Here is a 110,254-nt window from a genome sequence, read left to right on the forward strand (position 1 = left end):
GCGCAGCGCGAGGTCCGTGGTCAGCATCTGCGGCGTGCGGTTGAGCGTGCCGTCCTCGGGGTCCGGCACCGTGTTGGCGCCCGCGCCGTCCTTCGGCTTCCACTGGTGCGCGCCGGCGGGGGACTTGGTGAGCTCCCACTCGAACGCGAAGAGGTTCTTGAAGAACAGGTTCGTCCACTTGGTGGGCTGCTGCGTCCAGGTCACCTCCAGGCCGGAGGTGATGGTGTCGCGGCCCTTGCCGGAGCCGTGCGTGCTGATCCAGCCGAAGCCCTGCGCGTCGATCGAGGCGCCCTCGGGCTCCGCGCCGACGAGGTCGGGGTCGCCCGCGCCGTGCGCCTTGCCGAAGGTGTGGCCACCGGCGATGAGCGCGACGGTCTCCTCGTCGTTCATGCCCATGCGGCCGAACGTCTCGCGGATGTCGCGGGCGGAGGCCAGCGGGTCCGGGTTGCCGTTGGGGCCCTCGGGGTTGACGTAGATCAGACCCATCTGGACGGCCGCGAGCGGCGACTCCAGGTCGCGGTCACCGCTGTAGCGCGCGTCGCCGCCGAGCCACGTGGTCTCCGGGCCCCAGTAGACGTCCTCGTCCGGCTCCCACACGTCCGCGCGGCCGCCGGCGAAGCCGAAGGTCTCGAAGCCCATGGTCTCCAGCGCGCGGTTGCCCGTGAAGATCATGAGGTCGGCCCAGGAGACCTTCTTGCCCCACTTCTTCTTCACCGGCCACAGCAGACGGCGGGCCTTGTCCAGGTTGCCGTTGTCCGGCCAGCTGTTGAGCGGGGCGAAGCGCTGCATGCCCGCGCCGGCGCCACCGCGACCGTCGTGGGTGCGGTAGGTGCCCGCGCTGTGCCACGCCATGCGGATCATGAACGGGCCGTAGTGCCCGAAGTCCGCGGGCCACCAGTCCTTCGACTCGGTCAGCACGGCGTCGACGTCGCGCGCCAGCTCGTCGAGGTCGACGGTCAGGAACTCCTGGCCGTAGTCGAGCTCACCACCGAACGGGTCCGCCTGGACGGGGTGCTTGCGCAGGATCCGGAGGTTGAGCTGGTTGGGCCACCAGTCTCGGTTGCTGCCGCCCTCACTGGGATGGCTGATGCGACCGTGCGCGACCGGGCAGCCGCCGGCCTCCTCCTCGTTCAGGTCTGCCAGCTTGGCGTCAGTGCTGTCGGACACGGGAATCCTTCCGGGTGTTCAGGAACTTTTCGCGGCGGTCGTGCACTCGGGGCAGCTGCCCCAGTAGATGACCTCGGCCTCGTCGATGACGAAACCGTGGTCGTCGGATGCGTCCAGGCACGGTGCGTGGCCGACTGCGCAGTCGACGTCGGCGATGGCACCGCAGGATCTGCACACGACGTGGTGGTGGTTGTCCCCGACGCGCGCCTCGTAGCGGGCGACCGAACCCTGGGGCTCGATCTTGCGCAACAGGCCGGCGCCGGTCAGTGCGCGGAGCACGTCGTACACGGCCTGATGAGAGACCGCGCCGAGGTTCTGACGCACGACACCGATGATCGAGTCCGTGTCGGCGTGCGGGTGGGAGTGCACTGCGGACAGCACGGCTATCCGCGGAGCCGTCACCCGGAGCGACGCTCCACGCAACAGGCGCTCGAAATCGGAAGCCGTGGGCACGAACGCCACCCTGCCGTCTTTTCTGGAACGAGTCAAGTTAATGAACGATGCAGTTCACCCGAACGGTCACCGCCGTACGGCGACCACGGCGCCGGCCAACCGCCGGACGCCTTCGGCCAGCACGTGCTCAGGTGCGCCGCCGTAGGTCAAACGAAGAAAACTGCCCGGTGGTTCAGCGGCGAACCACGGCCGTCCCGGGAACACCACGACATCACGCGCCGCGGCCGCGGTGGTCAGCTCCAGGTCGTCCACGCCGTCCGGCAACGTCGCCCACAGGTGCAGGCCACCGGACGACTTCGCGAGCTCGAACTCCGGCAGGTGTTCGCGGATCGCGTGCGTCAGAGCGTCACGCCTGGCCCTCAAGGACTGCTGGAGCGTGCGCAGGTGCCGCCGCCAGACCGGGGACGTCACGAAGTCGATCGCCGCCTCCTGCAACGGACCCGCGACGTACAGGTCCTGCCGGGACCGGGTGTTCTTCAGCCGGGTGCCCGCCGGGCCGCGGGCGCCGATCGCCGCGACGCGCAGTCCGGGCGCGGCGACCTTCGTGAGCGAGCGGACGTAGACGACGTGGCCGTCGGTGTCCTGCGAGACCAGCGTCGGCGGCGCGGTGCCGTCGATCGTGAAGCCACGCGCCCAGTCGTCCTCCACGAGGAACGCGCCCACGCGGCGGACGATCCGCATGACCTCGGCGCGTCGTTCGTCGGACAGCACGGCGCCGTGCGGGTTCGCGTGCAACGGCTGGCAGTAGAAGACCTTCGCGCCGGTGCGTTCGAACGCGGCCTGGAGCAGGTCCGGCCGCACGCCGTCCTGATCGGCCGGCACCGGCACGACCTTGAGCCCCGCGTCGCGTGCCGCCGCGATCGCGCCGAGGTAGGTGGGCGACTCGACCAGCACGGCGTCACCACGTTCCCCGAGCCCGCGGAACACCGTCGCGAGTGCTTCCTGCGCGCCCGCGCACACCGTGATGTCGCCGGTCCTGAGCTCACCCCCGGCCTCTTTCGCGAACCACGCGCGCAGCTCTTCCTTGCCCTCGACGGGAACGCGTCCCCACGAGGCCGGCCGGCGCGCGGCCCGGCTGAGCGCGGCACCGAGCGCGTCGGTGGGCTGAAGTTCGGGGTCGAGGTAGCCGCTGGTCAGCGGAATCGCCTCGGGTTTGGGGACCGCGACGAGGTTCGCCACGAGGTCCTCGCCCGGCCTGCCCTCGCCGAGCGCCACGGCCTGCCACGACAGGTCACGGCTGGTCGCCGTCGTGCGCGCGGCGACGTAGCTGCCGCGGCCGGGCCGCACCTCGACCAGCCCTTCGGCGGTGACGCGCTGGATCGCCTGCTGGACCGTCGCGGGCGAGGCCCGGTGCCGCGCCATGAGATCGCGCACCGAGGGCATGCGGTCGCCGGCCCGGCCGGACCGTGCCGCTGCTCTCAGCTCCTCGATAACGCGGACGGCTGCGTTATCCTCATTCATGAGAGCCAAGAGTAACGTTATTGTGCCGGCGGGGGTAACACTCGGCGCGCTCGGAGTCCTGGGTTTCAGCTACTCCCTGCCCGCGACCCGCCTGGCGGTGGCCGGACTGGACCCGTGGTTCGTCGCATTTGGACGCGCCCTCGTCGCCGGAGTTCTGGCGATCGCCTACCTGGCGTTATCGCGAGCCCCCCGCCCGTCGGCAACGCAGATCCGCCGACTGGTCGTCGTCGCCGCGGGCATCGTGATCGGCTTCCCGCTCTTCACGTCCCTGGCTCTCACCACCCAGACCTCGGCCCACGGTGCCGTCGTGATCGCCGTGCTGCCCATGTCCACGGCGATCTGGGCCGTCCTGCGCGCCTCCGAACGCCCACCCCTGGCGTTCTGGCTCGCCAGCGGCGCAGGCCTGCTCGCGGTACTGGCGTTCGTGGCCACCGGCGGCGGCCTCTCCGGTTCGCTGAGCCTCGCCGACGTCTACCTGCTGGTCGCCGTTGTGCTGTGCGGCCTGGGATACGCCGAGGGCGGCGCGCTCTCCCGCGAACTGGGCGGCGCCAGGACGGTCTGCTGGGCGCTGGTCGTCTCGCTGCCCGTGACGATCCCGGTTTCCTTGTACACAGCGGACTTCTCGCGCGCCAACGGCGTCGTGTGGTTCAGTTTCGCTTACGTGTCACTGATCTCGATGTTCCTGGGCTTCTTCGCCTGGTACGCGGGCCTGGCCGCGGGCGGTGTGGCCAAGATCGGCCAGATCCAGCTGGCCCAACCGGTTCTGACACTCCTGTGGTCAGCGCTGGTCCTGAGTGAACCGGTCGGCTGGCAGGCCCTCGCCACTGCGGCCGTCGTGCTCGTCTGCGTCGTGCTGACCCAACGCAGCCGCGTGCCCAGCGGCCCGAAATTGTCAGACCCTCCTGCCATCCTCGACCCATGCCGATCGAAGTCGCGAGCAAGCGACGCAAGGTGAAGCGCCCGGACGCGGTGGTCATCGACGTGACCTCCCGCGGCCCTGAGCCGTGGGTGCGCTTCAGCCCGTTCTACCCGCACGGCCAGATCCCGGTGCCGCTCTCACCCGGTGTGACGAGCGAATCCGTCGAGGGCCTCTGGCAGGCGCTGAAGGTCTTCGAGGGCACCGACGTCGACCCGTCGAAGCTCGCGGTGACGTCGATGAAGGGCCTGAAGCGCACGGTCCGCCGCTTCGGTCAGGTCCGGGGCCACCGCGCGGGCCTGGCCGGCGAGCGCCTGCTCGACTACCGCACGGCCCGGCAGGAGATCTACTTACCGGCCTACCGCTGGGTCCTGGAGCACCGGCTACAGGCGGAAGTCGCGCGGCTGCACGAGTTGGCCGAGTCCGCGGACGTCGTCCTGCTCGACTACACGACCAACGGCGACGTCGAGGACCTCAGCACGCCGCTGTCGCACGCCGCCCTGATCGCCGACCATCTGAGGAGGCTCACCGCTCACGCGTCCTGAAAGCCGGATTTATACTTTCTGCTCTTCGGCTTTGGGGGTCGGCAGTGGCGACAACGAGCAAGCAGCTCTTCAAGATCGTGGACGGACTCGCCGAGGTGCAACGGTCGTCCGGGCAGCAGTACGACTCGTTCCGCGTGCGGGGCAAGTTGTTCGGCTACTACTGGCCGCGCACGCAGACGGTCGGGCTCAAGCAGACGCTGTCCGAGCAGCTGGCGCTGGTGGCGGAACGGCCCGAGGTGTTCGAGGTGCAGTTCACGGCCGGTGGGTTCGGCTGGGTCGTGGTGTACCTCGAAGGCATCGAGGCGGACGAGATGAAGGAGCTCGTCTTCGAGGCGTGGCGGTTGTCGGCGCCGGAGGAGCTCGTCGCCCAGGTGCCGGATCTCGCGCGATGACCAGGGTCAAGTTCGAGCTGCCCGCTGACGATCTCGGGCGTGCGACGGCCTTCTACCGCGACGTCTTCGGGTGGTCGGCGCGGCAGTTGCCGTTCGACTACGTGCTCGTCGACACCGCGGGTGAGCCCGTCGACGTCAGTGATGCCGATGGCGGTATCTCGCCGCGGAACGAGTTCGTGCGGGGGCCGGTGCTGATCATCGACGTGCCGAGCGTCGACGACGTGGCGCGGAAGGTCGAAGAGGCCGGCGGCGTGCTGCTCAACGCCAAGGAACGCGTGGGCGACTTCGGGTTCTCGCAGTACGTCAAGGACAGCGAGGGTTCCGTGCTGTGCCTGTGGGAGTCGACTCAGGACTGACGGCGCAGCGCCAGCGCCGAGCCGTCCGCGAACGTCAGCCGGACCACCGGCCGCGCGGGCAGACTTGCTCCCGCGTAAGGGGTTTCCAGCGATCGCACGGCGCCGCTGGGGATCTCGGCGAACGTGGTGAACACGCTGGAAGGCTTGGCCTCGAACAGATGCGTCGGGTAGACGACGGCCACGCGCTGGTCGCTCACGGCGAGTCGCGCGTTGCCGCGGCTGAAGGCGAAGTGGTCCGCCAGCGACACGGCGAGGCACGAGGCGGCGGGCGCGTCGACCCAGTAGCCGAGCGTCGGGTCGTCGGTCCAGTCCTGCGGTGACGGGGGAGCGGGCAACGGCCAGCGCTGCTTGTCCAGTTCCAGCGCGGGCATCGGGCTCGAAGCGACGAGAGGCAGCCGCAACTCGCCGCCGACGACGCCGCCCACGTAGCCGACGATCGGGGGCAGGCCGAGCACCAGGCGTTCGCCGGGGCGCAGCCAGAACTTCGTCAGCTCCGAGACGACGACCTCGTCGTCCGAGACAGCAGGAGTCTCCAGCAGGAACTCGAAGCCCGAGCCGTCGACGAACGTCACGCGGCCGGGCGAGACCGAGGCGATCTGGGCGCGCGGGAACTCCGCCACGGCCCGGTAGTCCGGCACTGCGACGGGCTCGCCCTCCACGTGCTCGCCGTACTTCCTGCGGTTGTCGGCGAGGATCTTGCCGACCTCGCGGCCGAACCCGATCGCCTTGCCCAGAAACGACTTCTCCTCGACAGGCTCAGCGGCCAGGTGCCGCTCGGCGATCACCAGCCGGGAGGACGTCAACGCCCACAACCGATCCACGCGCTTGCCGGGCTCGAACCGCGACATCGCCGAAGCGGCCAGGGAACCGGCAGAAGGCCCGAACACCAGGTGATCGCCGGCCAGGGCCTTGTCGTCGCCCGAGTCGCCACCGCCGCCCAGCATCGTCAGCGCGAGATCGCCCACGCCCCGGCCCACAGCGGAAGCACCGCGGGCGAACAACGAACGGCCTGGTGCGCCGAGCTGGTCGAGGCCGTCGACGGCGTAGTAGAAGGTCCGCCGGTACATCGCCCACACCAGCGACTCGCCCGCCCGGCAGACCTGCTGCCGGGCGACGTGGCCGGGGCCCAGGGGCGCCGCGAAGATCACTCGTACTCGAATCCTCGGTTCATGGCGTCAGCACGGTCCTCGTCGGAGGACGGGTCCTGACCCTTGTTGTAGCCGTACTTGATGCCCTGCTCGACGGCGATACCGGGAGCATTCTCCAGGATCCCGTTGGTGATGGCGGTCGGGACGTGGGTCGTGCCGCTCAGGCCCGCCGTGCGCAGGCCCGCCTCGGTGAGGTTCGTCGTCAGCGAGTCCGCACCGGGGCCGTCGACGCCGAACCGGCCGGCGAAGCGGTTGGCGGTCTTGGACGCCATCGTCGCCGGGTCGGCCTTGGTGACGATCTTGGCCAGTGGGTTCGCGTCGATCTGGCGCATGAGCCACTTCTCGGCCATGTTGCCGTCGCGCAGGCCCTCGGCCTTCTCGACGAGCTTGCGCAACGGACCCTTGCGCAGCGCCTGGAGCAGGTCCTCGAGCTTGTCGATCAACGGCTTGAGCTTGCCGAGCAGCTGCTTCACCTTGAGGCCGAGGCGCGCCATCGTGCCGCCGACCTGGGCGGTGGTGGCGACGCCCGCGGCGGCCATCGAGGCGCCGGCGGTGATCCACGACGCGGCCAGTGCGGCCAGCCACTCGATGATCAGGCCCATGACCAGCTCTTGCAGGATGTCGATGCAGATCTCGACGAACGCGTCGAAGAGATCGGCGGCGAGCTCCAGCATCTGCTGAAGGCCGCGGATCTCGTTCGAGAACGCCTCCGCGCCCGCGCCGAACTCGTCCATCTGCTTGCGGAACTTGTCGCCCGCCTGCCCGGTCCACGGCTGCGACGTCGCGGCGGCGCGGGTCTTCTCGTGCTCGCCGGTCTGCTTCACCCAGTCCGCGACCTTGCCCCAGCCGGTGCCGGTGCTGCGCATCTGCTCGGGGTCCCCGATCGCGGGTTCGAGCACGAGCTCGACGATCGGGCTGATCACGATGCCGATCAGGAACCCGAGGCCGTTGTCGATGAACGACTGGCCGGGGCTCATCACGAACTTGAGCTGCTCCATGCGCGCGTTGACCGCCGCGATGGCCACGTCCGGCGGGCTACCGGCGCGCGAGATGTCGCCGCTCGTGCTCGCCCACGAGCTGCCGTAGCCGGCGTTCTGCTCGAAGTCGCTCTTGCGGTTGCCGTTGCCCGCGCTGTTCAGGTCGGCGAACGAACCAGGGCCGCCACTGCCGAACTTCTGCAGCCCCTGGTGGATCGCGTCCTCGACGTCGCGGTAGGTCTGCGCGGTCTGGTCGGTGCGCTCGGCCACGCCCTCCAGGAAGCCCTTGGCCTTGTTGGCCATCTCCTGGCATTCCTGCAGGCCCTCGAAGTACTTGAACGCCATGAGCTCGCCGAGCGGACCGAAGCAGTCATCACTCACGCGCGCCTGGTCGAGCAGGGTCGCCAACTGTCCGAAGTGGCCTGCGGCCTCCCGCGAACCCTGGCCGTGCGCCGTGAGCGCACCACCCTGCACCTGGAATCCCGTCATGCCCCCATCACCTCAGGATCGAGTTGCCGCCGAAGTCGTCATCGTCTGAGACCGGTCTCGGCCTCGGACGGTTCCCGGCGGGCGGTGCGGGCGGCGTCACGTTCTGCGGCACGTTCGGGGCCGCGTTCGGCGTGGGAGCCTCGGGCATCATCACGGCCGAGTGCGCGCTGAACGCGTCCTTGAACCGCTCGGCCTGATCACCCAGCACCGGCGTCACGGTGTCCTGCAACGCCTGCGCGGCCTGCTGCGTCGCTGCCCTGATGGTGGCGAGGATCTCCTGCTGCAACTGCGTGTGGCTGTACTTCATCGCGTTCGGACTGAGCTGCAACCCCAGCACGGCCCCCGACGGCGCGACGGTCACGGTGACGGAGCCGTCACCGCTACGAGCCTGGCCGCGCAGTTCCGCGATCTTGTCCTTGAGCTGGCCGGCCCTGGCGGCCTGCTCCTGGAAAGCACGGATCTTCTGCTCGATTTGTGCCCTTCTGTCCGGCACAGCGACCCCTTCCCCAGTGTCTGAACAGGTCGCTCACCACGGTAGCAACGCGGTCTGACACCCCACTGACGCTTCAGCGGAAGAGGATGCGGGTGATCTCCGTGTCCGTTGCGCGGCCCTCGTCGTAGGCGCCTTCGCCCTTGAGGTTGTTCATGATCGCGAGGGTGTACCGCGCGTCCTGCCCGACGAACCCGACCGAGTTCATCACCCAGCCGCCCTCTTCCTCCGACCAGCCGTTCTTCACGCCGGAGTCCGGTCCCCAGACGCCCCACTGCTGCACGGGACCGACCTCGCGCATCTGCCCGAGGATGTACTCGCGGTCGTCCGCGGGGACGGTGTCGAGGATGTAGTTCATCAGGCGGTCGAGGTCGTTCGCGGTGCACTTCTCGAAGCCCCAGTAGGGGAATGTGGCCGTATATCCCTTTTGTGGCACCAAATCGGTCATTCCGTACTTGCCGAACGCCGCGTTGAACGTCGTGCCGTTGTACTTCTTCCACAGCGAGTCCGCCGCGTCGTCGTCGGACGTGTGCAGCATCGCGTTCATCAGCTTGCGGTCGTCGCTGCTCAGCTTGATCTTGCCGGCGCGGTGGCGCTCCAGGAGGTTCACGACCATCGCGAGCTTGATCGTCGACGCGGTCCACGTCATGTCGCCCGAGTGGTCGTTGCGCCAGATCGCCCCGCTCTTGCGGTCGCGCAGCACGAAACCGACGGATCCCGGCCTGGTCTCGGCGTAGTCCTGGGCGGCCTTCACGCGCTTCTGGAAGTCGCACTCGAACCCGCTGTCGGGCAGCGGGCAGACCTCGGGGGTCGCGACGAGAGGTGCTGCCGCGGGGGTGTGTGACGGCTGCGTGCGTGCTGCGGCGGGTGGTTCCGCCGTCACTGCATGGCCACATGCCGTGAGGGCAAGCGCGCACGCAACAAGGATCGGACGGAGCATGCGCCGCACGCTAATGGGTCCGATCGGAGGTAGTCGACCGCCATACGGACGCCTTGATCACGAAAAGGTTAAGTCAAAGATGTTTGACATGGTGTCTGCTTCGCTTTACCTTGGTGATGTCAGGTTTCTTTGACATCAGGAGCGGGACCATGGCGTTCGAGGAGAAGCAGGCCTGGGCCTTGGCGGTCATCGCCGTGGTCGGTTATGCCGTGTACGTCGGGCTTGTCCTGACTGGAGCGGCAGGGCGTCCGCTGGTCGAGGCGCCGTACATCAGCGCGATGGTGTGGACGATCTCACTCGGGATCGTCGCCGGCATCGTGTCGGGCATCTGGTTCGGCATCGCCTCGCGCAACGACGGGCTGCAGGCCGACGAACGGGACCGCGAGATCGGCCGGATCGGCGACGGTATCGGTCAGTCGTTCGTCGTCATCGGTGGTATGTCCGCGATGGTGCTCGCGATGTTCGAGGCGCCGTACTTCTGGATCGCCAACGTGCTCTACCTGTGCTTCGTGCTGTCCGCGGTGCTGGGCTCGTTGGCGAAGATCATGTTCTACCAGCGGGGGATGGCGTGAAGCCGACGAAGGTCACGAACTCCCTCCGCGCCCTGCGGTTCGCGCACGGCGAGATGAAGCAGGCCGATCTCGCCACGGCCGTCGGTGTGACGCGGCAGACGTTGATCGCCATCGAGCAGGGGAAGTACTCGCCCTCGCTGGAAGTGGCCTTCAAGATCGCACGCGTGTTCAAGGTGTCGCTAGAAGAGGTGTTCCAGTACCCGGAGGAGGAAGAGCTGTGAAGGCTGTCGTACAACGAAGATACGGATCGGCGGTGTTCGGTGACCTCGATGTGCCTGTGCCTGGGAAGGGCGAGGTTCTGCTGGAGGTGCGGGCGGCGGGCGTCGACATGGGCGTCTGGCACCTGCTCACCGGGAAGCCGTACCTGTTGCGGTTCCTCGGTTTCGGGTTCCGCGGGCCGAAGTCCCCGGTACCGGGACGGGACGTCGCCGGTGTGGTGACGGAGATCGGGCCCGGCGTGACCGGGTTCGAGATCGGCGACGAGGTGTTCGGCACGTGCGAGGGGTCGTTCGCCGAACACGCCGTCGCTCCGGTCTCCCGGCTGGCGCGCAAACCGGAGGGGATTTCCTTCACCGAGGCGGCCGCGCTCCCGATCTCGGGCGGGACGGCGCTGGAGGGACTGCGCGGAGTCCAGCCGGGGCAACGGGTTCTGGTGCTCGGCGCCGGTGGCGGCGTCGGCTCGTACGGCGTCCAGATCGCGAAAGCCCTTGGCGCACACGTGACAGCGGTGTGCAGCACGCGCAAGGTCGAGCTGGCCAGGTCGCTGGGCGCCGACGAGGTCTTCGACTACACGGTGGCGGACTTCACCGGCACGTACGACCTGATCCTCGACTGCGGTGGCGCCAGGCCGTTGTCCAGGCTGCGCAGGGCGACGAACGAGGGCGGCCGGATCGTGCTGGTCGGCGCGGAGACAGGGGGATCGATCACGGGAGGGTTCCACAAGTCGATCGGCGCGTTGTTCCTGAACCCGTTCTCGTCCAGGAAGTTCGTGCCGCTGATGGCGAAGGAGCTCGGCGTCGTCTTCGACGAGCTGCGTGTCATGGTCGAGGCAGGCACGCTGAAAGCCCCGGTGGGCAAGGTCTTCCCGCTGTCAGAGGCACTCGACGCGGTGGACCACGTCTACTCGCGACGGTCGGTCGGCAAGACGGTCGTCGCGATCTGACCGCCCATCACCACGGTGGTCACGTGGTGCAACGCCGTGATGTCCCTCATGGGATCTCCTTGCACGGCAATGATGTCAGCATCCCAGCCAGGCTTCAGCACGCCTTTGCTGACGCTCAAAGCCTTCGCCGCCTGGCTGGTGGCACTGGCGAGCACGACCGCGTTCGGGACGCCCGCCTCGATCATCTGAGCCAGGGCGTGGGCGGTGATCCCGTGCGGCTTGCCCGCCCCGATCCCGCCATCGGTGCCGGACACCGCCCGGACGCCGTGGTCGTGCATGCGACCCACGATGTTCAGCTTCGCCGGGATGCTCATCCCGGCACGTTCGAACGCCTCCATGACGTGCGGCGGCGGATCCTGCGTGTTGCCGAGGGTGTGGCAGACGGCGATGTCCGCCTCGGCCAGCGCGTCCATCAGCTCCACCGGCATCTGCATGCCTCGATCGGTGAGGCACGTGCAGTGCTCGATGCCGTCCACGCCCGCGGCCACGGCCCGTTGCACCGCGGCCAGGCTGTGCGCGTGGGCGGTCACCGGCAGGCCGTGGGAGTGGGCCTCCTCCACGACCACGCGGAGCTCGTGTTCGGTGAACTGACAGTCGTCGACGGCGGTACCGGGCGTCGCGAACCCGCCGCTGGCCATGATCTTGACGACGTCGGCCTGCCGTTCGGCGCGGTCGCGCACCGCCCGGCGGAGCGCGTCGTCACCGCTGGTCTCGCCGCCCATCGACCAGCAGTGCCCGCGTGGGCAGGTGATGGGCGGGCCGGACGCGAGGACGCGCTGACGGTGCTTGGACCGCTGCTCGAGCACAGACCACTGCCGGTCACCGAGGTCGCGGACGGTGGTCACGCCGGCCCGCAACTGGCGTTCGAGGCTGTCCTTGATGACCGCGTCCAGGTGCTCGGCGGTGAAGTCGGGCAGCCGGTCCAGCGCGCCGTTCTCACTGTCCGCGCCCAGGTGAACGTGGGTGTCGATCAGTCCGGGCAGGACGGTGGCGGTGCCGAGATCGACGACCTCGGCACCGGCGACGTCCGGATGGCCCTGCTCGACGGCCTTGATCGTCCCGTTCTCGGTGATGACCGTGACGGGTCCCGCGATCGACCGCTCACCGTCGAACGCACGCCCTGCCCGCAGCGCCAGCATCGGGACATTCTGAGCGCCACATGCTGGGAAAGCAATGGTCAGCGGGCATGCGGCAGCGTCGTGAACTCGTCGACCTGGGGCAGGTCGTGCCCGAGCCGGTCCCGCTTCGCCGTCAGGTAGGCGATGTTGTGGGCGTTGGGGGTCATCAACGACGGCACGCGCGCCGTCACCGAAATTCCGTGGGACTCCAGCGCCGCGATCTTGTCCGGGTTGTTGGACATCAGCCGCACGGACTGCACGCGCAGATGCTTGAGCACGCGAGCCGCGGGGGAGTAGTCGCGCACGTCGACGGGCAGACCGAGCGACGTGGCCGAGTCCAACGTGTCCAGTCCGGCGTCCTGGAGCACGTGCGTGCGAATCTTCGACACCAAACCGATTCCGCGGCCTTCGTGTCCGCGCAGGTAGACGAGGATGCCATTGCCCTCACGCACGATGGTGTTCAGCGCGGCGTCGAGCTGCTCGCCGCACTCACAGCGCATGGCGGCGAAGATGTCTCCGGTCATGCACTCGGAGTGGATGCGCACGAGGACGTTCTCACGCAGCTTCGTCTTGCCGTAGACCAGCGCCATGTGCTCGTGACCGTCCGCGCGGAACGCGACTGCGCGGAAGGTGCCACGCCGTGTCACCAGATCGGACTCCGCAACGTCTTCCTCGTTGAAGGCCTGTTCGAACATCTCCGGTCCCCTTGTCACCAGGCGCCTTCCGAACGTGCAGCTACGCTCGGATGGAGGTCGCACCGTAACCCGACCGCACAGCGGAGGTCATCCTGTTCAGCATCACCGTCCGCGATCACGTGATGATCGCCCACAGTTTCCGCGGCGAAGTCTTCGGTCCGGCACAACGTCTGCATGGAGCAACGTTCCTGGTGGACGCAACGTTCAAACGTGCTGAGCTCGATTCGGACAACATCGTCGTCGACATCGGACTCGCGACCCAGGAGCTGAACAAGGTCCTGGCCGCCTTCAACTACCGCAACCTGGACGAAGAACCCCAGTTCGCGGGCATCAACACCTCCACGGAGTGGCTCGCGAAGCACATCGCGGACCAGCTCGCGGACAAGATCTCCGAGGGTTCTCTGGGTGAGGGCGCTCACGGGATCGATGCGATCGCCGTCACACTTCACGAGTCCCATGTGGCGTGGGCCGGCTACGAACGTGCACTTCGTCCTTCCCGCTGACGTCGAGGATCCGGGCAGTCCCAGCGGCGGCAACGTCTACGACCTGCGCGTGAGCGCGGGCCTGAACCGTCTGACCGTCGCTGGTGACTGGCCGCGTCCGAGCGACACCACCGCGTTGTGGCAAACGCTTGCGGCGATCCCCGACGGTGACGTCGTGCTCCTCGACGGCCTGGTCGGCTGTGGAGTACCCGAAGTCGTCGTCCCTCACGCCCGACGGCTCAGGCTCGCCGTGCTCGTGCACCTGCCGCTCGCCGACGAGACAGGCCTCGACCCGGAGGTGGCCCGCGACCTCGACGCGCGGGAAGGGCAGGTCCTGAGGGCCGCGAGCGCAGTCGTCGCGACCAGTCCGACGGCCGCCCGCGACCTCGAGCGACGGCACGGGCTCGACCACGTCCACGTCGTCGTTCCCGGCACCGATCCGGCGCCCCCGGCGCGCGGCACGGACGGCGTCCACCACCTGCTCTGCGTCGCGTCCATCACACCCCGCAAAGGCCACGACCTGCTGGTCGGAGCGTTGCGGCGGATCGAACGCGACTGGCGGCTGACCTGCGTGGGCCCGCACCGGCCGTTCCTGCGCGAACTCCCGCGAGACGAGCGCGTCAGCTTCCCCGGACCGCTCGCCGGCGAGGCTCTGACCAGCGCGTACGACCGCGCGGACCTCTTCGTGCTGGCCTCCAGGAACGAGACCTACGGCATGGTCGTCACCGAGGCGCTCGCCCACGGTCTGCCGGTCATCGCGAGCGCTGTCCCCGACGCGCTCGGCGACGGCGGTCTGCTCATTCCCGCCGGGGACGAAAATGCATTGGAAGCTGCACTAACGCGCTGGTTTCAAGATCAGGATTTCCGGGCTGAACTGCGCTCGAAGGCGCTCGCCCGGCGAGCCGTTCTGTCCACTTGGGACGAATCCACAGAGGACCTGCGGAGGGTGCTGGCTACGCTCCGGCCATGACCTTCGCCCCGGAATGGCTGGCACTGCGGGAAATCGCCGACGCGACCGCACGCTCGACCGAGCTCGCTGATGTGGTCCGCGAAACTCTGGTGAACCGAAACCCCCTGACGATCCGTGACCTCGGTTGTGGAACGGGATCGATGGGACGATGGCTCGCCGGCAGGCTCGGCGGCGTACAGCACTGGGTGCTGCACGACCGCGACCCCCGGCTGCTCGGGCTGGCGGAGGCCGGCATGAGCGCCTTCGAGAACGTCACCGTCGAGACGCGTGAGGGCGACCTCACGTCACTCAAAGCCGCCGACATCGCAGGCGCTGACCTGGTCACTTGCTCCGCGTTGCTCGACTTGCTCACTGCTAACGAGATGAACGCTCTGGCGGTTGCATGCGTAGAAGCACATGTGCCCGCTCTGTTCACGCTCTCGGTGGCAGGCCGGATCGACATCGATCCGGCCGAGCCGCTCGACGCCGCCTTCCAGGACGCGTTCAACGCTCACCAGCGCCGCGTCGTGGACGGGCGCCGTCTGCTCGGACCTGATGCTCCTGCCGCTGCCGAAGAGGCATTCGTGGCAGCCGGCGCTTCGGTTCGGACGGCTCAGAGCCCCTGGCGGATGCACGGCGATGCCCTGCAGTCCGAGTGGCTGAAGGGCTGGGTCGACGCCGCGGTGGAGCAGGAACCCACACTCGCCACCGAGGCCTCCGAGTACCTGCGCCGCAGGTCAACGGCCTCCGTGACGGTCCACCACGTCGACCTGCTAGCGATACCGAGGGCTGTCTGATGAAGAAGTTCTGGCCGTGGCTTCGCCTGGTGCTGGCGTTGGCGATCCTGGTGGCCCTGGGCGTGCGCCTGGGCACCGGGGCGTTCCTCGACGGACTGCGCGCGATCGACGCGTTCTCCGTCGCCGCCGCACTGGCGATCGGGCTCGTGACGACGGTGCTCAGCGCGGGTCGCTGGGTGCTCGTCGCGCGCCGCCTCGGCCTGTCGCTGTCCCTGAAGTCCGCGGTCAGCGACTACTACCGCGCCCAGCTCGTCAACGCCGTGCTGCCCGCGGGCGTGCTCGGTGACGTGCATCGCGCGGTCAACCACGGCCGTGAGTCGGGCGACGTCGGACGGGGTGTGCGCGCCGTGTTCTTCGAGCGCTTCGCCGGTCAGATCGTGCTCATCGGGATCGGGCTCGCGGTGCTGCTCACGCACCCCGCGCCCGGCCTCGACCTCGCTCCGGACGGCACCACCGCCGGGCTCGTTCTCGCCGGTCTGGCCGTTGCCGCGGTCGTCGGCTGGCAGATCGGGCCGGTACGCCGCGTCCTGGTCCACACCCTCGCGGACGGCATCAGGCTCCTGTCGCTGCGGACCTGGCCCGCCGTCATCGGGCTGTCCGCCGCCACGGTCGCCGGTTACGTCGCGATGTTCCTGGTGGCCGCCCGCGCCGCCGGGTCGGACGCCACGATCGCCCAGCTCGCGCCGGTCGTCGTGCTGGCGCTGCTGATCATGGCCATCCCGGTGAACATCGGCGGGTTCGGCCCGCGCGAGGCGTTCCTCGCGGTGGCGTTCGGTGCCGCCGGTCTGGGCGCCGCGCAGGGCTTCACCACCGGCATCGTCTACGGCGTGCTGGCGCTCATCGCCGCGCTGCCCGGCGCGGTCGTGCTGTTCCTCTCACGCCGGAAGACCGAAAAGGTCCAGGTAGTGACGGAACGACTCGGTCAGCCCCGCGAGCAGGAGCTCGCCCTTGCGCGCTGACGCGAGCGAGGGCCGCCCGATGACGCCGGAGGACGTGTACGGCGCCAGACCCAGGGTGAGCATGTGCCGCCGGTCCTCCGCCAGGTGGTCAGAGTCTTCATAACCGGGACGGATCAGATCGGGGTGCGCGTGCAGCAGGATCGAGGTCTCCAGCTCACCGGCGTGCATGTCGCTGTACGCCGAGGTCTCGATGCCGGCCTTCTCCCGCGCGAACGCCCAGTCGTCCCGTCCGGGGAACAACGCCAGACCCTCGCCCTCCTGCACGATGTTGGACAGCACGTAGTTGCCGCCGTGGCCGTTGACGAGGACCACGTTCGTGACACCGTTGCGCCGCAAGGACTCCGCGATGTCCGTGACCACTGAGATCAACGTGCTCGCGGAGATGCTGACGGTCCCGGGCCAGCCGGCGTGCTCCTGCGAGCAGGAGAACTGGATCGGCGGCAGCAGCCGGACCGGATACCTCGCCGCGATCTCCGACGCGATGGTCCAGGCGATCACCGAGTCCGTGGCCAGCGGCAGGTGCGGGCCGTGCTGCTCGGTGCTGCCGACCGGGAGCACGGCGACGCTCCTGCCGCGGACGTCGACCGTGGTGTCACTCGGAAACATGAGCCTGACCGTAGTCAATCCGGTGGCACAGAGCCGGAATCTCGCTATCGGCGAGCCTCGGCATCACGTCCGGGAGCTCCTCGAACGCGCTGTGGCCCGTGATCAGCGCCTCGAACCTGTCGTCGGCCAGCAGATCGAGCGCGACCGCCATGCGTTCGGCGTAGGTGCGGTCCGGGCGGCCGACCGTGCCGACCTGGCTGCTGCGGATCGTGAGCCGGCGCGAGTGGAAGAACTCGCCCAGCGGCACGGAGATCTTCCTGTCGCCGTACCAGCTCAGCTCGATCACGCGGCCTTCCGGCGCGAGCAGGTTCAAAGCGGTGGTGAGGCCGGGTTCGGTCGCACTGGCGTGGAAGACCAGATCACAGCCGTCGAGAGCGTTGCCCGGCAAGGCGAACCCGACACCGAGCTTGCGGGCGATCTCCTCGCGAGCCGGATCGGCGTCCACGAGCTCGACACGGGCACCGGGGAACGTCGCCAGCACGGCCGCGATGCTCGACCCGACCATGCCGCCGCCGACCACCGCGATCCGGTCGCCGATCAGCGGCCGCGCGTCCCACACCGCGTTGACCGCGGTCTCCACGGTGCCCGCCAGCACCGCTCGTTCGGCTGGAACGGCCTCGGGCACGAGCGTGACCGAGGTTTCCGGGACCACGTAACGAGTCTGATGTGGATAGAGGCAGAACACCGTGCGCCCGCGCAGGTTCCCGTGTTCGACGACGCCGACGTTGAGGTACCCGTACTTCACCGGCCACGGGAAGTCGCCCTCCTGGAAGGGGGCCCGCATGACCGCGTACTGGTTCTCCGGCACGCCACCGCGGAACACGAGGGTCTCCGTGCCGCGGCTGACGCCGGAGAACAGCGTGCGCACCTCGACCTCACCGGGACCGGGCTCGGCCAGTGTGACCTGCCGAACTTCCCCTTTTCCCGAATCATTGAGCCAAAAGGCACTCGCCGTACGTGTCACTCACAACACCTCCGCCGCACGAAGTTCGTTAGGGGCACCTGATGATCACACTTCAGCACACCAGGACGGCACCCGTCCTCCGGGAGCCTGCCATCTGGGCGGGACTTCAGGTCCTCGCGCTGGGCGTGGTCGCCGCCACAACCGGTCTCGGGCCGCTCGGCTGGGCGGCCGGTCTGGCCTACGGGTTCGCCACGTGGGCGTTCCTCGGCTACGGCATGCAACGGCACCGCACCTCGGCGTTGGGACCGGCTGACCGCGTCACGCTGGCCCGTGGCCTGATGGTCGGCGCTGTGACCGCTTTGGTCGCGGACCGCGCCGGGCAGGACGTGCCGGTCGCGCTGGTCGTGACGCTGGCGGCCGTCGCGTTGTCACTCGACTGGGTGGACGGTCAGGTCGCTCGCCGCACGGGCACCTCGACCGCTCTGGGAGCCCGGTTCGACATGGAGGTCGACGCGTTCCTGATCCTCGTGCTCAGCGCGTACGTCGCCGTGCACATGGGTCCGTGGGTGCTCGCGATCGGGCTCATGCGGTACGTGTTCGTGGCCGCTTCCTGGCGTTTCCGCTGGATGAACGCACCGCTGCCGGGTAGCTACGCCCGCAAGGTCGTGGCCGCGGTCCAGGGGATCTTCCTCGTCGTCGCGGCTTCCGGCCTGCTGCCGTACGCGGCCGTGCTCGTCGGTCTCGCGCTGGCATCGCTGGTGTGGTCGTTCGGTCGCGATGTGCTCTGGCTGTGGAACAACGCCGCTGTCCCGGTGGGACAATCCCGCCATGCCTGAGCAGACCTCGACCGCGGCGAAGATCGGCAACATCGTCGTCTGGATCCTGCAGATCGCGCTCGCCGTGCAGTTCGTGATGAACGGCTACGCGTTGTTCACCGACTCGTTCGTCGCCAAGTTCGACGACATCGGCTTCGGCCAGTGGTTCCGCTACTTCACCGGTGTTCTGGAGATCGGTACCGCGATCGGCCTGCTCATCCCGCGCATCTGCGGCCTCGCGGCGCTGGGCCTCGCGGGCATCATGGCCGGCGCGGCGCTGACCGAGCTGACCCTGGTCACCAACGGCGGGTTCGACGACGCGCTGATGCCGCTGATCTTCATGGTGTGGGCGCTGGTGATCGCGGTCTACCGCCGCGAGCAGATCTTCGGCGTGTTCAAGCTCGTCAGGAAGTGACTTTCGGGAAGTAGCGGAGCACCGCGACGTCCCCGACTTTCGTGACGTCCTCCAGGTGGAATCGGCGTGCCGGTCCACCGGGGAATTCGGCGGGATTCACGAAACGCGGGGCCGTCGCCTGCCCGATCAGCATCGGTGCCACCGCCACCCGGATCTCGTCGGCCAGTCCGGCTTGCAGGAACGCCGTGTGAATGCTCGTGCCGCCTTCGACCATGAGCTTTCTCACTCCGCGTGCGCCGAGATCGTCCAGAATCTCTGAGAATTCGCTGAAGGTCTTCGTTTCGGCGAGATGCCCGACCGTGGTCTCCGCACACCGCGAGTAGACCAACCGTTCGCCGCCGCAGTGCCAGAACCGCAGGTCAGGATCTAGTTGGCCACTCCGGGTGACGGTGACTCGCAGCGGGAACTCCGGTTTGCCGTCCGCTATTCTCCGCGCGCGTCGTTCGTCGCTGTAGACGAGCAGTCGCGCGTTGTCGCGGCGCAACGTCTCGGCCCCGGCCAGAATCGCGTCCGACTCCGCGCGCATCCGGTCGACGTGATCGAAGTCCTCGTCGTTGGAAAGCGGAAACCTCTCGGTGCCGCGATCGTCGATGTGGCCGTCGAGGCTGACGGCGACGCTCAGCAGAACGTGCGGGCGGGTCACGAGAACCGATGGTAGAGCAGGTGAACCGTTCGCGGGCCGCGCCGCGTTTACCTCATAGGGTCCGGAAAGGGGAATCTCGGTGAGGATGTTGCTGCGGCGGACGGTCACGGTCCTGGCAGGGCTGTTCGTGTTGTTCGTGCTCATCGCACCGAGCGACCTCGAGAAGTTCTCCTTCGAGTCGTTCCTGCGCGTGCCGCTCGAAGGTCTCATCGGCGTGATGGTGCTGGTGCTGCTGCCGGACCGGTTCCGCAAGCCCGCGGCCATCGTCGGTGGCATCGCGCTGGGCCTGTTCACGGTCGTGAAGATCATGGACATCGGCTTCGACATGGTGCTGTACCGGCCGTTCGACCTCGTGCTGGACTGGCCGCTGCTGGTGCCGGCCATCGACTTCGTGGACGTGACGTTCGGCCGCTTCGCCTCGGTCCTGGCCGTCGCGCTCGCGGTCGCACTGGTCGCCGGGATCGTGTTCCTGGCGGCGATCTCGGTGCAGCGCCTCAGTTCGGTGGCCGCCGGACGGCGCCCGATCGCGATCCGCGCCGTGGCTCTGGTCGCCGTCGCCTGTGTTTCGCTTGCGGTGCCTGGGGTTCCGGTCTACTCCGACGCCGCCGCCACCTCGTTGGTGGATCACGCGCGCCGCGTGCAAGCCGGTCTGAACGACCGGGAGGTGTTCGCGGCGGAGGCTTCGGTCGACGCGTTCCGCGGCCACCCCGGGCTGCTGTCCTCGTTGCAGGGCAAGGACGTCGTCTTCACGTTCGTGGAGAGCTACGGCAAGTCGGCCCTCGACATGCCGGACGTCGCGGCCAAGCTCGCTCAGGGAAACGATCGCCTGAAGGCGGCCGGTTACTCGGCCCGCTCCGCGTACCTGACCTCGCCGACCGCGGGCGGTGGCAGCTGGATGGCGCAGGCGACGTTGCTGTCCGGGCTGTGGATCGACAACCAGCAGCGCTACCGCAACCTCGTGGCCTCCGACCGGCTGACGCTGCCGCGGGCGTTCCGCGAGTCGTCGTGGCGCTCGGTCGGTGTCGTCCCCGGCATCACGCAGGCGTGGCCGGAAGGCGACTTCTTCCACTACAACCAGATCTACGCCGCCCAGGACCTCGGCTACAAGGGCCCGCGCTTCGGCTACGCGACGACGCCAGACCAGTTCACCTTGGAGTCGTTCCAACGCAACGAGCGCTCGAAGGCCCACGGCCCGGTGATGGCGGCGATCCCGATGGTGTCCTCGCACGCGCCGTGGTCACCGACGCCGGACTCGGTGGAGTGGGACAAGCTGGGCGACGGCTCGATCTACTCGACCATGCCCGCCTCGAACGACCCGCCGGAGTCGATCTTCGGCCGCGACCCGGCGGCCGTGCGCGCCGACTACGCGCACTCCATCTCGTACTCGCTGGAGTCCGTGCTCTCCTACGTCGAGAAGTACGGCGACGAGAACCTGGTGATGGTGTTCCTCGGCGACCACCAGCCCGCGCAGATGGTGACCGGCGAAGGAGCGTCGCGGGACGTGCCGATCACCATCGTCGCCAAGGACCCGGCCGTGATGGACCAGGTCGCGGGCTGGAAGTGGGACGACGGGATCAAGCCGGGAGGGTCGGCCCCGGTGTCGCGGATGAGCGACTTCCGGGACCAGTTCCTCTCGACCTTCAGCCCGCCGAACGACTAGCCCATGGTCTTCTGACCGTCGATCGTCTCGCGGATGATGTCCGCGTGGCCCGCGTGCTGCGAGGTCTCGGCCACGATGTGCACGAACACGCGCCGCGCCGACCACGTCTTGCCCTCGGGGAACCACGGGGCGGCCGGCAGCGCGTGGGAGAGGTCCATGTCGACCGTCTCGACCAGCTTGTCGGTGTAGGCCGCGACCTCGTTGTAGCGGGCGATGATGCTCTCCAGCGTCTCGCCCGGCTCCATCCGGAAGTTCGCCTCGTGGTTCTCGTAGTCCTTCGACTCGGGGTCGGACTCCATCGCCGAGGTGCCGTGCTCGATGAACTTGACCCAGTTCTCCTCGACCGACGCGACGTGCTTGATCAGACCGCCGATGCTCAGCGCGCTGGCCGTCGGGCTCGACGCCGCCTGCTCGTCGCTCAGGCCCTGCGCGGTGAACGTCAGGAACCAGCGGTGCTGCTTGAGGGTCTCGAGCAGGTCCGCGCGCTCGCCGGTGAGGATCTCGGTGGTGGTCATCGCTTCTGTCCTTCGCTCGTTTGTCCCGACATGAAGGACTCTAGGACCACTTGAGGTCAGCTTGTGTCCTAGACGATGGGCCGCTCCAGCGAAACTTGAGCGCCGCTCAAGCGATCCGCAGCTGACCTGTGGTCACGGTCCGTGAGTCAGTCGAAAGTGACGTGGTCCGCGCCGGAGATCGACCAGACTCGCGCCATGCGTCTGGCCCTGTCCCTGCTGCTGGTGCTGACCGCCTGCTCGACCACGCCCGCGGACCCCGTAGCGCTGCTCCAGGAGTGGCGGCAGACCGCCCAGAGGCAGGGGTCGGTGCGGTTCGACGTCAAGATCGAGGTCGAGGGCAAGGATCCGCGCAGGCAGTCCTACGCGGGCGTGCACCACGTCGGCAGCGGCGGCGCCACGACGCAGGAGGACGTGACCGCGCACGTCGAGAACAGGTACCGCACCACCGACTACCGCTGGGTGACCGTGGGCGACGACGGCTACCTGCAGCACAGCGGGCTCACCATGCCGCCCGGGAAGACGTTCTCCAGCATGGGGCTCAACGACGCGCCCTGGGTGGGGCCGTACTCCAGCGACCTGTCGATGGCCACGCAGGACTACCACCCCGGCAACCTGTTCGGCGACATCGACCGCGACACGGTCCGCCTCACCGAACAGGATGGCGGCCGGTACGTGTTCAGCGCGGGCGGGGTGCCGCACTCGGGCGGCTACGCCAACGGCGACGTCCGGCTCGTCGTCGAGGTGGACGACGAGAACCGCGTGGTCCGGGTCGAGCAGAGCGGGCCGTCACCCGACAAACAGCAAGCGTGTCTCACCGCCGTCTACAGCCAGTGGGGCACCGCGCCGGACGTGCTGCGGCCACCCCAGGAGACCGTGGCGAAACCGAAGGAAGTCCTCGCCGTGCAACGTTAGTGTCGACCGCATGATTGCTGAGAACCTTCAGCACTACCCGCAGAACTCGCGCCACTCCATCCTGTCCTCTTTGGATGGACTCGCCGAACACGACGTGCGCCGCCCGCTCGTGCCCAGCGACACCAACCTGCTCGACCTTGGTAAACACCTGATCGGCATCGAGTTCGGCTACCTCGGCGACAGCGCCATCCGTCCCGCGCCGATCACGCTGCCGTGGACGAGGACGGCTCGTTCTGGGAGAACGGCGACATGTGGGTCAGCCCACCGAGTCCCGCGAGTACCTCGTCGATGTGTACTGCCAGGCCTGGAAGCACTCCGGCGAGTCGATCACGCAGCTGCCTCGCCCAACAACCCACTTCGGGCGCCCCGGCGCTTCCCTCGGGGGAGCACTCTGCCTGTACTGCCTACTCGTTCAAAACACAGTCCGGCGCGGACAACCCAGACGGTTACTACGACCTGGTCCTGAGCATGGCGAGCGCGCCGATCACCGGGCCGGGTACGAGCAGCAGGAACGCGTAACGCCAGGTCACGACCTCGGCGAGCAGCGGAACGAGCTGGATGCTGACCACGGTCAGGCCGAACCCGACGGCGGTCAGCGCGGTGAGGGCCGTCCCGACGTAGCGCGGGTCGGCGACCTCGCTCAGCGACGCCGAGAACACCCCGGAGTCCGCGATCACCGAGGCGCCCCAGACCGCGCAGAACGCGATCAGCAGCGGCGTGCCCCAGACCAGGGGCGAGAGCAGGCAGCAGAGTCCGCTCACCGTCAGGGCTCCGACGGCGGCGGGTGCGCGGCCGAACCTGTCCGCCGCCCAGCCGCCCACGAGACAGCCGACGAACCCCGCCACGCCCATCGTCAGGAACACGGTGAGGCCAACGGGTTCCCGTGAGCTCAGCAGGAACGTCGGCAGCCACGTCCACAGCGCGTACAGCTCCCACATGTGGCCGAAGTAGCCGAGGTTCACCAGCCGAGGCTTGCGCTCGCGGAACATCTGCACGGCATAACGCGGGTTGAGCTGTGCGGTCGTCCCACTCACGTACGGCCCCGGCCGCACGAACAGAAGCGCGACCACGGCACCGAGAAACGCGATCAGGGCGGCAGCGACGAGCACCTCGCGCCACGGCAGCTGCCCGAACACGTGGGGGAGTGCCGACCCCAGAGTCAGCGCTCCGATCAGCACACCCAGGGCACGGCCGCGGGTGCGGGTCTCCGACCAGGACGCCATCAGCTTCATGCCCACCGGGTAGACGCCCGCGAGCGCCACCCCGGTCAGGAACCGCAACGGGATCGCGGCGGCCAGCCCGTCCACGAACAGCCCGAGCACCAGCGTGAACGCCGCGCCGGCCGCCGCGCAGCACGCGATCAGCAGGTGCGGGCGGACGCGGTCGGCCAGGTTGAGCACCGTGGCCCCGACCGCGCCGACCACGAACCCGAGCTGCACGGACGCGGTCAGCCACACCGCCGCGCCCGCGCTGATGCCCCACTCGACCCGCAGAGAAGGAACGACGGCGGACATCGAGAACCACACGGCCAGGCCGAGGACCTGGACGAGTGCGATGGCCGCGCGCCGGATCAGCACACCGAGTCGCTCGGTTGCGGGTTCGCGAGCCCGAACAACGGCCGCAGCCTCAGCCCGATCCACGTGCCGGCCAGCGCGAACACGCCCCACAGCCACCCGTGCAGCGACCCGACGGAGATGCCGCCGAGGTACGCGCCGATGTTGCAGCCACCGGCGAGCCGAGCCCCGATGCCCATCAGCACACCTCCCAGCACGGCCGCGAGCGCCGTCCTCCACGGAACACTGCTGTGAATCTTCCACGCTCCGGCCGCCGCCGCAGCGATGGCGGCGCCGATCATGATGCCGATGTTCGTGAGCGACGTCTTGTCCGTCCAGATCGGAGCGGCGAGCGCCTTGGCGTTGGCCGGCGTCTGCCAGAACTCCCACGCCTCGGGGTGCAGCCCGAGCAGCTGCACGACCTTCGCGCCGTGGCGGACCTTGTCGAAAGTCAGGTCCGATCGGTTCCGAACGGCAGGGGCGCTCACGCCGCGGCCTTCGTAGGTTCGGCTGAGTGACTTGGCTGACTGTGGGTACCGACGCGGTGCTCGGTGTGTTCGCGCTGATGTTCTTGTTGCTGTGGTTCAAACACAGGCTGCGGGCGTTCCTCGCCGGAGCCGGTGTGGTGGTGGCCTACGCGATCAGCGAGGTCATCAAGCTCGTGGTGCAGGAGGAACGGCCCTGTCGTACCGCGCCGTCGATCGCGGAGTGCCCGGAGCCGGGTGACTGGTCGTTTCCCAGCAACCACTCGGTGATCGCCGGTTCGTCCGCGATGGCGATCTGGGCGCTGCACCGGACCTACGGGTGGGTGGCGGCCGTCTGCGCGATCGCGGCGGCGGCTTCGCGGGTCGTCGTGGGTGTCCACTATGTACACGACGTCCTGGCCGGGCTGGCGCTGGGAGCGTTGGTGTCGTGGGGGATCGCGGTGTTGCTGGACAAGCGGCAGCGCAGGGCGGTGACCAACGCCGACGCGCCGACCGTGGTGATGCAGCGACTGCGATGATGGGTGCCGTGTGGGCTCGGCTGATTCTGTGGTTCTGCGCGGCGTCGCTGGTGGTGGCCGCGGCGGCGACCTCGCGACCCGGCCGGCTCGCGGTCTGGGAAGTGGTGCTGTACCTGGCCGTGCTCGCGGTGGCGTTCAAGGTCGTGCCGCGCCGGCCGGCGGTGGCGCTCGGTCTCGCACTGGGCGCGTGGCTGGTCTGCTATCTCGTCCGGGTCGAGTTCGACAGCGCCACCGGCGTGATCGCGCTGGCACCCGCGCTCGCCATCACGAGCTTCCTCGCCGGGCGGCACGCGCAGGACCCCCGCGCGACCGCGATCACCTTGGCCATCGGGGAGATCGCCGGTGTCGTCGTGGCGCTGACCGAGCGCGGCGGATCGGACACCGCGCTCGCCGTCACGTCCGGCATCGGCGTGCTCAGCGTGGTGCCGTGGGCGGTCGGCCGGTTCCGCCGGCGCTACTGGGAACTCCAGGAGGTCGGCTGGGAGCACGCCTCCTTGCTGGAACGGGACGTCGACAACGCGCGCAACGCCGAACGGGCCCGGCTCGCGGGCGAGATGCACGACCTGGTGGGGCACGAACTCGCGCGAGCCGCGTTGCTGACCGGTGCGCTGGAACTCGAACCCACGCTCACCGCACAACAACGCGAGGCCGCCAAGACCGCCCGTGCCAGCGTCACGGCCGCGGCGGAACGGCTGGCCGACGTCATGCAGGTGCTGCGGGCCGACGAGGACGAACCCGTCGCGACGATCGAGGAGGTCGTTGCCAGAAGCGGACTCGACGCCGAGCTCACCAACGGCCGCAAGACCGCGATCGATGGCATCATCGCGCGGACCGTGCACCGGGTGACCGCCGAAGCGCTGACGAACGTGATCAAGCACGCCCCCGGCGCGAAGGTCACCGTCAGCCTGACCGCGAACCTCGAACTGCGGATCACGAACGGCCCGGCGCCGAAGACCCACGCGGTCGGCAGCGGCAAAGGACTGGTGGGCCTGGCCGAACGCGTCGCGCTCGTCGGCGGCTGGTTCGAGGCGGCGCCCTCGGACGACGGCGGCTTCGAGGTCAGGGCCAAGCTTCCGGAACGGCCACGCGCGCGGAACACGCCCACGCACGTGCGTCGCGAACGCACCGAGAAGGAACTCCGCAAGAGCGCTCGCAGGACCGTGCTGATCACATCGGTCGTGTGCGCGGGGATCGCGTTCGGCGTGCCGGGCTACATGGTGTTCGACGCGGTGACGTCCGTTCTCACGCCGCAGCAGTTCGAACGGGCAGAACTCGGGCAGAACGAGGACGACATGGACCTGCCGCTGCGCACCCGCGTCGACAACCCGCTCGGCGTCACCGCGCCGCCCGGCACCGAGTGCCGCTACTACAGCACGCACCCCAACCCGTTCGACGGCGACCGCCACGACCTGCACCAGCTGTGCTTCCGGGATGATCGGCTCGTGTCCAAGCAGTGGCTCGCCAGGAGGAGCGGTTGATCAGGGTCGTGCTCGCCGACGACGAACCGGTGGTCAGGTTCGGCGTGAAGGCCGTGCTCGCGACCGCCGGAGACGTCGAGGTGGTCGCGGAGGCCGAGAACGGCAGCCAGGCGATCGACCTCGTCGCCCGGCACCGGCCCGACGTCGCCGTGCTCGACATCCGCATGCCCGTGTTCGACGGGCTGGACGCGGCCAAGGTGATCCGCGAGTGCCATCCGGGCACGAAGACGCTGGTGCTGACGACGTTCGCGGACGACGCGTACATCAGCCGGGCGCTGGGGGAGGGCGCTGCGGGGTTCGTGCTGAAGACCGGCGACCCGCAGGAGATCATCTCCGGGGTCCGCGCGGTCGCGAGCGGTGGCGCGTTCCTGTCTCCCGTCGTGGCCAAGCGGGTGGTGGACCAGCTCTCCCGCGCACACCCGCGACCGCTTGCGACGCAACGGATCGAGGTGCTCACCGCACGGGAACGCGAGGTGCTCGGCCTGGTCGGCGCCGGCCTGTCCAACGCGGAGATCGCGGCCCGCATCCACGTCGTCGAGGGCACCGTGAAGGTCTACGTCAGCACGATCTTCCGCCAGCTGGGCGTCCGCAACCGCGTGCAGGCCGCGATCATCGCCCACGAGTCCGGGATCATCCCCGCCGGATAAGTCCGAGGTGGGTGAATGTCTTGCAGCACAAGCGAAATCACTCGCTAGGTGCGGGCGCCGATACCGGAGATCGCCCGCACCTCCATCTCGGCGGCCTTGGCTGTCATCTCCGGCTCGCGCTTGGAGAAGATCGTGGCGAGGAACCCGCACAGGAACGAGAACGGGATCGACACGAGACCGGGGTTGCCGAGCGGGAACCACGCGAAGTCGATGTCCGGGAAGATCGACGTCTTCGCGCCCGACATCACCGGCGAGAAGATGATCAGCACCAGGCACGAGCCCAGACCGCCGTAGATGCTCCACAGCGTGCCGATGGTGTTGAAGCGCCGCCAGAAGATCGTGTAGAGGATCGTCGACAGGTTCGCCGAGGCGGCCAGCGCCAGTGCCAGCGACACGAGGAACGCGACGTTCTGCCCGTTCGCCGCGATACCGCCGATGATCGACAGGATGCCGACGACGACGGCCGTCAGCCGGGCGACGCGGATCTCCCTGCGCGGCTCGGCGTTTCCGCGCTTGATCACGTTCGCGTAGACGTCGTGGGCGAACGAGGCGGAGGCCGCCAGGGTCAGGCCCGCGACGACCGCGAGGATCGTGGCGAACGCGACGGCGGACACGATGCCGAGCAGCACCGCGCCACCGATCTCGAACGCGAGCAGCGGCGCGGCGGAGTTCTCGCCACCCGGTGCCGCGGCGATCTTGTCGGTGCCGACCAGTGCCATCGCGCCGAAGCCGATCACCAGCGTGCACAGGTAGAAGATGACCATCGTCCACGTGGCCCAGACGACCGAGCGGCGGGCCTCGGAGGCGTTCGGCACGGTGTAGAAGCGCATCAGCACGTGCGGCAGGGAGGCGATGCCCAGCACCAGTGACAACGCCAGCGAGACGAAGTCCAGTTTGGACATAGCGCTGAAGCCGTACTTCGCGCCGGGGTCCAGCACGGCCTCGCCGAGCTTGTTGTTCTCGGTGGCCTGCTGCATGATCGCCGACAGGCTGAAACCGAACTTGCCCAGCAGGAACACGCTCATCAGCGTCACGCAGAGCAGCAGCAGGACGGCCTTGATGATCTGCACCCAGGTCGTGCCCTTCATGCCGCCGACCAGCACGTAGAGCACCATCACCATGCCCACCAGGGCGATCAGGATCGCCTGGCCCCACTTCGAGGTCACGTTGAGCAGCAACGCGATCAGGCCGCCGGCGCCCGCCATCTGCGCGATCATGTAGAAGAACGAGATCACCAGCGTCGCGTTCGCCGCGGCCGCGCGCACCGGGCGTTGCCTCATCCGGAACGCCAGCACGTCGCCGACGGTGAAGCGGCCGGTGTTGCGCAGGCCCTCCGCGATCAGCAGCAGGCCGACGAGCCACGCGACGACCCAGCCGACGGAGTAGAGGAACCCGTCGTAGCCGTGTGCCGCGATACCGCCGGAGATGCCGAGGAACGACGCGGCGGACAGGAAGTCACCGGACAGCGCCACACCGTTCTGGGCGCCGGTGAACGAGCTGCCGGCGGCGTAGTAGTCCGACGCCGTCACGTTCCGGCTCGAAGCGCGGTAGACGATGTAAAGGGTGATCAGGACGAACACCGCGAAGACGCTGAGGTTCAGCACCGGGTTGCCGGTGGTGGGCATGCCTTACTCCTCGACGCCTGTCATCTCTGCGAGCAATTGGCGCTGCGGGTCCAGCCGTCGCTTTGCGTAACGGGCATAACCGAGCGTGATGATGATCGAAGTCACAAACTGTCCGAGGCCCAGCAGGATCCCGAGGTTGATCACCCCGATCACCTTGGTGCTGACGAAGTCTTTCGCGTACGCGGACAGCAGTACGAACGTCAGGTACGACGAGAGGAAAAGCGCGGTCATCGGGAAGATGAACGTCGTGAGTCGTCGACGCAGGACGCGGAATTCGTCGGTCTGCCGAATGAGCTCGAACTTCGGGTTGCCGTCGGAATCGACGTACGACAAAGTCTCGGGGTCGTCGAACGACGCGAAACCCCGTATTTCCCGGTACTCGTGCTGCGCTTCGCCAGGCGACCTCATCGCCTTGGTCATGTACCCCTGCCCCTCGTGTGCGGCGCCTACTGTAGCGCTCTCACGTGTGCAGTCAACGTCGCAGAGTGCGCGGAAACGGACGAAACCGGACCAATGCCGGGCACTGATCGGACTGAAACCGGACTGAAACCGGGTAACCATTCGTCTCAAATGGTACGTCCCGGGCTTTGTCTCAAGTGGAGAGTCCGAGGTTGCGTCGTGTGCAACACCTGAAGCCTTGGTCAAGCCCGTTGTCGCACGTGTGCACCTGGCCTAGGATCGATCGGTCCGCGTATTTGGTGACGGTTGGGGATAAAGTGGGGTTCTTAGCGCGCGAACGCCAAGTCGCGCCTCCCGGATGGAACCGCTGGCTCGTTCCGCCCGCAGCACTGGCGATTCATCTCTCCATTGGCCAGGCCTACGCCTGGAGCGTCTTCAAGACTCCCCTGGAGAAAACTCTCGGCATCACCGGGACGCAGTCCGCACTGCCGTTCCAGCTCGGCATCGTGATGCTGGGACTCTCCGCCGCGGTGCTCGGCACGACGGTCGAGCGCAGGGGTCCGCGCTGGGCCATGCTGATGTCCCTGATCGCGTTCTGCTCCGGCCTGCTGATCTCGGCGGTCGGCGTGTGGGCCGGTCAGTACTGGGTCGTCGTCCTCGGCTACGGCCTCGTCGGCGGTATCGGTCTCGGCATCGGCTACATCTCGCCGGTGTCCACGCTGATCAAGTGGTTCCCCGACCGGCCGGGCATGGCGACCGGCATCGCGATCATGGGCTTCGGCGGCGGAGCGTTGATCGCGTCACCGTGGTCGACCTCGATGCTGACGGCGTTCGGCGCCACGTCGACGTCGGGCATCGGCAAGGCCTTCCTCGTGCACGGCATCGCCTACGCGGTCTTCATGAGCGTCGGCGTGCTGCTGATCCGCCTGCCCTCCAAGGAGTTCACGGCGGAGAAGGAGGCGCTGCTCAAGGACCGGCCGAAGGCCACCGTGGGCTTCAACGTCTCCGCGAACAACGCGATCAAGACGCCGCAGTTCTGGCTGCTGTGGGTCGTGCTGTGCTTCAACGTCACCGCGGGCATCGGCATCCTGGAGAAGGCCGCGCCGATGCTGGTCGACTTCTTCAAGGAGTCCTCGACGCCCGTGGCCGCGACCGCCGCCACCGGTTTCGTCGCACTGCTCTCCGCCGCGAACATGGCCGGCCGGTTCATCTGGTCGTCCACTTCGGACATCGTGGGCCGCAAGAACATCTACCGCCTCTACCTCGGCGTCGGCGCGCTGCTCTACCTGGTGCTGCTGACCGTCGGCTCGACCAGCACCCCGCTGTTCGTGATCGCGGCGATGGTGATCCTGTCGTTCTACGGCGCGGGCTTCGCGACCGTCCCGGCGTACCTGCGCGACCTGTTCGGCACCTACCAGGTCGGCGCGATCCACGGTCGCCTGCTGACCGCGTGGTCGGTGGCGGGCGTGCTCGGGCCGCTGATCGTCAACGCCATCGCGGACGCGGGCAAGAAGGCCGGGCACGTCGGTCCTGACTTGTACGCGACGTCGTTCTACATCATGATCTCGCTGCTGGTCGTCGGTTTCGTCGCGAACGAGTTGATCCGCCCGGTCGACCCGAAGTTCCACGAGCCGAAGGCGGCCGAGGAGACCGAGAAGCCCTCGCCCAAGGACGACGACGAGGCCACGGTCGCGAAGTGGAACGAAGCCGAGGCCGCCGACGTTGCCGAGACGGCTGCTGACAAGGAAGACGCGGAAGGCGTGGTGAAGAAGTGAGCTCACCCCTGGAGAACCGATCGAGCACGGTGCTGCTGATCGGCGCGTGGCTGTGGGTGGGCCTGCCGCTCGCCTACGGCCTGTACCGGCTCTTCCTGAACGCGGCCAAGCTCTTCGTCTGATGTTCAACGCGCTCGTCAACTGGCGCAACTGGCGCCTGCCGGTGAAGCTCGCCGCGGTGTTGATCGTTCCGGTCACCATCGCGGTGGGCTCCGGCGTACTGCAGATCAATTCACAGATTGATCGTGCCGAGTCCTACGCGGCACTCCAGCGACTGGTGAAGGTCCGCGCCGCTCTGATCCCCGTGATCGAGGGCGTGCAGGCGGAACGGCGGATCGTCGCCGAGGGCGTCGGCCCGCAACTCCTCGCCGAACAGGCCAAGCGCACCGACGACGCCCGCGCGGCGTTGCGCGACGAGATCGCGAAGACCTCGCTCGGCGAGGTCGTGACCGCCCGCATGAGCGACGTGCAGGGCAGGATCGGCGACCTGGCGGCGTTGCGCGAGCGGACCGACGACGTTCCCGCCGTGATCAAGACCTACAGCGAGCTCACCGAGTCGTTGCTCGACGTGGACGAGGTGATCGCCAGCGAGTTCGGCGACGCCGCGCTGCTGCGCACGGCCATGGGTCTGCACCACGTCGTGCACGTGCGGGACCAGGTCCTCTACCAGCAGGCGGTCGTGCTGTCCGGGCTCACCCGCGGCCAGCTGACGACCGCCGAGGTGCGGGCGCTGGTCGAGTCGAACGTCAAGCTCGGCTACATCGCGGGCGAGTTCGCCGCGCTCGCGACCTCGGACCAGCTCAAGACCTACGGCAAGAACTTCAACGGCCCGGACATCGAGGCCCAGCGCACGATGCTGGCCGCCGCGGTGCTGCACCCGACCTCGGACGCGCCGAGCACCGGCAACAACAGGCCGAGGCCGTTGCCGATCGCGGCGGCGGACTGGACCAAGGCGTCGGGCGCCGTCGTGACGTCGATGGACGGCGTGGTGCAGGGTCTGCAGAACGACCTGCGCGACACCGCGAACCGCCTGCGCGACGAGAGCAGCGACGCGGCCGGAACGGCGTCCGCGATCCTGTTCGCCAGCCTGATCCTGGCCGGCACCATCGGGTTCGTCGTCGGCCGCTACCTGCTGCGCTCGCTGAACGCGCTGCGCCGCTCCGCGCTCGACGTGGCGTGGGAGAAGCTTCCCGAGATGGTCGCGACCGGACGCGGCAGCACCGAGATCGAGCGCGTGCCGGTGGACACCACCGAGGAGTTCGGCCAGGTGGCGCGCGCGTTCGACGAGGTGCACCAGCAGGCCGTCAAGTCGGTCATCGAACAGGCCGGCATGCGCGCGAACATGCGCAACATCTTCGTGAACCTCTCGCGGCGCAGCCAGAGCCTCGTCGAACGCCAGCTCAAGCTGATGGAGGAGCTGGAGAAGTACGAGGAGGACCCGGACCAGCTCGCGAACCTCTTCAAGCTCGACCACCTCGCCACCCGCATGCGCCGCAACAACGAGAACCTGATGGTGCTCTCCGGCGGCGACGTGGCCCGGCGGTTCCACAAGCCGATCCCGCTCACCGACGTGCTGCGCGCGGCGGCCGCGGAGATCGAGCAGTACCAGCGGGTCATGGTGCACACGGCGCCCAACGCCGAGGTCGTCGGTTATGTGGCGAGCGACCTCGTTCGACTGCTGGCCGAACTTCTTGACAACGCGACGGCGTTCTCGCCGCCGCACACCCAGGTCTCGATCAGCGCGTCGATCGAGGCGGGCGACATCGTGCAGATCGACGTGGTCGACCACGGCATCGGCATCGACCCCGAGGCACTCGCGGGCGTGAACCAGCGCCTGGAGGCCGCAGGGGAGGGCATGGACGTCCAGGTGTTCCGCGAAATGGGACTTTTCGTCGTCGGCAGGCTCGCCGCACGCCACCAGATCGTGGTACGTCTGGACGCCAAACAGGGCCAAGGGACTCGCGCGATCGTGTTGGTTCCGGCCGAACTGGCACCAAGGCGGGAAGAGTCCTGGGAGTCTTTCCGAGGGGAGACGATCGAACGGCAGCAGGCTTCGTGGTTCCAGCAGACGACGCCGGCCGCCGCACCGCCGCCTCCCCCCGCACCCGCACGTCAGACGCCGGAATCGGCCCGGGGCTTCCTCGACGCCTTCCAGCGTGGTGTGCAGCGCGGCCTTCCCGACCACCAGGAGAGTCGATGAGCACGCAGGTGGACCAGTTCGGCTGGCTGGTCACCAACTTCGCCGAACGCACACCAGGCATCGAGCACGCCGTGGTGATCTCGGCCGACGGCTTGGTGTTGATCTCGTCCTCGAAGCTGCCCGAACACGTCGCACCGCAGTTCGCGGCGATCGTGGCGGGCGTGGTCTCGCTGGCCGACTCCGCGTCGAAGTGCTTCGCCGGTGAGTCGGTCGTGCGCACCGTCGTGCAGATGGACCGGGGCGTGATGCTGTTGTCGGCGATCAGCGACGGCTCGGTCCTCGCGGTGCTGGCGTCGTCCTCGGCGGACGTCGCGCAGATCGCGTACGAGATGACCGTGGTCGTGCGGCAGGTGGGCCAGCTGCTCACGCCGGAACTGCGGGCAGAGCTGGCATGAGCAGAGAGCCTGACGATCAGGTCAACTTCGGTGATCTGATCAGCGGTTTCAGCTTCGACAGCGAACGGATCCGCAAGCGCGGCAAGAAGAAGGGCCAGCGCGCACCGGAACCCCCGCCGGAGCAGCCGGACCCGTACGCCACGGCGCCGTTCGAACCGGTCCCGCCGCTGCCGTCGATCGAGGACGGCATCGACACGTCGTCGTCGATCGTGCGCGCCTACGCGTGGACGGGCGGCCGCACCACGTCCGACGTGCATCTGGAGATCGAGACGCTGGTCTCGGTCAACGAGTTCTCGGCCACCGCCGTGCGCCCGGAGCACCAGGACGTGCTGGCCCTGTGCTCGCAGCCGCGTTCGGTGGCGGAGATCGCCGCCCTGCGCGGGCTGCCGCTGGGCGTCACCAAGGTGCTGCTCGGTGACATGGCCGGGCACGGGCTGATCGACGTGCACCGCACGGCGTCGTCCTACGGCGGCGACCGGCCGGACGGGATGCTGCTCGAACGCGTGCTGGCGGGTCTGCGGAGGCTCTAGCCCTCGGGGACGGCCCGGCCGCTGATACGGTCGTGGCTCGACTATCTGGGGGTAGCGATGGAGTTCCAGGACGTGGTCCGCCGCCGGCGGATGGTGCGCAAGTTCACCGACGAGCCGGTCAGCGAGGAGAGCGTTCAGCGGATCATGCGCAACGCCGTGCGCGGCCCGTCCGCCGGGTTCTCGCAGGGCCAGGGCTTCCTCGTCCTGCAGGGGGAGCCGCTGAAGCGGCTCGCCGAGATGTTCGAGTGGTGGGGCGGGGAAGAGGCGAAGACGGCCCCGGTCGTCGTCATCCCGTTCTCGTCCAAGCAGGTCTACCTCGACCGGTACGCGCAGCCCGACAAGGCCTGGGCCGGTCTCACCGAGGAACGCTGGCCCGTGCCCTACTGGGACATTGACACCGGCATGGCCGCGTTGCTGATCCTGCAGACGGCCGTGGACGAGGGGCTGGGTGCGGTGTTCTTCGGCACGGAGAAGGAGACGTGGCCGGAGTTGCGCGCGGCGTTCGGCGTGCCGGACACGTACGTGCCGATCGGCATGATCGCGATCGGGCACTCGGCGGAGGAGGGCGTCTCCGAGGGTGCCTCGCCGCTGCGGCGCAAGCGCAAGGCGTTCGACGAGGTCGTGCACTGGGGTCAGTGGACGTGAGATCGTTCGGCCTGCTCGGGCCGCTGGACGTGGTGCTCGACGGGCGCCACGTCCACATCCCGCCCGGTAAACGGCGGGTGGTGCTCGCAGCCTTGTTGCTGCGCCCCGGTCAGGTCGTCGGGGTGGACGAGCTCGTCGAGTTGGCCGGTGGCTCGCGCAACGCCCTGCAGACCACCGTCGGCCGGCTGCGCGAGGTGTTGCCGGGGCTGGTGCTGACCAAGCCGGGCGGATACCTGCTGGACGTGCTGCCCGACGAGGTCGACGTGCACCGGTTCGACCGGCTGGAGCCACGCGAGGCGCTGGCGCTCTGGCGCGGGCGCCCGTTCGCGGACATCGGCAGCGACGCACTCGAACGCGACCACGTGCCCGCGTTGACCGAGAAGTACCTCGCGACGTTGGAAGCGCGGATCGAGACCGACCTGCGCGACGGCGAGCACGAGCGGCTGGTGCCCGAACTGCGCTCGCTCACCCGCCAGAACCCGACCAGGGAACGGATGTGGGCCCAGCTGATCGTGGCGCTGCACCGCTGCGACCGGCAGACCGAGGCGTTGCAGGCCTACGACGACATCCGCGGCAGGCTCGCCGGGGAGCTCGGCCTCGATCCCGGCAAGGACCTGCAGAAAGCCCACCAGCAGGTGCTCACGGCCGACAACCGCCCGCGTGCCCGCAACGACCTGCCCGGCGACATCGCCGACTTCGCGGGCCGCGCCTCCGACCTGGACGAGATCCTCGCCGCCGTGCCGTCCGGGTGCGTCGCGATCACCGCGATCGACGGCATGGCGGGCATCGGCAAGACCACGATCGCGGTCCGCGCCGCCCACCGGCTGGCCGCCCGCTTCCCCGACGCGCAACTGTTCGTGGACCTGCACTCCTACACCGCGGGCGTCGAGCCGCGCACCCCGTCCGACGCGCTGCTGGCGTTGCTGACCGCACTCGGCGTGCCCGCGCAGGACATCCCGGACGGCCTGGACGCCCGCGCCGCCCGGTGGCGGGCGGAAATGGCGCACCGCAAGGCACTCGTCGTGCTCGACAACGCGGGCAGCACCTCCCAGGTCCGCCCGTTGCTGCCCGGCACCGGCCTGGTGCTCGTCACCAGCAGACGCCGGCTCGTCGACCTGGACGCCGCGCACACGATCTCACTGGACGTGCTGTCGGAAGCGGACTCCCTGAACCTGCTCGCGAGCATCATCGGCCGCGCGAAGCTCGACCAGGACGTGGACTCCGCGCGCGAGATCGTCCGGCTCTGCGGCTACCTGCCCCTGGCCGTCCGGATCGTCGGTGCCCGCTGGCGCACCAGACCCGCGTGGTCCGCGCAGGACCTGACCCGCCGCCTCACCGGGCAACGGCTGAGCGAGCTGACCGCGGGCGAACGCAGCGTCGCGGACGCGTTCACCCTGTCCTACCAGCAACTCACGCCCGAGCAGCAACGCCTGTTCCGGCGCCTCGGCCTGCACACCGGCGAGGACTTCGACGCCTACCTGGCCGCGGCGGTCGTCGGCACGACGCGGGCCGAGGCCGAACGGCTGCTGGAAGAGCTCCTGGACGCACATCTCGTGCAGCAGAAGGAGAACGGTCGCTACCGGTTCCACGACCTCCTGGCGGACCACGCCAAAGCCAGCGTGGAGGAGGACGAGAGGGTAGAGGCCGTCACCCGCGTCCTAGACCACTACCTGCACAACGCCGCCGCTTCCGCACAGAAGATCGCGCCCGGCCGCCCGCAGATCCATTCGGCCGCCACGTACGTGCCGGTCGACCCACCCTTGTTCGCCACGCCGGTCGAGGCACTGGCGTGGCAGGAGACGGAGCGGTCGAACCTCAGGGCCGCCGTCTACCTGGCCGCGTACGAGGGGTACTACCAGCACGCTTGGCAGCTGCCGCACCACTTCGCGCACTTCCTGCTCCTGCGCGGATCCGGCCGTGAACGAGTCGAGGTGCAGAGCGTCGCGCTGGCGGCCGCACGCCACCTCGGTGACCTCAAGGCACGCGCGGAAGCGTTGCGGGGCTTGGGATCGGCGTACAAGGACGACAACAATCCGAAGGCGGAGGAGCACCTGCGCGAGGCACTCGGCCTGATGCGGCAGATCGGCGACCTGCGCGGTGAGGCGTCGACGCTGGGGTTGCTCGGCATGATCGCGCGAGAACGGCGCGAGTACGACAAGGCGATGCTGTACTTCGAACGCGGTGTCGTGCTGATGCGGCATGTGGGCGCTCAGACCGGGGAAGCGAACGCGCTGCACAACATCGGCATCGTCCACGCCGAGCGCGGAGAGACCGGCCAGGCCCTCGCGCACCTGCAGGAGGCGGTCACCCTGCTGGAAGCGCACGGCGACGTCCGGGCCTCCGCGATGACGTTGCACGACATGGCCCACGTGCACTTCGACGCGTTCAACGACGAAGAGAGCCTGAACTTCTCGGAGCGGTCGCTGGCCGCCTACCGGGAGTCCGGGGACCGGCGTGGTGAAGCGCTCGCTCTGGCCGACTTCGCGTACTGGCGGTACGCGATGGGCGACCTCGCCGCCGCCGGCAGGACGGCGCGTGAGGTGGGCAGGCTGTGCCGGGCGTACATGATCCTGCCGGACGACCACGCAGTGCTGGCCGCGATGGAGGACGTGCGCGACCACTTCGGCCAGGTCGCGCTGCTCGTGTCCCTGTCGCTCGACGCACACGCGGCGGGCCGGTTGTCCGAGGCGCTCGGCCACGTCCGGCGGTGTCTGGCCGTGGTCAGGTCGACCAGCCAGTGGTGGAGCGAGAACCGCCTGCTCGGGCAGCTCTCCACCCTGCACTTGGCGCTCGGCGATCGCGACGCCGCCGTGCGGTACGGCGAGAAGGCGGTCACGGCCGCCGAGCAGCTGGGTCAACCCAGGGCCGTCGCCGTGGCGAAGCAGGCCCTCGCTACAGCGTCAGCCCCAGCGCCACCAGCGTGATCACGGCCGCCGCCAGCACGGCGAAGGCCACCCACTGCCGCACCCTGTCACCTGTCGTGCGCATCCCCGGCTCCCCTCGGTGGTGTTGCCACCGAGGGTCGTGAAGCCCGTCCCCATCTCGTCCCCACCGCGATCACACGGCCGGTGAAGCCGCGGGAATTCTGTGTGAAACTGAATTCCGACTGACGGTCTCCGGCGAAGGGAGCGGTGTGCAGACCGCGCTGTTCCCACGCCCCCACCAGCTCCCCGCGGCTGTCGCCGACTTCGTGGGGCGGGAGGAACTGCTCCAGTCCGTCGTCGACCGGATCATCCCGTTTGCGCAGGTGGTGCTGCTGACCGGACCGGTCGGCACCGGCAAGACGACGCTCGCCGTGCACGCCGCGCACCGGGTCGCGAACGGTCACTTCCCGGACGGTCAGCTGTTCGTGCGGCTGCGCGGCACGACGCCGTACGAGGTGCTAGGCCGGTTCCTCACCGCGTTCGGGCTGCCCGCTCCCGGAGATTTCGCCGCCCGGCTGAGCGCCTATCGAGACGCTGTCGTGCGCCAGTCGCTTCTGCTGGTGCTGGACGACGCGACGTGCGTCGACCAGGTGAAGCCGTTGCTGCCGCACGCACCTGGATGCGCGGTGCTCGTGACTTCCCGGCACACCTTGAAGTTGCCCCACGTCGTCGAGGTCGGTCCGTTGGAGCCCGCGCAGGCGATGATGTTGCTGGGCAACCAGATCGGCCCTGACCGGCTGGCCGCCCAGGACGCCGGGGAACTGGTGGCCGCTTCGGACTGCCTGCCGCTCGCGGTGCGGATCGCCGGCGCGGTGCTCGCGGCCCGTCCGCACTGGCCTCTCGCCCTGCTGACCGACCGGCTGCGCGAATCGCGGCTGGAAGCCTTGTCGTACGGCGGTTTGTCGGTCCGGGCGAGGCTGGAGGAGACGGCGGGGGACCTGAGCCCGCCCGCCCGCCGGCTGCTCGGTCTGCTCGCGGACGTGGGCGCGCGGCGGTTGCCGTCCTGGGCGCCGGTGGCGGCGTTCGGTGACGTGCGCGGACAGTCCGCTGTGGACGAACTGGTGTCGGCGCACCTCGTCTCGGTCAGCGAGGACGGCTACGCGGTGCCGGAGCTGGTGCGGGAGTTCGCGGCGGGCCGGTCCGACGCCGGCGAGGCCCTGCGGCGCGTGCTCGGTGGCTGGCTGTACCTGCTGGACCAGGCCCGCACAGCGTTGTATGGCGGCGACTTCTCCGTCATACGCGGCTGTTCGGCACGCGAGGTGGTGCGGCCGGATCGGGCCCTCCGGGCCGATCCGCTGGCATGGCTGGAGTCCGAACGGGAAAGCCTGTGCGACGCGGTCGACCTGGCCGCCGAGGCCGACCTGGACGAACCGGCCTGGGAACTGGCGCACCGGCTGGTGACGTTCTTCGAGGCGCGCACCGACTTCGAAGGCTGGCAGCACACGCACGACATCGCGCTGGCGGCGTGCGAGAGGGCGGGCAACCGGCGCGGCGCGGCCGTACTGCACTGCTCGCTCGCCTCGTTGCACATCAGCCAGAGCCGCTACGACCTCGCGCACGAGATGACCTTGCGGGCCAAGGACTTCTTCGAGGACCACGACGATCTTGCCGGCCTCGGGCTCGTCTACCGCAACCTCGGCATCGTCGCCCGCTCGTCCGGCGAGCTCGCCGCCGCCCGCCGCTGGTACCAGCGCGCGCTCGCGGTCTACGAGCGGTTCACCGACCCGGTCGGCGAGGCGTCCGTGCTCCAGAACCTCGCCCAGATCGACCTGTACGACGGGGACCCCGCCGGTGCGCGGGAACGCCTGAGCGCCGCGCTGGCCGCGTGCGACGGAGCCGGACCCGCGCGGGTCCTGGCGCAGATCAACTACCGCCTGGGCAAGCTGCTGGCCGTGGACGGACGGCACGACGAGGCGTTCGACGTGCTGACCGTCGCGCTCGACCTGGCCCGCACCGCACGGGACCGGCGCGGTGAGAGCTTCGTGCTGTACGCGTTGGGGCGCAACGAGTTCGCGCGCTGCCGGATGGGACCGGCGCGCACCCTTCTGCGCGAGGCGGCGGCCCTTTGCGAGGCGAACTTCGACGTCGTGGGCGCGGCCAGGGCACGACTGGAGCTGTCCCGCGTGCACCAGGCCTGTGGCGAGGTTCAACTCGCTGCCGAGCTGGAAGCGGCCGCCCGTGCGGTTTACTCGGAATTCGGTCTGAAACCGGTGCTGGGCGATTTGATCTTTCAGCCATAAGGTTGGTGTGAGGTATTGCTCCAACCGAGTGCTTGGCTCGCCCGTAAGATTCCGTTAGGGTCGCATTCGCGGACAATTGGCAGGGCGGGCGACGTTATCAAAAATCGCCCGAAAATTGATCAAAAATTAGTCACTTGTTCGTTTGCAACCATGACGCTGCTCCGTCTGGGTGGTGCCTTCCACGGCAGGACCAGCCGCTGCTCACCCTGCGGGACGGTGTTGACGGAGACGTGTGCGTGCAGTGGTGTGGGGTCGGCCAAAAGGGGCTTGCGAGTCGTGAGAATCGGACCAGTCTTGTCTAATGGCATCGCCGGTATCCGTCCGGCGGACAGTGGCCTCGACACGGGGGTGGAACGCACCATGGGTGGTGTCCCTACGTTTCCCCACGGCAGACCACTGACGTGGGCGGACCTGGAGGCGATGCCTGATGACGGGCACCGTTTCGAACTCGTCGACGGGGTGCTCGTCATGAGCCCCTCACCCCGCCCCGTGCACCAGCGGGTAGTCGCCCGACTGCTGGTGGCGCTGACCGCTGTCTGCCCACCGGAGCTGGAGGTCCTTCCCGCTCCGGTCGACGTCGTGCTCGCCGACGACACGGTCTTCATCCCCGACCTGGTGGTGGGCCGCCGCGAGCAGTTCTCGAAACAGGCGCTCATCGGGCCGCCGGTGCTGGCGGTCGAGGTCCTGTCGCCGCGCACGCGACACGTGGACCTCGAACTCAAGCGCGCGAAGTTCCAGGAAGTCGGCTGCGAGAACTACTGGATGATCGACTACGACAGTCCGTGGCTGCGGTGCCTGCACCTGGAGAACGGCGTCTACGTCGAACAGGCGAGGTCCGACGGCGAAGAGATCATCGAGTTGCAGTTCCCGTTCGCGGTGAAACTGAGCGCCCAGTCACTGGTGCGCTGAGTGTTCGCCGGTCGAAACCGACTGGGCTGAACGGGCGACACCGATCTACGAACGTGTGGATCAACGTTTCACCATCTGGCGTCCCCGCGCGTCGGGCTGGTTGCGTGCATCGCGACACGTCCACCGCGCGGAGGTCCAACGCACATGCAGCCGTTCCAGCTGCCGGAGTTCTACACGCCTCATCCGGCCAGGCTGAACCCGAACCTCGAACGCGCCCGCGTCCACACACGTGCCTGGGCGCACGAGATGGACATGATCGACGTGCCGCAGCACGGAACGGTGATCTGGACCGACGACGACCTCGAGTCCCACGACTACGCGTTGCTCTGCGCGTACACCCACCCCGACTGCGACGGTGAGACGCTCGACCTCGTCACCGACTGGTACGTGTGGGTCTTCTACTTCGACGACCACTTCGTCGAGCTCTACAAGCGCAACCCGGACATCAAGGGCGCGCAGGCCTACCTCGACCGGCTGCCGCTGTTCATGCCGGTCAACGGCGTGATCACCGAGACGCCGACGAACCCGGTCGAGAAGGGCCTCGCGGACCTCTGGCGCCGCACGGTCGCCAAGCACTCGCTCGACTGGCGCGAGCGGTTCGCCTCCAACACCAAGCACCTGCTCGACGAGTCGATGTGGGAGCTGCACAACATCAGTGCCCAGCGGCTCAGCAACCCCATCGAGTACATCGAGATGCGCCGCAAGGTCGGTGGAGCGCCGTGGAGCGCGAACCTGGTCGAGCACGCGGTCGGCCTCGAGGTGCCGGCGCCCATCGCCCTGTCCAGGCCCATCGGGGTCCTCAGGGACACGTTCAGCGACGCCGTGCACCTGCGCAACGACCTGTTCTCCTACGAGCGCGAGGTGCTCGACGAGGGCGAGCTGTCCAACAGCGTGCTGGTGTTCGAGAAGTTCCTCGACATCCCCACCCAGGACGCCGCGGAGGCCGTCAACGACCTGCTGACGTCCCGGCTGCACCAGTTCGAGCACACGGCGCTCACGGAGGTGCCGATCCTGCTGGACGAGCACGCCATCGACCCCATCGGGCGCGCGGCCGTCCTGGGCTACGTGAAGGGCCTGCAGGACTGGCAGGCGGGCGGCCACGAGTGGCACCTGCGGTCGTCGCGGTACATGAACAAGGGGGCCAAGACGGGTCTCTCGGCCACGAACATCCTCGGCTCGTACGCCAAGACCATGCCGCAACGACTCAAGCAGTTCAGCAGCACACCGAAGGTCGTCGAGCCGTACACGCTGCCGGAGTTCAAGACGCCCTTCACGCTGACCCTGTCGCCGCACCTCGACCAGGCGCGCGAGGAGGTCATCACGTGGGGCCGGGAGATGGGCATCCACGACGAGGGCATCTGGGACGAGGCCAAGCACCGGGGATTCGACCTCGCGCTGTGCTCGTCGGGGCTCGATCCGGACGCGACGCCGGAGGAGCTGTTCCTCTCGGCGGCCTGGCTCACCTGGGGCACCTACGCCGACGACGTCTACCCGTGGGTGTTCGGGCGGCTGCGGGACCTGGCCGGGTTGAAGATCCAGACCGCGCGGCTCAAGCAGTGCATGCCGCTGGACATGGTGCTGACCGTGGCGCCGGTCAACGCGATGGAACGCGGCCTGGCCGACCTGTGGCAGAAGACCGCCGGTCCCATGTCCGGCGAGTTCGGCGCGACGTTCCGGCAGACCGTGGACGACATGGTGGACGCGTGGGTGTGGGAGGTGGTCAACATCCAGCAGAACCGCGTGCCAGACCCGGTCGACTACCTGGAGATGCGGCGGTCGACGTTCGGTTCCGAGCTGACGACGTCCTTGTCGCGCTTTTCGCATTCGACGACGGTGCCGCCGGAGATCTGGGGAACCAGGGTCATCCAGACCATGGAGCGGTCGGCCATGGATTACTGCTGCCTGCTCAACGACGTCTTCTCGTACTTGAAGGAGATTCAGTACGAGGGCGAAGTGCACAACATGGTGAAGGTGATCGAGAACTTCCTCGGCGTTTCCCAGTCCCGCGCGTTCGAACTGACCTACGCGTTGATGGACGCCCGCCTCGGGCAGTTCATCGCCTCGGTCGACACGCACCTGCCGAAGATGTTCGACGACCTCTCACTGGACTCGGCCACGCGCGCGTCGCTGACCCGGTACGCCGACGAGCTGAAGGACTGGATCGTCGCGATCATCAACTGGCACAAGGGAACCAGCCGGTACGGCGAGGACGAGATCCGGACCCCGGTGAACTCGGGAGCGTTCAGCCAAGGCCCGTCGGGCATCGGTACGTCGGCCGCCCGGCTCCTCGCCCGGTAGTCGCTGTCAGGCGCTGACCGCCGACGGTCAGTGGACGGTCAGCGCCTGCCCGCACCTTGTGAGCAACACCGACTCACAGGGGGCAACACCATGAAGAACGTCCTGATCTCCGGCGCCAGCATCGGCGGACCCGCGCTCGCCTACTGGCTGCGCCGCAACGGTTTCAGCGTCACCGTGGTGGAGCGGTCGCGCGGCATGCGGCCCGGCGGGCAGGCCATCGACGTGCGCGGCCCGGCGCTGGAGGTCATCGAGCGCATGGGGCTCGGCGACCAGTTGCGGTCGTTCAGCACCAACATGCGCGGCATGAACGTGGTCGACGCAGACGGCAACGAGCTGTTCCGCTCCACCACGCACACCCTGAGCGGCGGCGACCTGTCGAGCCCCGACGTGGAACTCCTGCGCGACGACCTCGCCCGGATGCTCTTCGACGCGGCGGACGGCGTCGAGTACCTGTTCGACGACACGATCACCTCGATCGACGGCACCCGCGTCACGTTCGAGAAGGCGGCACCGCGCGACTTCGACGTCATCGTCGGCGCGGACGGCCTGCACTCCAACGTCCGCAGGCTCGTGTTCGGACCCGAGTCGGAGTTCATCACCCACCTCGGCATGAACCTCGCCGTCTTCACCGCGCCGAACTTCCTCGGGCTCGACCACTGGCAGACGTTCCAGCAGGGCGAGGTCGTCGGCGGCGGCATCATGAGCGCCCGGTCGAACGCGGAATGCCGTGTCTACATGGGTTTCAACGGCGTGACCGACTTCGACCACCGCGACGTCGACGCTCAGCGCACCCTGATCGCGGAGAAGTTCGCCGACGCCGGCTGGGCGTGGCCGACCGCGCTCAAGCACATGTGGGAGGCGCCGGACTTCCACTTCGACTCGATGAGCCAGATCCGGATGGACTCCTGGTCACGCGGCAACGTCGTGCTGCTCGGCGACGCCGGCTACTGCGGTTCGCCGTTGTCCGGGCAGGGCACCAGCATGGCCCTGGTCGGCGCGTACGTGCTCGCCGGTGAGCTCGCCAAGGACCCGTCGACCGCCTTCCAGCGCTACGAGGAGATCCTGCGGCCGTACGTGATCGCCAACCAGGACATGGCGTTGAAGAACCAGGCGAACGGCGGCGCGCCCACCGAGGAGTTCACGGACGTCGTCAACAGCCTCACCCTTCCGGCCTACTGAGCACGTCTCGAGCAAAGAATTGGCTCAGACCATTGACGACAAAAGGGATGTTTGAGCAGGCTGAAGGCAGGGCCGCCGCCCCCGACTCGTGAGGAGGAGCCGTGAGAACTCGCGCTCTCGCCGCGGTCATCGCTGTCACGGCAGCGTTGTCCGTCAGTGCGCAGTCGCAAGCCGCGGAACCACTGCAGAGCCTGGTGCCGGTCCCGGTGTCGGTGCAGGCCAGAAGCGGTGTCACGCACACCCTGACGGCAGCCACGAAGATCTACACAGCCCCTGCCGCGCGCGACGTCGGCACCTTCCTCGCCGGAGTCCTGCGGCCCTCGACCGGCTACGCCCTGCCGGTGTCCGACGCGACAGGAACCCCGGCGGACGGAATCTCGCTGCTGCTCTCGGGCGCGCCGGGCACGGTCGGCGACCAGGGCTACCAGCTCGACGTCGCGGCGAACTCCATCGTCTTGCGCGCCAACACGTCCGAGGGTCTCTTCACGGGCGTGCAGACGCTGCGGCAACTGTTGCCCGCCAAGGTGGAGAGCACGACCGCGCAAACCGGTCCGTGGACCGTGCCGGGCACGGTGATCGTCGACTACCCGCGGTTCTCCTACCGCGGCGCGATGCTCGACGTGGCCCGTCACTTCCACCCGGTCTCGACGGTCAAGCGCTACATCGACCAGCTGGCGCTCTACAAGATCAATTATTTCCACCTGCACCTGAGTGACGACCAGGGCTGGCGGATCGTGGTCGACAGCTGGCCGCGCCTCGCGACGTACGGCGGCAGCACGCAGGTCGGCGGCGGCCCCGGCGGTTACTACACCAAGGCGCAGTACAGCGAGATCGTGCAGTACGCGGCGTCGCGCAAGATCACGGTGATCCCCGAGATCGACATGCCGGGCCACACCAACGCCGCGCAGGCCTCGTACGCGGAGCTCAACTGCAACGGCCAGGCTCCGCCGCTGCGCACGGACATCGAGGTCGGCTATTCCTCGTTGTGCGTCAACAAGGAGATCACCTACCAGTTCGTCGAGGACGTGGTGCGCGAGATCGCGGCGCTCACGCCCGGCCCGTACTTCCACATCGGCGGCGACGAGGCCCACGCGACGTCGGACGCCGACTACCAGACGTTCATGAACCGCGCCCTGCCGATCGTGAAGAAGTACGGCAAGACCGTGCTCGGCTGGCACGAGTTCGTGAAGACCACGACCGACACCACGGCCATCCCGCAGTACTGGGGCACCTCGACGTCCAACGCGACGGTGCAGGCGGCGGTGGCGCGCGGCAACAAGGTCATCATGTCGCCCGCGAACAAGGCGTACCTGGACATGAAGTACAACTCCAGCACGCCTCTGGGCCTGTCGTGGGCCGGTCTGATCGAGGTGCAGACCGCCTACGAGTGGAACCCGGGAACGCACCTGAGCGGTGTCCCGGAGTCCGCGGTCCGCGGCGTCGAGGCTCCACTGTGGACAGAGACGCTGGTGACCGGGCGCGACATCGAGTTCATGGCGTTCCCGAGGCTCGGCGCGATCGCCGAACTGGCCTGGTCGCCGTGGTCGACGCACAACTGGGACCAGTTCAAGGTGCGCCTGGGCAACCAGGGCCCGCGCTGGACGACCATGGGCATCAACTTCTACAGGTCGACCCAGGTGCCGTGGGACACCGGCGGCCCGGGGCCCGGCCCGTGCACGCAGCCGGCGTGGGAGCGCGACAAGGTCTACACCGGCGGCAACGTGGTCTCGCACAACGGCCACAAGTGGACCGCGCAGTGGTGGACGCGGGGTGAGGAACCAGGCACCACCGGGCAGTGGGGAGTCTGGCGCGACGGCGGCGTCTGCTGATTGAGTTGTGAGGGCCGCGGGACTCTTCCCGCGGCCCTCACCACGTTCCACGGGGGTCCTGATGCGCGTGCTGGTCACCAACGACGACGGCATCGACTCGCCGGGGCTCTACGCGCTGGCCCGCGCGGCCTCGTCGCTCGGCTGGGAGGTGCTGGTCGCCGCGCCCTCGACGGAGGCGAGCGGAACCGGTACCAGCCTCGCCTCGGCCTCCGGGCGGAGCAGGATCCCGCTCGAACGACGGCAGGTCGACGGGTTCGAGGCGTTCGCCGTTCCTGGACATCCCGCGCTGATCTCGTTCATCGCCTGCCAGGGCGGCTTCGGCGAGCGGCCGGACCTGGTGCTGTCCGGTGTGAACCTCGGCGCGAACACCAGCACCGGCATCCTGCACTCCGGCACGGTCGGCGCCGCGCTGGCCGCGAGCGCGCGGGGAGTCTCGGCCCTGGCGGTGTCGCTGGACGTGGAATGGGACGGCTCCGCGCCCTTGTGGGACACGGCGACCGACGTCGCGCGGGCGGTGCTGCCGATGCTCGCGGAGATGCCGGCCGCGACCGTGCTCAACCTCAACGTGCCGAACGCCGCCACGGTCCGGGGAATCGAATGGGCGGACATCGCGCCGTCGAGCCCCTACCAGGTGCACTTCGAGTCGAACGGCGACGAGCTGAAGCTGCGGGCCGTCAAAACCGATCTGGAACCCGTGCCGGGCACCGAGATCGCGTTCCTGGCGGACGGTTACGCGGCGTTGACGCCGTTGCGCTCGGTGGCCGCCGCCTCTACGTCCGGTCTGCCTTCGCCGGCCTGGCCAGCGTGATCACCAGCCCGATCAGGGCCGTCCGCACCTCGAGAAAACTTTCGGTCGTCACGTCGTTGAGCGAGAAGGCCAGCGTCCCGAACGACACCAGCAGGAGGATTCCGTACATCCGCGCGAGGTCGTGCCGCCACGCCATCGCGACGCCCAGCGCCCCGACCCCGATCTGGATCACGTGGTAGTTCGGGTCCAATCCGAACACGTCGAACCAACCGAACGCGAGCTGTAACAAGCCTGCCGTGAGAGTGAGCGCCTGCGGCCTCGTGAACTCGAACTGATCGCTCAACAAGGCCATAGGTCTCTACCCTTCGGACCGCCGCCAGACCGCGTCGTACTTCGCTTGTCGTTCGCGGTCCCGCACAGCGTGTCGATCCCGGCGACCCTGAGTCGCCGAACCCCGTGGATACCCGTACTTCGTGAGCCGGTAATCCACGCTTTCGGGTGCATAGGAGAGCGCGAAGTACAGTCCTACAACGAAACCGAGCGCTCCGCACGCAATTGCGAGTGGCCACGCCGAGCCGAGTCCGAAGACCAGCACCAGCGTGATGGCCGTCGTCAGCGGCGTGACCTGCACAAGGCTGCGCACCGTGAAGCGCATCAACCACTTCGGACCGGTCACGTCCTCGAAGACGAACTCCCGGTACCTCTGCGGCAGCCTGCCGCCCGCGTAGTACCAGAGCTTCAGCGCGGGGTTCATCGGACGGCCTTGGCGATCACCTTGTGCAGCACCTGGTTCAGCTGCGCGAGCTCTTCGAACGTCATGTCGAGCTGCTCCACGACCTTGAAGGGGATCTTCAGCGCTTCTTTTCTCAGTTCCTGCCCGGCCTCGGTCAGGGTGAGCGCGAGCGCGCGCTCGTCGGCCTTGTCCCGCTGCCGCTCGACGTACCCGATCGCCTCGAGCCGCTTGAGCAGTGGGCTGAGGGTGCCGGGGTCGAGCTGAAGGACGTTGCTCAGGTCCTTGACGGTGCGCGGCGACCGCTCCCAGAGCGCCAGCATCACCAGGTACTGGGGATGCGTGAGGTTCAGCGGCTCCAGGATCGGGCGGTAGACCGCGATGACCGTCCGGCTGGCCACGGCCAGCGCGAAGCAGACCTGCCGCTCGAGTTCGAGCGGGTTCTCCGGGATACTTGGTGTACTAATCATTGGTGTACACACTAACTCGGAGGCGCGCTGAGATCCAAGAGGTGTGGCGCAGTGCTCAGACGTGGACTACTTCAGGGCTTCGGCGAGGACCTCGGCGGTGACGGCGGCGCCCGCGCGGGTCATCACGGTGCCGCCGTGGTCGACCTCGTTGATCAGCACGGGTTCGCGCAGAACGGGCAGCACGGTGCGGAACTCCTGCGCCTGCTCGACGGTGTAGGCGGGCGGGCTGTCCGGGCCGGTGCTCCACTCGGCGTGCACGAACCAGGTCGGCACGGTCAGTTCCTGCCAGCGCGACGTGCCGAAGACGACGTCGGTCGCGTCGGCGATCAGGGTGTCGGCAGACAGCCTCAGGTGGCCGTCGGCGGTCAGGTCGTGGGCGAAGTACTCGTGGATCAACGGGTCGGTCGCGTCGATCAGCGGGTTCACCACGGCCTGGACGCCGAGGTACTCGTCGACGGTCCAGGTGCGTTCGCGGGCGGCCAGTTGCGGGGCGAACGCGGCTGAGAGCAGTTCCTCGGTCATCTGGGCGTGGGCGGGCATGGGGAAGCCGCCGTCCACGAGCACGAGGGTGCGCACGCGGTCCGGGTGGCGCACGGCCAGGTCGACGGCCACGTACGCGCCCATCGACATGCCGCACACGGTGACGGTTGCGAGGTCCAGGGCGTCGAGCACGCGGACCATGTCGTCGGCGTGCTGCCTGATGGACGCGCCGGGGACCTCGAAGCTGTCGCCGCGGCCGCGCAGGTCCGGTGCGATGAGGGAGAAGTGGTGCGCCGCCACCCAGTTCCACAGCTTGCGGCTGCCGCTGACGCCGTGGATCGCCAGCGCGGGCGGGGTGTCGCCGTCGTGGATCTCGACGGCCAGGTCGCCACCGGCTACCGGAACGAACATGCGGACTCCTTAGGCCTTGCCGGGATTGAAGAGGTTCAGCGGGTCGAGCGTCTGCTTGATCGCCTGCTGCACGGCGTGGGCGCCGGGGCCGAGTTCGCGGATCATGCCGTCGCGCTTGAGCAGGCCGACGCCGTGCTCACCGGTGACGGTGCCGCCGAGGGCCAGTGCCTGGTCGATGATGTCCTCGAACGCCGCCTGCGCCGCGATCCGGGCGTTGTCGTCGCCGGGCGGGGTGATCAGCAACGGGTGCAGGTTGCCGTCGCCGGCGTGCGCGATGGTCGCGATCCGGACCTGGTGGCGCGCGCCGATCTCCTCGATGCGCGCGAGCATCGCGGGGACCGCGGACCGGGGCACGCACACGTCCTCGGTGAGCAGCGGGCCGAGGCGTTCGAGTGCCGGGTAGGTGAGGCGGCGGGCGGCGAAGAGGGCCTCGGCCTCGGTCGAGTCGGTGGACCGCTCCGTCCAGACGGCGCCCGCGTCGGTGAAGGCCGCGACCAGGCCGTCGGCGTCCTCGGGCGTTTCGGCGCGAGCCAGGAGCATGGCCTCGGTGTCCGGCTCGATGCCCAGGTGCTTCCAGTCCTCGACGGCCTGCAGGCACGCGCGGTCGATCAGCTCCAGCGCGGCGGGTTGCAGGCCTCGGCTGGTGCTCAGCGCAACGGCCTGACCTGCGGCGACGAGGCTGTCGAACGCGCCGACGACGGTGCCGGCGGGGCGCGGGGCCGGGCGGAGGCGGACGGTGATCTCGGTGACGACGCCGAGCGTGCCCTCGGAACCGACGAGCAGGCTGGTCAGGTCGTAGCCGGCGACGCCCTTCGTGGTGCGCCTGCCCAGTTGCACCGCGGTGCCGTAGGGGACAGGGCCGCCCAGCACGGCCTCCAGGCCGAGCACGTAGTCGCGCGTCACGCCGTACTTGAGGCAGCACAGGCCGCCCGCGTTCGTGGCGACGTTGCCGCCGATCGTCGACCACGGTGAGCTGGCCGGGTCCGGCGGGTACCAGAGTCCTTGCGCGGCAACGGCTTTCTTGAGGTCGTCGTTGACGACGCCCGGCTGCACCACGGCGAGCAGGTTGTCCCGGTCGATCTCGAGGATCCGGTCCATCCGGCTCAGGTCGAGGACCAGGCAGCCGTCCGTCGCGTTGGCGCCGCCGGACAGGCCCGTGCCCGCACCTCGCGGCACGATCGGGACGTTGTGCTCGGCGCAGGCTTTCACGGCCTGCTGAACGTCCTCAGTGGACTGCGGCCGGAACGCCGCGTACGGCGTGCCCGCCGGAGCCCACTCGGCCTCGTCGTGACTGAGGCCGGCCAGCGTGTTCGGGTCGGTGATGAGTCCGGGCAGCTTCATGACCGCTCCAACGCGCCGTGCGCGGCTTTGTGCGCGACTCGTTCCAGTTCCGCGCCCCATTCGGCGGGCGTGGTGGCGGCGTGGATCGGGACCGCGCCCATGCCCGCCACTGCGAACCGGGCGAAGAGCACCAGGTCGAAGGCCTGTTCGGGGGACGCGAGCGGGGGAGTCAGGATCGTCGCGATCTGCGCGGCACCGGTGTTGAGCTCCTGCGTGCCGGTCGCGATGAGGTCCGGTTCCTTGATGATCACCGCGCGGCGGCCGAGTTCCAGCGCCCACTGCTCGGGGGTGATCGTGTCGATGGCCGTGCGCACGGCTTTGCTCAGTGCCGCGACGGGATCCGGGTCGGGATCGAGGGCGCGGACGACCCGGCTGAGGAACGCGTCGTACCAGAAGATCGCGGCCTTGGTGCCGAACGTGCGGAACAGCGTGCGTTCGGAGACGCCCGCGCGGTCGGCGATCGCCTTGGTCGACGTGGCGGCGAAGCCCTGGTCGAGGCACAGGACGATGGCCGCCTCCTGGATCGCGAGGCGGGTGCGCAGGTCCTTCGCGGCGCGCGTGGTCAAGGTGTCCACGGCGCCACGGTAGCGCGAAGTGTCAGTTACTGCCAGAAGTTCTGGCAGTAACTGACACTTTCGAGACGCTCAGAGCGCGCGGACGGCCGCGCCGAGGCGGGTGATGCCCTCGTCGATCTGCTCCGGCGTGACGCCCGAGAACGCGAGGCGGAGGGCGTTGTCGCCGCCCTCCAGCAGGAAGTCCGAGCCCTTCACGAACTCGACGCCGTGCTCCTTCGCGACCGGCACCAGCTTGTCGATCGACACGCCCGGCAGCTCGACCCACATGAAGTAGCCGCCCTGCGGCGCGGTGAAGACGGCTTCCGGCAGCTCGCGCTGAAGCGCCGCTACGAGGGCGTCCCTGCGGGCGCGCAGCGCGGTGCGGACGTTCACGACCGACTCCTCGAGACGGCCGGAGCGGCAGTACGAGTTCACGATCGACTGCGCCACCATGTTCGGCGAGATGTACGTGGTGGTGGCGATGTCCTGGATGCTCTTGATGACGGCCTTCGGGCCCACCAGGTAACCGCAGCGGATGCCGGGCGCCATGGTCTTCGAGAACGACGACGCGTAGACGACCTTCTCGTTCTTGTCCTGCGACAGCATCGTCGGCAGCGGCTCGCCCTCGAACCGCACCTTGACGTACGGGTCGTCCTCGAACAGCACGAAGTCGTACTTGGCCGCGAGGTCGAGCAGACGCGCGCGCTTCGCCTCGGACAGCGTGTAGCCGGCCGGGTTGTGGAAGTTCGGGATGATGTGCGCGAGCTTCGGGCGCACACCGCTCTCCAGCAGCTTCTCGAGCGCGTCGACGTTGATGCCGTCGGTCTCCAGCTCGATCGCGTGGATCTTGGCGCCGCGCTGGCGCAGGTTCAGCAGCGTGCGGTCGTAGGTCGGCGCCTCGACCACCACGTCGTCGCCCTGCTGGACGAGCAGCTCGAACAGGAACGCGTCGGCCTGCATCGAGCCGTTGGTGACGAGCACCTGCTCCGGCGCGACACCGTGCTGCTCCGCGAGCCAGGTGCGCAGCGGTACGTAGCCGACGCTCGTGCCGTACGCGAAGGTGCCGCCGGGGTCGTCCGTGAAGGCTTTCTGCGCTGCTTCGCGCAGACCTTCCTGGTCGATGATGTCGAGAGAGGGCGCTCCGCGCGTGAACAGGATCGAGGCCATGCGCGGAGCGTACAACTCCCACAATCTGGGCTACGGCCTATATACGTATGAGTTGAGCAGGCTCACCGCTGCCTGCGCGCTGCCCAGGTGATAAAGATCGACTGCCAGGAAGTTCGGCTTCTTGCGCGCCGCGGGCTGGCAGAACTGCTGTGCCCGGTTCGCGAGCTTGCCGTTGTCCGTCGTGGCCGTGCTCGTGAACGGAACGTCCCGGAAGTGGTTCATCACGAACAAAGGCTGGAAGCTGCCCGTCGCGGTGAGCGGTTTTTCATCCCATCGGCTGTAACAGGACCAGTCGGAACTGCCCAGGCCCGAACCCATCGACCAGTAGTTCTCGACCGTCCAGTCCTTCTGGTAGAGCACGCCGCTGTCCTCGCGCCCGTCCTTGCCGTGGTCGGTGAAGATGATCAGCCGCTTGTTGCTGCTCCGCAGCTGGCTGCGGGTGGGCCACCCGTTCTGCTGCACGCCTTCCGCCCGGTACAGGACGTCGTTCAGCCCCTGCACCTTGCGGAGTTCGGCGCGCAACGTGTTCGCGTCGACGTAGTCCTCCAGGAAGACCGTGATGATCTCGCCGCGGTTGTTCTTGAGGAAGTCCACGATCCGCTGGATGTCGACGTTGAGCGCGACCGGCTTGCTCACGAGCGTGCAGCTGTTGTGGCAGAGGATCGCGCCGTCCGGCGTCTGGTGAATGTCCAGCATGAAGCCCCGGACGCCATCGCCCAGCTGCTGCACGATGCCGCGCGTCTGGTTCTTCGCGAGGTTGACGAACGGCGGCGCGAACCCGCCGTCCACGCCGTTCGCATAGGCGTTGTGGGCGGTCAGGAACGTCATCTGGTCGAGCCGCGGATCCGCCGGCATCGGCTCGGTCGGACTGCTGACCGGCGTCAGATACCAGCGCGACTCACCGCCGAGACTGAAGAATTCCCATTGATCACCGAACTGACGGGGCTCGTGAACCGTATCCCCTTGTGAACACGAACCCATGGTGAGCTGACGGGTGATGCACTGACCCGGCGAGTCGGTGTTCTCGAACCTCCCGTCGCTCAGCCGCCACTGCTGGCGGTCCTCGTTGCCTTTGGGGCGGTGCAGTGCCAGTCCAGTGCCGCTCTGGGCGACGTTGAGTCTGGTCCTGACACTGGTGACGTAGAACGTGCCCGCGGGAGCCGCGTCGGCGGTGGCGGGCACCAGGGGAAGGAGCAGCAGGGCTGCGATGGCAGGGAGGTATCGCATGGTGACCAGAGTCACCCACCAGGGTGAGACATGAAACGTCTTCAGGCGTTTGGTCGTTTAACACTGTGGGTATCCACAGCATCGTGAATCGCTCTTGACGAGCAGGGGAACCAGCACGTCGCACCACAACTCCACGGCAGCCGTCGCCCAACCGAAGGGTTAGGGCCGGTACTCGGGCGCCGCCTTCACAAGCCGCGCAGGGTTCGACTCCCTCGGTTGCCACTTGCTCCGGGTGCTTCCCGTGAGCGCACGTCGTCGACATCCCGCGGCGGCAAGTACAGGCGTCGTGGCCGACGGACCACGGCGCCTGTGTCGTGTCAGCACCACGAAATCCGTCTGGGTACAAAAGAAGCCCGCCCGGCGCGTCGCCGAGCGGGCCCCCAGAGCTGAATCAGATGGCGCGGACGTCCTGCGCCTGCGGCCCCTTCTGACCCTGGCCGATCTCGAACTCCACGCGCTGCTGCTCTTCCAGCGACTTGAAGCCGGAGCCGGAAATCTGCGAGTAGTGCACGAACACGTCCGGACCGCCGCCGTCCTGCGCGATGAATCCGAAGCCCTTCTCGCCGTTGAACCACTTCACGGTGCCCTGCGCCATACCGAATGCTCCCTAGATGTTGGTCCCTCGCCAAAGCGAGGTGCGCGGGCAGTCTGCCAGTCGACGGTCTCTCTCACATCGTGGTTAGCCCGGTGGTGTGACGAAGTAAGTTGAACCCGGTACCCCGAGAGGAGCAGGGATGACGAACTGGCTGGACGTCGCGCACGAGGTGGCGGCGACGCTCAGGTCCGACGCGGCGGACAGGGACCGGGCCAACCAGCCACCCACCAAAGAGGTGGAACTGCTCCGGCAGAGCGGCTTGCTGAACGTCAGCGACTGGACTGTGCAGCAGCGGATCGGCCGGATCATCGGGGCCGCCGACGCCAACATCGGGCACCTCCTCGGGTACCACTACCTGCAGATCTGGCGCAGCGGGCTGTTCGACGCGCAGTTCAGCGTCCGGCCCGACCAGTTCTGGGCAGGCGTCAGCAACCCGCTCGACGCGGCGCTCGAACTGAGCCCCGCCGGAGATGGTTTCGTCCTCAACGGTCGCAAGACGTTCGCCACCGGAGCCGCCGTCGCCGACCGGCTCGTGGTCAGCGCGACCCGTACGGACAACGGCGAGAAGCTCACGTTCCTGCTCGACGGAAAAGCCGACGGAATCACCTACCTGGACGACTGGGACAACATCGGCCAGCGCCTCACCGCGTCCGGTGGCGTGAGCTTCGAGAACGTCGCGGTCTCCGAGATCCTCGGCGTCCAGCCGGCGAACGAGGACCCGCGGATCAGCCTCGCCGCGATCGGCTTCCAGCTCGTGCTCGCCCAGCTCTACGTCGCGATCGCGGAAGGCGCGCTGGCCGAGGCCGCCGACTACACCCGCACGAAGACCCGCCCGTGGTTCGTCAGCGGCGTCGAAGCGGCCACCGAGGACCCGTACATCGTCGCGGCCTACGGCGAGATGGTGTCGCAGACCAGGGCCGCCGGGCTGCTCGCCGACGAGGCCGCGCGGCAGCTCTGGGAGGCGTCCGAACTCGGCAGGCACCTGACCCCCGCCAAACGCGGCGAGGTCGCGGTCACGATCTCCGAGGCCAAGGTCGTCAGCACCAAGCTCGTCAACGAGGTCACCAGCCGCATCTTCGAGCAGGTCGGTGCACGCGGCACGGCGGCCAAGTACGGCGTGGACCGCTTCTGGCGCAACGCCCGCACGCTCACGCTGCACGACCCCGTCGTCTACAAGGCCCGCGAGGTCGGCGAGCACTTCCTGACCGGTGCGCGGCCCGCGCACACCGGGTACAGCTGATGCAGCCGGTCCTCGCCGACTCGGTGAAGCTCACCGAGAACGGCGTGCTGATCCTCGACCGCCGGCAGTTCCCGTTCGAACGGAACTGGGTGCTCTGCCGCACGGCCGAGGAGGTCGCGCGGGCCATCGAGGACATGGTCACCCAGTCCTCCGGCCCGTACTTCGCGGTGCTGTTCGCCATGGTGCTCAAGGCACGCACCCTCGAAGGCCTGCCGTTCGAGACCGCTCGCGCACAGCTGGCGGAGACCGCCCGAATGCTCGAGAACACCAGGCGCACCAACAACGCCCTGCGCAAGGCCACCAAGGTCGTCCTCGACCACGTGGACGCCGCACAGGACATCACGCACGCGTTGGGCGGTGCCGAGGAAGGCGACCGCAGGTACCGGGCCAAGAGCCAGGCGCTGGGCGAGCACACGGCGAACCTGCTGCCCGCCGACGCCACGGTCATGACCCACTGCTGGGCCGACCTGTACCTCACCGAAACGGTCAAAGCCGCGCAGGCGCAAGGCAAGCGGCTCAAGTTCTTCTGCACGGAGACCAGGCCCTACCTCCAGGGAGCCCGGCTCACCGCGGAGACGTTGATCGAGATGGGCGTCGACACCACGCTCATCACGGACGGCATGGGCGCCGCGGTCCTGCAAAGCGGGCAGGTCGACGCGTTGGTCACGGCGGCCGATCGCGTCACCATGGACGGGCACGTCGTCAACAAGGTCGGCACACTGGGGCTGGCCGTGGCGGCGCACGCGTTCGGAGTACCGTTCCACGCCCAAGTGCAGGCACCCGATCTGCTGGCGCCGACGACGGAGCACGTCGAAATCGAGTACCGCGACGGCTCGGAAGTGTTGCAGGTCCTCGGCAGGCCCAGTGCCACGCCGAGGGTGAAAGGGCACTACCCGGCGTTCGACGTGACACCGCCGCGCTTCGTCACGACCGTGGTGACGGACCGGGGTGTCTTCGACGCCGGCGCGCTCGACAAGTACTACGAGGGAGAACAGCGGTGAGCAAGTGGGTCGTGCTCGACATCGAGGGCACGCTGAGCGCGACGGACCAGGTGCTGGTCGTCCTCTACGACTACGCCCGCCCCCGACTCGGGCCGTGGATCGAGCAGCACGGTGACGACCCGGTGGTCGCCGACGCCGTGCGGCAGATCAAGGAGCTCGCGGGCCACGACGACGTTGTCAAAGCGCTGCACGACTGGATGGACACCGACCAGAAGGTCACGCCGCTCAAGACGTTGCAGGGCCTCATCTGGCAGCAGGGCTACGCGCAGGGCGACCTGGTGGCGGAGTTCTTCCCGGACGTCGTCCCCGCGATCCGCAAGTGGCACGGCGACGGCGTGAAGCTCGCGATCTTCAGCTCCGGCTCGGTCGCGGGCCAGGTCGCGTTCTTCCAGCACACCACGGACGGCGACCTGACCCCGTTGCTGGAGCACCACTTCGACACGGTCAACGCCGGCCCGAAGCGCGAAGCCGCGTCGTACCACAAGATCGCCTCGGTGCTGAAGAGCGACGACATCACCTTCTACAGCGACGTTCCGGCCGAGCTGCACGCCGCGCAGGAGGCGGGCTGGAAGACGGTCGGCGTCGCGCGCGCCGGTGAGCCGTACGGCAACGCCGACTTCACCCCGCACCCCACGGTCTGGGAGCTGTCGTGACGGCGGAGCTCGCCCGCGAGTGCGTCCGTTACGCCCAGATGGGCTGGATGCGCGGCACTTCAGGGAATCTTTCCGTTGTCCTGCAACGTGATCCCCTCCGGCTCGCGGTCACGGTCAGTGGCGTCGACAAGGGCGAGATCACCGCGGACGACAGCGTGGTCATCGACGTCGACGGCAACGCCGTCGACTCGCCGAAGGTCCCGAGCGCCGAAGCGGCCCTGCACGCCAGGATCGCCAACGTCTCGGGCGCCGGAGCCGTCGTGCACGTCCACGCGCTGGCAACCGTTGTCGCGGCGGAACACTGGCCCGACGGCGTGGTGCTCAAGGACCTGGAGATGCTCAAGGGTTTCGGCCGCTACGACCACGAAGAGGTCGTCATCCCGGTCGTGCGCAACTCGCAGGACATGCTCGAACTGGGCGACGCCTTCGAGAAGGGCTTCGACCCGAAGGTCCCGGCACTGCTCGTCGCGCGCCACGGCGTGTACGTGTGGGGCGAGGACCTCATGCAGGCACGGCACCGCCTGGAATGCCTGGAGTGGTTGCTGCGCTTCAAGGTGGAGACGCGAGACATCTTTACGGGGAGGCACTCATGACGCTGTTGACCGTGTGGCCGGAATCCGGCCCCGAGCAGATCGTCCTGCGCACCACCGACGCCGAGGAGATCGCCACCGCGCTCAAGGAGCACGGCGTGCGCTTCAGTCGTTGGTCCGTTGTGGACGGTGTGACCGCCGAGAACGCCCTGGAGATCTTCGAAAAGGACATCGCCCGCGTCAGCGAGACCGAGGGCTACGGCTACGTCGACGCGATGGAGATGACCCCGGCCGACACCGACGAGTACCGCGCGAAGGCCGTCGAGTTCCGCAACAAGTTCCTCGCCGAGCACACGCACGACGACGACGAGGACCGCTACTTCGCCCGTGGCGCAGGGGTTTTCTACCTGCACATCGGCGACAAGGTCTACGCGGTGTTCTGCACGGCGGGCGACCTGCTGAGCGTTCCGGCGAACACGACGCACTGGTTCGACATGGGCACGACGCCCGACTACGTGTCGGTCAGGTTCTTCCACGACGACGACGGCTGGATCGGGAACTTCACCGGCAGCGACATCGCGAAGAAGTTCCCGACCTTCGACGAGATCCGTTCAGGAATGTGAAAAGTTCGCCTATCTGAACATTGTTCCGGAATTTGAACGAGGTATTGATTCCCTCCGCCTTCTGACCTCACAGTGGTACAGACCACTTATCGAAGGTCGGAGGGATTCACCGTGGAAACCCCTGCACTCCACAGTCGCCGCTCCCTGCTAGCCGTGGCGCTGACCGCACCTCTGCTCGTGGCCCCGGCGGCTCAGGCCCTCGCTCAGCCGCCGTCCGCGCAGTGGGTCTCGGCGCCGTACACGTACACCGTCCAGAAGCCCTACAACCTCGCGACCAGCGCGCGGTACAAGTTCGAGGGCGGCGTCCACACGATGTGGGTGTACGACTACGACCAGCCGCACACCCAGGGCAGCCCGACGGATCCGCGCACCGAGCTCCGGTTCAACCAGGAGTACTCCAGCGGTTCGCGCGCCTGGGAGGGCGAGATCTACATCCCCGCCGGCGTCAGCGGCCCGACCGTCGTGCAGATCCTGCGCGGCAGCCGCCCGGACGGCACCCGCGCCACCGACGTGATGCTCAACGTCGCCAACATCAACGGCGGCACCCTGCGCAAGGACAGCAACCAGGTCGTCGCGACCGGCATTTACAACAAATGGTTCAAGATCCGCGTCGAGCACACCGCCGTCGCGGGCGGCCGGGGCACCGTGAAGACCTACTACAACGGCGCTCTCAAACTCACCCACCAGGACGAGGGCCCGGCGACGCGCTACTTCAAGAACGGCGTCTACCACCACGGCAGCGGCCGCGCGGAGGCCCGCTTCCGCAACATCACCTACTGGCGCCAGTGACACCCTGAACTGATCCCGCTTCCGCGCGCCACGGCGGGACGCGCGGAAGCGGGACGGCACTCGACGGCGACCCTAGAGTGAGGCCATGGACTCACGGGTGGCGGTGGCCTCGCTCGGTGGCACGATCACGATGACGGGCTCCGGTGCGGTGTCACCGACCCTCGGGGCGAGAGACCTGGTCGGGGGCCTCGACGTCGGCGAGATCGCCACCCTGGCGACGATTCCCGGCGCCTCGCTCACCTTCACGACGCTGCTGGAGGCCTTCGACTGGGCCGACGAGCAGGTGTCCGCAGGTGCGAGCGGCGTCGTGATCATCCAGGGCACCGACACCCTGGAAGAGACCGCGTACTTCTTCGACTGCCTTTGGCCGCACGAGGAACCGGTCGTGGTCACCGGCGCGATGCGGCACCCGGGACTCCCCGGCGCGGACGGTCCCGCCAACCTCGCCGCGGCTGTTGCCGTTGCCGGAACTTCGAACTCCCGCGGGCGCGGCGCGTTGCTCGTCCTCAACGACGAGATCCACGCCGCCCGCTGGGTCCGCAAGGCGCACAGCAGCCTCATGAACGCCTTCGAGTCGTTCCCCGGCCCGCTCGGACTCCTGATCGAGGGCGCCCCGCAGTACTTCCACCCCGCGCACCGCTCACCGGCGCTGCCGCGACCTCTCGACGCACCAGCGGCTCCGCTGATCGAGGCCACTGTGGACGATGACGGCTCGATCCTGGACTGGCTCAACGTCAAGGGCGTCGTGGTCGCCGCCACCGGCGTCGGCCACGTGTCGGAGGGCATGGCGGAGGCGATCTCGCGGGCCCGGTTCCCGGTGGTGGTGGCGACGCGCACCGGCGCGGGCACCACCTTCCGCAACACCTACGGCTTCACCGGGTCCGAGTCGGACCTGATCAAGCGCGGCGCGGTCATGGCGGGCTGGTTGTGCCCGCGCAAGGCCCGCGTGCTCCTCCGCCTAGCGCTCGGCTCGGAGGGTCCGATCGAGGACGTGTTCGCCACCCGCGGGGGCGTTTTCTGAGTGCTGGTGCGGCAACTCGCCGGGCCGGAGCCGAGGTTCCGGTGTCGGCCGACGCCACGCCGCGCCACGCCGCGCCCCTGTGGGAGGACATGACGGTCGCTTGGTGAGGGCGGGTGAGACGGCCGCCGGGTCCTGTTGAGAGGTCGCAGGGGTGCTTGGTGGGGCCTGCGAGCGCTGCCGGGTTCTGGGCCGTCGGTCTGCAGTCGCTGCAGGGCCGCGCACCGGCTGCCTTGGAAGGTCCGGGGGCGCGCCTTGTGGTGCGGGCGAAGGCTGCCGGTTCCTGGGGAAGGCCCGAGGGTGCCTGCTGGCTTCGGCTGGTGGCTTGGCTGGTGGGCTTGGGCTTGGGCTTGGCTGAGGGGCTGCGGCTGGTGGGCTTGGGCTTGGCTGGTGGGCTTGGCTGAGGGGCTGCGGCTGGTGGGCTTTGGGCTGGTGGACTTTTGGCTGGTGGACTTTTGGCTGAAGGGCCGCGGCTGCGGTGTTCACGCCCCTTGGGGGATGGCGTGGGGCTGAGGCGTGGGGGTTTAGGGCCGCGGCTGCGGCCTCCGCGCCCCTGGCGGGATGGCGGGATGGCGGGATGTCGTGGGGCTGGGGCTGAGGCTGAGGCTGAGGCGTGGGGCTGGGCTGGAGCTGAGGCGTGGGGCTGGGGCATGGGCGTGGGGCGTGGGGCGTGGGGCTCGGGAGCGGCGCCGCGCGGCGTGGCGCGGCTTGGCGTGGCGCCGCGCGGCTCGGTGCGCGTGGCGCCTTAGGCGACGTGGATTGTGTTGGTTCTTGGTCTTCGGGTTGGGTCTATGAACGTTGGCGGGCTGAAGGTCGGGCGGCCGTTGGCCATCTGGATCTGCCAGTCGGAGTGGTGGGCCAGGTCGTGGTGGCGGCGGCAGAGCAGGACCAGGTTGTCGGCGTTGGTCTTGCCGCCCTCGGACCAGAATTTGATGTGGTGGGCTTCGCAGTGTTTTGGTGGGCGGGTGCAGCCCGGGAAGGCGCAGCCCTTGTCGCGGGCGACCAGGACTCGGCGCAGGCCGGCGTTGATCGCTCTGGTCTTGCGGCCCACGTCGTAGATCTGGGAGTTGCTGCCCAGCAGGGTGGGGATGATGCCTGCGTCGCAGGCGATCTTGCGGACCTGGTTCATCGGGAGGTGCTCGCCGTTGTCGAGGAGCGCGGTGCCGATGGCCGTGCGGAGCTTGTCGTAGTCGACCGTGACCGTCAGCTGGACGCGTTCGCCGCCGTGGATCCGGTTTCCGCCGGCGCGCAGGGCGAGGTCGATCACCTCGCACAGCGCGTCGCCTTCTCGCTCCGGGGCGAAGCGCGGGTCGTTGGGCTCGGGCTTGGCCAGTGGGTCGATCAGCGCGTCGAGCTTCGCGCCCGTCTCGGCGTCCAGGTCGGCGGACAGCAGGTAGCGGCCGCCCCTCCATTGCCGTCGCACGACGTTCTTGGAGGGCGCCGGTTCCTGGTCCTTGGGTTCGGGGCCGTCCTGGTCCAGGCGGTAGGCCAGCTCCTTGCAGAACGCCTTGGCAGAGCGGGGTTCGTGCTGCCGTGCGTATTCGACCACGTGGGCCTCCGCCACAGCAGGTAGTGCGGCCATCGCCTCGGCCAGGACCTCCACGTGGTCCTCGGACAGTTCTCCCTCGGCCATCGCGGCTGCCACATCGGGCAGGGCCGGATCGATTCGAGAACCCGTGGGCGTCACCGTGGGGCACAAGGCCTGCGCCTGCTTGATTCTGCGGCGCGACACCTTCGGATCCCAGCGCAGCGTGTGCTTGAAGACCTCGATCAGATCCTTGTACCCCAGCGTTTCCGCCGCGCCCTGCTGATCGAGCGCGCCGATGATCTCCACTACCTGGAACTGAAGCCTTTGCAGCGCACGGACTTTCCGCTTGAGCTCGTCGAGGAGCTCAAGCGGGGAAGCGAGTCCGAGGGCTGTCATGTGTTCATCTTGGCATGAACAGGTGTTCGAATTCTATTCCACGATCTGGTGAACGTGCAGGTCAGACCCTATGGCGCCGTGCGTGCCGCACGCGCCCATAGGGCATCACGTTTTCACCCGAACGAGCCCGTGGCATGGTTCAAATCCAAGCCATACCGTCACTGAGCATGACCGCGATCATTTCCACCCCGTACAGCCGGGATCTCGGCGACGAGCTGCGCCGGCTGAGGGAGACCTGCACTCATTTCCACGGTCGTGCGATGGCCGTCCAGCTCGGCTGGGATCCGAGCAAGGTGTCCGACATCGAACTCGGCAAGGTGCGGGCGAGCGAGATCGACCTCGTCCAGTACCTGACCACGTGTGGCAAGGACATCGACTTCATCGACGCGTTCCGCGGCCGCTACTACAACGCGTTCGACTTGTTCTTCGCGCAGCTGCCGGACGACCTGCGCACACTCGCCATGGCCGAGGCGATGGCCACGAAGATCATCAGCCTCGACATCATGACGGTGCCCGGTCTCGTGCAGGTGGAGGACTACGCGCGGGAGTTGTTCGTCGATTCCCACATCGAGGCACCGGAGGACATCGAGAAGTTCGTCCGGGCACGCATGGAGCGGCAGGCGATCATGAGGCGGCCGAGTCGTCCGGAGTGCTTGTTCTACGTGCACGAGCTGGCACTGCGGATGCAGCTGGGCAGTGCTGCTGTCCGGGAAGATCAGTACCTCCGTCTCCTCTTCAACACCCACATCCTTCGGATCGTGCCGGCACACATCACGGCTTTCCGCTCGCCGTGTGTGCTGTACGAGTTCGAGAAGGCGTTGCCGGTCGTGTACTGCGAAACCGACATGGCAAAGGTGTTCGCGCAGGACAAGACCGCTGTCGCGCGGGCGAGGAGGCTCTTTCAGCGGCTGGATGCCGTTGCCCTGGATGAGGAACAATCGCGGAGCAAGCTGATGGAGTACGTCAGCGGCCTGCGAGAGGACTCAGATGTTCCAGGAACGGACTTGGCGTAAGAGCAGCTACAGCGGTGGCAGCGGCTCGGGCAACTGCGTGGAGGTCTCTCTCGCTCAGGACGCGCTCGTGCGGGACACGAAGAACGCGAGCGGTGCGGTACTCGCGTTCTCCACCCCTGCCTGGCGCGCCCTGATCAACTCGCTCTGACCACCGACGTGTTCGCGGTCGCGACCGTCACCCGGACGGTCTGAGGCGCGAGCGACTGAAGGTACTGCGCGTGGTCCGAGCCGATCGTGTCGCTGAACGCGATGAACGCCAGGTGCGGCAGTTCGAACGCGGTGGTGGCGCAGAAGTCCTCCAGGCGGTCGAACCCGCGGCGGATGCCGGTGGCGTCGAGGCCGAACGCGGCGTGCTGGTCGAGCTTGGCGGCACCGATGTCGAGCAGGTGCAACGCGTGCATGGCGTGCGTGAACGCCATCGCGCACACCTCGATGCGCGAGCACGACATCAGCAGCGTCCGCACCATCGACGGGTGCAGCGACTTGCCGGACGTGCGCAGGACGACGTCGATTCCGGCGGCGCGGAACAGTTCGACGATCTCGAACAGGCCGGGGACTCCCAGCGGTTCCCCGCCTCCCAGCGTGACGGTCTCGGGGCGCATCGAGATGAGCGCCTGTGCGATGTGCAGCATTCGGTCGTGGCTGAGCCGCGCGTGTGCGACGTCCCAGGTGATGTCCATGCGATCGGGCCCCCTTCGGCGGATACGCCGATCCAAACGAGGGCGAAGTCCCGTCGTCAGGTGACCGGTGTCCCTACTTAGGAGGGACTTCCCAGCCCGGCCTCGCGGGCCCGCACGATGGCCTGCGCGCGATCGGCCACCTGGAGCTTGGTGAAGATCGCGGACACCCGGTTGCGCACGGTCTTGCCCGACAGCGAGAGCCGGTGGGCGATCGACGGGTTGTCGAGCCCGGACGCCATCAGCTCCAGCACGTCCCGTTCGCGGTCGGTGAGCTGCGGGAACAGCACCGCCTTGGACGACGAGATCGCGGTGAAGTAGCCCATCATGCGCTGGGCGATGGTGGCGCTGAAGATCGCCTCTCCGGCTCCTATCGCCTGCACCGCGCGCACGATCTCGTCGTCGTCGGTCGTCTTGACCAGGTAGCCCCGGGCTCCGGCCTTCATCGCCGCGAACACGAGTTCGTCGTCCTCGTGCATGGTCAGCACGAGGACACCGATGTCGGGCAGGACCTCCCGGATCTGCTTGGCGGCCTCGACCCCGCCCAGCACGGGCATGTGCAGGTCCATCACGACGACGTCCGGTTCCAGGTCGAGGACGACCTTCACGGCCTCCTGCCCGTCGGCGGCGTCGCCGACGACCTCGAGGCCGTCCTCGCCGTCCAGCAACGCCTTCAGGCCGCGCCGGAACACCGGGTGGTCGTCTGCGATCACAACCCGCGTCACTGCCTCACCCACTACTGGGCCTCCAACGGGATCCGCGCCACCACCCGAGTGCCGTGTGGTTCCGCGGGTCCTACTGTGCACGATCCACCCAGCTCCGCGCACCGTTCGCGCATCGAGTCGAGGCCCACGCCCGGCTTGGAATCAGCCGCGACGCCGCGCCCGTCGTCCACGATCTCGACGATCAGGTCGCCGTCGGCCCGCACTGTGATCGTGCACGTCGACGCGCCCGAGTGGCGCGCGGTGTTGGTCAACGCCTCCGCGACGATCCGGTAGGCCGCGACCTCCACGGCCGCGGACAGCCCGTCGATCTCCTCGGCGTCCACCTGAACTCGCAGGTCACCGTTGAAGCGTGCGGCCTCGTCGCGCACGGCCAGGGCCAGGCCCTGGTCGAGGATCGGCGGCCGCAGGCCGTCCACGAGGCTGCGCACCTCGCCGGCCGTCGAGTCGACGTCGCCCAGCACCGGGTCGAGCACGTCGCCCAGCGAGCGGCGCAACGCCTTGAGCTGCAACCGGATCCCGACCAGCGCCGGTCCGACGCCGTCGTGCAGGTCGCGCCGCAACCGGAGTCGTTCCTCCTCGCGGGCGCGCACCAGCCGTTCGCGGGCGAGCTGGAGATCGGCGGTCAGCTTGATCGACTGCGCGGCCGGGGCGGTGGAACGGGCGAGGTCGACGAGCAGGCTCAGTTCCTGATCGCTCAGCCGTTCGTCGGGCGCCCGCGGTTCCACGACGAGATCGCCGACGGAGGAACCCCGGTACGTCATGGGAAAGCGTAGCTGCGGCCAGCCGCGACTACGTCCGTGCTCGGCCAGCACCGAGCCGCCGCGAATAGCCACGTACGGCAGCTTCAAGGACTCCGCGACGGTCTGCGCGACCGTCGGCAGCACGTCCTGCGACCGTTCGAGCTTCTCGCTCAGCGTGGACAGTGCGGCGTAAGGATCAGAGCGCTGGCCGTACAGCCAGCGGTCGAGCTTGCGCTGCACCCAGCTGCGAATCGGCGCGAACGCGAGTCCCGCCGCGACCACGCCGATCACCTCGGCGTCGTTGGTGAACAGCTGACCCGCGCCGACCATCACGCCGAGGTAGACGAGCAGCAGCACCACGGTCAACGTGCCGTAGAGCAACGACCGGTGGATCAGCAGGCTGATGTCGTACAGGCCGTACCGCACGATCGCGATGACCGCGGCGGCCGGAAACGCCAGCACACCGACGATCCACGCGATGTGCCCGTCCGTCGTCTCCACGACGGTCGCCACACCGGCCAGCGTCAGCAGCGCGAACGCCCACACGAGCAGCCGGCGTTCGTCCCCTTCGGCTCTCCGCCACCGCAGAGCCAAGGACACCACGGCCGCGAGCACGGAGACCCCGGCCGCGAGCACGGCGATCAGCGTGATCGTCTTCGCGAGCCCGCCGCCGCTGCTCTGCCAGAACGAGGCGGGATCGCCCCACGACGCCCAGGCGATCCCGACCGTGCCGGCGACAGCGCTGAACAGCGAAGCGCCGATGGCGATCCACCAGCGGTTGCTCAACGGCTTGCCGCTCGGGAAGACCAGTGCCACAGCGGGCAGCAACGCGTACGTGGGCCACCAGACCCACGCCTCGACCCATCGGGCGGGATGGTCCACGGGCTGACCGGCGACGGCGATGGCGACACCGCCGAACACGCCCATGGCCAGCAGCAACCACCCGACGGACGACCTGCGGACGTGGCCGATCACCCGCACCCCGAGCAGGGTGCAGGCGAACGCGACCAGCCAGTTCCGCGGATGCGAGACCGCGCCGGTGACCGCTGTGTGCACGACGGCGTAGAGCACACAGGCGGCCACCAACGCGCCGATGACCCGAGCGAGGGTGACCTCGCGCCGGGTCAGTCGCTGAGCCAGTGCCACAGGTTGTGGAACGGAGAACCGGCGTCGAGGGTGGAGAGCCCACCCGGCCAGCCCTGGAACGTCATGATCCGCTGGCGAAGCTCTTCGACCGTCACCGGCTTGGCCGGCTGGTGAGCGTGATCGAAGTCGACGTCCCCAGGCGGCGCGTTCATCGCGCGCGCCTGAAGCTCCGCGTACCAGGCGAGGAGCTCTTCGTCGGACATGTGCGAGAAGTACGGCGGTACTTCTACGTTCTGCCGGGATTTCGACATGCCTGGAAGGAGTCATGGGCACTCGTCTGGATACACGAGTGCCCACGAACTTCTGAGAACTTTCTCGGATCAGCTCACGGCAGGACCTGGATCTTGCGGCCCTTACCCGCTTTGAACTGGTCCAACGCCCCCGCGTAGTCGGCCAGCGGCACCCTGTCACTGATGAAGATCTCGGGGTCCAGTACTCCGGTCGCGAACAGATCTGCCGCCCGTTCGAACGAATGCAGCACCGCCATCGAGCCGGTGATGGTGATCTCCTGGTTGTAGATCTTGTACGGCTCGATGGTCACGCGGGCCGAGTAGTCCGAGACGCCGAACTGGAGGAACGTGCCGCCCTTCGCGACCCGCCCGATCCCGTCCTGGATGGCCTTCTCGTTGCCGGTGGCGTCGATGACGACGTCCCAGCCCTGCGGCCGGTCCAGCTCGTCCGCCGAGGACGCGACCGCCGTGACGCCGAGCGTGCGGGCCGTTTCGAGGCGCTCCTGGTTCAGGTCCACGACCTCGATCGACGACGCGCCGGTCAGCTTGCCGAGTTGGAGCATCATCAGGCCCATCGTGCCCGAGCCGTAGATCAGCACCCGCGACGCCATCTGCGACCGCAGCACGTCGTAGCCGCGCACCGCGCACGACAGCGGCTCGATCAGCGCCGCGTCCTCGGTCCGCACGTGGTCCGGCAGCTTGACGCAGTTCGCCACCGGGGCCTTCGCGAACTCCGCCGCGCCACCGGACGTCGTGACGCCGATGGCCGCCCAGCGCTCGCACAGGTTGTTCTTCCCGGAACGGCACATCCGGCACTCGTGGCAGTAGAGCGACGGGTCGACGGCCACGCGGTCGCCGACCTTCAGCTCATTGACCTGCGAACCGATCTCGACGATCGTGCCGGCGAACTCGTGGCCCGGCACGACCGGCAGGGTGGGAGCGAACTCGCCCTGCAGGATGTGCAGGTCCGTGCCGCACAACCCGCAGGCCGCCACGTCGACGACCACTTCGCGGGGACCGCAGGTGGGATCGTCCACAGTGGTCACTTCGACGGACCCGACGCCGGTGATCACTGCTGCTTTCACTTGACTGCTCCCAACGAGAGGCCCTGGACGAGCTTGTCCTGAGCGGCGAACCCGGCGATCAGCACCGGTAGAGAGACCACGACCGCCGCGGCGCAGACCTTGGCCAGGAAGAGGCCCTGCGACGTGACGAACCCGGTCAGGTACACGGGAGCGGTACCGGCGACGACACCGGTGAGCACCCGTGCGAAGAGCAGCTCGTTCCAGCTGAAGATGAAGCAGATCAACGCCGTCGCCGCGATGCCGGGCATCGCGATGGGTGCCACCACCCTGCGCAGGATCGTGATCAGCCCGGCGCCGTCGATCGAAGCCGCCTCGAGGATCTCCTTCGGCACCTCGGACAGGAACGAGCGCATGAGCCACACCGCGATCGGCAGGTTCATCGAGCAGTACAGCAGCGTGAGGAACGAGATGTTGTCGAGCATCCCGGCGAACTGCGCGATCAGGTAGATCGGCAGCAGCGCCGCGACGACCGGCATCATCTTGGTGGACAGGAAGAAGAACAGGACGTCCGTCCACTTCTCCACCGGCTTGATCGACAACGCGTACGCGGCCGGGATCGCCAGCAGCAGCACGATGATCGTCGATCCGATCGAGGCGCTGAACGAGTTGATCAGCGGCGGCCACGCGCCGGAGTCGAAGAACTCCGTGTAGCCGTCGAGCGTCAGCGGCGCCGCGAGCGACGGCGGGTTGGTGGCCGCGTCCGACTCGCTGTGCAGCGAGGTCAGGAACATCCAGGCGACCGGCAGGAAGAACAGGATCCCGCAGAACCAGGCGAGAACGCCCCAACTGTGTTTGATCCATTGGGAGTTCATCGCTTCTCCTCCTTGAACAGCGAGGACACCACGCGCAACGCGAACGTCGCGATGATGATCGAACCCGCCACCACGATGACGCCGGCCGCGGAGGCCTCGCCGTACTCGTGGGCCTGGTAGAAGGTCTGGTAGATCATGTACGGCAGGTTCGCCGTGCCCAGACCGCCGGACGTGATCGTGAAGACCGCGTCGAAGTTCTGCACGATGTAGATCGACCCGAGCAGCCCGCCGAGCTCCAGGTACTGACGCAGGTGCGGGAACGTCAGGTACCGGAAGATCTGGAACGACGACGCGCCGTCGATCGTGGCGGCCTCGACCGGTTCGATGGGCTTCGACTGCAGGCCCGCCAGCAGGATCAGCATCATGAACGGCGTCCACTGCCACACCAGCGACAGCACGACGGCGCTCATCGGCATGGTGGAGATCCAGTCCGGCTGGGCGTCGAAGCCCAGCCAGTTCAGGATTCCGTTGAACAGGCCGTACTCCGGGTTGTAGAGCACGTGCTTCCAGATCAGCGCCGCCGCCACCGGGACCACGAGAAACGGCGCGATGAGCATGGTGCGCACGAACCCGCGGCCCTTGAACTTCTTGTCCAGCAACAGGGCCAGCCCGAGTCCGAGGATCAGGCTGATCAGCACCACCGACGCGGTGAGCACGATCGTGTTGACGACCGACGACCGCAGATCAGGATCCGTGAAGACGTTGACGTAGTTGTCGAACCCCGCGAACCCGCGGTTGGTGGGGTCGAGCGAGTTCCACTTCATGAACGAGATGACCAGCGTCGCCACGAACGGCAGCTGCGTCACGATGATCAGGAAGATGAGCGCGGGCAGCAGAGGTGCCCGCCTCGCCCACTTCGAGTAGTTCCTGCGGGGGACGGGAGGCGGCCGGTCGACGACCGACCGCTCCCGGGTCATGACCGCCATGTCCCAGCTCCCGTCACTGGCCCTTGTACTTCGCGGCGACCTTCTCGGCGAGTCCCTGACCGTTGTTCAGCGCGTCGTCCACGGACGTGGCGCCCGCGATCGCCGAGCTGATCTGCTGCGACACCTGGGTGCCGAGGTCGGTGAACTCGGGGATGCCGACGAACTGGATGCCGGGCGCCGGGCGTTCCTGCACACCGGGGTTGAGCGGCTTCGCGCCCTTGATCGCGGCCTCGGCCATCGCGGAGAAGCTGCCGGAGGACTGCTTGTACTCGGCGCGCTGGTAGGTCGACGAACGCTTGCCGTCGGGGAGCTTCGACCAGCCGAGGTTCTTGCCGACCAGTTCCTCGTAGCCCTTGCCGGACGCCCACGAGATGAACTTCCAGGCGTTGTCCTGCTTCTTCGACGCCTTCTGGATGCCGAACGCCCACGTGTAGAGCCAGCCGGAGCTGTCGGTCTTCACGACCGGCGCCTGGGTGAAGCCGAGCTTGCCCTTGATGGGGGAGTCGGCGGCCTCGAGCAGGCCGGCGGCGACTGTGGCGTCGTACCACATCGCGACCTTGCCCTGCGTCATGTTGTTGAGGCACTCGGCGAAACCGGCCTGCGGAGCGCCCGCCTCACCGTGGTTGCGGACGAGGTCGACGTAGAACTTGGTGGCCTCCTTGAACTCCGGCGCGTTGACCTGCGCCTGCCAGTCCTTGGTGAACCACGTGCCGCCGAAGGTGTTCACGACCGTCGTGAGCGGAGCCATGACCTGACCCCAGCCCGGCTGGCCGCGCAGGCAGATGCCGCGCACCTCGGGCGTCGCGACCTTCGCCGCCGCTTCCGCGACCTGCTGCCAGGTCGGCTTCTCGGGCAGAGTGACGCCCTTGGCCTCGAAGATGTCCTTGCGGTACATGAGGAACGACGACTCGCCGTAGAACGGCTGCGCGTACACCTTGCCGTCCGCCGCGGTGAGCGACTGCTTGATCGGCTCCAGGATGTCGGCCTGGTCGAACCCGCTGTCCTTGGACACGAAGTCGTCCATCGGCGCGAGCCAGCCGTTCTTGGCGTACATCGGCGTCTCGTAGTTGGAGATCGTCGCGACGTCGTACTGGCCGGCCTGGCTGGAGAAGTCCTGGCTGATCTTGTCGCGGACGTCGTTCTCCGGCAGCACGGTGAAGTTCACCTTGATGCCCGTGTCCTTGGTGAAGTTGTCCGCGGTGAGCTTCTGCAGGTCCTGCATCTGCGGGTTGTTCACCATCAGGACGTTCACCGAGTTCTCACCACCACCCCCGCCACCGGCACCCGAACAGGCGGACGCGAGCAGCAGCACGGCGGTAGCGGCCCCGAATGTGCGAAGTGGTGTGCGAATCGACGGCATCGTCGGTTCCTTTCCAGGGTTTTTGGGCGCGCTTAAGAGGGGGAATCGCGCCCAAAGGGTGAGGGCGTTCAGGCTCTGATGACCTTGGGGCCTAGCAACGTGTAGCGGTGGGCCTCGTGGGCGGACAGGCCGCTGTCCGTGACGACCGCCTCCAGATCGGAGACCTCGGCGAACCGGTGGAAGCTGGAGACGCCGAACTTCGTGTGCGTCCCGACGAAGATCTTGCGCCGGGAAGCGTTGAGCGCCTTGGCCTTCACCGCGCCGACCGCCGGGTCCGGGGTGGTCAGGCCGTGCTCGCGGGAGATGCCGTTCGCACCGATGTAGGCGAGGTCGATGACCATCTCGCCGAGCATCCTGGTGGTCCAGTGGTCCACAGTGGCCAGTGTGTGGCCCCTGACGCGGCCGCCCAGCAGCAGGACGGTGCACGACGGGTGCTCGGACATCGCCGCCGCGGTCGGCAGCGATGCGGTGATGATCGTGAGCGGGTTGGTCGTGGGCAACGCCTCCGCGACGAGCTGCGGCGTGTAGCCCTCGTCGATGAAGACGGTCTCGGCGTCGTCGAGCCGTTCGGCGGCGGCCTTCGCGATGCGGCGCTTCTCCGGGACGTGCGACCCGGCGCGGAACCGGAGTCCTGTCTCGAAGCCCGCGCTCTCGACGGGGACACCGCCACCGTGCGTGCGGCGCACGAGGCCGTGTTCGTCCAGTACGCGCAGGTCGCGCCGGACCGTTTCGGGCGCGACGCGCAGTTCCTGCGCCATCTCCACCACGTCGACGCGGCCGTCGGCGCGGGCCCTGGCCAGGATGCGCCGCTTGCGTTCCTCGGCTCGCATGTCACCTGCCCACTCGGCTCTCGGGTTGCCCGTTCGGGCCGTGCATAGATGAAACACCCTCGAAACATTGTGGTGGGCACCACAACTGGGTGAGATCCTGCCCGATTTATGCCCGGTTCGCAGTACGTGACGACTCGTTCACGCAGGTCGACCAGACTGGGCACGCCCGAACTGCCCTCTCCGTGTGCCCGGATGGCCGCCAGAAGGCTGCTGAATTCGGTGGAACCGGGCGGAGCGGGACGAAGTCGAACAGTGGTCTACGAGGGGACGAGACGCATGAAGTGGGTCGCGGGCCTGTTCGCCCTGGTGGTCCTGGCGCTCGGGCTGCTGCTCGGTCTGACCGGCTTCACGAAGTTCGATCCCACCGCGGGGACGAACTCCAGGCCCGTCACGGACCGGGGTGTCGCACGCGTGGCCGACTGCACGAGCGAGGGACCGGTCAGCAGGCGTGGCTTCGGCACCTGGTGGACGTGCCAGGCCGACGTCGTGTGGGAGAGCGGGAGACAGACGCGGGTGACGGCCGAACCGGACCAGCTCACGCCGTCCGACCAGGGCGCCGAGGTGCCGGTGGTGCAGCGGGGCGAGGGCAAGGTCCGCAACGGACCTGACAACCCGCCCGTGTACCGCGCCGATTTCGAGCCGAGCGTGGTGCTGGGTCTCGGCTCGGTGCTCGGGGGTCTGGGAATCGGTGGAATCGGGGCGCTGGCCGTTCTGGGCACGGTCACTTCCCGACGTAAGAAGGCACAGGAGAGGGACTACTAGATGAACCCGGCAGCAGCTGATCCCGACGCGATGATGCGTCAGTGGAACGAGCAGATCCAGGCCAAGCTTCGGCAGGCCGACGAGATGAAACAGGTCGCGAACGCGGTCAAGGTGACACAGCGTTCCTCTGACGGCTCGGTGTCCGTCACGGTCGACCAGAACGGTGTCGTCTCGGCACTGGACCTGACCGACGCGGCGTTGCGCAAGCAGCCCGCGCAGCTGTCGGCCGAGATCCTCGGCGCGATGCGCACGGCTCAGGCGCAGATCGCGGCCAGGATGCAGGAGGTCATGGCGCCCATCATCGGCGACGACTCCGCGACCATGGGTGCGCTGATGGGCGGCTACCACGAGCGCTTCCCGGAACCCCCGCCCGAGGACCCGAGGCCCCCGCGCCCCACCGGCCCCTCAGATGACGACGACTTCGGCGGGCACAACTTCGCCCGTGACAACAAGGGGTGGTGAGCGGCATGACCGGATCGTTCAACGTCCAGACGGAGGCGATGCGCGAGCACGCCAAGCGGCTGGACGGCATCGTGCGGCAGATCGAGACCGCGCAGCAGGCCATCGGGCAGGCGCGGATCAACGGCGCCAACGCGTACGGGATCCTCTGCAGCCCGTTGCTGGAGCCGATCATGGGCACCATCGAGGCCGCCGGCACCGGTGCGGTCAACACCGCGCACGGCGTCGTCGACGCCACTGTGGACGGTGTGAACGGGATGGCCGACGTCTACGACACCGTCGACCAGAAGCTCGGCGGCAACTTCAAGAAGATCGTCGAGAAGCTGGGGGAGCTGACCTCATGACCGCACCGAACCCGTTGGTGGCCAAGGCCCCCGACGCCCCCGGAGCCCTGGCGGGCCTCAACCTGGTCGAGCCGGCGGCGGACGCGGTCTCCGCGATCCAGCGCGGTGACTGGGCCGAGGCCGGCATCAACGTCCTGGGCGCGGGCATCGACGCGCTGGGCTTCATGACCGACCCGTTCGGCACGCTGCTGTCGTCGGCGTTCGCGTGGTTCATCGAGCACGTCGAGCCGTTGAAGTCGATGCTGGACTCGCTGGCCGGCAACCCTGGCGTGATCAACCAGAACGCCGCCACCTGGGGCAACGTCGGTGATCACCTCAAGAAGGCCGGCGAGGAGATGGCGCGCGTCGTCGACGGCGACACCAGTGCGTGGCGGGGTGCCGCGATCGACGCCTACACCGCGGTCGCCAAGGCGGAGGCGCTCGGCGTGAAGGCCGCCGGGCTCGCCGCCGAAGGTGTCGGCGCCGCGCTGACCGGTGCGGGCGTCGCCGTCGCCACGGTGCGGACGATCGTGCGTGACCTGATCTCGATGGCGATGAGCGAGCTCGTGCAGGCGCTGATCCGCTGGGCGGCCGCCGCGCTGCTCACGGTCGGGCTCGCCACGCCGGGCATCATCGCGGACGGCATCCGGCTGATCGTGAAGTGGGCCGACAAGGTATCGAAGTGGCTCGACAAGGTGATCACGACGATCCGGAACCTGTCGAAGGTCGTCAACAAGATCTTCGAGATCCTGGAGAAGTGCAAGGGCGGACTGGAGGCCATCATGCCGAAGGCCGCCGCCGGGGCCATTGTGGACACCACGGCGATCGGCGTGGTGAAGAACCTGCCGACCGAGGCCGCGAAGGCCGACGATTCTCCTTACGCCACGCGGTGAAGCCCGGGGGTGGCTCGCGGCCACCCCCGACCCCCCGTTCTACTTCAGCCAGGCCGCCGCGTCGGGCGGCAACTGGCCGTTCGTAAGCGGGATGCTTGACAACGTTGGCACGCTCGGCAGATCGATCGGTTCGTCCGACAGGTTGACGACGCAGGTGTGGTCGCCGCGCTGGAACGCCAGCACGTTCTCGCCGAGGTCGAGCCACTCCAGGTCGCCGTCGATGCCGCGGCGCTGCGCGAACACCTGCCGGTACAGGGCGAGCATCGACTCAGGGTCGTCCGACTGGACCGCGACCGAGAAGTCCTGCCAGTTCCCGGGCTGCGGCAACCAGCTCGGACCGTCCTCCGAGGACCAGGGGAGTGGCACGCGGCAGCCGTCGCGACCCCGGTCGGTGAAGCCGGAGCGGTGCCACACCGGGTCCTCGCGCAGCTCGTCCGGCAGGTCCTCGACCTCCCAGAGGCCCAGCTCCTCTCCCTGATAGACGTACACGCCACCGGGCAGCGCGGCGGTGAGCATGATCGCCGCACGGGCCCTTCTCGTCCCCAGATCGAAGTCGGTCGGGGCGCCGTGCTGCCTGTCCGCGAAGGAGAATCCCGTCTTCTCGCGGCCGTAGCGGGTCACGTGCCTCGTGACGTCGTGGTTGGAGAGCACCCAGGTCGGTGGCGCGCCAACGGGTGCGTGCGCGGCGAGCGTGCTGTCGACGACCTTGCGCAGCTCGTCGGCGTTCCACGGGCAGCAGAGGAAGTCGAAGTTGAACGCGCTGTGCATCTCGTCCTGCCGGAGATACCGGGCGAACCGGACCGGGTCCGGCAGCCACATCTCGCCGACGAGGATGCGGTCGCCGTCGTACTCGTCGACGATCTGCCGCCACCTGCGGTAGATCTCGTGCACGCCGTCCTGGTCGGAGTAGGGCAGGTCGGCGTCGGGCTTGCTGAAGTCCTTGACCAGGCCGTCCGCCACGTCGATGCGGAAGCCGTCGACACCGCGGTCGAGCCAGAACCGCAGGATGTCCTCGAACTCGTCGTGGACGACCGGGTTCTCCCAGTTGAAGTCCGGCTGCTCCGCGGCGTAGAGGTGCAGGTACCAGCGGCCGTCCTCGAGCTTGCTCCACGCGGGGCCGCCGAAGCGCGACTGCCAGTCGTTCGGGATCTCCTCGGTGTCACGGACGTGGAAGCGGTCCCACAGGCCGTCCTTGAACCACGGGTGCTGGTCGCTGCTGTGGTTCGGGACGAGGTCGATGATGATCCGGATGCCGAGTCCGTGCGCGTCCGCGATGAGCTTCTCGGCGTCGGCGAGCGACCCGAACACCGGCTCGATGTCGCGGTAGTCGGCCACGTCGTAGCCGCCGTCGGCGAGCGGGCTCGGGTACCACGGGTTGAGCCAGATCGCGTCGAAGCCGAGGTTCGCGATGTGCTGGAGCTTGGCGCGGAGGCCGGCCAGGTCGCCGATGCCGTCTCCGTTGCCGTCCGCGAAGCTGCGCAGGTAGACCTGGTAGATGGATGCGTTGCGCCACCAACTCATCTGGTGTCCTTTCAGCCTTTTACGCCGCCCGCGGTGAGCCCCGCGAGGATGTGCCGCTGGAACGCCAGGAACAGCGCCACCATCGGCAGGCTCGCCAGCACGAGGCCCGCGAGCAGGAGGTTGATCGGGGTGTCCGGGGCGAAGCGTTGAAGCGCGACGCTGAGCGTCTGCTTCGCCGGATCGGGGAACACGAGCAGCGGCCAGATGAAGTCCTTCCACGCCGCCACGACCGCGAAGATCGAGACGACGGCGAGGATGGGGCGTGAGATCGGCAGCACGATGCGGACGAGGGTCGTCCACGTTCCGGCGCCGTCGATCCTGGCCGCTTCGAGGAGCTCTTCCGGGATCTGGTCGAAGAAGCGCTTGAGCAGGTACACGTTCAGCGCGTTCGCCGCGGCCGGCAACCAGATGCCCGCCGGGTTGTTCAGCAGGTCGAGGTCGGTGAGCGTGAGGTACACCGGGACCAGCACGGCCGTCGACGGCAGCATCAGCGTCGCCAGCATCAGGCCCATGATCACGTTGCCGAAGATCGGGCGGAGTTTGCTCAGCGCGTAGGCCGCGGGCACGATCACGGCCATCTGCACGGCCCACGCGCCGATCGCGACGACGAACGTGTTGAGGAAGAACCGGCCGAGGTCCATGTAGTTCCAGGCGTCGACGTACGCGCCCGGCTCCCACGTCTCCGGCAGGATCGTCGGCGGTTGCTGCGCCAGTTCCGCCGGTGGCTTGAACGCGCCGAGCAGCACCCAGACCAGCGGGAGCAGGAAAGCCGCGGTGAACAGGATCAGCGTGAGGGTGAGGACGACCCAGTACGCCCTGCCCGTTCCCCTGGTGAGAGTCCTCATGCGTCGGCCTTCCGGGTGATCTTGAGGTACAGGAAGGAGAAGACGCCCAGCACCGCGAAGAGGATGAGGCTCAGCGCGCTCGCGGTGCCGAAGTCGTTGTAGTAGAAGGCGTAGCGGTACAGCAGCAGGAGCACGGTGACCGTGGACTCCTCCGGGCCGCCGCCGGTCATGATGAACGGCTCGGTGAAGATCTGCATGGTCGCCACCACCTGGAGCAGCAACAGCATCAGGATCACGAACTTGGTCTGCGGGATCGTGATGTGCCAGACCTTCTTGACGATCCCCGCGCCGTCCAGGTCGGCGGCCTCGTACAGCTCACCGGGGATGGTCTGCAACGCGGCCAGGTAGATCAGCGTGGCCGAGCCCATGTTCGCCCACGTGATCACCAGGACGAGGCTGATCATGCTGGTGTCGGCGGAGTCGAGCCATTGGCTCGTGGGCAGCCCGAGTCCTCTGAGGATCGAGTTGAACAGGCCCGGTCCCGGGTCGTAGAACCACTTCCACAGCAGGGCCGTGACGACCGGCGGCAACATCACCGGCAGGTAGACCAGCAACCGGAAGTAGCCCTTGGCGTGCCGCAGTTCGTTGAGCACGACGGCCGTCAGGAACGGGACGCCGAAACCCAGGACCAGCGCCAGAAGCGTGAAGTACAGCGTGTTGCGCCACGCCACCCCGAACAGCGGGTCCGCGAAGAGTCGCTCGAAGTTCTCCCAGCCCACCCAGTCGGGACTCGTGACGAAGTTGACCTGCTGGAAGCTCAGGACCACCCCGCGCACGATGGGGAACCAGGAGAACACCGCGAAGACGACCAGCGCGGCACTCAGAAAGCCGTACGCGGTGACGTGGCGCCGCACTTACTTCACCTGCGCCAGAACGGCGTTGACCTTGGTCTCGGCGTCCTTCAGCAGTGCCGCGTGGTCAGCGTCCTTGTTCGTCAGCACGGCCTGCACGACGGAGTCGAGGATCGCGTAGACCTGCTGTGCCTGCGGCGGTTCGAGCGAGCCCTTGGTCTTCTCCGAACCGTCCACATAGGCCTGGAAGTTCTGCACCGGCATGGTGGCGTACTTGGCCTTCAGGTCTTCCTGCTTCTTGCGCGGCTCGCCGGTCCAGATGTCCGCGATCGGCGGGATCGGCAGGCCCACGGGCTGACCGCGGTCCTTGTACTTCTGCAGGTTGCCCTCGAGGCGGTCCGGGTTCAGGTACTTCCACTGGATCCACTTCAGGCCCGCCTTGATCTTCTCCGGCGTCGCCTTCGGGTTGATCATGTAACCCTCGCCGCCGAGCAGGGTGCCCTTCTGCTCCGGGATCGCGGCCAGACCGTAGTCGTCGTACTTGCCCTTGAACTGGTTGACGATCGCGGCGACGTTGTCCGGCGCGGCCAGGTACATGCCGAGCTGCCCGGCGCCCATCATGTTCTGCACGTCGCCGATCTCCAGGAGCTGCTTGTCGCCCATGGAGTTGTCGTCCCAGCGCATCTCCTTGAGCCTGCGCAGGACTTCCTTGCCCTTGTCGTTGTTGAAGTCGGCCTTGTAGGTGTCGCCGTCCTTGCGCGCGATGTCACCGCCGACGGACTTCACCCACGTGGTGAAGTGCCAGCCGCCCTGGTTGCTCTTGCTGTACTCGGCGAACCCGGTGACACCGGCGTCCTTGAGCTTCTTGGCGGCGGCGCGCACCTCGTCCCACGTCTTCGGCGGAGAGTCGGGGTTCAGGCCGGCCTTCGTGAAGTTGGTGCGGCTGTAGAGCAGGCCCATCGTGTAGTTCGCGGTGGGCAGCCCGTAGACCTTGCCGCCGGCCGTGAAGACGTCCTTCAGCTCCTGCTTGAGGTCGCCGTAGTGCGGGACGTCCTTGACGTAGTCGGTGAGATCCGCGGCCTGCTTGCGGGCGATGAGCGCCCCGGGATCGGTGAAGTAGACGTAGAAGACGTCTTCGAGCTGACCGCCGGCGAGCTTGGCGGAGAACGTCTTCGGGTCCATGAACCCCTCGTGCGGCACGAGGTCGATGTCCTGGTTCTGCTTCTCGAACTCCGCGACGTCCTCGTCGAAGACCTTGCGGTCGAACGCCTGGGTCTGCGGCGGCTGACCATTGATGTTGATCGTGACCTTGCCGCCGGGCTCAGTCGTGGAACCGCTCCCACAGGCGGCGGTGCTCAGTACGAGGACACCGCCTAGCAGCACGGCAGCGGACTTCTTCATGGTGGGGCCGCCCTTCTCGCGAGCGCGTCGATGTGACGGCGACCATAAGTCCCCGTTACATCTGAACGCAATATCCAGACGAAAACTCGCAAGAAGACGACTGCGCTTGTTACCTCACCGGCGCACTGGACGCCCGCACCACCAACTCCGGCTCGAACAGCAACTCGTCCGGCGCCACCGCGTTGCCGGAGATCTGGTTGGCCAGCAGCTCGACGGCCGCCCGCCCCATCGCCTCAATGGGTTGCCGCACCGTCGTAAGAGGCGGATCAGTGCAGGTCATGAACGCCGAATCGTCGTACCCGATGATCGACACGTCCTTCGGCACGTCCAATCCCGCGCGCCGCACAGCCCTTATGGCGCCGAGTGCGAGTGGGTCGCTGGCGCAGATGATCGCCGTGACCCCGCGCTGCACGAGCTTCATCGCCGCCGCCTGTCCGCCCTCCAGGCTGAACATGGCGTGCTCGACGTCCGCACCACCGCACTTGTCGATGGCCTGCAACTTCCGCTGACTGGGCACGTGGTCCGGCGGCCCGAGAACCGCCCCGATCCGCTTGTGCCCGAGCGAGGTGAGGTGCCCGTAGGCCTGCTCGACGGCCACCGCGTCATCACACGACACCCGCGGGAACGCCAGGTCGTCTATGGCGGCGTTGACCAGCACCGCAGGCAACTTCCGCGACATCATCTGCTGGTAATGACCGTGACTCGCGTCCTTCTGCGCGTACAGCCCACCGGCGAACACGATCCCGCTGACGTGCTGTTCGAGGAGGAGTTCCAAGTACTCCGCCTCGGTCACCCCGCCGGCCGTCCGCGTGCACAGCACAGGCGTGAAGCCCCTTTGCGCCAGCGCGTTCCCGACCACGTCCGCGAACGCGGGGAAGATCGGGTTCTGCAGTTCGGGCAACACCAGCCCGACCAGCCTCGCCCGCTCACCCCGCAGCTGCGTCGGCCGTTCGTAACCCAGCACGTCAAGTGCCGTGAGCACCGCACTCCGCGTGGCGTCCGAGACCCCCGGCTTGCCGTTCAGCACCCGGCTGACGGTGGCCTCGCTGACCCCGACCTTGGCCGCGACCTCGGCCAGCCTCCGTTGCGTCATGGCGCAAGTGTACGCAATTTCTTGCGCTCGCTTGCAGCACCACGCTCACCCTCCTGGCAGGCGCCCGCCGAGGCACGTCGTGGCTAGGCTCCAATGCCATCCGCAGGTGAGGGAGACCGCGATGGCCACCGACCCGCTCAAGCCCGTACCCACCCCGGTGCCGCAGGTGCCGGAGCGCTCCTGCTGGCCGCTCAAGCCGAAGCCGGTCCGCGGAGTCGACTGGTTCCTGCGCATGCCCAACGGCGGCGGCACGGTCTACCTGCGGTCGGCCGACTGAGCTTCAGCCGCGCGCTTCCCGCCACAGCAACGCCACGCCGTGGCCCGGCAACATCCACGACCGCACGTCCAGGTCCCCGAGCTCGTCCGCGCGCAGCCACTGCGCCGCCTCCGTCCCGGACCGGAACGTGAACGGCATGATCCGGAACTCGTGGCCGGGGGAGTGGTCGACCGCGAGCTCGGTCGCGTCGAAGCTGATCGTGTCCACATAGGACGGATACGGCGACTGCCAGTACGCGAAGCCGTCGTTGGTGCGCTGCAAGGATCGTGACGACACGGTCAGGCCGAGGATCGCGCGCACGACGTGGTCGTCGGCGATGCCGCTGAGGTCGCACTCCAGGATGCGCAGGTCGCTCATGTGGTCCAGCGGGCTGAGCTTGGGGAGCGGGGCCATGGCCTCGCGGAAGAACGTCAGGTAGTTCGCCCACTGGTCGAACCTGACCTCGATCGGCGGGATCTGGCTCGGCTCGGCGGAGCGGCTCTGGCCGTCGTGGTCGAGGTAGTCGATCGTGATCTTGGTCGAGTCGCGGATGTCGTCCACCGAGTCGAGGAACAGCGACGCGTCCGGCATGAAGTAGAGCTCGAACAGGGGATAGCGGCAGGCGGCGCTGATCGTGTCGCGCAGGGTGGCGTTGCTGGTGGCGAAGATGACGAACCTGTCGACGGGGACGCTGTGCCGGAAGTGGTGCGTCTGCGTCGTGGTCAGGTGGTAGGTCTTGGTGTCGACGCCCTGCAACGCGAGCCGGACCGTCGTGCGGGTGCTGATCGTCAGGTCGTCGCCCTTGGGGCGCATGCCGTTGCCGCCGAGCACGCCGGACACCACGTCGTCGTTGCGCTGACTGGTGCCGTAGATCCTGGACAGGAACGCCTTGAGCACCTCGCTCGGCAGCAGGTGCTCGACGATGCCGGGGCCGGAGATGCGGCCGAGCTCGCTCACCAGCCGCTGGTGCAGGAACAGCTCGTAGGTGCCCAGCAGGAAACCGGCCAGCGCCGGCAACGGCCACAGCACGACCAGCACGTCGTGGAGCACGCTGCGCGACGTGGGCTGCCACAGCAGGACGACGGTCAGGTCGACGGCCGCGACGACGACCAGAAGGATCGCGACGGCGAGCGCTTGTCTGTGCCTGCGCGCCATCGCCACCTGGTCGCCGCCCCCTCACTCCACCGGTTGTCCATACATGGTGGGAGTGATGACCGATCGGCGCCAGACCCTTTCGGTCCTTGTCGTATCAGCAACGCCTCAGCGCGACTTGCCCCAGATCGGGTTGTCCGACACCCCGACGTAGGTGCTCAGTGACGCCCGCGGCTGGGTGTCGTCGCCGGCCACGTCGTTGTACAGCCCGAGCAGATGCGTGGTCATCGCGCTCTTCGCGCCCACCTCGTCGTGCCGGCGGAGGAACCAGATCACCTGCTCGTGCTCGTTCGCGGCACGGTTGTGCACCTCGCGCGACGGGTGTGCGTGCCGCTTGCAGTCCTGCAGACCGGGCACGAGCGCTTGGTACATCTGCTCCAGCAGCTCGTTGTGCGACGCGCGGATCAGCGCCGAGTGGAACTCCTCGTCCGACTCGATCACCTCCTGCATGTCGTCGATCGGCGCGCGCTGGTAGCGGCGGTTGAGCTTGGCCAGTTCGTCCAGCTCACCGTCGCCCGCGCGCACCGCGGCGAGCGACGCGGCGGTGGTCTCAAGTGCGATCCGCACTTCCAGCAGGTCGGTGTGGGAGAACTGCCTCGCGGCGAGCCTGCCTTCGAGGTGCTCCTCGACGGCGGCGAGATCGGTGCGGCGGACGTACCAGCCCAGGCCGCGGCGGACCTCGACGATGCCCTGCAGCTGAAGCCGCTGCAGCGCTGTACGCAACGACGACCGGGCGACATCCAGTTTGCGAGCCAGTTCCGGCTCGGTGGGGAGACGATCGCCGGCCTTGAGCGTGCCACCGATGATCTGCTCCCGGAGCTTCTGCTCGATGAGTTCCGGGAGGGGCCGTCGCGAATCTGGCGAGAGCGACCAGCTCTCGCCGAAATGGACGTCATCGGCGGGCATTGGTCCAGCGTAGGCCTGTTGCCTGTCGGTTGCAACTTGTCTGGCAACCTGGCGACCGTTGACAGACAACCTACAACACGGGACCCTGAACACATGGCGAGACGCCCAGGACCGCCCACACCTGGGAGCCCGGACTCGCCTAGTCGGGAGGGAAACGAGATGTCCACAGGGAGTGCACTCGGAATCGCCGCCGCCGTCGCAGTCACCGTCACCGCGATCGGATGGCGGACCGTGCTCACGATGGTCGCCGTCTCGATCGTCGCGCTTGCCGTCGTCGGCTTCGTGAACGTCACCAGCATCATCTTCAGCTGATGAACCAACCAGGTGCCCCGGCCGCGTCTTCGCCAGACGCGACCGGGGCACCTGGTTTTCTGTGGGGGGATCCACTGTGTCGTGCAGGTCACCATGTGCTCTAAAGTTGCGCCGCATCAGGGCCGCATCGATGTGGTGGGGTTCATGACCCATGGCGTCGGGGGACGTGAGTACGGGGTCTTAGGTGACGGGTGCGCCCGCTGTGAGTACGCATGCGCTGCATGCGGCGCTGATTCCTGCGCCCTCCCTGGTGGACGAGAGACGCACCCTGTACCGCCTGGCGGCCGAGATGTTCGCGCCGGGAACCGAGTTGTCCGACAACCTCGCGGATCACCCGATCGTCCGATACGAGATCGGCAGGGCGCTCGCCGGCCACGGTGGTCTGGATCCCGCGCAACTGACTCGGGTCGCCTCGATGAGCGTGCGTGACGTCGGGGTGCGTGTTGCTTCGGACCCGTCCGCGGCCGAGGTGCTCGAAGCGCCGCTGCGCATCGTCGCCCCACCCGGTGTGCGTCCGGAGCCGCTGACCGAAGCCGACGGCGAACGGTTCGAGCGCGCTCTGGAGATCGTGGAAGAGGGCGTCCTGCTGCTGGGCAAGTTCGCGCCGGACATGGCGGAGGACCTCCTCGCGCACGTCTCGATGCTCGCGGTGCTCAAACGAGAGACCTCTGGCGGGCTCGTGTCGGCGTCGTCGCGGTACGTCCCCGGCATCGTGTTGATCGACGAACCCCGGCTTCCGATGGAGGTCGCGGAAGCGCTGGTTCACGAAGGAGCGCACGAAAAGTTCTTCGACCTCGCCATCGCGAAAGAATTTCTTGACGTGAGTGCCGAGGACGCGGATTATTTCGAGACTTCGTGGTCGCACGTACGATGGCCACTGGAACAGACGTTCGCGGCTTGGCATGCTTACAGCTGCCTCGCGCAGTTCAACTTGTCGATTGGCGCCGAACAATGCGGCCCTGATTCATTGCTGGCGAAAGCAAGGAAGCGGGCCGACGAGATCGGCGAGTGGTTGCTCGCGCATGAAACGGACCTCTGTGCGGATGCCCGGTGGCTGCTTCGTGCCCTGGTGAGCGACACGATCGAACTTACAGGTGAGGTCGCCTCGCCGTCGCATGTGGACGGTGCGACACTGTCCCCGCATATTTCAGAGGACTGCCATTTTCACCCGCTACCGGACGTGCGCCACAAGCGCGCGACAACGGGGCGAGTAGTGGCGGGCAGGGTGGCCTCGCCACCTGAGGTCTTCTGGCTCGACGAGGACGCGAGCTGGACTCTGTGCCAGTGGCGTCACGATAGAACCGCGAAAACGTTCGGGTGGATCCTCGCCCGGGCGACCGAGGAATGGCAGGTCGGCTCCGCCGCGGCGGCGGTCCGGCTCGAAAAGGCACTCGGTTCGCTTCTCGCTTCGTCTCTCGTCGAGATGCCCGACAAAGCACATTAGTCGCCTCCCGAGAAGGAACCATGACCTCCCCGAACCAGCCTTCACGCCTGCCGCAGTTCCCGCAGAACGCCGGCATGCCTGTTGCTCACCCCGTGCCAGGGGTGGGCCCGGTGATCGGTCAGCCGGTCACTCCCGTTCAGTGGTTCAGGCGTATGCCGACCGGGGGAACGGTCTACGTGAAGCCCGCCGAGGGCTCGCAGAGCTGATCTTCGCGTTGATCTTCAAACGCCGAACGGGGCCGTCTGTCGGCCCCGTTCGGCGTTTGGTCGTTTGGGGATACGACTTCACAGAGCAATAACAACTCGGCCACAGGGGTGACCGTTGGCCGTCATCTAGACCGTTCGGGCGACGTCGATGGTCTTAGATCGCGGCAACCGCCGATCAACGGAGTGACCCGATGCGTTTGACGCCCCTGAGAAGAGCCGGCCTGCTCGCTTCGGCCGCCATGGCCGCCGTGGCCACGCTCGCCCTGGCGACCACCTCCCTCGCTCAGCCGGAGGTGCCGACCACGGACGACCCGCGTGCGACGCCGTTCCTCAAGAACGTCGACATCAACCACCCCGAGGCCTGCACGGTCGGCGGACTGACCGGCTCGACGGTCCATCCGAACCTGTTCGAGTACACGGGTGGCGACAACGAGCAGTACCTCACCATCACCGGCCTGCCCGAGGGCATCAAGGTGACCGGCATCGTCGTGAAGGGCGGGGACAAGTTCAACGTCTACCTCGCCGACAAGCTCGGTGCGGCGCTGCCGTGGGAGAAGCTGCGGTCGCCGTTCAACAACGGTGGGCAAATCCCGCAGATCAGCCACTGGTACGGCTGTGGTGTCAAGGACACGACGACCACGACGACGACGACCACCACCACGACGACGACCTCGACGGTGACGCACTCGTCCACCCCGAGCTCGACTTCCAGCACCACCACCACGACCACCGGGCCGTCGTCCTCCGAGGTCGCGCCCACCACGACCACCACGGCCGCGGTCGTGCCGGTCGCGCAGGAAGACGACCTGGCGTCCACCGGGTTCGGGTCCGCGTGGCTGCTCGGCCTGGGTGCCGCGCTCGTGGCCGCAGGAGCCGCGGTGCTGCTCGTGATGCGCAGGCGTCGCGCCTAACTGTTCTCCTTCAGCAAGCCCCAGAGCGTGCCGAAGAGGATTCACACCTCTAGTTGGAACTCCACGTCCGAAGAAGCCGCCCCGCCGCCGTAGACGTCCACGGCGCGTTGGGCGGCTTCTTTGCCGCGTGCGCCTGCCAGGCAGGCCAGGTCCCAGCCGATCGGGCCGCGCCAGGTGTCCTCGAAGTCGTTCCAGACCGGGCCGGACGGGGTGATCAGCACGTTGCCGTAGTGCGAGTCGCCGTGGAGTGCCTGGACGTCGTTGTAGTGCGCGTCCCACTCGGACAGCAGTTCGGCGCGGCGGGAGCGGAACTGCTCCAGGTCCGGCACGCCCAGGCCGTCCAGGTGGATCAGGGTGTTGTCGACGTCGTCCATGGGGCCGCGCGTGGGCAAAGCGCCGTCGTAGAACTTCAGCTCGGCGTGCAGTTCGGGCAGCAGCTTGAGCACCTCGGGCCGAGTCAGCTCGGCCGAGGCGTCGTGCGGGACGTACGTGCTGAACGTGAACACGAAGCCGTCACGCGTGTGAGGTCCGGGAGGTAGCTCCGCAGAAGGCGTCACGACCGGCACGCCGCGTGCGGCCAGGAAGGCCGACACCGACAGGTCGCGCGCGAAGTGGTCAGCGACGGTGGGGCGCATCAGGGCCGTGCGTGCGGCGATTCGGGCCACTACCGGGGCCGGGCGCAGGTGCACGATGACGTTGCTGCCGTCCTCCAGCACGACCGGATCGGCACAGACCACGCCGTGCGAGGCCGCCAACGACACTGCGGCGCGCACGCCTCCCAAAGCATTCACGGCTTGAAGGCTGGCATCAGCCCTGAGGGAGAAGCGACTCCATTTCCGCGATCTCCTTCTCCTGGTGGCTGACGACGTCCTGGGCGAGCTTGCGGGTCTCCGGGTCGGTGCCGGCCGAGAGGTGCTTCTGCGCCATGTCCACGGCGCCGCGGTGGTGCTGGATCATCAGCGACAGCCACTGGCGGTCGAAGTCGGTGCCGTCGAGCTCCGCGAGGTTGCCCAGTTCGACCATGCCGTGCTGCTCGGCGTGGCCGTGCGAGCTGTGCGACGACGCCTGCACCGGCGCGTTCCACGACTTGAGCCAGCCGTTCATGCGGTCGATCTCGGGCTTCTGCGCACCCTCGATGCGTTTGGCCAGATCGATCACGTGCGGGTTCTCCGTGCGGCTCGCGACTAGCCCGGACATCTCCAGCGCCTGTTCGTGGTGCGGGACCATTCCCCGCGCGAACTCGACGTCCGCCGAGTTGTGCGTGGCGGGAGAGCCGCAGGCGGCCAGCAACAGGACAGAAGCGACAGCGAGCAATCGGAGCACGGCGGCAGGATACGTGTGACGTGCGCTACGCCGCTGGCCACCGGCCATGGCCCACCCGAATGGAGCTGATCGGCTCCGTCTAATATCCCGGGGAGTTTCCCGAACGAACTGGTCCCACCAAGGCCTGGAGGCACCGTGACGGCCGTAGCCCCGCAGCCGATCGCAACGCGTCCTTATCCGACGCGCACTGCGGTCAAGGGGTCCTTCCTGCTGCGGATGTTCCGCACCACGGACCACAAGCAAATCGGCATCATGTACCTGGTCACCTCGTTCGCCTTCTTCATGGTCGGCGGCGCGATGGCCATGCTGATGCGGACCGAGCTGGCCCGGCCCGGAATGCAGTTCCTCTCGCAGGAACAGTTCAACCAGCTCTTCACGATGCACGGCACCGTGATGCTGCTGCTGTACGCGACGCCGATCGTCTTCGGCTTCGCGAACTTCGTTCTGCCGCTGCAGATCGGCTCGCCCGACGTGGCGTTCCCGCGGCTCAACGCCTTCTCGTACTGGCTCTACCTCTTCGGTGGCCTGATCGTGATGGCGGGCTTCATCACCCCCGGTGGTGCGGCTGACTTCGGCTGGTTCGCGTACACGCCGCTCAGCAACGCCATCCACTCGCCCGGCGTCGGCGCCGACCTGTGGATCTCCGGCCTGGTGGTCGGTGGTCTCGGCACCATCCTCGGCGCGGTGAACATGATCACCACCGTGGTCTGCCTGCGCGCGCCCGGCATGACGATGTTCCGGATGCCGATCTTCACCTGGAACATCCTGGTGACGTCGGTGCTGGTGCTGCTCGCGTTCCCGATCCTGACCGCGGCCCTGCTGGGCCTGCTGGCGGACCGGCATCTCGGCGCCCACGTGTTCGACCCCGCCAACGGCGGCGTGATCCTGTGGCAGCACCTCTTCTGGTTCTTCGGGCATCCGGAGGTCTACATCGTCGCCTTGCCGTTCTTCGGCATCGTGTCGGAGATCTTCCCGGTGTTCAGCCGCAAGCCGATCTTCGGTTACAACGGCCTGGTCTACGCGACGCTCGGCATCGCGGCCCTGTCCGTCGCCGTGTGGGCGCACCACATGTACGCGACCGGCGCCGTGCTGCTGCCGTTCTTCGCCTTCATGACGTTCCTCATCGCGGTCCCGACCGGTGTGAAGTTCTTCAACTGGATCGGCACGATGTGGAAGGGCCAGCTGACGTTCGAGACGCCCATGCTGTTCAGCATCGGCTTCATCGTGACGTTCCTCTTCGGTGGTCTGTCCGGCATCCTGCTGGCCGCGCCCGCGATCGACTTCCACGTGTCGGACACGTACTTCGTCGTCGCGCACTTCCACTACGTGCTCTACGGCACGATCGTGTTCGCGACCTTCGCGGGTATCTACTTCTGGTTCCCGAAGATCACCGGCCGCTTCATGGACGAGCCGCTCGGCAAGCTGCACTTCTGGACGACGTTCCTCGGCTTCCACGCGACGTTCCTCGTCCAGCACTGGCTGGGCAACGAGGGCATGCCGCGCCGGTACGCCGACTACCTCGCGTCCGACGGCTTCACGACGCTGAACATGATCTCGACGATCGGCGCCTACATCCTGGGCGCGTCGACGCTGCCGTTCATCTGGAACGTCTTCCGGAGCTACCGCTTCGGTGAGGTCGTGAAGGTGGACGACCCGTGGGGCTACGGCAACTCGCTCGAGTGGGCCACCTCGTCCCCGCCGCCGCGGCACAACTTCACCGAGCTGCCCCGGATCCGTTCGGAGCGCCCGGCGTTCGAGCTGCACTACCCGCACATGATCGAGCGGATCCGGAACGAGGGCCACGTGACCTTCACCGGCAAGACGATCGCGCACAAGGACGCCAAGCCCGCTCCCTCGGAGCTCGCTGCAGCGGCCATCAAGTCCGGCACGGCCTCCGAGAAGGACGATCCGGACCACGACAAGTAACCTGCCAGTAACAGGTTCAACGCTGAGCCCCGGTCGCCATGTCGCGTCCGGGGCTCTTCGCGTCCTACGAGGAGACGACGACGTGAAAACGCCCGTGCTCATCACCGTGACCGGCCCCGACAAGCCCGGCGTCTCCTCGGTGCTGTTCGCCGTGCTGACACGGCACGGCGTCGAGGTGCTCGACGTGGAGCAGGTCGTGATCCGGGGCCGGCTGGTGCTCGGCGCGCTGGTCTCGACCGACCACGACCCCGAGGGCCTGCAGGAGTCGGTCGAGCAGGCCATGGCCACCGTCTCGATGCACGTGGAGATCGAGATCGGCGCGGACTCGAAGCGCACCGCGCGCCTGGAGTCGTCGCACGTGCTGATCGTGCTCGGCCGCCCGGTGACGGCGAAGGCGTTCACCGAGGTCGCGCGCCGGCTCGCCTCGCTCGGCGTGAACATCGACGCGATCCGCGGCGTCGCCGACTACCCCGTCACGGGCCTTGAGCTGCGCGTTTCGGTCGCGGACGACACCATGGAGAACGACACGCAGCTGCGGTCCGCGCTCGCCGAGGTGTCGGTGCGGGTGGGCCTCGACATCGCGGTCGAGCGGGCCGGCCTGACGCGGCGGGCCAAGCGCCTGGTGGTGTTCGACGTCGACTCCACGCTGATCCAGGGCGAGGTGATCGAGATGCTGGCCGCGCACGTCGGGTGCGAGGAGCAGGTGCGCGAGATCACCGAGGCCGCCATGCGCGGTGAGCTCGACTTCGCCGAGTCGCTGCGGCGCCGGGTGGCGTTGCTGGAGGGCCTCGACGAGAAGGTGCTGGCGGAGGTCGGGGCTTCGTTGGAGCTCACGGCCGGTGCGCGCACGACGATCCGGACGTTGAAGCGCCTCGGCTTCTACTGCGGGGTGGTGTCCGGAGGGTTCACGTCGGTGATCACGGGCCTCGCGGACGAGCTGCAGCTGGACTTCTGCGCGGCGAACACGCTGGAGGTCGTGGACGGCAAGCTGACCGGCCAGGTGATCGGCGAGATCGTCGACCGGCCGGGCAAGGCCGTGGCGCTGCGCCGGTTCGCCGAGGAGGTCGGTGTCTCGCTCGCGCAGTGCGTGGCGGTCGGTGACGGCGCGAACGACATCGACATGCTCGGCGCGGCCGGGCTGGGCATCGCGTTCAACGCCAAGCCCGCTCTGCGTGAAGTCGCGGACACGGCGTTGTCGCACCCGTTCCTGGACGCTGTTCTGTTCATCCTCGGTGTGACGAGGGCCGAGGTGGAGGCCGCGGACGCCGCGGACGGCTTGGAGCTGACCCGGCTGTGATGATTCTCGACCTGATCGCCTCCCGGAACTACGCGGAGGAGTCCGAAGTCCGCGCGATGCCGATGGTGTTGCGCATCGAACGTGTCGATCCGCCGTCCAGGACGGCGTTGCTCGAAGCCGCGGCCGCTTCGGCGGTCGCGGTGTGTCTCGACCCACGCGCCGATGTCGGCGGCGAGTGGCACGAGGCCGTGCGGGCATGGGTGGCCGGGCGGATCCGCAAGGTGTCGCGGCGGGCCCGTGGCGTGCAGTGGGACGCCGTGCAGGAGCTGCCAGGGGTGACGATCACCGTGGACGGTGCGTCGGTCCGGTCGTTGCTGCCGGTGCTGGTGACCGAGACGCCGCGGGAGGTCGCCAAGCTGCAGATCTCCGGGTCTGACCTGCCTCCTGACGAGCCCGGAGCGGTGCCTGAGGGCGCGCGGCTGCTGTACGTGAACCCGCGTGTCGAGATGTCCGCCGGGAAGCTCGCGGCCCAGGTCGGGCACGCGTCGATGCTGCTGGCGCCGCGCCTGTCCGAGACCGAGCTCAAGGCGTGGGCGCTGCTGGACTACCGGTGTGCCGTGCGGACCCCGTCCGTCGCGGAGTGGGACGCGCTGATCGGTCGCGACGACGTCGTCGCGGTGCGGGACGCGGGTTTCACGGAGGTCGAGCCGGGCACCACGACGGTGCTCGCTGTTTAGAAGCGCGCGAACCGGGTAAATCCGCCTCGTGGGCTTACTCGACGTTCTCGACGCCCGGCTCGGTGACGGGCTGGAGAACCTGCTGTGCTCGCACCACGCGCGAAGACTGCGGCGGCTGGGGTGGGGCGAGGTGCTCGACGGCGACGGCGCGGGGTGGTTCACTCCGCGCCGGACCGTGCAGCACGGCAACAAGATCGAGGTCCTGATCGACGGCGCCGCCGCGTTTCCCGCCGTGGCAGAGGCGATCGAGAACGCGCAGAAGTACGTGCACATCGCGAACTGGCACGCGTCGCCGGACTTCCGGCTGACCCGCGAGCCGGGCGCGCCGCAGTTGCGCGAGCTGCTTTCGGCTGCCGCGGAACGGGTTCCGGTGCGCGTGCTGCTCTGGGCCGGTCCGCCCTTCCCCATGTTCGAACCCACGCGCAAGCGCGCTTTGGCCGCACAGAAGGCTTTCCTGGAGTGCGGTGCCGTCCGGTGCGAGCTGGACGCGCGCGAACGGACCCTGCACTGCCACCACGAGAAGATCGTGATCGTCGACGACGTGGCGTTCGTCGGCGGCCTTGACATGACGGCGGTGGAGGGCGACCGGCACGACTCGCCGGAGCACCCGCCGCGTGACCTCGGCTGGCACGACCACGTGGCCAAGCTGGAAGGTCCCGTCGTGGCGGAGGTGGCCTCGCACTTCGCGGCGCGATGGCTGGAGATCGCGGGGGAGACCCTGCCCGCGCCCGTCGTGCCGCCGGAGGCCGGATCGTCGTCCGTGCAGATGGTGCGCACGATTCCGGAGAAGACCTACTCGTTCGCGCCGCACGGCGACTTCAGCCTGCTCGACTCGTACCTGCGGGCGCTGCGGTCGGCGGAGTCGTTGGTGTACATGGAGAACCAGTTCCTGTGGTCGCCGGAGATCACCGAGGTCCTGCTGGACAAGCTGAGCAACCCGCCGTCGCCCGAGTTCCGGATGGTGCTGCTGCTGCCGCAGAAGCCCAGCAACGGCGCCGACACCACCCGCGGTCAGCTGGGCCGGTTGTTCGACGCGGACACCGACGAGCGACTCGTCGCCGCAACCCTTGTCTCCCATGGCGATGCCCCGGTCTACATCCACGCCAAACTGGCCATTGTGGACGATCGGTGGCTCACGGTCGGCTCGGCGAACCTGAACGAGCACTCGCTGTTCAACGACACCGAGGTCAACGTGGTGACCGACGACCCGGAGGTGGCCCGCTCGACCCGCCTGCGGCTGTGGACCGAGCACCTGGGCGCGGACGTCTCAGGGCCCGCGCATCTCGTGGTCGACGAGATCTGGCGACCTGCTCTGGAGCGTCCGGCGCGCGTGACGTCGTTGCCCGGTGTGTCCCGTCGTGCCGGAAGATTGCAAGGACCGTTACGTGGATTGCTGGTCGACGGCTGACCTGCGCCGCTAGCGTGGCGGCGTGGCCAACGAGGTGACGATCCCGCTGCTGCCGTGCGCCTCCATCGACGAGGTGGCCGAGTTCTACGTGATGCTCGGGTTCACGGTCACGTACCGGCAGTACCGGCCGAACGCGTACCTGTCGGTGCGCCGCTCGGAGATCAACCTGCACTTCTTCGGCATTCCGGGCTACGAGCCCGCCGAGTCGTACAGTTCGTGCCTGATCCAGGTCGAGGACCCGCGTGAGCTGTACGAGGCGTTCGCCCACGGCATGCGCGCGGTCTACGGGCAGGTGCTGCTCACCGGCATTCCGCGGATGACGCGGCCGCGGCGGGACGGGTTCCTGATGGTCGACCCCGGCGGCAACTGGATCCGGGTGGTGCCGGCCGTGCGGGAGCGGGAGTCCACGCGCAACGGGCTGACCAGGGCGTTGACCAACGCGGTGACGCTGGCCGGCTCGCACGGGGCGGAGCGGCAGGCGTTGAAGATCCTCGAAGGGGCGCTGGTGCGGGAGGTGCACGCCTCGGAGGAGGAGCGGGCGTCGGCTTTGGAGTTCCGCGAAGAGCTGCTTGAACGGCTCGGCTTGCACGGCTGATGCGGTGAGCCGCTGTGTCCTGGCTCGACGAGGACGCGAGCTGGACTCTGGGAGCGCATCGGCACGATAGGGCGCGACGCTAGAGCCGCACTCGAAGATGATCGCGGCTTTGGGCGTGACGAGCCCTGTTGGAGGTGGCCGCGGTGTTTCTCACGGTACTTGGAATCCTTCTGAGCCTCACCAGCATCCTGGTGACGGTCGCGATCTACCGCCTGCAGAAGCGCGCCGAGCGTGACCGCAAGGAGAAGAAGCGGGAGGCGGAGCTCAAGGCCGCGAGGAAGCGCATCGCCGAGCTGGAAGCTCGCGATGAACCAGGCCGGTCGTCTTGGGCGGGTCGAGGCCGGTCGACTTGGACGGGTCGAGGCCGACGGCCTTGACGGCTTAATCTACATAGGTAGTATTGGTGGCGTGGAGCCACTGCAACGCATCGGCAAGGCCACCGTCGACGTGCTCGAGGTGCTGCTCGGCGCAGACGAGCCGCGCTGGGGCCTGGAGATCATCAAGCTCACCGGCAGGCCGTCCGGGAGCGTCTACCCCCTGCTGGACCGGCTGGAACGGGCCGGGTGGGTCACCTCGACCTGGGATGACGACGCGGAGCGGCGCGGACCGCGCCGGCGGATGTACCGGCTGACCGCCGAAGGGGCCGCGGAAGCCCGTCGGGTGGTGGCTCGGGCGGCTCCGGCGCCGCGGTTCGCGCCTAGGACGGCGCAATGAGAGTCGCGTTGTTGTTGGTGCGGTTCGCTGCGGCCGTTGTGGGCGATGAGCGCTATCGCGAGCAGTGGGAAGCGGATGTCGTTGGCGCGCGCGAACTGGGCATGTCGCCGTTCGGGGTGGCGTTCGGGGCTGTGCGCGCTGCTGTTGCCATACCTTCGAAAGGGGCTGTCGTGGCTGGTATCGGTCCGTTGGGCATCGCCTTGAAGCACGCGGGGACGTCGCGGGGGCGAGTGGTCGTCATTGCCGTCGTGTCCGCGTTGTTGTTGCTGGGTGGAGTCGTGATGCTATTCGCATGAGCAAATAGCTCCGTGTCGTTTTGGCTGATCCGGGCTTAGCTTCGGGCGGTGGCAAACGAACTGACGATTCCACTCCTTCCCTGTCAGGACATCGACGAGATCGCGTCGTTCTACGAGATGCTCGGCTTCTCGATCACCTATCGGCAGACGCGGCCGAACCCGTACGTCTGCGTGCGGCGTGAAGACATCAACCTGCACTTCTACGGGATGGACGGCCACGTTCCGGAGCAGTCGCACAGCACGTGCGTGATCATCGTGGAGGACACCGGTCCGCTTTTCGAGGACTTCGCGGCCCGAATGCGTGCTGTGCACGGGAAGTTGCTCATCTCCGGCATTCCGCGGATGACCCGGCCGCGGCTGCGCAACGACCGGTACACCGGGTTCGCCGTCATCGATCCGGCCGGCAACTGGATCCGGGTCAGCAAGTCCACCCAGGAACCCGCGGCGCGCACCAAGCTCGCGAAAGCCATGGAGGACGCGGCACGGCTGGGGGACGCGAAGGGGGACGAGCGGCAGGCGTTGAAGATCCTCGAAGGCGCGCTTCGGCGGACCGACGGTTCCGAACCGGAACTGGCGGAAGCCCAGGCCTACCGCGACGAACTGATCGAGCGGATCAAGGGGTCTGAGCCTCGTCCAGGCGCTTGAGGGCGCCGCGGACCACCTCCGGGTCGTAGGTGGTCCAGAACGGGGGGAGTGAGGCCCTGATGAATCCGCCGTAGCGAGCGGTGGCGATGCGCGGATCGAGGACGGCGACCACGCCCTTGTCCGACATCGAGCGCAGCAACCTGCCGGCGCCCTGGGCCATCAGCAGGGCGGCGTGCGTGGCGGCGACGGTCAGGAAGCCGTTGCCGCCACGTGAGCTCACCGCCTTCTGACGGGCGGAGGCCAGCGGGTCGTCGGGCCTCGGGAACGGGATCCGGTCCATGATCACGAGCTGGAGGCTCGGCCCCGGGACGTCGACGCCCTGCCACAGCGACAGCGTGCCGAACAGGCAGGAGCGCTCGTCCTCGGAGAACTTCTTGACCAGCAGGCCCGTCGCGTCGTCGCCCTGGCACAGGATCGGGTACTCGAGCTTGTCCCGCAGCGCCTCCGTGGCCGCCTTCGCCGCGCGCATCGAGGAGAACAGGCCGAGCGCGCGGCCGCCCGCCGCGTTCACCAGGCCCTCGATCTCGTCGAGGTACTCCGGCGGCAGGCCGTCGCGCCCCGGCTGCGGCAGATGCCTTGCCACGTAGAGGATGCCGCTCGTCCCGTGCTGGAACGGCGAGCCGACGTCGAGGCCCGACCACTTCGGACCGTCGATGTCCTTGTCGGTCGCGGCGCCCTCGATCTTGCGGACCTTCTCCGACGGCGGCAGGCCCCACTGACGCGCCATCGTGTCGAAGGCGCCGCCGAGCGTCAGCGTCGCGGACGTGAGAACGGTGGTGCGCTTGGCGAACAGCCGCTCCCGGAGGAGCCCGCCCACGCCGAGCGGGGCGACCCTGATGGACGGTGCCTTCTGGTTGAAGTCGCCCGACACCCACACGACGTCGCGTTCCTCGTCGAACGCCTCCAGCACCCGCACCGCGCAGTCGTGGACCTCCTCCAGCAACGCCAGCGCGAGCTTGCGCGCCGTCGCCCCGTCCGGGTCCTCCTTGCGTTCCGACCCCATGGCCGACATGCAGGCGTGCGCCGCGTCGCGCGTGGCCGCCAGCGCGCCCGCGAGCGCCCTGGGCAGCGCGTCCAGCCGGCCGGACGGCATGTCCTCGAGGATCATCGCCAGCCCGTCACTGGCCTCGGCCAGCCGGTCCGCGATGTCCTGGTCGATGAGGCGCCCGCACCTCCGCGCCGCCATCGAGACGCTCGCGCCGCTCAGTTCCTCCGTGGCCACCGACGTGATGCGGTCGACCAGGTCGTGCGCCTCGTCGATCACCACCACGTCGTGGTCCGGCAGAACCTGGTAGCCCTCCAACGCGTCGATGGCGAGCATCGCGTGGTTCGTGACCACCACGTCCGCCTTGCCCGCCTCGGCCCGCGCCCGTTCCGCGAAGCAGTCGGCCCCGATCGGGCACTTCGAGACGCCGAGGCACTCCCGAGCCGTGACGCTGACCTGCCGCCACGCCTGCTCGCTGACGCCGGGCACCAGTTCGTCGCGGTCTCCGGTCTCGGTGTCCGACGACCACTCGTGCAGCCGCTTCACCTCGCGCCCGAGCTTCGACACCGCGAACGGGTCGAACAGCGCGTCCTCCTCCGGCTCGTCCGGAGCCCCGTTGTGCACGCGATGCATGCACAGGTAGTTCCTGCGGCCCTTGAGGATCGCGAACGTGGGCTCCCGCCCCAGGTCCTTCTTGAGCGCCTTGGACAGCCGAGGCAGATCCCGGTCGACCAGCTGCCGCTGCAACGCGATCGTGGCCGTCGAGACCACGACGGTCTCGGCCTCGGCCACCGCGTGCCGGATGGCCGGCACCAGGTACGCCAGCGACTTGCCGGTACCCGTGCCCGCCTGCACCGCGAGATGCTCGCCCGTGCGGATCGAGTGGTCGACGGCCTCGGCCATCTCCACCTGACCAGGACGCTCCGCGCCACCCACGGCGTGGACGGCGGTTTCGAGCAGGCTCAGGGTGGGGGGAACTTCAGGCACGAGACAGACCGTACCCGGCAGGTCCGACAGTCTCGTCAGACCCGCTCAGTCGCCGCCGCCTCCACCGCATCCGCCACCACAGCCACCGCCGCCGCTGTCGCCCGACGAGCAGCCGCTGTCGGACGAGCAACCACCTCCGCAGCTGCTGCTGGTAGTCGTGTCACGACCGGGCAGCGTGGCGATCATGACAGCGCTGAGCCCGAACATCCCGGCGACCGCGATCCCGCCGATCCTTCCGCGCAGCCCCCGCACGGCGACCGCGCCGACCGGGTCCTGCGGGCCCACCCGGCGCTGGGCGCGTTTCAGCAGGACGTAACCGGCCCTGGTGCGCAGGCGGCCGGGGTCGCGGGCGCGCAGCACCGAGGCCCAGACGACCGTCACCGCGGCGGCCGCGAAGAAGTACCAGAACGGGAACTCGGTCAGCGGTGGCGCGAAGTCCAGGAAGTCGACCAGGAGTTGCGGAGCCACGGCGCTCAGCACCCCGGCCGCGATGAGCAGCGGTACCAGCAGGAACAGCCACGGGTAGAGGCGGGGACGCAGGGAGCGGCGGCGCCGGAGCAGCCTGCGGTTGATCAGGTGGCCGCGCAGGCCCTCCGCCTCGAACGAGCTGAACGCGCCGAAGATGACGTCGTTCAGGTGGCGGCCGTGGCGCAGGCCGCTCAGGATCTGCGCCTCCAGCGGGGTCGCCGGGCGTGCGCCGGGCACGTGGACGGCGCTCAGCACGCCCTCGCGCGAGACCCGGACCAGGCCGACCTGGATCAGCCTCGCCAGGGCCACCTCGGCCGCGCGGGCCGGGCCGCCGGCCAGGCAGCCCAGCTCTTCGGGGGTATGCGTGGTCACGCGGATTTCTCGGCCGCGGACCTCACGTCGTTACGTCGGCCAGGATCCGGTCGAACAACTCGAGGGCGGCCTGGGCGTGCGCGACCGTCAGCGGCACGTCCGAACCCTGCCGGGAGGACACCAGGTCGAGGATCGGCAGGTCGGGCCAGCGGGCGGCGGCCAGTTCGCCGGCGCGGGACTTGCTGACGATCTCGCCGGTGCGGATGGTGTGCCACAGTCGCGCTGGGCCGAGGCCCACCCACAGCACCGACTCACGCGGTATCGGCGCCTGGAGATCCAGAGCGGGGAGCACCTCGCGGAAGCGATCGAAGTCGAGCTTCCAGTAGCTCACGAGGTTGTCGCGGCAGTAGGCCTCGACATCAGCTGCGGTGCCAGGGCATGAAGGCCGTGCGCCGCGCACGGTCTGACCGACGGTGCGCAACTGTTGCCACAGCACGGGAGTGATCTCACCGGCCAGCGGCGTCACGTCGAAAACCGGCTTCTCCAGCGAACCTGCCAGCACGATCGCGACGTCGGCGCCCTCGAAAGCGGGCACTTCGGCGGCCGACGCAAGCTCGATCACGATGTCCAGGTCCGAGCCGGAAACGACGTCGTCCAGCACACGCGACCCATAAACATGCGCGCCTGCCACGAGACCCGGCAGGCGCGCATCCAAGAACGTCAAGTACTCCCCAGGTGTCACCACCCGGTCCAAACTACCGCCGGCGAACGAGCGCCCAGGCTCCCGGCAGCACGCCCGCGGCCAGCGCGATCTTCAGCGCGTCACCGATCAGGAACGGCAGCACGCCGACGGCCAGGGCCTTGCCCAGGCCCATCCCGGTCATCGCCATCAGCCACGGCACGCCGACGGAGTAGATCACCAGGTTGCCCAGCGCCATCGTCCCCAGGGTGCGCAACGGCGTGCGGTCGCCACCGCGTCCGGCCAGGTAGCCCACGAGAGCGCCGGCGAACACGAAGCCGACGACGTAGCCGAGCGAGACCGGGACGCCGGACGAACCGCCCTGGAACCACGGCACGCCCGCGACGCCCGCGATCAGGTACAGCAGCATCGAGGTCGCTCCGCGCTGCCAGCCGAGAGAAGCGCCGACGAGCAGAGCGGCGAACGTCTGGCCCGTCAGCGGAACCGGGCTGCCGGGGATCGGCAACGCCACCTGCGCGGCGAGGCCGGTGAGGGCGGCGCCGGCGACGACCAGCATCAGGTCGCGGGCCAGTGCGCCCGGCACGAAGTCGGCGAGCACGGTGCGACGAGGCGCGAGTGCGAGAGTCACGTTCCCTCCCAGACGGAATCGAGTGAACCGAGGTTAACCACGGAAGCTCGGGAACGTCTTTGTTCGATCTCTACAAAGTGACCGGTCACACACGTGCCGGTCAGACGTCGAGGGCGACCTTGCCCGCCACCCGGTCCTCGTTGCGGCGCGTTTTGGTCCAACCGTTGTTGCCGCGCACCAAACGGATCAGCGCGCGCCACGACGTGATGTAGAAGGTGTAGATGTACAGCGCGTAGCCGAACCCGTACGCGATGGACTTCCAGAACCCGACGGGCACGCAGCGTGCGCGATACACCGGTCCCCACAGGACGAACGGCATGAGCCCGAACGCGCCGTAGACCGTGAACAGGATCCACGCGCCGTCGAAGAACCACGACACGACTTCGGTGGGCGACATCGCGAACCGGTAGGCCATCATCGCCAGCGGAATCGGGTAGATGAGCGTGCCGAGCAACTGCATCCACGGTTGCGCGAGGTAGTACATCATCTCCGCCGCGCCCAACGTGGTCAGGTGGTCGGAGTCCCAGATGCGCCGCAGATAACGCATGCACTGCATGGTTCCCTGGCCCCACCGCGTGCGTTGCGCCAAGAAGCGCCGCAACGAGTACAGCGCCTCCTGGTTCACGTGCGTGTCCAACGAGAAACCCGTGTGCCAGCCTGCGGTCAGCAGGTGCACGCCGAGCTCGAAGTCCTCCAGCAACGAGCCGCGCCACGGACTTCCGGTCGGCCCGGCGATCGAGTCCAAAGCGGACAGCCGGGTGAACTGACCGTTGCCGCCCATGGAGATCGTGCCGGTGGCGCCGCGCGACATCTGGATCGCCGCGATGGCCGTGCGGAACTCCAGGTCCTGCATCCGCACGAGCCCGGCCCCGAACGCGCGCCGCCACCACGTCACGCCCGGTTGTCTCAACCCGGCGTTGATCATCCGCACGTCCACCTGCACGGCGCCGATCCGCGGGTTGCCGAAGAGGTGTTGTGCCGCACAGACTTTCAGGCAGTTCGGGGCCGGTCGGCCGTCCGCGTCCACCACCACGATGATCGCGCGGTCGGCGTCCGCGCGCCGGCCCATCCACATCTTCAACGTGCGGTACGCGTCGTTCAACGCGTTGCCCTTGCCGGTGCGGGCATACGGGCGTTGGCGTTGCACGAGGTGGATCTGCGGATCCCGGATACCGCCGTTGCGCTTCAACGTCCGCACGACTCCAGCGGTGCGGTCGTCGGAGTCGTCGTCGATGACCCACACGTGCGCGATGGGGAACGTCGTGCGCAGGTACCGGATCGTGTCGCCGATGACGGCCTCCTCGTCGCGGCACGGCACGAAGAAGTGCCACTCCAGCGACGAAGGCTCGCCGACGGGCGCGGGTTTGCGCCGCAGGTACGGGATCACGATCACGAACACGTACGTCACGAAGGCGACGCTCATGGTCAGAGCGAGCGCCTGCGTGAACCCGAGAACGAGGTCGAGGCTCACTTCCGCGTGGCCAGCCAGACGAACGCGACCAACGCCGCCGCGCCACCGAACACGCTCACCATCGAGCCGAGCAGGGTGTGGCCCCAGTAGTAGCCGGTGTCGACGCCCAGCCACTGCACCAGGCCCACCAGCGTCAGCACCCGGAACTGGTTGACGATCACGACCGCCAGCGCGGCGATCCCCAGCGCGAACAGCACCCGGTTCTGGATGCGGGGACGCAACGCGATCATCACCGCCCCCACCACGATCAACGGCAGCACCAGGAACGCGGACGTGCACTCCGGCGTCATCCGCAGGCCCAGCGGGGTGTCCGAGCCCAGTCCGAAGTAGACGGTCTGGCGTTCCGGGATCACGTCCACGCCGTAGGAGCTGATGACGCTCAGGATCGCGCCGGACAGGGAGATCTCGGCCGTGCGGTACAGACGGTGTGCGAACACGAGTCCCGCGGCTACGGCGAGCAGGACGACCACGGTCACCCGGCTCGGGAATGTGGCGCGGCGCAGGGCAAGCGTCACCCGAGGATCCTTTCCACCGATGAGGGAGCGCCCAGACGGGCTACTTGACGTTCCATCGGTAGACGCAACGTCATACCTCACCCCCGGATCGGGTGACGCCGTAACCGGAAATTGATCAAAAAAGCCACGATGGGTGGCGCCGATTGGGCGAGTCGAGTGGTCGTGTCGCTCGATACGGGGAGTAACCCTCAGTTCCCTCGAAAGAAAGCCGATGCCGGTAATTGCCCCCGGAAAGCGTGAAACCACATTGGTATCAACGCGCCCTGGGGCCGGAGGAATCAAGGGAAGGAGTTTCATGCGTGTCCGAATGACGGGACTGGCTGGAGTCATCGCGATTGCCGCACTCCTGGTCGGTGCCGCACCTGCTTCGGCCGCTCCGGGGGACGCCTCGGCCTACGGTGCGAGGCTCAACGTGACGCTGCTCGGCAGCCCCGCGGTCAACGCGGAGCCTTTCGCCGCAGCCAATGCGAACGGTCCTACCCAGAACACGTTCGCAGGCGTCGACCTCACCGGGATTCTGAAGACCGGTCTCATCAACGCCTCCGCGTCCCGGGACGAGAAGTCCGGCGGCGTGTACTCGCGGGCGAGCACCGCGGACGTCCGGGTCGACCTGCTCTCCAAGGTCACCGGCAAGATCTCCGCCGAACTGGTGGAGGCGGAGTGCACGGCGACCCAGAAGGGTCTGGCCGGCAAGTCCAAGCTCGCGGGCGTGAACCTCGGCAAACTCGGCCAGGTCAACGCCGATCCTGCGGCCAACACCAAACTGGACGTCCAGCTGGCCGGCGTCAAGATCGCTGAAGTGATCTTCAACGAGCAGATCAAGAACGACGACGGCAGCCTCACCGTGAACGCGATTCACATCAAGCTGCTGCAGGGCGTGCTCGGCGGTATCGGCACGGGCGACGTGATCCTCTCGTCCGCCACGTGCGGCCCCGCGGGCCTGCCCATTCCGATGGCGTCGGGGGCGGGCCTGTGGATCGGCCTCGGCCTGCTCGGTGTCGCCGCCGCTCCGGTCGCGTTCGTGGCGCTGCGCCGTCGCGCGTCGCTCAACGCGGCCTGATCGAGGAGAGCGGCGGATGTACAAGGTCCCCGGTACGGGCGTCGGTGTCGGCACGAGCGTGGGCGCCCTCGCGGTCACCGGTGCGGACGTGACGTGGTGGATCGTCGTGGGCATCGTGCTCTTGCTCGCTGGTGCGGTCCTCCTGCACAGCACGCGCAAGAAGCGCCGAGCGGCCCCGATCCAGGTCAGACCGAACCGAGCTGGCTGACATGGTCCGCCTGGGGTTACCCCCGGCCCCAGGCGGACCTCCCGGTCTCCCCGAGAAGAGGACAACGGTGAGGAAAGAAGTTCTGCTCGTGGCCGGCACCCGGCCGGAAGCACTGAAGATCGCCCCGGTCGCCATCGCGTTGAAGGGACACCCCGGCCTCCGTCCCACGGTCGTCCACAGCGGACAGCACTCCGGCATGGTCGAGCAGGCGCTGCGCGCGTTCGACCTGGAGCCGGACGTGCGGCTGGACGTTCCCCGCGTCACCGGGACGCAGGCCGAGCTGGTCTCCCGGTTGTTACCCGAGTTCGACGCCCTGCTGGAGGAGCGCGACCCCGCGGTCACCCTCGTGCAGGGCGACACCACGACGACGCTCGCCGCGGCTCTGGCGTCGTTCTGGCGCGGAATCCCCGTGGCACACCTCGAAGCCGGTCTGCGCACAGGCGACCTGTACGGCCCGTTCCCCGAGGAGGGGAACCGGCAGATGATCTCCCGCATCACGTCGCTGCACCTCGCGCCGACCGACGACGCCGCGAACGCGCTGAACTCCGAGTCCCTGCCGGACAGCCACATCGTCGTCACCGGCAACACCGTCGTGGACGCCGTGCAGCGCGTCGCCTCCGCCGACCTTCCCGCGTCCAGCCCGGATCTCGTCGCCCTGGAACGCTCCCTGGACGCCACCGGCGGCCGCCTCATGCTCGTCACCGTGCACCGCCGTGAGTCGTGGGGACGTCCGCTCATGCGCGTGCTCAACGCAGTGCGCGCCATCGCCGACCGCCACCCCGACCTGCACGTGCTGATCCCCGCGCACCCGAACCCCGGTGTGCGCGAACAGGTCGTGTCACTGCTGGGCGGTCACGAGCGCGTCGTCATCACCGACCCGCTCGACTACCCGGACCTGGTGCGCGCGCTGCGCCGCTCGGCCCTCGTGCTCACCGACTCCGGCGGCATCCAGGAGGAGGCGCCCACGTTCGGCGTGCCGGTGCTGGTGCTGCGCGAGACCACCGAACGCATGCTCGCCGTCGACGCCGGGTGCGCCTGGCTCGTCGGCACCGACACCACCCGCATCCTCGCCGAGGCGGGCTGGGTGCTCGGTTCCCGGCTGCGGCTTCCCCTGGGGCGCAACCCGTTCGGTGACGGGCGTGCCGCCGTGCGGGTGTGCTCCGCGTTGGAGAGGCTGGCCGGCCTCCCCACCGCCCTGCCGCGCCGGGAGCCGTTCGCCACGCTGGCCGGTGTTCGGTAGCACCGGAGTTGTTTCAGGACGACCAGATCGCCTGTCACTCGTCCGGGTATTTGGCCACACGAACGGGTGACATGGGGTGCCGGGCTGGTCTCCACGCCGGGCAACACAACCATTATCGGGCGGTGGTAACCGAGCTGAAGGGGAAGTGGCAACAGTGCGCATGAGGTTGATCGCCGCGACGGCGGTCGCGCTGACGGTGGTGACCGCGGCTCCCGCGTTCGCCGCCAACCCGCCCGGCACCGCGAGCGCCGGATCCGCCGACTTCGCCAAGGCGGACCAGACGTTCAAGGTCGCGCCGCTCGCGGTGTGCGACGTGAACCCGGACGCGGCGGGCACCGTCACCGGTGCCAGCCCTGCCGTGAGCAGGACCGGGCTCAAGATCGGTGAGACCGGCTCGACCTGCACGACCGAGGTCGTGAACCCGGACGAGTTCCTCACGAAGACGAAGTCCGCGGCCAAGGGCGCCGGCTTCGACCTGTCCGCCCTCGCCGGGCTGTCCGGCGGGAACAAGGGACCGCGGCTCAAGATCGCCGAGTGGTCGATCACCTGCGAGGCCAACGAGAAGGGCACGTCGGCGGGCTGGGAGCTCAAGGGCATGTCCGGCTGGACCGGGCTGCCGCAGCAGCTTCCGTCCGGCTACGTGCACGACATCAAGGCGAGCAACGGAACCGTGCTCGCCAAGGCCAAGTTCACCGACACGGTGTTCCCGGTGCCGAACGACGGCAGCATCGCGATGACGCTGTTGAAGATCACCTTCGAACCGTCGTCCGGCTACACCGGAAGCATCACCGTCGGCACGGTGGCCTGCTCGCCGACTCCGTAGCGGACTCAGGCGATACCGACGCCCGCGGCGAGCAGTTCCTCAACTGCGGCGTCGCGGGTCGTCGGCGAGACCGCCGCGGTCAGGCCGACGAGGACCGTCGTGCGGAAGCCGTTGCGCTGCGCGTCCAGGGCCGTGGCGCGGACGCAGTGGTCGGTCGCGATGCCGACGACGTCCACATCGGTCACGCCGTTGTCCGTCAGCCAGCCCGCGAGGTCGTTCTCCGCCTCGAAACCCGAGTAGGCGGCGGCGAACCGGCCCTTCGAGAAGACCTGTTCCACGCGTGCGACGTCGAGCTCCGGGTGGAACGACGCGCCGGGCGTGCCCGCCACGCAGTGCACCGGCCACGAGTCGATGAAGTCCGGGGTCAGAGAGAAGTGCGGGCCCGGATCCACGTGGTAGTCGCGCGTCGCCACGACGTGGTCGTACGCCGAGGTGGCGATGTGCTGCGTGATGGCCGCGGCGACGGCCGCACCACCGTTGACGGCCAGCGAACCGCCCTCGCAGAAGTCGTTCTGGACGTCGACGACGATCAGTGCCTTGGTCATGTCAGCCTTCCAGGTAGATCGTCGGGATCGCGGGCTCACCGCGCGAGAGCTTGAGGCCCTCCCACGGCACGCTCACCAGCGCCGCGCGCAGGCGTTCGCGGTCCTGCTCCAGCGTGGGGACCTCGTCGGTACGCTGCCCGCCACGCATCAGCGGAATCTGCACGAGCCTGTCGTACGGGCCGAGCTCGGGTTGCGCCGAGGCCTGGAACACGACCTCCTCCAGCGCCGTGCCCGTGTCCTTGTGGCGGCGCAACGCCTTCTTCCAGCCGCCGCGCGACTGCTTCGACGTGCTGCGCTTCTCGACGTGCCTGCCGTCGACCTCGACCAGCTTGTAGACCATGCCCGCGGTCGGCGAGCCCGAGCCGACCACCACCGACGTGCCGACGCCGTACGCGTCCACGGGCTCGGCGCGCAGGGCGGCGATCGAGTACTCGTCCAGGTCACCGGACACGACGATGCGGGTGTTGCGGGCGCCCAGCGAGTCGAGCTGGTCGCGGGCCTGCCGGGCCAGCACGCCCAGGTCGCCCGAGTCGATCCGGATCGCGCCCAGGTCGGGGCCGGCGACCGCGACGGCCGTCTTGATGCCCTCGGTGATGTCGTAGGTGTCGACCAGCAACGTCGTCCCGGCGCCCAGTGCCTCGACCTGGCTGCGGAAGGCCGCTTCCTCGGAGTCGTGCAGCAACGTGAACGCGTGCGCGCACGTGCCGGCCGTCGGGATGCCGTGGCGGCGTCCGGCCTCCAGGTTGGACGTCGCGGTGAAGCCCGCCAGGTACGACGCGCGGGCGCACGCCACGGCGGCTTCCTCGTGCGTGCGGCGCGAGCCCATCTCGATCATGCGACGGCCGTTCGCTGCGGTCACCATGCGGGCGGCGGCGGACGCGATCGCGCTGTCGTGGTTGAGGATCGAGAGCGCGAGCGTCTCCAGCACCACGCCCTCGGCGAACGACGCGCGGACCGTCAGCACCGGCGAACCGGGGAAGTACAGCTCGCCCTCGGGGTAGCCGTCGATCTCGCCGGAGAACCGGTAGTTCGCGAGCCATTCCAAGGTGGAATCGTCGACCACGGCGTTGCGGCGCAGCTGGTCGATCTCCTCCTCGCCGAAGCGGAAGGCCTCGATCGCGTCGAGCAGCCTGCCCACGCCCGCGACCACGCCGTAGCGCCGTTCGTTCGGAAGCCTGCGCGCGAACAGCTCGAACACGCACGGACGGTCACCGGTGCCGTCACGCAGCGCGGCCGCGAGCATGGTGAGCTCGTAGTGGTCTGTCAGCAACGCCGTCGAGTTCATGGTCACCAACCCTAAGGTCGCATCCGGTTTACTCGCACGCGGTCTCCGTCACTGCGGCGAACATGACACCATTGGCGGTATGACCACGCCCGTCGAACAGGAACGGACGCAGCCGGAGGCCGTCGGCGAGGAGATCGCCGCCGAGGACCGACCGTGGCAGACCGTGGTCTGGAACGACCCGGTAAATCTGATGTCCTACGTGACGTACGTGTTCCAGAAGCTGTTCGGGTTCAGCAGGGACCATGCGACCAAGCTGATGCTCGACGTGCACCACAAAGGCAAGGCGATCGTGACATCGGGCACCAAGGACAAGGTGGAGGCCGACGTGGCGAAACTCCACGCGGCAGGGCTCTGGGCGACCATGCAGCGGGCCTCGTGAAGAGGTGGATCCGCGACGGTGACGTCGTCGTCGGCAGGCTGGATCGGCAGGAGGCCGCGGTCGTGCGCGGTCTGGTCAGCCAGATCCAGGACATGCTGCTGGCCCGAGCAGAGGACGCGCCGCAGGACGAGCTCGCGGAGCTGACCGGCATCAGGACCGGCCCGTCGGAGGCTCCCGACGATCCGATCCTGGGCAGGCTGTTGCCCGACTTCCACCGTCTCGACGACGACGCGCCGGACCCGGACGAGGTCAACTCGGCGGCGGCGCTGCGCTCGTTGCACGAGCCGGAGCTTCTGGACCACAAGACAGCCGCGGCCGAGACCGTGCTGAAGACGTGCTCACCCGACGGCGGTGAGCTCCGGCTGACCATCGCCGAGGCCGAGGCCTGGATGGCGTCGCTCAACGACGTGCGTCTGGCCCTGGGCACCGCGCTGGACGTCACCGAGGACATGCCGGACGAACTGCCGCCGGAGGATCCGCGCTCGCCGCACCTCGGCGTCTACCACTGGCTGACCTGGGTGCAGGACACGCTCGTCGAAGCGATGATGCCGTGATTCCCGGCGTCCTCGTCGGCCATCACCACCGCGTCGAACCGGGCTGGGCGACGGGCACGACCGTCGTGCTGGTGCCGGCCGGCGCGGTCGGGGCCGTCGACGGACGCGGTGGCGCGCCCGGCACCCGCGAGACCGACCTGCTGGACCCCTCGAACCTGGTCCAGCAGGTGCACGCGGTGTGCCTGTCGGGTGGCTCCGCCTACGGGCTCGCGGCCGCGGACGGCGTCATGCGCTGGCTCTCCGAACGCTCGATCGGCTTCCAGGTGGGCGCCCAGCCGCACCACGTCGTGCCGATCGTGCCGGGAGCGGTGATCTTCGACCTGCCGATGTCGGAGTGGGGCAACCGGCCGGACTCCTCGTTCGGCTACGCGGCCTGCGAGGCGGCCTCCCCGGAGTTCGCACTGGGCTGCGTCGGCGCCGGTGCCGGTGCGCGGGTCGGCTCGCTGAAGGGCGGCGTGGGCGTCGCCTCGGCGACGGTCGGCGCGCACCAGATCGGCGCGCTCGCTGTGGTGAACGCGGCCGGCGAGGTCGTCGACCGGGCGTCGGGCCTGCCGTGGCTGCCCTCGCTCGGGACGTCCGCGGTGGCGTTGCCGCAACGCAAGCCCGACGGCCTGAACACCACGATCGGCGTCGTCGCGGTGGACGCGGACCTGTCCAAGGCGGAGTGCCGGCGGCTCGCGATGGCCGCGCAGGACGGCCTGGCCCGCGCCGTGCGCCCGGCGCACTCGATGTTCGACGGTGACACGGTGTTCGCGCTGGCCACCGGTGCCGTGCCGCTGGCCGAGCCGCGGGTGTTCGCGCTGGACGCGCTGTGTGCTGCCGCCGCCGAGGTGTTCGCGGAGGCCGTGGTGTCCGGTGCGCGCGAGGCGACGTCACTGAACGGCGTGACGGCGTTCCGCGATCTCTGAGCGGTGCCGGTGTACGTCTTGAGGATGAGGATCGTGCCGTGACACAGCAACCCCCAGGTGAACTCGACGGCGCCCGAGTGCTCCAGTTCGCTCTCATCGGCCCCGCGCAGCCGGCCACCGGCAACACGTTCCACTTCGGGGACTTCCCGGACGTCGTCCGCGGCCTCGCGCTGGCCTGCTACGAAGGAGGGAAGAGCGTCTACCTCTTCTACTGCGACGCCGAGTGGAACGTCCTGACCGACACGTGCCATTCGACGTCGCAGGACGCGATCGACCAGGCGCGCTTCGAGTTCGGCGGACTCGAGTTCCAGGACCTCTGACGTGGTTATCTCGCATACCGAGACAACTCCGGCCAGCCCGTAGGATTGAGCGCGTGCTGGTGATTCGCCGTGACCTGGTGGACGCGATGGTGGCCCACGCGCGCCGCGACCATCCCGACGAGGCGTGCGGGGTGATCGCCGGGCCGTTCGGGTCCGATCGCCCTGAGCGCTTCATCGAGATGGAGAACGCGGAGCGGTCGCCCACGTTCTACCGGTTCGACGCGGCCGAGCAGCTCAAGGTGTGGCGCGAGATGGACGCGAACGACGAGGTGCCGGTGGTCATCTACCACTCGCACACCGCCACGGAGGCGTACCCGTCCCGCACCGACATCTCGTTCGCGGGCGAGCCGGAGGCGCACTACGTGCTGGTCTCCACGCGTGACCCGATCGAGCACGAGCTGCGGTCGTACCGCATCGTCGACGGTGTCGTGACCGAGGAACCGGTCAAGATCGTCGAATCCTGAGTTGCACCCGTTTCCCGGAGGTAGAACCACCATGGCAGTCACCGTGTCGATCCCGACCATCCTGCGCACCCACACCGGGGGCGAGAAGTCGGTGTCCGCTGCCGGTACGACGCTCGCCGAGGTCATCGACGACCTGGAGAACAACCACGGCGGCCTCAAGGCCCGCCTGGTCAAGGAGGGGACGCTGCACCGCTTCGTCAACGTCTACGTCAACGACGAGGACGTGCGCTTCTCCGGTGGCCTCGCGGCCGAGGTGAAGGACGGCGACAACGTCACCATCCTCCCGGCCGTCGCGGGCGGCTGATCTTCCCCATGGCCCGCTACGACTCGCTCCTGGACGCGCTCGGCGGAACACCGCTGGTGGGCCTCCCGCGCCTGTCGCCGTCCGAGAACGTGCGCATCTGGGCGAAGCTCGAGGACCGCAACCCGACCGGCTCGATCAAGGACCGGCCCGCGCTGGCCATGATCGAGGCGGCGGAGCGGGACGGCGTGCTGCGTCCCGGCGCGACGATCCTGGAGCCGACGTCCGGCAACACCGGCATCTCGCTCGCCATGGCCGCGAAGCTCAAGGGCTACGGCCTGGTGTGCGTGATGCCGGAGAACACCTCGACCGAGCGCAAGCAGCTGCTGCAGGCGTACGGCGCGCGCATCGTGTTCTCGCCCGCCGCGGGCGGGTCGAACCAGGCCGTCGCCACGGCGAAGGAGATCGCGAAGCAGAACCCGGACTGGGTGATGCTCTACCAGTACGGCAACCCGGCGAACGCGGAGGCGCACTTCCGCGGCACGGGCCCGGAGATCCTCAAGGACCTCCCGGAGATCACGCACTTCGTCGCCGGTCTGGGCACGACGGGCACGCTGGTCGGCGTCGGGCGGTACCTGCGCGAGGCCAAGCCGGACGTGCAGATCATCGCCGCCGAGCCCCGCTACGGCGAGCTGGTCTACGGGCTGCGCAACCTCGACGAGGGCTTCGTGCCGGAGCTGTACGACGAGTCGGTGCTGACCGGGCGGTACTCGGTCGGCTCCTACGACGCGTTGCGCCGCACCAGGCAGCTGCTGGAGACCGAGGGCATCTTCGCCGGCATCTCGACGGGCGCGATCCTGCACGCCGCGCTGGCCGTGGCGCAGAAGGCCGAGGTGGCGGGGAAGGCCGCGGAGATCGTGTTCGTGGTGGCCGACGCGGGGTGGAAGTACCTGTCCACCGGTGCCTACGCAGGCACGCTGGACGAGGCGGCCGCCAAACTCGACGGCCACCTCTGGGCGTGACGAAACAAACCCTCTAAAGGGCGCCCTTCCAGGCCAGATCTTCACTCATGTGCATCCCCCAGATGCTCGTGCGGACCGGTGAACTGCTCTTTTGTAGTTCACCGGTATACGAGTGCACATCCGTACAAACCGCAGTGTCACCTACGTACGGGCACTCATCAGCTGACGTTGATCCGCCGGGCGATCATAACGCGCCTGTTGACGCCCAGAGCAGCGAATATCTGCTGCACTTGGGCCTCGACAGTGCGTTGTGACTTGTGCAGCCGCGTGGCGATCTCGCGGTTGGTCAGGCCGGCCGCGACGAGCCTCGCGACCTCCAGCTGCGCCGGTGTGAGCGGCCCGTCGTTCTCGCCGAACACGGTCGCGAAGATCTCGTCGAACGACTTCAGCGCCGCACCTGCCGCGTACTCCCGGCCGTACTCGGGGCAGCGCGCCTGAGCGACGGCCTTCGCACGCATCTGCCTGAACGTCTCGTGGCCGATGAGATCGCGCCCGGTCAGTCTCTGGAAGGCCTCGGCCGCGCCGAGCAACCGGGCGGCCAGGCGCGCGTTCCCGCCGGCCGCCGTCGCCCACGCGAGCGCCTCGACGGCCCAGACGGGTCCCCACTCGTCGCCGCTCTCGCGCTGCCGTTCCAGCGCGCTCCGCAGCAGGTCGGAGGCCTGTCCGGGAGAGCCGAACCGCAGCTCCAGCACGCCCCGCGCCATCAGCAGCCCCGCCGCGACGACAGGGCCGCCACCCGACGTCGCCGCGAGCTCGGCGATGTCGGCGCGGGCCTCCGTCTCCTCGGCGAGCATCGCCGACGCCATCGCGACGTGCACGGAGAAGATCACCCGGCGTTCCGGTTCGAACCGGTCACGTGCCTCGCGCAAGGTGGCCAGCGCGCCGTAGTCGCCGTGCAGCAGCCATTGGCGTTCGCCGCGCAGGTAGAACACGCCCGCGAACGTGCTGTCGAGCCGTTCGGCCTCGGCGAGCAGCTCCGCGGACTCCTCGGCACGTCCCAGCGCCAGCGCGATCGAGCCGGCGAACGTGAGTGCCTCGACGTGCCAGTGGTCCTGTGCACCGGACTCGATCGCGCGGCGCAGCCTGCGGTACTGCTCTGGCCAGCCGCTCGCGAAGAACGCGGCGTGCACGCGGGCGAGCTGGAACTCCAGTTCCAGTGCGCGGCCCGGTTCGCGCAGGCTCGTCTCCAGGGCGGCCACGACGTTCGCCATCTCGGCCTGCAGAACATCGACCAGCTCGTTGTCGGTGATCCAGCCCGCCGAGACGTGCCGGACCAGCTCGGCGTAGTGGTCCAGGTGCAGCTTCAGCACGGCGTCGCGGTCGGCGCCCAGGCGTTCGGCGCCGTACTGCCGCAACGGTTCCAGCAGGTGGTAGCGGTCGTGCTCGAACGTCACGATCGACTTGGCGACGAGCCCGGCCAGGTCGTCGAGCACGTGCTCCGCGTCGCCGATCGCCTCGGCGGCGGCGAGGTCCCAGCCGCCCGCGAACACCGAGACCCGTGCCCACAGCCGTTGCTCGGACGGCGTGCACAGGTCGTGGCTCCAGTCGATGACCGCGCGCAGGGTCCGGTGATGCGGCAACGCCACTCTGTCGTTGCGGGTGAGCAGCTTCATCTCGTCGTCGAGCCGTTTCACGACCTCGTGCAGCGGCATCGCCCGGAGCCGCACGGCCGCGAGCTCGATGGCCAGCGGCAGTCCGGCGACCCGGTGCAGCAACCGCACGACGTCCGGCCAGTTCCGCTCGGTGAGCTGCCACTGCGGGGCCCGGTCGG

The 110,254-nt window shown here is 68.3% G+C and carries 122 protein-coding genes and 2 pseudogenes (2 of these 124 only partly in view); 70 read left to right on the top strand and 54 right to left on the bottom strand.

Translation table 11 applies throughout. The features are described 5' to 3' along the window. The 3 genes from katG to BM417_RS23845 form a co-directional block, all read right to left on the bottom strand. Positions 1-1,167, bottom strand: the 5' portion of a protein-coding gene (katG, locus tag BM417_RS23835; RefSeq protein WP_093598443.1) for a catalase/peroxidase HPI. It extends 1,065 nt beyond the left edge of the window; 1,167 of the gene's 2,232 nt are visible here — the first part of the coding sequence; it begins with the start codon at positions 1,165-1,167; the stop codon falls past the left edge of the window. A gap of 18 nt (positions 1,168-1,185) precedes the next feature. Next, complete coding sequence (locus BM417_RS23840; RefSeq protein ID WP_090068208.1) at positions 1,186-1,620, bottom strand: Fur family transcriptional regulator; 435 nt, start codon at positions 1,618-1,620, stop codon at positions 1,186-1,188. 66 nt (positions 1,621-1,686) lie between these two features. Further along, a complete protein-coding gene (locus tag BM417_RS23845) occupies positions 1,687-3,081 on the bottom strand; it encodes an aminotransferase-like domain-containing protein (protein ID WP_093598446.1) in 1,395 nt (464 codons plus the stop codon). Between BM417_RS23845 and BM417_RS23850 the strand changes: the two genes are divergently transcribed. Genes BM417_RS23850 through BM417_RS23865 form a run of 4 tightly spaced genes read left to right on the top strand, consistent with a single transcriptional unit; the run spans position 3,080 to position 5,290 of the window. Further along, positions 3,080-4,036 (top strand): DMT family transporter, encoded by a 957-nt coding sequence (locus BM417_RS23850; protein ID WP_093598449.1) that lies wholly within the window; start codon positions 3,080-3,082, stop codon positions 4,034-4,036. The two genes, BM417_RS23845 and BM417_RS23850, sit on opposite strands and share 2 nt — an antisense overlap. Continuing rightward, positions 4,000-4,542: a DUF6939 family protein gene (locus tag BM417_RS23855; RefSeq protein ID WP_093598451.1), complete on the top strand. Its 543-nt coding sequence runs from the start codon at positions 4,000-4,002 to the stop codon at positions 4,540-4,542. The genes BM417_RS23850 and BM417_RS23855 overlap by 37 nt, the downstream gene beginning before the upstream one ends. Before the next feature lie 44 nt (positions 4,543-4,586). Continuing rightward, positions 4,587-4,934 carry an MmcQ/YjbR family DNA-binding protein gene (locus tag BM417_RS23860; protein WP_093598454.1) on the top strand — a complete coding sequence of 116 codons (348 nt, stop codon included), beginning with the start codon at positions 4,587-4,589 and terminating at the stop codon, positions 4,932-4,934. After that, complete coding sequence (locus BM417_RS23865) at positions 4,931-5,290, top strand: VOC family protein (protein ID WP_093598457.1); 360 nt, start codon at positions 4,931-4,933, stop codon at positions 5,288-5,290. Before BM417_RS23860 ends, BM417_RS23865 begins: the two co-directional genes overlap by 4 nt. Here BM417_RS23865 and BM417_RS23870 read toward each other — a convergent pair. From BM417_RS23870 to BM417_RS23885, 4 genes are all read right to left on the bottom strand, one after another. Beyond that, positions 5,281-6,438, bottom strand: a complete 1,158-nt coding sequence (locus BM417_RS23870) for a hypothetical protein (protein ID WP_093598460.1) — start codon at positions 6,436-6,438, stop codon at positions 5,281-5,283. The two genes, BM417_RS23865 and BM417_RS23870, sit on opposite strands and share 10 nt — an antisense overlap. After that, positions 6,435-7,904, bottom strand: coding sequence for a WXG100 family type VII secretion target (locus tag BM417_RS23875; RefSeq protein ID WP_093598463.1), 1,470 nt, complete (start codon positions 7,902-7,904; stop codon positions 6,435-6,437). Before BM417_RS23875 ends, BM417_RS23870 begins: the two co-directional genes overlap by 4 nt. 7 nt (positions 7,905-7,911) lie before the next feature. After that, positions 7,912-8,397, bottom strand: coding sequence for a YbaB/EbfC family nucleoid-associated protein (locus tag BM417_RS23880; RefSeq protein WP_093598466.1), 486 nt, complete (start codon positions 8,395-8,397; stop codon positions 7,912-7,914). A 73-nt stretch (positions 8,398-8,470) separates the two neighbouring features. Continuing rightward, a complete protein-coding gene (locus tag BM417_RS23885) occupies positions 8,471-9,277 on the bottom strand; it encodes a serine hydrolase (RefSeq protein ID WP_245822127.1) in 807 nt (268 codons plus the stop codon). Positions 9,278-9,483: 206 nt separating this feature from the next. Between BM417_RS23885 and BM417_RS23890 the strand changes: the two genes are divergently transcribed. The 3 genes from BM417_RS23890 to BM417_RS23900 are packed head-to-tail and all read left to right on the top strand — an operon-like array spanning position 9,484 to position 11,068. Continuing rightward, on the top strand, positions 9,484-9,906 hold the full coding sequence (locus tag BM417_RS23890; RefSeq protein ID WP_093598468.1) for a hypothetical protein: 423 nt from the start codon (positions 9,484-9,486) through the stop codon (positions 9,904-9,906). A 53-nt stretch (positions 9,907-9,959) separates the two neighbouring features. Beyond that, the gene (locus BM417_RS23895; protein WP_093599283.1) at positions 9,960-10,127 is read left to right on the top strand and encodes a helix-turn-helix transcriptional regulator; all 168 of its coding nucleotides are present in this window, start codon (positions 9,960-9,962) and stop codon (positions 10,125-10,127) included. Beyond that, the gene (locus BM417_RS23900; RefSeq protein ID WP_093598471.1) at positions 10,124-11,068 is read left to right on the top strand and encodes an NAD(P)-dependent alcohol dehydrogenase; all 945 of its coding nucleotides are present in this window, start codon (positions 10,124-10,126) and stop codon (positions 11,066-11,068) included. Before BM417_RS23895 ends, BM417_RS23900 begins: the two co-directional genes overlap by 4 nt. Here the strand turns inward: BM417_RS23900 and BM417_RS23905 are convergent. Together BM417_RS23905 and ribA are read right to left on the bottom strand one after the other, a co-directional pair. Beyond that, complete coding sequence (locus BM417_RS23905) at positions 11,026-12,207, bottom strand: amidohydrolase family protein (protein ID WP_093598474.1); 1,182 nt, start codon at positions 12,205-12,207, stop codon at positions 11,026-11,028. The genes BM417_RS23900 and BM417_RS23905 overlap by 43 nt on opposite strands. A gap of 38 nt (positions 12,208-12,245) precedes the next feature. Continuing rightward, on the bottom strand, positions 12,246-12,881 hold the full coding sequence (gene ribA / locus BM417_RS23910) for a GTP cyclohydrolase II (protein WP_093598477.1): 636 nt from the start codon (positions 12,879-12,881) through the stop codon (positions 12,246-12,248). 92 nt (positions 12,882-12,973) lie between these two features. Here ribA and BM417_RS23915 point away from each other — a divergent pair, with 92 nt between their 5' ends. From BM417_RS23915 to BM417_RS23930, 4 genes are read left to right on the top strand one after another with little or no spacing between them, the layout of a single operon-like run. Next, positions 12,974-13,384 carry a 6-pyruvoyl trahydropterin synthase family protein gene (locus BM417_RS23915; RefSeq protein ID WP_093598480.1) on the top strand — a complete coding sequence of 137 codons (411 nt, stop codon included), beginning with the start codon at positions 12,974-12,976 and terminating at the stop codon, positions 13,382-13,384. Then, positions 13,362-14,333, top strand: a complete 972-nt coding sequence (locus BM417_RS23920; protein WP_245822128.1) for a glycosyltransferase family 4 protein — start codon at positions 13,362-13,364, stop codon at positions 14,331-14,333. The genes BM417_RS23915 and BM417_RS23920 overlap by 23 nt, the downstream gene beginning before the upstream one ends. Beyond that, positions 14,330-15,109 (top strand): class I SAM-dependent methyltransferase, encoded by a 780-nt coding sequence (locus BM417_RS23925; protein ID WP_093598486.1) that lies wholly within the window; start codon positions 14,330-14,332, stop codon positions 15,107-15,109. The genes BM417_RS23920 and BM417_RS23925 overlap by 4 nt, the downstream gene beginning before the upstream one ends. Continuing rightward, entirely contained in the window at positions 15,109-16,068 is a 960-nt protein-coding gene (locus tag BM417_RS23930; protein WP_093598489.1) for a lysylphosphatidylglycerol synthase transmembrane domain-containing protein, read from the top strand. Before BM417_RS23925 ends, BM417_RS23930 begins: the two co-directional genes overlap by 1 nt. On the opposite strand, the gene BM417_RS23935 is transcribed toward BM417_RS23930, so the two are convergent. Both BM417_RS23935 and BM417_RS23940 read right to left on the bottom strand, forming a co-directional pair. Next, positions 15,985-16,674, bottom strand: coding sequence for a creatininase family protein (locus BM417_RS23935; RefSeq protein ID WP_093598492.1), 690 nt, complete (start codon positions 16,672-16,674; stop codon positions 15,985-15,987). The genes BM417_RS23930 and BM417_RS23935 overlap by 84 nt on opposite strands. Continuing rightward, complete coding sequence (locus tag BM417_RS23940; protein WP_093598495.1) at positions 16,661-17,638, bottom strand: zinc-dependent alcohol dehydrogenase; 978 nt, start codon at positions 17,636-17,638, stop codon at positions 16,661-16,663. The genes BM417_RS23935 and BM417_RS23940 overlap by 14 nt, the downstream gene beginning before the upstream one ends. A 41-nt stretch (positions 17,639-17,679) precedes the next feature. On the opposite strand from BM417_RS23940, the gene BM417_RS23945 reads away from it, so the two are divergent. Then, positions 17,680-18,414, top strand: coding sequence for a CDP-alcohol phosphatidyltransferase family protein (locus BM417_RS23945; protein WP_093598498.1), 735 nt, complete (start codon positions 17,680-17,682; stop codon positions 18,412-18,414). Continuing rightward, positions 18,407-18,808, top strand: a complete 402-nt coding sequence (locus BM417_RS23950) for a DoxX family protein (protein ID WP_093598501.1) — start codon at positions 18,407-18,409, stop codon at positions 18,806-18,808. The genes BM417_RS23945 and BM417_RS23950 overlap by 8 nt, the downstream gene beginning before the upstream one ends. On the opposite strand, the gene BM417_RS23955 is transcribed toward BM417_RS23950, so the two are convergent. Continuing rightward, the gene (locus tag BM417_RS23955) at positions 18,798-19,559 is read right to left on the bottom strand and encodes a RibD family protein (protein ID WP_245822129.1); all 762 of its coding nucleotides are present in this window, start codon (positions 19,557-19,559) and stop codon (positions 18,798-18,800) included. The genes BM417_RS23950 and BM417_RS23955 overlap by 11 nt on opposite strands. Here BM417_RS23955 and BM417_RS23960 point away from each other — a divergent pair. Beyond that, the gene (locus tag BM417_RS23960) at positions 19,537-21,111 is read left to right on the top strand and encodes an alkaline phosphatase family protein (protein WP_093598507.1); all 1,575 of its coding nucleotides are present in this window, start codon (positions 19,537-19,539) and stop codon (positions 21,109-21,111) included. The two genes, BM417_RS23955 and BM417_RS23960, sit on opposite strands and share 23 nt — an antisense overlap. Here BM417_RS23960 and BM417_RS23965 read toward each other — a convergent pair. Continuing rightward, positions 21,108-21,626, bottom strand: a complete 519-nt coding sequence (locus tag BM417_RS23965) for a DinB family protein (RefSeq protein WP_093598510.1) — start codon at positions 21,624-21,626, stop codon at positions 21,108-21,110. The two genes, BM417_RS23960 and BM417_RS23965, sit on opposite strands and share 4 nt — an antisense overlap. A 141-nt stretch (positions 21,627-21,767) precedes the next feature. On the opposite strand from BM417_RS23965, the gene BM417_RS47905 reads away from it, so the two are divergent. Both BM417_RS47905 and BM417_RS50320 read left to right on the top strand, forming a co-directional pair. After that, positions 21,768-22,538: a hypothetical protein gene (locus BM417_RS47905; RefSeq protein WP_177320568.1), complete on the top strand. Its 771-nt coding sequence runs from the start codon at positions 21,768-21,770 to the stop codon at positions 22,536-22,538. Between the two features lie 10 nt (positions 22,539-22,548). Continuing rightward, positions 22,549-23,004 (top strand): mycothiol transferase, encoded by a 456-nt coding sequence (locus tag BM417_RS50320; RefSeq protein WP_177320569.1) that lies wholly within the window; start codon positions 22,549-22,551, stop codon positions 23,002-23,004. On the opposite strand, the gene BM417_RS23975 is transcribed toward BM417_RS50320, so the two are convergent. Next, positions 22,988-24,115 (bottom strand): MFS transporter, encoded by a 1,128-nt coding sequence (locus BM417_RS23975; protein ID WP_218164538.1) that lies wholly within the window; start codon positions 24,113-24,115, stop codon positions 22,988-22,990. The genes BM417_RS50320 and BM417_RS23975 overlap by 17 nt on opposite strands. Continuing rightward, positions 24,109-24,522: pseudogene (locus tag BM417_RS23980) on the bottom strand (YeeE/YedE thiosulfate transporter family protein); the annotation flags it as partial. The gene BM417_RS23975 and the pseudogene BM417_RS23980, both read right to left, overlap by 7 nt. Before the next feature lie 83 nt (positions 24,523-24,605). Between BM417_RS23980 and BM417_RS23985 the strand changes: the two are divergent. Genes BM417_RS23985 through BM417_RS23995 form a run of 3 tightly spaced genes read left to right on the top strand, consistent with a single transcriptional unit; the run spans position 24,606 to position 27,219 of the window. Beyond that, positions 24,606-25,094, top strand: a complete 489-nt coding sequence (locus BM417_RS23985; RefSeq protein WP_143138784.1) for a phosphatase PAP2 family protein — start codon at positions 24,606-24,608, stop codon at positions 25,092-25,094. An 8-nt stretch (positions 25,095-25,102) separates the two neighbouring features. Continuing rightward, the gene (locus BM417_RS23990; protein WP_177320570.1) at positions 25,103-26,572 is read left to right on the top strand and encodes a sensor histidine kinase; all 1,470 of its coding nucleotides are present in this window, start codon (positions 25,103-25,105) and stop codon (positions 26,570-26,572) included. Then, positions 26,569-27,219 carry a response regulator gene (locus tag BM417_RS23995; protein WP_093599291.1) on the top strand — a complete coding sequence of 217 codons (651 nt, stop codon included), beginning with the start codon at positions 26,569-26,571 and terminating at the stop codon, positions 27,217-27,219. Before BM417_RS23990 ends, BM417_RS23995 begins: the two co-directional genes overlap by 4 nt. 44 nt (positions 27,220-27,263) lie before the next feature. On the opposite strand, the gene BM417_RS24000 is transcribed toward BM417_RS23995, so the two are convergent. Both BM417_RS24000 and BM417_RS24005 read right to left on the bottom strand, forming a co-directional pair. Further along, positions 27,264-28,844 (bottom strand): solute symporter family protein, encoded by a 1,581-nt coding sequence (locus BM417_RS24000; protein WP_093598519.1) that lies wholly within the window; start codon positions 28,842-28,844, stop codon positions 27,264-27,266. A gap of 3 nt (positions 28,845-28,847) precedes the next feature. Beyond that, positions 28,848-29,264 carry a DUF485 domain-containing protein gene (locus tag BM417_RS24005; RefSeq protein WP_093598522.1) on the bottom strand — a complete coding sequence of 139 codons (417 nt, stop codon included), beginning with the start codon at positions 29,262-29,264 and terminating at the stop codon, positions 28,848-28,850. 296 nt (positions 29,265-29,560) lie between these two features. On the opposite strand from BM417_RS24005, the pseudogene BM417_RS24010 reads away from it, so the two are divergent. From BM417_RS24010 to surE, 13 genes and pseudogenes are all read left to right on the top strand, one after another. Then, positions 29,561-30,889: pseudogene (locus tag BM417_RS24010) on the top strand (OFA family MFS transporter); the annotation flags it as partial. Between the two features lie 125 nt (positions 30,890-31,014). Beyond that, positions 31,015-31,140 (top strand): MFS transporter small subunit, encoded by a 126-nt coding sequence (locus tag BM417_RS49900; protein WP_281251347.1) that lies wholly within the window; start codon positions 31,015-31,017, stop codon positions 31,138-31,140. Then, positions 31,140-33,218 (top strand): sensor histidine kinase, encoded by a 2,079-nt coding sequence (locus BM417_RS24015; RefSeq protein ID WP_093598528.1) that lies wholly within the window; start codon positions 31,140-31,142, stop codon positions 33,216-33,218. The genes BM417_RS49900 and BM417_RS24015 overlap by 1 nt, the downstream gene beginning before the upstream one ends. Further along, positions 33,215-33,613 (top strand): roadblock/LC7 domain-containing protein, encoded by a 399-nt coding sequence (locus BM417_RS24020; RefSeq protein WP_093598531.1) that lies wholly within the window; start codon positions 33,215-33,217, stop codon positions 33,611-33,613. Before BM417_RS24015 ends, BM417_RS24020 begins: the two co-directional genes overlap by 4 nt. Further along, positions 33,610-34,143, top strand: a complete 534-nt coding sequence (locus BM417_RS24025; protein ID WP_093598534.1) for a DUF742 domain-containing protein — start codon at positions 33,610-33,612, stop codon at positions 34,141-34,143. Before BM417_RS24020 ends, BM417_RS24025 begins: the two co-directional genes overlap by 4 nt. A gap of 57 nt (positions 34,144-34,200) precedes the next feature. Beyond that, entirely contained in the window at positions 34,201-34,788 is a 588-nt protein-coding gene (locus tag BM417_RS24030) for a nitroreductase family protein (protein ID WP_093599294.1), read from the top strand. Next, positions 34,779-37,712: an AfsR/SARP family transcriptional regulator gene (locus BM417_RS24035; protein WP_218164539.1), complete on the top strand. Its 2,934-nt coding sequence runs from the start codon at positions 34,779-34,781 to the stop codon at positions 37,710-37,712. The genes BM417_RS24030 and BM417_RS24035 overlap by 10 nt, the downstream gene beginning before the upstream one ends. Before the next feature lie 209 nt (positions 37,713-37,921). Further along, positions 37,922-39,952 carry a tetratricopeptide repeat protein gene (locus BM417_RS24040; RefSeq protein ID WP_093598540.1) on the top strand — a complete coding sequence of 677 codons (2,031 nt, stop codon included), beginning with the start codon at positions 37,922-37,924 and terminating at the stop codon, positions 39,950-39,952. Between the two features lie 360 nt (positions 39,953-40,312). Continuing rightward, positions 40,313-40,861: a Uma2 family endonuclease gene (locus BM417_RS24045; protein ID WP_093599297.1), complete on the top strand. Its 549-nt coding sequence runs from the start codon at positions 40,313-40,315 to the stop codon at positions 40,859-40,861. A 144-nt stretch (positions 40,862-41,005) separates the two neighbouring features. Further along, positions 41,006-43,159, top strand: a complete 2,154-nt coding sequence (locus tag BM417_RS24050) for a terpene synthase family protein (protein ID WP_093598543.1) — start codon at positions 41,006-41,008, stop codon at positions 43,157-43,159. Between the two features lie 90 nt (positions 43,160-43,249). Then, the gene (locus tag BM417_RS24055; RefSeq protein WP_093598546.1) at positions 43,250-44,338 is read left to right on the top strand and encodes an FAD-dependent monooxygenase; all 1,089 of its coding nucleotides are present in this window, start codon (positions 43,250-43,252) and stop codon (positions 44,336-44,338) included. Positions 44,339-44,466: 128 nt separating this feature from the next. Continuing rightward, a complete protein-coding gene (locus tag BM417_RS24060; RefSeq protein WP_281251351.1) occupies positions 44,467-46,167 on the top strand; it encodes a family 20 glycosylhydrolase in 1,701 nt (566 codons plus the stop codon). A gap of 61 nt (positions 46,168-46,228) precedes the next feature. Next, on the top strand, positions 46,229-46,975 hold the full coding sequence (surE, locus tag BM417_RS24065; protein WP_093598552.1) for a 5'/3'-nucleotidase SurE: 747 nt from the start codon (positions 46,229-46,231) through the stop codon (positions 46,973-46,975). Here surE and BM417_RS24070 read toward each other — a convergent pair. The 9 genes from BM417_RS24070 to BM417_RS24110 all read right to left on the bottom strand — a co-directional run bounded on the left by BM417_RS24070 (position 46,938) and on the right by BM417_RS24110 (position 53,890). Next, complete coding sequence (locus tag BM417_RS24070) at positions 46,938-47,267, bottom strand: hypothetical protein (protein WP_093598555.1); 330 nt, start codon at positions 47,265-47,267, stop codon at positions 46,938-46,940. The genes surE and BM417_RS24070 overlap by 38 nt on opposite strands. 6 nt (positions 47,268-47,273) lie before the next feature. Beyond that, complete coding sequence (locus BM417_RS24075; protein WP_093598558.1) at positions 47,274-47,669, bottom strand: DUF5313 family protein; 396 nt, start codon at positions 47,667-47,669, stop codon at positions 47,274-47,276. Then, positions 47,666-48,115, bottom strand: coding sequence for a MarR family winged helix-turn-helix transcriptional regulator (locus tag BM417_RS24080; protein ID WP_093598561.1), 450 nt, complete (start codon positions 48,113-48,115; stop codon positions 47,666-47,668). The genes BM417_RS24075 and BM417_RS24080 overlap by 4 nt, the downstream gene beginning before the upstream one ends. Positions 48,116-48,181: 66 nt before the next feature. After that, positions 48,182-49,006, bottom strand: a complete 825-nt coding sequence (locus BM417_RS24085; RefSeq protein WP_093598564.1) for an alpha/beta fold hydrolase — start codon at positions 49,004-49,006, stop codon at positions 48,182-48,184. A 9-nt stretch (positions 49,007-49,015) separates the two neighbouring features. Then, positions 49,016-50,347, bottom strand: coding sequence for an FAD-binding oxidoreductase (locus BM417_RS24090; RefSeq protein WP_093598567.1), 1,332 nt, complete (start codon positions 50,345-50,347; stop codon positions 49,016-49,018). Then, positions 50,344-50,922, bottom strand: coding sequence for a TetR/AcrR family transcriptional regulator (locus BM417_RS24095; protein WP_177320572.1), 579 nt, complete (start codon positions 50,920-50,922; stop codon positions 50,344-50,346). Before BM417_RS24095 ends, BM417_RS24090 begins: the two co-directional genes overlap by 4 nt. Before the next feature lie 69 nt (positions 50,923-50,991). Then, positions 50,992-52,068, bottom strand: coding sequence for an aminotransferase-like domain-containing protein (locus BM417_RS24100; protein WP_218164540.1), 1,077 nt, complete (start codon positions 52,066-52,068; stop codon positions 50,992-50,994). A 30-nt stretch (positions 52,069-52,098) separates the two neighbouring features. Further along, the gene (locus BM417_RS24105) at positions 52,099-53,295 is read right to left on the bottom strand and encodes a PI-PLC domain-containing protein (RefSeq protein WP_093599300.1); all 1,197 of its coding nucleotides are present in this window, start codon (positions 53,293-53,295) and stop codon (positions 52,099-52,101) included. Positions 53,296-53,686: 391 nt separating this feature from the next. After that, positions 53,687-53,890, bottom strand: a complete 204-nt coding sequence (locus BM417_RS24110) for a cold-shock protein (RefSeq protein ID WP_030479286.1) — start codon at positions 53,888-53,890, stop codon at positions 53,687-53,689. Positions 53,891-54,029: 139 nt separating this feature from the next. Here BM417_RS24110 and BM417_RS24115 point away from each other — a divergent pair, with 139 nt between their 5' ends. From BM417_RS24115 to BM417_RS24145, 7 genes are all read left to right on the top strand, one after another. Continuing rightward, complete coding sequence (locus tag BM417_RS24115) at positions 54,030-55,130, top strand: acyl-CoA dehydrogenase family protein (protein ID WP_093598575.1); 1,101 nt, start codon at positions 54,030-54,032, stop codon at positions 55,128-55,130. Beyond that, on the top strand, positions 55,130-56,131 hold the full coding sequence (locus BM417_RS24120) for a s-methyl-5-thioribose-1-phosphate isomerase (protein ID WP_177320573.1): 1,002 nt from the start codon (positions 55,130-55,132) through the stop codon (positions 56,129-56,131). Before BM417_RS24115 ends, BM417_RS24120 begins: the two co-directional genes overlap by 1 nt. Beyond that, positions 56,128-56,784, top strand: a complete 657-nt coding sequence (mtnC, locus tag BM417_RS24125; protein ID WP_093598578.1) for an acireductone synthase — start codon at positions 56,128-56,130, stop codon at positions 56,782-56,784. Before BM417_RS24120 ends, mtnC begins: the two co-directional genes overlap by 4 nt. Continuing rightward, the gene (gene mtnB / locus BM417_RS24130) at positions 56,781-57,377 is read left to right on the top strand and encodes a methylthioribulose 1-phosphate dehydratase (RefSeq protein WP_281251348.1); all 597 of its coding nucleotides are present in this window, start codon (positions 56,781-56,783) and stop codon (positions 57,375-57,377) included. The genes mtnC and mtnB overlap by 4 nt, the downstream gene beginning before the upstream one ends. Then, entirely contained in the window at positions 57,374-57,937 is a 564-nt protein-coding gene (locus BM417_RS24135) for a 1,2-dihydroxy-3-keto-5-methylthiopentene dioxygenase (protein ID WP_093598584.1), read from the top strand. The genes mtnB and BM417_RS24135 overlap by 4 nt, the downstream gene beginning before the upstream one ends. A gap of 111 nt (positions 57,938-58,048) precedes the next feature. After that, positions 58,049-58,726 (top strand): polysaccharide lyase family 7 protein, encoded by a 678-nt coding sequence (locus BM417_RS24140; protein WP_143138786.1) that lies wholly within the window; start codon positions 58,049-58,051, stop codon positions 58,724-58,726. Positions 58,727-58,811: 85 nt separating this feature from the next. Continuing rightward, positions 58,812-59,747: an asparaginase gene (locus BM417_RS24145; protein WP_093598590.1), complete on the top strand. Its 936-nt coding sequence runs from the start codon at positions 58,812-58,814 to the stop codon at positions 59,745-59,747. A gap of 742 nt (positions 59,748-60,489) precedes the next feature. Here BM417_RS24145 and BM417_RS24150 read toward each other — a convergent pair. Beyond that, positions 60,490-61,668, bottom strand: coding sequence for an HNH endonuclease signature motif containing protein (locus BM417_RS24150; protein ID WP_093598593.1), 1,179 nt, complete (start codon positions 61,666-61,668; stop codon positions 60,490-60,492). A 167-nt stretch (positions 61,669-61,835) separates the two neighbouring features. Between BM417_RS24150 and BM417_RS24155 the strand changes: the two genes are divergently transcribed. Next, complete coding sequence (locus BM417_RS24155) at positions 61,836-62,681, top strand: helix-turn-helix domain-containing protein (RefSeq protein WP_093598596.1); 846 nt, start codon at positions 61,836-61,838, stop codon at positions 62,679-62,681. Continuing rightward, positions 62,656-62,829 (top strand): DUF397 domain-containing protein, encoded by a 174-nt coding sequence (locus tag BM417_RS24160; protein ID WP_093598599.1) that lies wholly within the window; start codon positions 62,656-62,658, stop codon positions 62,827-62,829. The genes BM417_RS24155 and BM417_RS24160 overlap by 26 nt, the downstream gene beginning before the upstream one ends. Here BM417_RS24160 and BM417_RS24165 read toward each other — a convergent pair. From BM417_RS24165 to BM417_RS24200, 9 genes are all read right to left on the bottom strand, one after another. After that, positions 62,816-63,361, bottom strand: a complete 546-nt coding sequence (locus BM417_RS24165; protein WP_093598602.1) for a radical SAM protein — start codon at positions 63,359-63,361, stop codon at positions 62,816-62,818. The genes BM417_RS24160 and BM417_RS24165 overlap by 14 nt on opposite strands. 77 nt (positions 63,362-63,438) lie before the next feature. Then, positions 63,439-64,083 (bottom strand): response regulator transcription factor, encoded by a 645-nt coding sequence (locus BM417_RS24170; RefSeq protein WP_093599306.1) that lies wholly within the window; start codon positions 64,081-64,083, stop codon positions 63,439-63,441. A gap of 11 nt (positions 64,084-64,094) precedes the next feature. Next, positions 64,095-65,969 carry a sensor histidine kinase gene (locus tag BM417_RS49300; protein WP_177320574.1) on the bottom strand — a complete coding sequence of 625 codons (1,875 nt, stop codon included), beginning with the start codon at positions 65,967-65,969 and terminating at the stop codon, positions 64,095-64,097. Next, the gene (locus BM417_RS47915) at positions 65,948-66,220 is read right to left on the bottom strand and encodes a hypothetical protein (RefSeq protein ID WP_177320575.1); all 273 of its coding nucleotides are present in this window, start codon (positions 66,218-66,220) and stop codon (positions 65,948-65,950) included. The genes BM417_RS49300 and BM417_RS47915 overlap by 22 nt, the downstream gene beginning before the upstream one ends. Before the next feature lie 74 nt (positions 66,221-66,294). Next, a complete protein-coding gene (locus BM417_RS24180; protein ID WP_093598607.1) occupies positions 66,295-67,284 on the bottom strand; it encodes a zinc-dependent alcohol dehydrogenase family protein in 990 nt (329 codons plus the stop codon). Next, on the bottom strand, positions 67,281-68,096 hold the full coding sequence (locus BM417_RS24185; protein ID WP_093598609.1) for a carbohydrate ABC transporter permease: 816 nt from the start codon (positions 68,094-68,096) through the stop codon (positions 67,281-67,283). Before BM417_RS24185 ends, BM417_RS24180 begins: the two co-directional genes overlap by 4 nt. Beyond that, positions 68,093-69,013, bottom strand: coding sequence for a carbohydrate ABC transporter permease (locus tag BM417_RS24190; protein ID WP_218164558.1), 921 nt, complete (start codon positions 69,011-69,013; stop codon positions 68,093-68,095). The genes BM417_RS24185 and BM417_RS24190 overlap by 4 nt, the downstream gene beginning before the upstream one ends. Positions 69,014-69,035: 22 nt before the next feature. Further along, positions 69,036-70,382, bottom strand: coding sequence for an ABC transporter substrate-binding protein (locus tag BM417_RS24195; protein WP_093598615.1), 1,347 nt, complete (start codon positions 70,380-70,382; stop codon positions 69,036-69,038). 68 nt (positions 70,383-70,450) lie between these two features. After that, positions 70,451-71,212, bottom strand: coding sequence for a DeoR/GlpR family DNA-binding transcription regulator (locus tag BM417_RS24200; protein WP_093598618.1), 762 nt, complete (start codon positions 71,210-71,212; stop codon positions 70,451-70,453). Between the two features lie 276 nt (positions 71,213-71,488). Here BM417_RS24200 and BM417_RS24205 point away from each other — a divergent pair, with 276 nt between their 5' ends. The 4 genes from BM417_RS24205 to BM417_RS24220 are packed head-to-tail and all read left to right on the top strand — an operon-like array spanning position 71,489 to position 73,649. Continuing rightward, positions 71,489-71,974: a DUF6346 domain-containing protein gene (locus BM417_RS24205; RefSeq protein ID WP_093598621.1), complete on the top strand. Its 486-nt coding sequence runs from the start codon at positions 71,489-71,491 to the stop codon at positions 71,972-71,974. Beyond that, positions 71,975-72,436, top strand: a complete 462-nt coding sequence (locus tag BM417_RS24210; RefSeq protein WP_093598624.1) for a YbaB/EbfC family nucleoid-associated protein — start codon at positions 71,975-71,977, stop codon at positions 72,434-72,436. 5 nt (positions 72,437-72,441) lie between these two features. Continuing rightward, a complete protein-coding gene (locus BM417_RS24215) occupies positions 72,442-72,777 on the top strand; it encodes a type VII secretion target (RefSeq protein ID WP_093599309.1) in 336 nt (111 codons plus the stop codon). Further along, positions 72,774-73,649, top strand: coding sequence for a hypothetical protein (locus BM417_RS24220; RefSeq protein WP_093598627.1), 876 nt, complete (start codon positions 72,774-72,776; stop codon positions 73,647-73,649). Before BM417_RS24215 ends, BM417_RS24220 begins: the two co-directional genes overlap by 4 nt. A gap of 39 nt (positions 73,650-73,688) precedes the next feature. On the opposite strand, the gene BM417_RS24225 is transcribed toward BM417_RS24220, so the two are convergent. The 5 genes from BM417_RS24225 to BM417_RS24240 form a co-directional block, all read right to left on the bottom strand. Beyond that, on the bottom strand, positions 73,689-75,170 hold the full coding sequence (locus tag BM417_RS24225) for a glycoside hydrolase family 13 protein (RefSeq protein ID WP_093598630.1): 1,482 nt from the start codon (positions 75,168-75,170) through the stop codon (positions 73,689-73,691). 11 nt (positions 75,171-75,181) lie between these two features. Continuing rightward, entirely contained in the window at positions 75,182-76,015 is an 834-nt protein-coding gene (locus BM417_RS24230) for a carbohydrate ABC transporter permease (protein WP_093598633.1), read from the bottom strand. Beyond that, the gene (locus tag BM417_RS47920) at positions 76,012-76,869 is read right to left on the bottom strand and encodes a carbohydrate ABC transporter permease (RefSeq protein WP_177320576.1); all 858 of its coding nucleotides are present in this window, start codon (positions 76,867-76,869) and stop codon (positions 76,012-76,014) included. The genes BM417_RS24230 and BM417_RS47920 overlap by 4 nt, the downstream gene beginning before the upstream one ends. Then, positions 76,870-78,207, bottom strand: coding sequence for an ABC transporter substrate-binding protein (locus BM417_RS47925; protein WP_177320577.1), 1,338 nt, complete (start codon positions 78,205-78,207; stop codon positions 76,870-76,872). A 109-nt stretch (positions 78,208-78,316) separates the two neighbouring features. Next, positions 78,317-79,300, bottom strand: coding sequence for a LacI family DNA-binding transcriptional regulator (locus tag BM417_RS24240; RefSeq protein ID WP_093598636.1), 984 nt, complete (start codon positions 79,298-79,300; stop codon positions 78,317-78,319). A 121-nt stretch (positions 79,301-79,421) separates the two neighbouring features. Here BM417_RS24240 and BM417_RS47930 point away from each other — a divergent pair, with 121 nt between their 5' ends. Then, positions 79,422-79,577 carry a hypothetical protein gene (locus BM417_RS47930; RefSeq protein ID WP_177320578.1) on the top strand — a complete coding sequence of 52 codons (156 nt, stop codon included), beginning with the start codon at positions 79,422-79,424 and terminating at the stop codon, positions 79,575-79,577. A 3-nt stretch (positions 79,578-79,580) separates the two neighbouring features. On the opposite strand, the gene BM417_RS24245 is transcribed toward BM417_RS47930, so the two are convergent. Together BM417_RS24245 and BM417_RS24250 are read right to left on the bottom strand one after the other, a co-directional pair. Further along, positions 79,581-80,711, bottom strand: a complete 1,131-nt coding sequence (locus tag BM417_RS24245) for a hypothetical protein (RefSeq protein ID WP_245822130.1) — start codon at positions 80,709-80,711, stop codon at positions 79,581-79,583. 105 nt (positions 80,712-80,816) lie between these two features. Then, positions 80,817-81,614, bottom strand: a complete 798-nt coding sequence (locus tag BM417_RS24250; protein WP_093598639.1) for a FadR/GntR family transcriptional regulator — start codon at positions 81,612-81,614, stop codon at positions 80,817-80,819. A gap of 159 nt (positions 81,615-81,773) precedes the next feature. Between BM417_RS24250 and BM417_RS47935 the strand changes: the two genes are divergently transcribed. The 4 genes from BM417_RS47935 to BM417_RS24260 all read left to right on the top strand — a co-directional run bounded on the left by BM417_RS47935 (position 81,774) and on the right by BM417_RS24260 (position 84,487). Next, positions 81,774-81,926 (top strand): hypothetical protein, encoded by a 153-nt coding sequence (locus tag BM417_RS47935; RefSeq protein ID WP_177320579.1) that lies wholly within the window; start codon positions 81,774-81,776, stop codon positions 81,924-81,926. Positions 81,927-82,110: 184 nt separating this feature from the next. Then, a complete protein-coding gene (locus BM417_RS24255; RefSeq protein ID WP_218164542.1) occupies positions 82,111-83,370 on the top strand; it encodes an aKG-HExxH-type peptide beta-hydroxylase in 1,260 nt (419 codons plus the stop codon). Between the two features lie 20 nt (positions 83,371-83,390). Beyond that, positions 83,391-83,576 (top strand): hypothetical protein, encoded by a 186-nt coding sequence (locus tag BM417_RS46960; RefSeq protein WP_143138787.1) that lies wholly within the window; start codon positions 83,391-83,393, stop codon positions 83,574-83,576. Between the two features lie 191 nt (positions 83,577-83,767). Beyond that, on the top strand, positions 83,768-84,487 hold the full coding sequence (locus BM417_RS24260) for an LPXTG cell wall anchor domain-containing protein (RefSeq protein ID WP_093598645.1): 720 nt from the start codon (positions 83,768-83,770) through the stop codon (positions 84,485-84,487). Positions 84,488-84,528: 41 nt separating this feature from the next. Here the strand turns inward: BM417_RS24260 and BM417_RS24265 are convergent, their stop codons facing one another. After that, the gene (locus BM417_RS24265; RefSeq protein WP_143138788.1) at positions 84,529-85,278 is read right to left on the bottom strand and encodes a phosphotransferase; all 750 of its coding nucleotides are present in this window, start codon (positions 85,276-85,278) and stop codon (positions 84,529-84,531) included. Positions 85,279-85,294: 16 nt separating this feature from the next. Next, a complete protein-coding gene (locus tag BM417_RS24270) occupies positions 85,295-85,810 on the bottom strand; it encodes a DUF305 domain-containing protein (RefSeq protein ID WP_177320580.1) in 516 nt (171 codons plus the stop codon). Positions 85,811-85,945: 135 nt separating this feature from the next. On the opposite strand from BM417_RS24270, the gene ctaD reads away from it, so the two are divergent. From ctaD to BM417_RS24315, 9 genes are all read left to right on the top strand, one after another. Then, positions 85,946-87,736: an aa3-type cytochrome oxidase subunit I gene (gene ctaD / locus BM417_RS24275; RefSeq protein WP_093598654.1), complete on the top strand. Its 1,791-nt coding sequence runs from the start codon at positions 85,946-85,948 to the stop codon at positions 87,734-87,736. Positions 87,737-87,818: 82 nt separating this feature from the next. Continuing rightward, on the top strand, positions 87,819-89,033 hold the full coding sequence (gene serB / locus BM417_RS24280; protein ID WP_218164543.1) for a phosphoserine phosphatase SerB: 1,215 nt from the start codon (positions 87,819-87,821) through the stop codon (positions 89,031-89,033). Next, positions 89,033-89,710 carry a peptidyl-tRNA hydrolase gene (locus tag BM417_RS24285; RefSeq protein ID WP_093599315.1) on the top strand — a complete coding sequence of 226 codons (678 nt, stop codon included), beginning with the start codon at positions 89,033-89,035 and terminating at the stop codon, positions 89,708-89,710. Before serB ends, BM417_RS24285 begins: the two co-directional genes overlap by 1 nt. Positions 89,711-89,738: 28 nt before the next feature. Then, positions 89,739-91,118 carry a phospholipase D-like domain-containing protein gene (locus BM417_RS24290; protein WP_093598660.1) on the top strand — a complete coding sequence of 460 codons (1,380 nt, stop codon included), beginning with the start codon at positions 89,739-89,741 and terminating at the stop codon, positions 91,116-91,118. Positions 91,119-91,140: 22 nt separating this feature from the next. Then, entirely contained in the window at positions 91,141-91,713 is a 573-nt protein-coding gene (locus tag BM417_RS24295; RefSeq protein WP_093598663.1) for a bleomycin resistance protein, read from the top strand. Between the two features lie 128 nt (positions 91,714-91,841). After that, a complete protein-coding gene (locus BM417_RS24300) occupies positions 91,842-92,090 on the top strand; it encodes a hypothetical protein (RefSeq protein ID WP_093598666.1) in 249 nt (82 codons plus the stop codon). 31 nt (positions 92,091-92,121) lie between these two features. Next, positions 92,122-92,427, top strand: a complete 306-nt coding sequence (locus BM417_RS24305; RefSeq protein ID WP_093598669.1) for a helix-turn-helix transcriptional regulator — start codon at positions 92,122-92,124, stop codon at positions 92,425-92,427. After that, the gene (locus BM417_RS24310; protein ID WP_093598672.1) at positions 92,424-92,723 is read left to right on the top strand and encodes a hypothetical protein; all 300 of its coding nucleotides are present in this window, start codon (positions 92,424-92,426) and stop codon (positions 92,721-92,723) included. Before BM417_RS24305 ends, BM417_RS24310 begins: the two co-directional genes overlap by 4 nt. A 48-nt stretch (positions 92,724-92,771) precedes the next feature. After that, positions 92,772-93,368 carry a hypothetical protein gene (locus BM417_RS24315; RefSeq protein WP_093598675.1) on the top strand — a complete coding sequence of 199 codons (597 nt, stop codon included), beginning with the start codon at positions 92,772-92,774 and terminating at the stop codon, positions 93,366-93,368. Here BM417_RS24315 and BM417_RS24320 read toward each other — a convergent pair. The 6 genes from BM417_RS24320 to xrtP all read right to left on the bottom strand — a co-directional run bounded on the left by BM417_RS24320 (position 93,337) and on the right by xrtP (position 99,434). Next, on the bottom strand, positions 93,337-95,256 hold the full coding sequence (locus BM417_RS24320) for an ATP-dependent DNA helicase (protein ID WP_093599318.1): 1,920 nt from the start codon (positions 95,254-95,256) through the stop codon (positions 93,337-93,339). The two genes, BM417_RS24315 and BM417_RS24320, sit on opposite strands and share 32 nt — an antisense overlap. 129 nt (positions 95,257-95,385) lie before the next feature. Next, positions 95,386-96,180 (bottom strand): TIGR04222 domain-containing membrane protein, encoded by a 795-nt coding sequence (locus BM417_RS24325; protein ID WP_177320581.1) that lies wholly within the window; start codon positions 96,178-96,180, stop codon positions 95,386-95,388. A 22-nt stretch (positions 96,181-96,202) separates the two neighbouring features. Then, positions 96,203-96,844, bottom strand: coding sequence for a nucleotidyltransferase family protein (locus BM417_RS24330; protein WP_143138789.1), 642 nt, complete (start codon positions 96,842-96,844; stop codon positions 96,203-96,205). A gap of 31 nt (positions 96,845-96,875) precedes the next feature. Beyond that, positions 96,876-97,376 carry a biotin transporter BioY gene (locus tag BM417_RS24335; protein ID WP_245822158.1) on the bottom strand — a complete coding sequence of 167 codons (501 nt, stop codon included), beginning with the start codon at positions 97,374-97,376 and terminating at the stop codon, positions 96,876-96,878. Between the two features lie 172 nt (positions 97,377-97,548). Beyond that, complete coding sequence (locus BM417_RS24340) at positions 97,549-98,871, bottom strand: glycosyltransferase (protein WP_093599321.1); 1,323 nt, start codon at positions 98,869-98,871, stop codon at positions 97,549-97,551. 44 nt (positions 98,872-98,915) lie between these two features. Further along, positions 98,916-99,434, bottom strand: a complete 519-nt coding sequence (xrtP, locus tag BM417_RS49305) for an exosortase P (protein WP_407656171.1) — start codon at positions 99,432-99,434, stop codon at positions 98,916-98,918. A 295-nt stretch (positions 99,435-99,729) separates the two neighbouring features. Here xrtP and BM417_RS24350 point away from each other — a divergent pair, with 295 nt between their 5' ends. From BM417_RS24350 to BM417_RS24365, 4 genes are all read left to right on the top strand, one after another. Next, the gene (locus tag BM417_RS24350) at positions 99,730-100,494 is read left to right on the top strand and encodes a choice-of-anchor P family protein (RefSeq protein ID WP_093598688.1); all 765 of its coding nucleotides are present in this window, start codon (positions 99,730-99,732) and stop codon (positions 100,492-100,494) included. Between the two features lie 16 nt (positions 100,495-100,510). Then, positions 100,511-100,702, top strand: coding sequence for an LPXTG cell wall anchor domain-containing protein (locus tag BM417_RS24355; protein ID WP_093598690.1), 192 nt, complete (start codon positions 100,511-100,513; stop codon positions 100,700-100,702). 67 nt (positions 100,703-100,769) lie between these two features. After that, entirely contained in the window at positions 100,770-101,942 is a 1,173-nt protein-coding gene (wecB, locus tag BM417_RS24360; protein WP_245822131.1) for a non-hydrolyzing UDP-N-acetylglucosamine 2-epimerase, read from the top strand. A 160-nt stretch (positions 101,943-102,102) separates the two neighbouring features. Then, positions 102,103-102,765 (top strand): hypothetical protein, encoded by a 663-nt coding sequence (locus BM417_RS24365; protein WP_093598696.1) that lies wholly within the window; start codon positions 102,103-102,105, stop codon positions 102,763-102,765. Positions 102,766-102,770: 5 nt separating this feature from the next. Here BM417_RS24365 and BM417_RS24370 read toward each other — a convergent pair whose 3' ends face one another. Continuing rightward, positions 102,771-103,310, bottom strand: coding sequence for an isochorismatase family protein (locus BM417_RS24370; protein ID WP_093598699.1), 540 nt, complete (start codon positions 103,308-103,310; stop codon positions 102,771-102,773). Position 103,311: 1 nt separating this feature from the next. Then, positions 103,312-104,595: a nicotinate phosphoribosyltransferase gene (locus BM417_RS24375; RefSeq protein WP_093599324.1), complete on the bottom strand. Its 1,284-nt coding sequence runs from the start codon at positions 104,593-104,595 to the stop codon at positions 103,312-103,314. A gap of 79 nt (positions 104,596-104,674) precedes the next feature. Here BM417_RS24375 and clpS point away from each other — a divergent pair, with 79 nt between their 5' ends. The 7 genes from clpS to BM417_RS24410 are packed head-to-tail and all read left to right on the top strand — an operon-like array spanning position 104,675 to position 108,483. Continuing rightward, positions 104,675-104,974 (top strand): ATP-dependent Clp protease adapter ClpS, encoded by a 300-nt coding sequence (gene clpS / locus BM417_RS24380; RefSeq protein WP_093598701.1) that lies wholly within the window; start codon positions 104,675-104,677, stop codon positions 104,972-104,974. Next, positions 104,971-105,528, top strand: coding sequence for a DUF2017 domain-containing protein (locus BM417_RS24385; protein WP_177320582.1), 558 nt, complete (start codon positions 104,971-104,973; stop codon positions 105,526-105,528). Before clpS ends, BM417_RS24385 begins: the two co-directional genes overlap by 4 nt. Beyond that, complete coding sequence (locus BM417_RS24390; protein ID WP_093598703.1) at positions 105,525-106,436, top strand: P1 family peptidase; 912 nt, start codon at positions 105,525-105,527, stop codon at positions 106,434-106,436. The genes BM417_RS24385 and BM417_RS24390 overlap by 4 nt, the downstream gene beginning before the upstream one ends. A 38-nt stretch (positions 106,437-106,474) precedes the next feature. Then, entirely contained in the window at positions 106,475-106,756 is a 282-nt protein-coding gene (locus BM417_RS24395; protein WP_143138790.1) for a hypothetical protein, read from the top strand. A gap of 53 nt (positions 106,757-106,809) precedes the next feature. Continuing rightward, positions 106,810-107,220 carry a Mov34/MPN/PAD-1 family protein gene (locus BM417_RS24400; protein WP_093598708.1) on the top strand — a complete coding sequence of 137 codons (411 nt, stop codon included), beginning with the start codon at positions 106,810-106,812 and terminating at the stop codon, positions 107,218-107,220. A 31-nt stretch (positions 107,221-107,251) separates the two neighbouring features. Beyond that, positions 107,252-107,524 (top strand): MoaD/ThiS family protein, encoded by a 273-nt coding sequence (locus tag BM417_RS24405; protein WP_030479225.1) that lies wholly within the window; start codon positions 107,252-107,254, stop codon positions 107,522-107,524. An 8-nt stretch (positions 107,525-107,532) separates the two neighbouring features. Beyond that, positions 107,533-108,483, top strand: a complete 951-nt coding sequence (locus BM417_RS24410) for a PLP-dependent cysteine synthase family protein (protein WP_093598711.1) — start codon at positions 107,533-107,535, stop codon at positions 108,481-108,483. A 158-nt stretch (positions 108,484-108,641) separates the two neighbouring features. On the opposite strand, the gene BM417_RS24415 is transcribed toward BM417_RS24410, so the two are convergent. Next, on the bottom strand, positions 108,642-110,254 hold the 3' portion of the coding sequence (locus BM417_RS24415; RefSeq protein ID WP_093598713.1) for a helix-turn-helix transcriptional regulator. The gene runs 481 nt beyond the window's last position; only the last 1,613 of its 2,094 coding nucleotides appear in the window; its start codon lies off the right edge, out of view — the gene reads right to left on this strand; it ends in the stop codon at positions 108,642-108,644.

This window comes from Lentzea waywayandensis, assembly GCF_900115955.1.
Taxonomy (GTDB): Bacteria; Actinomycetota; Actinomycetes; order Mycobacteriales; family Pseudonocardiaceae; genus Lentzea; species Lentzea waywayandensis.

Coding starts and splice junctions, on each gene's coding strand:
- BM417_RS24000 (WP_093598519.1), bottom strand. CDS start 28,844: ATGCCCACCACCGGCAACCCGGTGCTGAACCTCAGCGTCTTCGCGGTG.
- BM417_RS24405 (WP_030479225.1), top strand. CDS start 107,252: ATGGCAGTCACCGTGTCGATCCCGACCATCCTGCGCACCCACACCGGG.
- BM417_RS24225 (WP_093598630.1), bottom strand. CDS start 75,170: ATGAGTTGGTGGCGCAACGCATCCATCTACCAGGTCTACCTGCGCAGC.
- BM417_RS24260 (WP_093598645.1), top strand. CDS start 83,768: ATGCGTTTGACGCCCCTGAGAAGAGCCGGCCTGCTCGCTTCGGCCGCC.
- BM417_RS24145 (WP_093598590.1), top strand. CDS start 58,812: ATGGACTCACGGGTGGCGGTGGCCTCGCTCGGTGGCACGATCACGATG.
- BM417_RS24365 (WP_093598696.1), top strand. CDS start 102,103: ATGAGGTTGATCGCCGCGACGGCGGTCGCGCTGACGGTGGTGACCGCG.
- BM417_RS24115 (WP_093598575.1), top strand. CDS start 54,030: ATGACGAACTGGCTGGACGTCGCGCACGAGGTGGCGGCGACGCTCAGG.
- BM417_RS24050 (WP_093598543.1), top strand. CDS start 41,006: ATGCAGCCGTTCCAGCTGCCGGAGTTCTACACGCCTCATCCGGCCAGG.
- BM417_RS24310 (WP_093598672.1), top strand. CDS start 92,424: ATGAGAGTCGCGTTGTTGTTGGTGCGGTTCGCTGCGGCCGTTGTGGGC.
- BM417_RS23865 (WP_093598457.1), top strand. CDS start 4,931: ATGACCAGGGTCAAGTTCGAGCTGCCCGCTGACGATCTCGGGCGTGCG.
- ribA (WP_093598477.1), bottom strand. CDS start 12,881: ATGTTCGAACAGGCCTTCAACGAGGAAGACGTTGCGGAGTCCGATCTG.
- BM417_RS24200 (WP_093598618.1), bottom strand. CDS start 71,212: ATGCGAGCCGAGGAACGCAAGCGGCGCATCCTGGCCAGGGCCCGCGCC.
- BM417_RS24075 (WP_093598558.1), bottom strand. CDS start 47,669: ATGAACCCCGCGCTGAAGCTCTGGTACTACGCGGGCGGCAGGCTGCCG.
- BM417_RS47930 (WP_177320578.1), top strand. CDS start 79,422: ATGGCCACCGACCCGCTCAAGCCCGTACCCACCCCGGTGCCGCAGGTG.
- BM417_RS46960 (WP_143138787.1), top strand. CDS start 83,391: ATGACCTCCCCGAACCAGCCTTCACGCCTGCCGCAGTTCCCGCAGAAC.
- BM417_RS24150 (WP_093598593.1), bottom strand. CDS start 61,668: ATGACAGCCCTCGGACTCGCTTCCCCGCTTGAGCTCCTCGACGAGCTC.
- BM417_RS24015 (WP_093598528.1), top strand. CDS start 31,140: ATGTTCAACGCGCTCGTCAACTGGCGCAACTGGCGCCTGCCGGTGAAG.
- BM417_RS24165 (WP_093598602.1), bottom strand. CDS start 63,361: ATGGACATCACCTGGGACGTCGCACACGCGCGGCTCAGCCACGACCGA.
- BM417_RS24160 (WP_093598599.1), top strand. CDS start 62,656: ATGTTCCAGGAACGGACTTGGCGTAAGAGCAGCTACAGCGGTGGCAGC.
- BM417_RS23890 (WP_093598468.1), top strand. CDS start 9,484: ATGGCGTTCGAGGAGAAGCAGGCCTGGGCCTTGGCGGTCATCGCCGTG.
- BM417_RS23930 (WP_093598489.1), top strand. CDS start 15,109: ATGAAGAAGTTCTGGCCGTGGCTTCGCCTGGTGCTGGCGTTGGCGATC.
- BM417_RS24350 (WP_093598688.1), top strand. CDS start 99,730: ATGCGTGTCCGAATGACGGGACTGGCTGGAGTCATCGCGATTGCCGCA.
- BM417_RS24090 (WP_093598567.1), bottom strand. CDS start 50,347: ATGAAGCTGCCCGGACTCATCACCGACCCGAACACGCTGGCCGGCCTC.
- BM417_RS24230 (WP_093598633.1), bottom strand. CDS start 76,015: ATGAGGACTCTCACCAGGGGAACGGGCAGGGCGTACTGGGTCGTCCTC.
- BM417_RS47935 (WP_177320579.1), top strand. CDS start 81,774: ATGTCCACAGGGAGTGCACTCGGAATCGCCGCCGCCGTCGCAGTCACC.
- BM417_RS24135 (WP_093598584.1), top strand. CDS start 57,374: ATGACGCTGTTGACCGTGTGGCCGGAATCCGGCCCCGAGCAGATCGTC.
- BM417_RS24190 (WP_218164558.1), bottom strand. CDS start 69,013: ATGACCCGGGAGCGGTCGGTCGTCGACCGGCCGCCTCCCGTCCCCCGC.
- BM417_RS23960 (WP_093598507.1), top strand. CDS start 19,537: ATGTTGCTGCGGCGGACGGTCACGGTCCTGGCAGGGCTGTTCGTGTTG.
- BM417_RS23965 (WP_093598510.1), bottom strand. CDS start 21,626: ATGACCACCACCGAGATCCTCACCGGCGAGCGCGCGGACCTGCTCGAG.
- BM417_RS23875 (WP_093598463.1), bottom strand. CDS start 7,904: ATGACGGGATTCCAGGTGCAGGGTGGTGCGCTCACGGCGCACGGCCAG.
- BM417_RS24375 (WP_093599324.1), bottom strand. CDS start 104,595: ATGAACTCGACGGCGTTGCTGACAGACCACTACGAGCTCACCATGCTC.
- BM417_RS23895 (WP_093599283.1), top strand. CDS start 9,960: ATGAAGCAGGCCGATCTCGCCACGGCCGTCGGTGTGACGCGGCAGACG.
- BM417_RS24110 (WP_030479286.1), bottom strand. CDS start 53,890: ATGGCGCAGGGCACCGTGAAGTGGTTCAACGGCGAGAAGGGCTTCGGA.
- BM417_RS24155 (WP_093598596.1), top strand. CDS start 61,836: ATGACCGCGATCATTTCCACCCCGTACAGCCGGGATCTCGGCGACGAG.
- BM417_RS23935 (WP_093598492.1), bottom strand. CDS start 16,674: ATGTTTCCGAGTGACACCACGGTCGACGTCCGCGGCAGGAGCGTCGCC.
- BM417_RS24025 (WP_093598534.1), top strand. CDS start 33,610: ATGAGCAGAGAGCCTGACGATCAGGTCAACTTCGGTGATCTGATCAGC.
- BM417_RS47915 (WP_177320575.1), bottom strand. CDS start 66,220: ATGTCGAAATCCCGGCAGAACGTAGAAGTACCGCCGTACTTCTCGCAC.
- BM417_RS24250 (WP_093598639.1), bottom strand. CDS start 81,614: ATGCCCGCCGATGACGTCCATTTCGGCGAGAGCTGGTCGCTCTCGCCA.
- BM417_RS23945 (WP_093598498.1), top strand. CDS start 17,680: ATGATCACACTTCAGCACACCAGGACGGCACCCGTCCTCCGGGAGCCT.
- clpS (WP_093598701.1), top strand. CDS start 104,675: ATGACCACGCCCGTCGAACAGGAACGGACGCAGCCGGAGGCCGTCGGC.
- BM417_RS24055 (WP_093598546.1), top strand. CDS start 43,250: ATGAAGAACGTCCTGATCTCCGGCGCCAGCATCGGCGGACCCGCGCTC.
- BM417_RS24085 (WP_093598564.1), bottom strand. CDS start 49,006: ATGTTCGTTCCGGTAGCCGGTGGCGACCTGGCCGTCGAGATCCACGAC.
- BM417_RS24220 (WP_093598627.1), top strand. CDS start 72,774: ATGACCGCACCGAACCCGTTGGTGGCCAAGGCCCCCGACGCCCCCGGA.
- BM417_RS23855 (WP_093598451.1), top strand. CDS start 4,000: ATGCCGATCGAAGTCGCGAGCAAGCGACGCAAGGTGAAGCGCCCGGAC.
- BM417_RS24245 (WP_245822130.1), bottom strand. CDS start 80,711: ATGGCGCGCAGGCACAGACAAGCGCTCGCCGTCGCGATCCTTCTGGTC.
- BM417_RS23850 (WP_093598449.1), top strand. CDS start 3,080: ATGAGAGCCAAGAGTAACGTTATTGTGCCGGCGGGGGTAACACTCGGC.
- BM417_RS50320 (WP_177320569.1), top strand. CDS start 22,549: ATGATTGCTGAGAACCTTCAGCACTACCCGCAGAACTCGCGCCACTCC.
- BM417_RS24355 (WP_093598690.1), top strand. CDS start 100,511: ATGTACAAGGTCCCCGGTACGGGCGTCGGTGTCGGCACGAGCGTGGGC.
- BM417_RS24210 (WP_093598624.1), top strand. CDS start 71,975: ATGAACCCGGCAGCAGCTGATCCCGACGCGATGATGCGTCAGTGGAAC.
- BM417_RS24320 (WP_093599318.1), bottom strand. CDS start 95,256: ATGGCCGAGGCCGTCGACCACTCGATCCGCACGGGCGAGCATCTCGCG.
- BM417_RS23905 (WP_093598474.1), bottom strand. CDS start 12,207: ATGCTGGCGCTGCGGGCAGGGCGTGCGTTCGACGGTGAGCGGTCGATC.
- BM417_RS24030 (WP_093599294.1), top strand. CDS start 34,201: ATGGAGTTCCAGGACGTGGTCCGCCGCCGGCGGATGGTGCGCAAGTTC.
- surE (WP_093598552.1), top strand. CDS start 46,229: ATGCGCGTGCTGGTCACCAACGACGACGGCATCGACTCGCCGGGGCTC.
- BM417_RS24080 (WP_093598561.1), bottom strand. CDS start 48,115: ATGATTAGTACACCAAGTATCCCGGAGAACCCGCTCGAACTCGAGCGG.
- BM417_RS24005 (WP_093598522.1), bottom strand. CDS start 29,264: ATGACCAAGGCGATGAGGTCGCCTGGCGAAGCGCAGCACGAGTACCGG.
- BM417_RS24410 (WP_093598711.1), top strand. CDS start 107,533: ATGGCCCGCTACGACTCGCTCCTGGACGCGCTCGGCGGAACACCGCTG.
- BM417_RS24105 (WP_093599300.1), bottom strand. CDS start 53,295: ATGCGATACCTCCCTGCCATCGCAGCCCTGCTGCTCCTTCCCCTGGTG.
- BM417_RS24240 (WP_093598636.1), bottom strand. CDS start 79,300: ATGACGCAACGGAGGCTGGCCGAGGTCGCGGCCAAGGTCGGGGTCAGC.
- BM417_RS24045 (WP_093599297.1), top strand. CDS start 40,313: ATGGGTGGTGTCCCTACGTTTCCCCACGGCAGACCACTGACGTGGGCG.
- BM417_RS24195 (WP_093598615.1), bottom strand. CDS start 70,382: ATGCCGTCGATTCGCACACCACTTCGCACATTCGGGGCCGCTACCGCC.
- BM417_RS24120 (WP_177320573.1), top strand. CDS start 55,130: ATGCAGCCGGTCCTCGCCGACTCGGTGAAGCTCACCGAGAACGGCGTG.
- BM417_RS24370 (WP_093598699.1), bottom strand. CDS start 103,310: ATGACCAAGGCACTGATCGTCGTCGACGTCCAGAACGACTTCTGCGAG.
- BM417_RS47925 (WP_177320577.1), bottom strand. CDS start 78,207: ATGAAGAAGTCCGCTGCCGTGCTGCTAGGCGGTGTCCTCGTACTGAGC.
- BM417_RS24285 (WP_093599315.1), top strand. CDS start 89,033: ATGATTCTCGACCTGATCGCCTCCCGGAACTACGCGGAGGAGTCCGAA.
- BM417_RS23845 (WP_093598446.1), bottom strand. CDS start 3,081: ATGAATGAGGATAACGCAGCCGTCCGCGTTATCGAGGAGCTGAGAGCA.
- BM417_RS23925 (WP_093598486.1), top strand. CDS start 14,330: ATGACCTTCGCCCCGGAATGGCTGGCACTGCGGGAAATCGCCGACGCG.
- BM417_RS24340 (WP_093599321.1), bottom strand. CDS start 98,871: ATGAGCGTCGCCTTCGTGACGTACGTGTTCGTGATCGTGATCCCGTAC.
- BM417_RS24020 (WP_093598531.1), top strand. CDS start 33,215: ATGAGCACGCAGGTGGACCAGTTCGGCTGGCTGGTCACCAACTTCGCC.
- BM417_RS24335 (WP_245822158.1), bottom strand. CDS start 97,376: ATGCTGGTCGTCGCCGGCGCCGCCCTCACCGGCCTCGCCGCGCAGGTG.
- BM417_RS24215 (WP_093599309.1), top strand. CDS start 72,442: ATGACCGGATCGTTCAACGTCCAGACGGAGGCGATGCGCGAGCACGCC.
- BM417_RS23950 (WP_093598501.1), top strand. CDS start 18,407: ATGCCTGAGCAGACCTCGACCGCGGCGAAGATCGGCAACATCGTCGTC.
- BM417_RS24205 (WP_093598621.1), top strand. CDS start 71,489: ATGAAGTGGGTCGCGGGCCTGTTCGCCCTGGTGGTCCTGGCGCTCGGG.
- BM417_RS24100 (WP_218164540.1), bottom strand. CDS start 52,068: ATGGCCTCGATCCTGTTCACGCGCGGAGCGCCCTCTCTCGACATCATC.
- BM417_RS24185 (WP_093598609.1), bottom strand. CDS start 68,096: ATGAACTCCCAATGGATCAAACACAGTTGGGGCGTTCTCGCCTGGTTC.
- BM417_RS24070 (WP_093598555.1), bottom strand. CDS start 47,267: ATGGCCTTGTTGAGCGATCAGTTCGAGTTCACGAGGCCGCAGGCGCTC.